This window comes from Paenibacillus sp. EC2-1 (assembly GCF_049311625.1).
Taxonomy (GTDB): Bacteria; Bacillota; Bacilli; order Paenibacillales; family Paenibacillaceae; genus Paenibacillus_AQ.
The window spans coordinates 656371-771713 of sequence record NZ_CP186006.1; the positions used below are offsets into that span (position 1 = coordinate 656371).

The window sequence follows — 115343 nt, forward strand, 5'->3', positions numbered from 1 at the left end:
TGGCAGAGCCGATTAAGATGGGGGCGAGCTTCCTGGTTATTTTACCTCCGTTAGTTCTGTATTTAGTTGCACAGCGATACTTCGTTGAAAGTGTTGAGCGTACTGGTTTGGTTGAGTAGAAACGAAAACTATTTAAGAGGTAACACATAATGAAGCGTGAGTGGGCCTAGAGTAGATTGCCCACTCATGTAATCTATGAAGGGAAAGTTTAAGACAAGAGGGGAAGGTTGTTGCAAAGGATATATAAATGTAGTGTTCTGTTACTGGTCAGTCAGAAAACTAGAAGAGGAGTTGACGATTAAGATCAAGGAAGAGAAGCAGAAGAAAGAAAATAGTTAAGTCTTTGTCCGAGTTAGAAACAATCGTATTTAAGTACCTGAATATTTAACATAGCTAATAAATTAGGTGCAAGCTTCCTGGCTAATTTACCTCTAATAAAATCTGTACCTAGCGCTCCAGTGTACTTTGTTGATAGTGCCATAATGTACAGGTTTGAAGGAATCTGTATGAAAAATTGAGGTAATACAGGAGGATAATAAAATGAAGAAAAGGTCCATCTTTCTATTCATTACTTTTGTATTTATGCTAACAACATTACTTTCAGGATGCACTGGGGGCGGAAGCGATGATCCGGTAACGAAGGATCCGGAAGTTGAAGCTACAACAGAGCCAGCTGGGGACAACGAAGAAGCTACACAGGAAGAAGAAATCGACTGGACGAGTAAAGCAGTTACCGATTTTAGTGAAGAAACAACTCTAACAATTCTGCATGTGTGGGGGCCCGAGTCGAATAATACGTTCATGAAGCCTATTGAAGATAAGCTCCAAGCAGAAGGTAAGAATATCAAAGTGAACTGGATTGGAGGCATACCTGATTCCAATACATTACAAGAAATAAACGCTAGTGGTGTCGTGCCAGATATTATTTATACATCCGTTGGAACGGCAGCCTTAGAAGAACTGGATATGATTGAACCGATTGATGATTATATGAAGATATATGAAATGGACACAAGCCAGATTGATCCATCGGTCATATCTTTAATTCGATCCTATGATGATAAAGGTTCCATGATTGGTGTACCTACGTTTGCGGATACGTATACTCTCTTCTACAATAAAGAGATTTTTGATATGTTCGGGGTGCCTTACCCAACAGATCATATGACGTGGGATGAGACGATTGAGTTAGCTAAGAAGCTAACCGGTGAGAGAAACGGAGTACAGTATCGTGGTCTTGAAATTGGTTACGGGAACAGCACAACGGATGATTCTCTTGCGCCTCTGAAAGAACTTACTTCTAAATTCGTGGACCCTGAAACGGATGAGGTGCTGTTTACGAAGGACCCAGGCATAACCAGATATTTTGAGCTGATGAAAAAGGTTTACAGTATCCCAGGAATGTTTGAACGTGATAAGGAGAAACAAGATAGCTTCTATGTCAGCGGGACAGCTGCCATGCTCGTGTCTTGGCCGACATTCCTAGGATGGGGAATCCCTGAGAACGTTCGGGCAAATACGAATTCGGTCCTTCTTCCGATTTGGGGAGGCGAAGATAAGTTCACACCACCAACTCAGGCACATATGTTTATTCTGAATAAGTACGGTGAGCAGAAAGATGCCGCTTTCCAATGGATGAAGGAATTTGTAGCGGAAGATATCCAGATGCACTTCGCCATCGGTGGGCAACCAACGGTACTAAGAAGTCCTGAAGTGATCGAAGCCTTCGGTAGCGAAAAACAAGATGTGTATGCAGGCCAAAATGTAAAATCGTACTTCCCTCAGAATGCAAGAATTTTGGAAGGCAGACAATCTAAATATCAACGTATGGCTGAGAATTTTCTGGTCAGTAAGTTAAACGAATTTGCTTTGTCAGATATGAATATCGCAGAGTTTTTGCGTAAGGCAGAAGAGGAATTAACGATTAAGATCAAGGAAGAGAGGCTGAAAGTAGAGAAGTAGAGCTTCCGTTATAAGTGAAAGGAAACTAGATGATAAAGGGGATTCACATGAAGAGAAAATCAATATTTTTAATCATTACTTTAATACTCTTGCTAACAACAGTACTCTCAGGCTGTAGTGGTAGTGGTAGTGGTAGTGGTTCGGGAGAGACAGAACCAGAGACTGTCACTGAAAGACAATCAGAGGGAACGGAAGAAGTGGAAGGTACTGTAGAAGAAGAAGTGGACTGGGCGAGTAAAGCGGTTACGGACTTCAGCCAAGAGACAACGATAACGATTCAACATGAATGGGGTGCTGATCTGACCTCTGTCTTGATGAAGCCGATCGAAGACAAGCTCAAGGCAGAAGGAAAGAACATAACGGTGAATTGGATTCAAGGTAGTGCGGATTCTGTAGCGCTGCAAGAATTAAATGCTAGTGGTGTTGTTCCTGATATCATCTATACATCAGTGGGGGTGTCCGGCTTACAGGAGCTTGGCATGATCGAACCAATAGATGATTATATGAAAATATATGAGATGGATACAAGTCTGATTGATCCATCGGTCATGTCCTTACTTCGCTCATATGATGAGAAAGGCTCTGTAATCGGGGTTCCTACATTTGCGGATACATTCACACTATTTTATAACAAAGAAATTTTTGATATGTTTGGAGTACCTTACCCAACAGATCATATGACATGGGATGAAACGATTGACCTTGCGAAGAAGCTGACTGGAGAACGAAACGGAATACAATATCGCGGTCTGTCCATAGGGCATAAGAATAGTGTGACTAACGATACACTAGCACCTCTGAAGGCGCTTACTTCGAATTTTGTAGATCCTGAAACGGATGAGGTCATTCTTACGAAGGAGCCAGCAGTCACGAAGTACTTTGAGCTGATGAAGAAGTTCTACAGCATCCCAGGCTTATATGAACGTGATCCAGAGAAGCAGGCAAGCTTTTTTGCTAATGGTACAGCTGCGATGTTAGTATCTTGGCCAACATATATGGAATGGGGAATTCCTGAGGAGGTACGGGCCAACACGAACGCCGTTCTCGTTCCAATCTGGGGAGGAGAAGATATGTTCACACCACCAACCCAAGCGCATATGTTCATCTTAAATAAATACAGTGAGAATAAGGATGCAGCATTCCAATGGATGAAAGAAGAGGTATCCGAGGATATGCAGACGTATTTCTCTGCCAATGGATTCCCGACCGTCTTAAAAAGTCCTGAGGCGATCGAAACATTCGGTAGTGAGAAACAACAGGTGTATGAAGGTCAGAATGTAAAGGCATATTTCCCTGAGAATGCAAGAGTCTTAGAGGGAAGAAAATCGGAATATCAAAAAATGGCTGAGGATTTCATCGTAGAGAAGTTACCGGAGTTTGCAAATTCAGATATGAATATTGCAGAGTTTTTGCGTAAAGTAGAAGAAGAATTAGAGATTAAAATTAAGGAAGAGAAACTTAAAGTAGAACAAGCGGGCTAGGATCGTACCCGTTGCATATCATTGGGTTAAGAACCTGAGGCTTAGCCTCAGGTTCTTAATATATGACAGGAGGGGGAAATTGGTTATGTATGATAAGCTTCCCGTGTTAAGCCCTGAGGAAACCATTCCGCTCTTGCAGGATCAGTTCTATTATCCACCTTATATTACGCTGGCTCATATGTATAAACCCCCGACAGGCTGGTTTATGATCCCGCAGGAAATTAGCCAATACCAGCTTTTATATGGAGTCGATGGGGTAGCAGATAACATGATTAACGGTGTGAAGTTTCCAGTTGAAAAAGGAGATATTTACATCATCAGACCGCATGCTGTGCGTTCATTACAGCCATCTAAGCACAATCCCTATGTAGGGATTACTATTTCATTTCATTTTGGCCTATCCAAGTCTCCAATCGATTCAATACTCCGTGGGCGGGATTATATGAGAGGGCATGATTCCGAGGGAATGTTATTAGGTAAACTCATCACTTTAATCCAGGCCACCCAGCAGCAGACATTAACAAGCAATATGCTTGCACAAGGGTTACTACTGCAAATACTATATGAACTTTCGGATAGCAACGCTGTAGAAGGTCCGGAGAAACCAACAACCAAGATTAATGCGAAAATGGTGAAGATATGTAATTACATTAAAGAAAACTACAATACAACAATTCGTTTAGATACACTTAGCGAGATGACAGGTCTCAGCAGAAACTATATTATACGACAATTTCGCAAGTGTTATGGGATGACACCGTCGGATTATCTTGCTACGATCCGGATCGAGAAGGCGAAGCAGCTTGCTCATGAAACGGATCTCTCGATTAGCGAGATTGCCAATCAGGTTGGATATAGTGAGCTACACTCTTTTAGTCGCATGTTCAAAAAACGGATGGGAATCAGCCTTAGTCAGTTCAATGCAACACTGATATCGTCTCTAGATATTGTCTCCCCCCTAGAAGAGTAGGGGGTTATTTTTGTTATAAAAGTGTTACTCTGGGCTAAATACTTCCCATGGCTAGGCGAGTAAACTATGAATTAAGAATAGGTTAGAAAGCGCTTTCTCAGCTAGGGATCTAGATTTAGAATGAGCTTGCTAATGGCAAGGAATCAGGACGGAATGGATGTTGTATATCCTGAAATCATTCTTTTCTGATTGGTTTTTTTGAATTTGGTAATGTGATTATAGGAGGGGTATGTATGAAACGAAGAAATGCTAAAAGTCTGAGTCTACTTATTATCATGTGTTTTCTGTTTATGTTTGTGCTCGGGGCATGTTCTTCTAGCGAAAGCGGTGATGGAGCAAGTGATTCACCAGTGACAACAGAATCGACAGAGACAGGGGAGAACGCAGAACAGCAAGAAGAACAATCAGGGGAGGAGCCGGAACCTGTAGAAGTAAAGAAGTTCACCAATGAACCGGTTACGTTAAAAGTAGCCACTCAATGGGGCGAGGAGAACTTCATGAACAATTTTGCTAAAGATATGAAGGAACTCGTACCGCATATTACATTCGAATATGTAGATTGGAATGGGACTGCTGAAGGGATCCAAGAGATCAACAGCAGTGGGACGATAGTTGACTTATTAACACCTAACCTCGGGGTCGACGTATTACTTAATCTGGATATGGTACAGCCACTGGATGACATGGTGAAGGAGTATGGGATTGACCTAAGCACCGTTGACCCTTCGTTTCTTGCCCTGATTCGCTCACAAGACCCAGAGGGACGACTAATCGGATTGACAGGTAATGGGGGGATATATGGTTTCTTCTACAATAAAGAGGTGTTTGATCTATTCGGGGTTCCTTATCCAACAGATAACATGACTTGGGATGAAGTGATTGAGCTTGCTAAGAAAATGACAGGGACCCGTGATGGGAATCAGTATATCGGTTTGGAGTTCGGACCAGATACAGTAGATGCCGCGCTGTTACAGTTATCTACCACCTTAACAGACCCGGGTACAGGAGAAGTACTTCTGTCTAAGAATCCGGAATTCACTAAGTATATGGAGCTGATGAAGAAGATTTATAGTATTCCGGGGATTTACAACCCTGATGAACCGGATAAATTTATACAAAAAACAGCGGCTATGGAGATTAACTGGCACGGTTTTCTAACTTGGTTCGGCGGAGAGACACCGGAGGAAAGAGCTGAATTCAAGAAGGACATGGACATCCTCCCGATTCCTTCATGGTCAGACATTCCGCAAACCGCACCAGCAGTTCATACGGCACCTACCGTAATTAACCCATATAGCGAGCACAAGGAAGCAGCACTTCAAGTACTGCAAGCGATTATTTCAATAGAGAATCAAACAAAAGCAACACGGAAGGGTACAATCCCAGCTACCTCGGATGTTGAAATCCGCAAGCAATTCGGTGCAGATAATCCCGATCATCAAGGTAAGAATGTTATGGCCATGTTTCAAAATGAGTTCGCACTTCCTGCTGCTAGAGCCAGTGTATGGGACAAATATGTTGATCTGAATGAAGCCATGAAGAAGTTTGCGACTTCAGATATGAATATTCCAGAGTTTATTCGAGTACTTGAAGAAGAATCTGCGATCAAGATTAAGGACGCTAAGAACCAACAGTAAACGCATCACGGGCTGACGTGAATATACGGAATAGGAGCGAGGAGATTATGACAGAGTGGATGCATAAGGAAGGCTGGACTCTCGTTTTTAACGAAGAATTTGAGGGTCCAGAGCTTGATCAGACCAAATTCTCACCGTATGGGTTGTCACACTGGAAGACTTTAGAGGAGGCAGAGGCCACATATCAATTCCGTAATAGCTGTATCGTTCTACAGCTGCCTGATGAGCATCAGCGTGTGTCGGCTATTGTTACAGGGATGCGAGATGGATTGCACCGGTACGGTGATGATTTAGGGCTTAACCATCATGATCGTGCCTTCATGAATTTGGTGACGAAGTATGGTTATTTCGAAGTGCGTGCGAAGGTAGCGAAAGGAAGTGGACTGAATTCAGCTTGGTGGATGATTGGGTTTGAGAATGAGAAGGAGCAGAATGCAGAAATTGATATTTTTGAAATGCTAGGAAAAGATACGCATCTACTGAATACGACACTCCATGCGTTACGGGATACGAAATTGAAATATGCGCATATCCCGTATCGTACAGATGTGGATTTATCTGAAGATTTTCACGTGTATGGCTTTGAATGGGATGAATCCGGCATGAAATTTTATCTGGATCATGAGTTATACTGGGAAATTGATCAGTCACCGGATTATCCGATGGTTACCTTGCTTCAGATTAATGATGGGGATGGGGGATGGATTGGTGAACTGGATCGCTCCATTCCTTACCCGAAGGAGTTCCTCGTTGATTATTTAAGAGTGTATAAGCGTGAAGGTATGCCTATGGAGCTCATTCCGCTGGAGGGTACGGAAGGCAATCTTGCTCGCTATGCTCTTAGTGGTGTAGGTAATGACATTACATGGGGAGATCTATACAACGCTCAATCGCATATTTGTTATATTAATGACGGTGATCCGAATACCGCATTAATAAGTAAGCCAGGGGAGGCATTGCCTCACTATATCTATCTGGATTGGATGCAGCCACATATATTTGATACGATAACTTTAACGACACGAGCTGGTTTGAATCAGGGACCCACACAGTGGGACATTGAAGTATCATTAGACGGTATGAACGATTGGTGTAAAGTTGGAGAGTCAGGGTTAGTTGAATGGGGTAACCGTGAGGATGAGGCCGAAACATTCGAAGTTAAGCTGGATCAAGTCCAGCAAGCCAAGTCCGTTCGCCTGGTTATTCGCGCATTTAATGGGGAAAAGGTGACAGGAGCATATCTCATTCAGGATATCGCCGTTTATTTAGATAGCAAGAGGTAGCATTTCTCGTTAAAAGTAAACAGGCCGCTCAAGGGTTTATACCCTTGAGCGGCCTGTTCGTTTAGGATGCTTAACATATCTATTACCGCTGCCGTGAAGAGCGATGTAAGCTCGATTTATGCGCATAGATCACAGCTTTATCAGCAATAAATGCAGTGAACATTAAGAGAAAGACTCCATAGGGAAAGCCAGTACCATCAAGACTTGGGACAAGCCAGTCAGCTGTGATGAAATACAGCAGTGTAAGCAGTACAGGGAGCTGTCGCTTTAGACGGTATTTCCATACAGACCACACGAGGCCACCGACACCTGCGTACAGTAGCGTTAGCCGTACTAAATCTAAAGCTGATTGGACTACACGCCGAGCTTCCTCCTGATCGAACCGACCAGCATACTTCGTTGAAACTCCACCGAATATACTTCTGTATAGATGAATAATGGGATTACCTTCGATAAAGCGTGCCTCTAACCAGAGCGGGGCAATATTCCACGGGCCAGGAAGATACATCAGCTTCTCGAACAGGGGGATACTGAGCCACCATGGTGACAAGACCAAGAGATATCCGAGTGTAATCAGCAGTGTTCCTCCAATAATGACTCTCCATGGACTACGATATACCCGCCACAGGACGATAAAGAGAACGGGGTACAGTAGAGCCTGTAGATTGAAATAGGCCACAAAAGCAGTAAGAATACCAGCAGCGGTATACCATCCTGCTTGTTTGAATTCAAGGGCACCAATCACTGCACATACGAGCATGAGCATCAGGGTCTGCATCGTAGTATCCGGCAGGATCAACCGGACCACGCCATATGCAGGCCAGTAAAGGGCATAGATGGTACAGGCTAATAATGCCGTCGAGGTATTGAACATATATCTACACAGAACAAATACCAGATAGACAGAGAAAGCATGAAACAGGCATTGAATCAAACGATAGGCCGTGAGCGCATGTCCATCATCTCCGAACAGTTTGGTTAGTCCGGCTATCATGAGCGGTACGCCGGGCATAACTACAGAAGAAGCGCCCTCATGGTCTAGTTGACCAATCATGGAGGCACTCGTTAGATATTTTTGCTCCATTTCAATAATGGCGCCTTGAGGCCCGTTCTTTCCGCCTCCAATAATCAACAGACACGACATGAGGAAAACTCCAGCAATAATCGCAAGCAGCAGTTTTCGATTCATTCGACTCAGGGACCAAATGGAAAACAAATTGTCCACTCCACTCTATGTGATATCTCTAAGTGCTTCCAATTCATCTCATTATTTATGAACCGGATTCTCCCTATATATTAAAGAAATCCAGATCAAATAAAAAGACTCCGTTGTCAACGGAGTCTCATATCGGACATCCATACGGTATGTCGTTAGAAACCGCTATGATATTTCGAATCCGTGGATGAGCGGTTTTTAGACGTCCCGTCCCGGCGTTTCTCTTCCTGCTTCTCTAAATTCAGATCTTCCATGGGGATGGGGTCGACATGCTTCTCGCTCTCAAATCGATCGAACAGACTTTCCTCTTCTGTAGGATACTGTTCAGGGTGATCTGTGTTTCCGGGTCCATTGTGTAGCGGAAGGTCCTTCTTTTTGTCGGCCATTAATCTCACCTCATTTTGATTGATACTTTATTTATACCTTTTTTTAGGAAGCATCAAACATCTTGAGATCAGCTTATGACTCGAATCCAGCTGCTGGTTGCTGCTGTTCCCGAATACGCTGTTCCATATAACGGATGAAGATTTCTACAAGTTCGGGATCGAATTGGGTTCCTGAACATCTTCTAAGCTCAGCAATTCCTTCTTCGTAAGTTTTCGTATTCTGATAGGGTCTTTCCGTGGTCATTGCGTCAAAGGAATCAATAACCGTGAGCATTCGGCACAGTTTCGGTATTTGAGTACCCTTGAAGCCATGTGGATATCCACCACCGTCATACCGCTCGTGATGAAGTTCAATATAGGGCACAAGTTCTTTGAATTTCTCATTCGTTTCGGCAATTCGTTTACCCCAACTTACATGACGTTTGACCGTTTCCCATTCATCTGGCGTAAGTTTATCTTTCTTATTCAAGATTCCCCAAGGTATTTCAAGCTTTCCGATGTCATGAATGAGCGCACCAAGCACAAAAGTTCTTCGCTCCGTACTTTCTAACTGGAGCACTTCACTCATTTCTACCGCATAGCGGAATACACGTTTCGAATGCTTAAAGGTATCGACATCTTTATAGAGGAATAGCTTTAGCTGCTGCTCTATATCACGTACATCTTCTGCGAAATCGATTTCATATTCTTTTGACGAGCCACTTCCATAGATGTGCACGGTGTTCTTGCCTTGCTTCTTGGCATAATAGAGCGCCTGATCAGCGAGATCGACCATCTGTGCTTTATCATGGATGTCATCTCGATAACTGGCAATTCCAGCAGAGAAAGACAGACAGCCAGCAGGGAAGATTTCAACGCCTTCAAAATAGCTATCGTTCAGCTTCTTACGGAGACGATTCATGAAATGCTGAGCTTTGTTCTCGTCGAAACCAGGCATAAGAATCGTAAACTCTTCTCCACCAAAACGAGAAGCGGTGACCTCAGCCGGTTCACATTCATTCTTCAGGAAGTCACCTAGAAACCCGAGTAGTAAGTCTCCTTTCAGGTGACCGAACTGATCGTTGTATTTTTTAAAGTCGTCGATATCGATCATAGCTAGTGAGAGAGCAGTTCCCGAAGTTTTTGATTTCTTCATTTCGGCATCGAGTAAGTTCTCGAAATAGCTGTGATTGAATAAGCCGGTTCGCTGATCTTTAATCGCTTTCTCCTGAATTTCGTTGTACATGGTAAACAGTTGCTTAAATGAGTAAGAGAGCATGGTGCTGAGACCTATAAATAATGCTAGTCCAAAAATTCCGTTATACATGATTAAAATAGACAGAACCAAAGAAAGAATGAGCGTACTGAGATAAACGAGTAAAGTATCTTTAAGAAAGCCATTAAGTATCTCGATGAGAGATCCTTTATATAATAAGTAGTAATAGAAACCAACTAGTCCTACATTGATCGCAAAATATACGGTTAGTGTAATGACGTAAGCTAAGATATTCGCATTTTCAATAGGTCCTTCATGGCCACCTAGTGTTTCAAAAATGAATGCAGAGCCTGTGATCATCATGGAATAAATGGAGAAGTTTACAAGGTGTTTCCACCATGAAACTCGTCTCTCATATACTGCTGAGATAATAGAGCTGAGCAGTAGAATAGATAAAGTGAAAGAGGTACCATAGACAAACAGAGAAGCTAAATATACGGATGAATCCATAGATTGCTTATTGCCTTCAGGAGGTAGCTGAAATGTATAATATTCAAGTAATAAGCAAGCTCCGAGCATAGCATAAATCCATATCCAATCCATCATTGAATAATTAACAAAATCCCAATGATGGTTATACAAAAACACAGAGACGCCCACTAAGGTGATAAAAATAGCTAGCAGATGGCTCGATTTAAGCTTGCTAATATGAGAGAAACTGAGTTTTGACATAGACACTACTTCTCCTTGGCATACATTGATGATGTCTCCATATTTTATGATATAAACCTTGGCAATACAATGTGATAAATAAAAAAACAGGCTGATATCAGCCTGTCTTTTGCATTATTATCCAATCTTGTAACCGGAAGTCAAAGCAACTACGACCGAAGCTACGATAATAGCATTAATAACAATACGGGAATACTTAATTTTATCTGTCTTTTTCATGTTTAATCCCCTCCTTTCGAGAAATCGTGAACTCGAATATATTATGAATTTTGAGGTTCACCAAGATTAGAGCGTTTAGCATCAGATGGATTTTTGCTAGGTGTCATTAAATGAACGATGTACAAGAAGATGCCAAAATTCATCACAATATCTCCAATGCTGATCGCTTGCGTTCTGGGATATGGAGGAGACAACGGAATGATATCACCTAGAAAAGGAAGATTGGTTGAAGCATCCATCAAGAAGTGTTTTGAGATTACGGCACTGCTCTTGAGCATGTCCACATAATAGGGATCAAGCACAGATGCAGCTTGAAGTGAAACAGGCATTCGCCCTCCATTTGCAGCCATGACTAAGAAGTTAAGGAATACTCCAAGTAGAACGAGGGTAAACCCTTTTTGATTACGGTTCATCCACAGAAAGATCATTCCGATAATATAGATGAGTATAAAGGCGTAATTACTTGCAGATGCAAGTGCCTGATTGTTATCTTGGAAACGGAAAATAGCGAATTGGATGATTAGTAGTAGTGGGAAGATAAGGCCGCCCTTTAGTTTGATCTGGCTGAACTTCAATAGCCCGTTACGGATGCCTCCTCGAAGAAATCCAACAATCAATCCTATGATAATACCGTCAAAAACCATGGGGTTTCCTTCTTTCATGTGACTATAATTTGTGTAATGGATCATTATATTGGTCTATCTCGACATTTATAGATTATTATACCAGCGAAAAAAGCGAGATAACATCTTTTTTTATAAGATAAGAGATAAATATTTTTAAATATGTCTTAACATATCAAAAAATGGTTTGGGCACACTATATATAGTAGAGGAAAAAGACATATTGCGCCTAACAATGAAGCGAAGTGTGTTTATTCATCACTTTACATAGCCATGGGGGGTATAGTATAATGAGTGCAGTGATTAATGAAAGTAGCTACAGGGTACTAACCGTAAGAGAAGGAATTTTCCTTCATTTACGTAATGGATCACATCACTAAGGTTAACCTTAGTGAGTGGATGTAGATAACCCGGTGAAACATCGGTAAATGAGCTAAGGAGGAATTACGATGAAAGAAATCACACTGAACGTTGAAGGCATGTCATGCAACCATTGTGTTAACTCGGTAGAAGGCGCGCTGAAAGAGGCGGGTATGAGCGGCAAAGTAAACCTGGCGGCAAACACCGTGACGGTGGAATATGACGAATCTAAGGTAACTGTGGATCAGATCAAGGAAACAATCGAAGAACAGGGATACGATGTCGTATAATTGAATCATTCATATCGACACCCGTCAGGCTCATAAGAGTCTTGCGGGTTTCTTGTTGTATAATGGATGAATGAAGGTTTAAGGGGAATAAGTATATAAACGAAACTAGGAGTGATGATCCAAGTGAATGAAACTAAGAATGAAACGATATCTTTACTTATGAATCATCGGTCGATTCGTAAATATACCAATCAGCAGGTTACAGAAGAACAACTAAATACGATTATTGAGGCAGGACAGATGGCTTCCACCTCAAGTAACGTTCAGGCATATAGTGTTATCGCCGTCAGTGACCCGGATCAGAAGCGGGCATTATCGGCTCTTGCGGGCAATCAGGCATATATTGAAGAATGCTCGGTGTTTCTCGTGTGGTGCGCAGATTTATATCGTCTGAAACAAGTAAGTGAGGTGCATATGGAAGAACAGCCATCGTATGTGGATTCGACTGAGAATTTCATCGTGGCAACCGTTGATGCGGCACTGGCTGCGCAAAATGCAGCTATAGCTGCTGAATCGATGGGACTAGGAATTGTCTATATCGGCGGCGTACGGAACCAGATTGCTGAATTTGCAGATCAGCTAAAATTGCCGGATCTCGTGTATCCACTGTTCGGCATGTGTGTCGGATATCCTGATCAAGAGCCAGGTATTCGCCCACGTTTGCCACGAAGCGGCGTCCTACACAAGGGAACCTACAACGTAAAGCAGACGCTAGAGGCGGCTGCTAACTACGACAAGGTATATACTGAATACATGCGTGTACGAAGCGGCGATAAGCCAGCTGCAGCTTGGTCGCAATTTATGTCTAAACGTTTAGCAGAACCAGTCCGACTTCATATGAAGGATTTCTTGCAGGGCAAGGGATTTATGAAGCGTTAGAAGCACAGGGCGGTAATTGTTTCTTCAAAATAACAGCACATCCAAATGGATGTGCTGTTATTCGTTACACGCTCTTCCGGTTATTCCTCGTCTCTGCAGTGCTCTTCAGCGATCTCGACGGCGGAAGTGAATTCCTCCTCGTTATGGGAGGCCAGCTTATCTCCGTATTGATCAAGCCGATCTGGGCTGCTGGATGGTCCGTCGTTCTTCGGTTTGTTGTTTCTTCCTGTCATGTGTGGAACCTCCTTGGAATGCTGAATTATGTCCGGGACTCGTTTTAGCCGCAGTATTCCGGCCAACGTTTAGATTGTTCCGGTGCTTGGCTTAATATTCATGTACTGGAAGGACCGAAGCATAAGCGATTGTCTGCCTTGGGAAACGCGTGTTAATATAGTAGACTTGTAGAATCATAGAACATCAATTCATAGATAGAGATTGGAATGGGGGGAAGACATTGAAGCTGGTATCTTGGAATGTTAACGGCTTACGAGCTTGTGTCACAAAAGGATTCATGGATTATTTTAAACAAGCAGATGCTGATATATTTTGTGTTCAAGAAACAAAGCTCCAGGAAGGGCAGATTGAACTGGATCTAGGCTCCGAATACCAACAATACTGGAACTATGCAATCAAGAAGGGCTATTCTGGTACAGCTGTATTCACTAGAATCGCTCCACTGTCGGTTTGGTACGGGATTGAGGAGAACAGCGAGCCGGAGGGCCGGACAATCACCCTGGAATTTGAAGATTTTTATCTAGTGAATGTGTATACGCCGAATGCGAAGCGCGATCTTAGCCGACTGGATTATAGACTGGAGTGGGAGGAGCGGTTTCGCAATTATTTGCAAAAGCTGGACAACCTTAAACCTGTAGTGGTCACTGGGGACCTTAATGTCGCTCATGCTGAGATCGATTTGAAGAATCCAAAATCCAACATGGGGAACTCCGGCTTTACACTCGAAGAGCGTGGTAAGATGACAGACTTGCTGGCAGCCGGATTTATAGATACCTTTCGTCACCTGTATCCAGACCGCACAGACGTCTACAGCTGGTGGTCGTATATGGCAAAGGTGAGAGAGCGAAACATTGGGTGGCGTATCGATTATTTCCTCATGTCATCACAGCTGGAAGAGAAGCTCGTTGATGCGGCAATCGATTGCCATGTGATGGGTAGTGATCATTGCCCGATTTCGCTAACATTAAGAGATATTCCTATAGTGAACTAATTAAAAATAGACGTTCAAAAGCGCCCCTCTATAATCCATAGGAGGGGCGCCTTTTTTCTGTATAATGATTGCATTTCACAATAATTAATGCGTACTTAAACCATAAAATCTCCGAGCATTATCGTACAACATCTGCCGAGCCTTTCTCAGGTCTATCCCCTGAATATCAGCCCAAGCTGCCGCTACATCTGCTGTCATGCGGGGATGTGTGACTCGACCTTCAAAAGGACCTTCGAATGGCCAAGGCCCATCGGTTTCCGTCATGACCTGAGTTATCGGATATTTCTGTGCAAGAGCACGAATCTCGGGTTCATATAGAATATCCGGGGTGAAGGAGATGAAGTATCCTGCATTCGCCATTCGGCTGGTCGTTTCAGGGGAACCCTTGAACCAATGGAAGTGTGCGGACGTAACACCGTGCTTCTCCAATAAGTCACAGGCGATATCGGCGTCTTCGTAAACAGCATGTAAGACGATTGGCTTGTGATGTTGTTTGGCGAACATAATAAACTGCTCCAGCAAATCCTCGTAAGGACGATTGTCCCACGCTTCACCGGCAGCTAACGCTTCAATCCTAGAGTAGTACGGAAGTCCGACCTCACCCACGGCAATCATGTCATTCACATGGTCCTCCATGAAAGAGAACAGGGCCTGAATTTCATCTATAGATGGAGCAGGCTGTTCGGGATGGAAGCCGAACGCAGGCTGTACAAGTTCATGATATCGGCGAGCTAGCTCTAGGTTTCGATGGGAAGACTCCAAATTCATGGATACAGATATGACCGTCTCTAAGCCGCTATTTTGCAAATCCTTGAGTATAGTAAGCTGCTGATCTTCTGGATACGTATCCAGATGAATATGGGCATCAATTAAGGGCGAAAGGTCATCGTATGTCATTTCTTTAGTTCCTCCCGCATCATCGACGAAATCGCACCTTTCATCTCAAGAAAGGCTGGATCGGATAGGATGTTCTCACGCCTTGGTCGAGGGAAGGGAACATCGATTTTTTGTAATACTTGTGCAGGACGGCTCGACAATACATACACCGTATCGGATAGAAGCAGTGCTTCTTCAATATGATGCGTAATCATCAGAACAGAGCGGCGGTTTTCTTCCCATATATCAAGAAGCCAGTGCTGCATATCACTGCGTGTCAGCGCATCTAGCGCACTGAACGGCTCATCCAGACACATGACTTCATGCGGGCTCATCATCGCTCGAAGGAATGCAGTTCTTTGCTGCATCCCCCCAGATAGCGTATGGGGATAAGCTTGCTCGAACTCGGAAAGACCCGCCCGCTCAATCCAGCGGCGAGCCTCTTGGATTGTGTGCTCCTTATCCATACCCGCCAGCTCCCTAGGGAGAAGAACATTGTCTAGAACAGTTCGCCATGGAAAGAGGGCAGGCTGCTGAGGCATATAGGCAATGCGACCTTTTTGCCCGGTTACATCTGCGCCATTCATCCAGATGCTACCCGCATCAGGGGCAGTCAGTCCGCCAATAATATGAAATAACGTACTCTTTCCGCTGCCTGACGGCCCGATGATGGAGACGAATTGTCCAGGCTGAACAGCAAGTGAAAGACCATCCAGCACCTGAATCTCCTGCTTGCGTTCACGGAAAGTTTTATAGATACTGCGCGCTTCCAGAGCTGGAGGAGCGGACGATGAATTCAATTGGCCATGATGATTTATAGGATGTTCAGGGTTCTGTACGGTTGTCATCCAGAACACCTCCCTTGTTGTAAATAGACTGTTATTTATCCTGCTGTGGACTCCAGCGAATCAGTCGTCTCTCCAGCAAAGTAATGAGTGCAACCATAAGTAAACTTAATAGGACAATAATAAAAATAGCGACAAATACTCGGTCCGTACGATAAGCGGATTTTTGCAGGAGCATGAAATAGCCGATGCCCTTTTCAGAGCCGATCCATTCTCCAATCACGGCACCCATGACAGAATACGTTGCTGCAATCCTTACACCGGAGAAGATGGAAGGGAGGGCGTGAGGAAGCTCCAGTTTACTGAAGGTTTGCCACTTGCTAGCACCTGCCATCTGCATATAGTTGAGCATGGTCCGATCAGTCCTTGCTAGACCATCCATGGCAGCGACCGCGACGGGAAAGAAGCAGACAAGTGTAATGACAATGACTTTGGGCAGAATTCCAAATCCGAACCAGATCATCAGAAGAGGTGCCAGCGCAATGGTGGGCACATTTTGACTGATGACCAGAAGCGGGTAGAGAGCGATTTTTAGCCACGGGATTAAATGTAATGTCAGCGCAATGACAAGTCCTACGGTTGTTCCGATCACGAATCCGATCATCGTCAGCTGAAGTGTGGCGACCGTATGTCCAAGTAATCCTTCGGCACTGGCGACCGCTTCTTTCGCAATGTTCGAAGGTGGTGGCAGAATCCATTCTTCGATATGAAACCAGGATACAGCCAGCTGCCAGCCTATCAAAAAGAGAAGAACCGCCACAATGGGCGGCCATAGACGATTCCACCAGCTTGTCATGGACGGTATTTTTCAGTCAGCTTGTCCATGCTGATTCCAGTGGGGTATTGCGCTATTTTCACCTGGGATATAACACCTGGGCAACCAGCCTTAAAGAGCGCCTCATGCATGTCATTCACAATCTTGAGCAGATCGGGCAATTCTCCTTCTAGTGTGGTCTCCAGTGCATTTACCTGATATTTGACGCCCGACTCCTGAATGACCCGGATGGCTTCATCGACATAAGGAATGGTGTCCCGGCCATCAGGTGTCTTCGGAATAACTTGAATACTGAGTAGTGTGCTTGCCATGATTGGTTTCATCCTTTCATATTTCAAGTCAAATGACTTCAGATTTCATAGATATCGCTTCGCCTACGGAAGCTCTGGCAAAAACTCATTCGTAAACGCGCTGTTAACCTCGAGTTCTTTATCTAGCAGCTTACGTTCAAACATCCAATCAGCATAGCCTTTCCAGACGCTTTCTTTCTGTTCTCCCCAGCGTGCAGCATCATCCTGATAACGTGGGCTCAGCCATTTCTGGCTTTCTAGCACCAGCTCTTTATCCAGTTCTGGCACAGCCTTGGAGAGAAGGGCCGCAGCTTCCTCAGGTTGCTTAATAGCGTAGTCATAACCTTTGGCTGTGGCCCGCATGAATGCTTTAACGAGTTCGGGGTCTTCTTTGATCATTTTCTCATTCGTAACGAGTACAGGTGTATAGTAATCCAGTGCTTCCGAGTAATCCTTAACATAGATCATATCAAGGTCGTCGCCACGAAGCTTAGCTTCAATCCCAGTCCATGCGTAGAAAATCCATGCAAAATCGATGTCTCGTTTCACGGCTGTGAAATAATCGGCATCGCCCATATTGATTATTTTTACCTTATTAACGTCTGCGTTATCCTGCTCCATAATGGATTTCATCACAGCTTCTTCAACAGGAGAACCCCATCCTCCGTAAGCTTTACCTTCAAAGTCAGCTGCTTTCTTAATATTGCGGTCCACTGGGGCTGCAAATCCGGATGTATTGTGCTGAATCACAGCAGCAATGGATACGAGTGGCACACCTTGCGTCCGAGCAAGAGTAACACCTTCCTGATAGCTGACACCAAAGTCGGCTTTACCTGAAGCAACCAGGGCATCGCTGCCCCCAGCACCAGGCTGTACAATCTTGACATCTAGGCCTTCCTCTTCATAATATCCAAGGTCTCTGGCTGCGAACAACCCAGTATGGTTCGTATTAGCTGACCAATCGAGCATCAGCTGAACCTCACGAAGTTCTTTGGGCTTATCCGTTCCTTTAGCTTCCTCGTTGTTCGGTTTCTCCTGATTACCGCATCCGGCAGCCATAAGTAGTACAGCACAGATCATGATCAAGGCCATCCATTTCCTATTCCTCACCATTTCTCTCTCCTTCTGAACAGTAGCTTCATGAAGTATAGGCAGCGGCCATCCTTACGTGACAGCAACACCTCATTCATCCTAATCGTATAAAAAAAACGTCCCGAATAATCGGGACGTATGACGAGCGCAAAAAGTTGTTAGCGTATATAATACGCTTCATCCACATTCCTACGCTGGCATTACCCAGATCAGGTATAACGGTCAGTATCTTTAAGGGATACAATCTCAGCCGGCCAATTCCAGCACCCCGGTTCTATGAAGTTGTTCGGTATAATTTAACTGAGCAATTTACATGATGCAACATGCTCAACTACGTGTATTATAGTCTTGGTTTGAAAATATGTCCAGAGAAGCAAGCTTAGCGATTAGCGCTGGAAGAACTCAATATTTTCCCCTTCAGGGCCATGGATAAAGAAGTAACGGTGTCCATTTGGCAACGTAACAATTTCTTCGTCTAGATATGGAAGATCTAACGCTTTAACCCTTTCATATTCTTCCTCAATATTGTCTGTGCTTATGGCAAAATGATGCACTGTCCCTTCGGCAGGAAGGGAATCGCTGTATCCTTGTACAAGCTCAACCTCTGTCTCATCTTGGCCGTGGAAACCTAGAAAAGCTAGCTCAATGACACCATTCGTATGTGTCAATCGTCCTTTGAGTTCCAGACCGACAACTTCGGTATAAAAGGCAAGAGTCTTCTCCATATCCCGCACTACAATCCCTACATGATCCAGTCTTCTACGTGTCATTTACCAAGCACCCCTTATATATGAAAGTTAATAAAATTAACAGCATCATAGCATGTATTACTTAGCTGTCAAGTAGAGCTGGCATAGGGTTATTTTGAAGTACCTCTTCTATGGGGATACACGGTAAGCCATTTCTTTTTTTGCTCTAAAAAAGGTTCAGATTTGGTGAGGCGGGTACACTATGAATACAACCTATAGAACTAGAGAGGAGCAGGAGAAATGGATAAATCACAACTGGAGCAAAAAATCACAAAAGCACTGGATGAGAACAAATTCTGTACGTTTGCTACAATTGAAGGAGACAAGCCAAAAGCAAGATATATGGCTTTGTTTCATGAGGGTCTAAGTCTGTACTTGGCTACAGACCGCAAGACGCATAAGGTTGAAGAACTTGAGAATAATCCCCATGTATTCCTGCTTGCTGGATTTGAGGCTGGCGGAACGAAAGAAGTTCTCGAAATTCAAGGAATGGCATCCATCACTAAGAATGACGAACTTCGTCAAAAAGTATGGAACGATGACTTTAAAGAATGGCTTGAAGGTCCGGACGATCCGGATTATGTGGTGCTTGATATCGAACCATATCGAATTGAATATACTGCGCCAGGTCAGCAGCGAGAAGTATGGGAGAAATAGAGTTGGAGTAAACTTATGAAGATCCGGATCTAACGTATCCGGATCTTTTTTTTTGTATATTATAGTCAAATAAGGGGGAAGTTCTTCCATGGATAGGCTCATTTCTTCCACTTTCCCGTTCTCATCTTTACTTCATGATGGGTAGAAAGTATCATTGGATTTAATAGGGATTATAATCCAATAGACCTAAAATTTACATCACGATATGACAAGCCAACCTTTTCAGGGGGAACGCTTATGAAATGGATTCAAGAGATTAGAACACCGCTTCAACTGGCTGTGTTGTATCTATTTATTCAATGGATATTTATCATTTGTTTACCATCTGCTGTCACGATTCACACTCTATTTGTGATTATTGCGCCATTAATCGCTTCTTGCTATCTAGCACGAGTTGCCTCAAGGCATGAAGGTAAGCTAAGGGTGTTTTGGTTGCTAATTATGATGGCTTTAATCTGTGAAGGTTTTGCTCAGTTCGCATGGGCACTACCGTTATGGATCCGTGGTGAAGGATATGGATTTAATGTTGCTGAGTTGTTGTGGATTTCAGAAGCAGTATTCTATACCGCCGGACTCGTGTATTTATTTCGACATGAGCAAGGGGTGCTTAGAGGTCTACGATTCTTGTTCGATATTATGATTATATTCATCGTATTGATGTCAATAAGCTGGGAATACATATTGAAGCCATGGCTTTTGGATGACCACTATACAGGTGATGGCTCGATGCTATGGATGGATCTAGCTTACCCCGTGTTTGGTATGATCCTGATATTTTTTACGATAGTTCTCTATTCTAATGCCAAGCAAGTTCGGCGTGAGGTGGCGGCGTTCCTCTGTCTAGGAGGAGGAGCTTTTGTGCTGGGGAACCTGATTTATCTAGTGAACGTTAATTTAATGGGACAAGCTTCGAGCCCTTATCTGAATCTGTTCTGGACTTCAGCGGTGTTCCTTATTAGCTTCGCAGGCTCTCATTCCATACCGAGACTGTGGACTGCCAGGCCATTTAAGGAGAGAATATCGGCAACGAGGGCTTTTTTTGTGAAATACCTGCTTCCTTACGTGGTGCTTGTAAGCTTGCTTATCTTAACCTTTGACCGATTCGGTGGATGGGGTGGATTGTTTACAGGTCTGTCGCTGAGTATCCTGCTTATCATCGTGCGACAAGTCCTTATTCAACTGGAGAATGATCGTCTGCTGGAGCGCCTGCACGATAGTCTAAGACACAGTGAGTATTTGGCGCATCATGATGACCTTACCGGTTTGTATAATCGCCGTTATTTCAATGCTCGGCTAATCGAGGGAATCGCGGATGCGGATCGTCATGGGAATAAGCTAGGGCTGCTCTATATGGATCTGAATCAATTCAAATTGATTAACGACAATTATGGACATCGTGCCGGTGACATGCTTATTCAGATGGTAGCCGAGAGACTAGGTTCACTGAACAGTGAGCGGCTAGTTTCCTCTCGTCTGGGTGGGGATGAATTCACTGTTATTGTCTATCCTCCGGTGGATGATAAAGAACTGATGGAGTTGGCCGATCGTATAAGTGACTTGCTGAGTAGACCATACAAGCTGGATGAGTATGAAATACATACGGGATCAAGCATTGGACTTGCCATTTATCCCGATCATGCTTCAGATGATCAAGAACTTATTGGACGAGCGGATGCTGCGATGTATACTGCTAAAGAAAATGGATTAGGATGGCAGTTTTATACGGAATCTCTACAGTCACCTCACTCATAAAATTGTTAAAAAACTACAAAGGTTTGTGGTTCAAATGCCGATAAGTAGTATAGGGAGTGAGCTTGCTGAGGAGGACAAATATGTCATGCTATAACTGCATCGCTATAGAACCAATTGAGGACAACGGAAAGATATTTATCCGACCGGCAAGTCCTGAATTAAACTTGATATTTATTGAAAACGGATACGCGGTAGAGAAGATGGAAAATAGTTGCGCTATTCAATACAGAGATCGTGAGGCTATGCTCTCCTTGCTGAAGCTGTTACAAGGACTTCCCTTATTCATTCGAGAGAAGTTGAAGTTTTGTGTAAAGGGAGAAAATGAATCCGGTTATCAGCAACACTGGACTCCTCTTGACCAATTTGAAGAACGTATGAAGCGCTATGATGTGGTCAACATTATTCTGGAGAAACAATTCACAAGTTATATGCAGCCAATTGTGGACCACACAGAAACGATTGTAGCTTATGAGTTCTTGCTGAGGTCAAGTGAGTCGGGCATTCCATTTCAGCCTAATATGCTGTTTGAAACGGCACGCTCAACCGGTCTACACTCTTTTCTAGACCGTGCAGCTCGAATATCCGCGATTGAGACAAGTGCGATATGGTTACCCAAGGGTGTGAAACGATTCGTGAATTTTCTTCCCTCCTCGATATATAAACCGGAGTTCTGCCTCAGTCATACCTTCGAGACGATTGAACGGTTATCACTCGAACCTAAGGACTTTGTGTTCGAGGTTGTCGAAACAGAACGGGTTGATGATGTAAGGCATCTGCAATCGATCTTCGATGTATACCGGCGTAACGGAATATCCGTAGCCTTGGATGATGTAGGAGCAGGGTATTCGACACTTGAACAGATGATTCGATTGAAGCCTGATTACGTTAAGATTGACCGAGGCCTCATTGATCATTGTGATGAGAGTTTAGAGATGCAGCAAAAGTTGACGAAAATAACAGATATCGCTCACAGCTTTGGCGCCAAAGTGTTGGCTGAGGGTATAGAGCGGTGGGAAGAATTCGAATTCTGCCGAGGGATTGGTATGGAGCTGGCTCAAGGATATTTATTCGGGAAGCCTGCAGAAAGGCCTCCAGTGGACCATGAGAATGAGGGCTGTATAACGATTTAGAAATGGCGAATGGTTTAGCATCAAATAGTAGAGCGTACCAGGGGTTATCCTGGTACGCTCTATTATTTTAGATGAAGGTTGTAAGGGGGTTATGAGGAGGTTGTAAGTTTCAAATTGACCGAGACAGCATAGTGATCTGAAGGATAGACCCCTTCAAGTTGATCACGGTAGACCTGAGTTTCAATCATTTGAATATCGGATGTTGTGAAGATATAGTCAATAGGATCACCCTCGGTATCTCCTTTGAAATCATGGAAGGTACAGCCCACCGGCTCATGGAGAAGGGAGTAAGCACTGTTTAAATGCTGTTCGAGGAGCTCAATTTCGGGTTGATCTGGATAAGCATTTAAGTCACCCATTAGAATGACCGGAATTTGTTCTTTATCGCGTAGTTGTCTCATGTGATCCAGGATCAGCTTCGCACTTTGTTGTCTTGCAACAACTCCCATGTGATCAAAGTGTGTGTTCATGACATAGAAGCGCTGACCTACATTCTCTTTACTCTGAAAGAGCCCCCATGTGCATATACGAGGAAGTGAGCTGTCCCAGCTTATGCTTCCAGGTACTTCAGGTGATTCAGATAGCCAGAATTGTCCCTGTTCTAATAGAGTTACTGTGTCATGTCTGTAAAAGATTGCACAGAACTCATCGTAATCGCTTTCAACACCTGTACGACCAGCACCAAATCTTCGGTAGGCAGGTAAGGATTCATCCAGATTTGTTAGCATCTCACTTGTTCCTTCCTGTGTACCAACTATATCAGGTGTGGCCTCTGCAATGACAGCTGCTGCAAGATGTTTACGATGAGGCCAGGCGTTGCTTCCGTCGCTCGATACATTTACGCGCAAGTTGAATGTCATCGTGGTGATACTCATGTCTACTCATCCTATCTCTTCTGTAATGGGTTCATCACTCTACCTTTCAATGATATCATCACCCAAAAGATTGTACGACTGCAAGATTGGTGTACCGAAAATTAACTTGAATCATGCTACATGATCTCATTAAACAAGGGCTATTCCACGCTGTACGCGTCGAATGGCCCTTGTTTAACGGAATAAATTAAAATGCTTTATATATTGAATATGTAATGCTCTAAATTATTCATAGGGTCTGATTATTCATGCCGTAAGAGATGCACTCATTAGTTCTATCAGGCTTACGCTACTTACGATAGAGAAGCCTTGAGCACGGTGAATCCGTAAGCCGGTAGCTTCACCGTCAGCTGCCCTTTATGGGATTGAATGGATTCACCATCGTTCCAGAGATTCATCCACTTCTGGTCATGGACAGGTATGATGACAGACTGGGTAAACTTATCGTTGTTGATAATCACCAAGATGGATTCATGATCATCCTCACGCAGATAAGCGAGCTTTCCTCCCTGGTTCTCAGCTATAAGGAATTGGAACGTACCTGTGCGCAGAACGGTATGATCTTTACGCAGTTTGATCAGCTTCTGGTAGAAAGAGAATAGATCCTTATCCTGCTTGTTCTCATCCCATTGCATACATTTGCGGCACCCTGGGTCTGGTCCACCATCCATGCCGATCTCGTCTCCGTAATAGATACATGGTGTACCGAAGTATGTGAACTGAAATAGGGCAGCAAGCTTCATTAGACGCTTATCGCCATGTGCGAGTGTAAGCAGGCGAGCTGTGTCATGACTATCCAGCAAGTTAAAGGCAACTTCACTGGCTTGATGGGGATAACCGGCTAGTTGCTTGCCTAGCATGAAGGAGAATTTCTCAGCATCAACCGTGCGTTTAACGAAGAAATCAAGGACGGCATAGGTGAATGGATAGTTCATAACGGCATCGAATTGGTCGCCTTCTAGCCAGATGGAGGACTCATGCCACACCTCACCTAGAATATAAGCATCCGGGTTGGCTTTCTTCACGACCTTACGGAATTCTCGCCAAAATTCATGTCCCACTTCGTTCGCTACATCGAGACGCCAGCCGTCGATTCCGGTTTCTTTGATCCAATACTCGGCTGATCTTAATAGGTATTCCTTCACTTCAGGATGATGCGTGTTCAGCTTCGGCATTAGCGGCTCGAATGAGAAGGTGTCATAAGTTGGGATACCGTCCACTACTTCCAGTGGTAGGGAGCGGATATAGAACCAATCCTTGAATCGGGACTGATCACCATTTTTTTGTACATCGACAAAAGGAGCGAAGGTTCTGCCTGAATGGTTGAATACCGCATCCATGAGGACGCGTATTCCGCGTTCATGGCATAGCTTGACGAGTTTTTTGAGTGTATCTTTATCACCGAATTGTGGATCGATCTTCATATAGTCCTCGGTATCGTACTTATGGTTGGTCGTTGCAGTGAATAAAGGGGTGAAATAGATGGCATTGATGCCGAGCTCCGTCAGATAATCCAGATGATCTATGACACCTTGGAGATCTCCGCCGAAGAAGTTGGTGGGTGTTGGCTCGGCACTTCCCCAAGGGAGGGCGCCATCTGGATCATTACTTGAATCACCATTCGCGAAGCGCTCAGGGAAAATCTGATAAAAGACTGCGTCCTTTACCCAATCTGGTGTTGTAAACACATCTGCTGGATTGATGAATGGAAATTCAAATAGCCGATCGGGGTTCCCAGGAGGTTCGCTCAGAAAATCATATTCTGTCATCCAGCGCTTCTCCTGACCTTGCTGCAATAGGAATCCATATTTAAGTCTGCGGTAGGGCGGTTTCACTTCACACGTAAAGTAATCAAATAGCTCATCAGAGGACAGCTTTGACATCGGTATATATTCGATGGTTTGGTCCCATAAATATTTATCACCTGTTAAAGCGTATACCTCGGTCAGGTCATTTTTTTTCGCACGAATTCGAAGATGGATCGTCTGGTTGTCAAAAGCGTAAGACCAGTTTTTCCCTGGACGATGATAGATTGCTTCTAGGAACATAAAGAAGTCCTCCTTAGAAAAATAAAAAAGATACACCCAGGACTAAGTATAGCCGAGGATGTACCTTTTAACAGATAACATTGCCTTTAAGTTGTAAATTTAATGAAAATATATCATGACTTATTGTAAGACACAAGCGGTGAATACACTGTGAATCGTGTTATCGTTGAACGGAAGCGTATGTCTTCCAGCCTCCATCTAGATTCTTCACTTGGAATCCGTTCTCAGCAAGGATTCGGGAAGCAAGATAACCCCGAAGTCCAACTTGGCAGCTAACATAGAGGGTCTCATCTTTTGGAAGCTCATGCATACGGTCCCGTAGATCGTTCAGGGGAATATGGATGGAGCCCTGGATGAATCCAGCGTTCCTCTCAGCAGGTTCACGGACATCAATCAGTGTAGCACCAGCTTTCAGCAGATCATCGATTTCATGCCATTGGACCGTGTCAACCTGCCCATCCATAATATTGGACGCTACGTATCCAGCATAATTGACCGGATCTTTGGCAGAAGAGTAGGGAGGAGCATATGAAAGCTCGATCTCCGTTAAGTCGTGAACATCTAGATTTCCCTTTATCGCCGTCGCAATAACATCCATTCGCTTGTCCACGCCATCTTTGCCTACAGCTTGCGCTCCATAAATTTGTCCATTGTCCGGATTGAATAATAGTTTCAGTGCAATAGGATACGCCCCGGGGTAATAACCGGCGTGGGAAGCAGGATGAATATGAATCGCCTGATAAGGCAGACCGAGCTGCTTGAGCTTCTTCTCGTTGCTGCCGGTAGCAGCCACGGTTAAATCGAATACCTTAGCAATCGAAGTTCCGAGCGTTCCCTTGTAAGGTGCGTTCTTCCCGTAAATATGGTCGGCTACCAAACGGCCCTGGCGGTTTGCTGGCCCAGCTAGTGGAATCATCGCAGGGCTCTGGTGTATATAATCCGTAATCTGAACGGCATCACCGATTGCATAAATGCTCTCATCATTTGTCTGCATATATTCATTAACGATAATTCCGCCGCGTTCACCGATGTTTAGCCCTGCGTCTACAGCAAGTCCATTCTCAGGTCGGACGCCGATGGATAGGATGATCATGTCAGTAGATACCTTCTTACCACTGGATAGCTCGATTGTTTTTCCTTGGTTGGAGAGCGCTTTGACACCATCTTCAAGAATCAGAGTAACTCCTTTTTCCTTCAGATGAGTATGAACGATAGATGCCATTTCATAATCGAGAGGCGCCATCACTTGATTGGCCATTTCAATAAGAGTGACCTTAACTCCACGATCCGCCAAATTCTCCGCCATTTCCAATCCTATAAATCCACCCCCGACCACAACCGCTTTGGCAGGTTTACGCTGGTCTACATATTGCTTAATCTGATCGGTATCAGGAATATTGCGTAAAGTGAAGACGTCCTTGGCTTCATCCAGACCTGAAATATTCGGAACAATCGGCTTAGCTCCAGGAGATAAAATAAGGTGATCGTAACTCTCTGTATAGACTTCTCCAGTAGATAGATTTTTAATCGAGACGGTCTTGTCTTCGCGATGAATAGATATCACTTCACTGAGATTACGGATATCCAGCTTAAATCTGTTGCTCATTCCTTCAACGGTCTGTACCATTAGCTTGCTGCGCTCCTGAATTGTTTCTCCAATATAGTAAGGCAGACCGCAGTTGGCAAATGAAATATATTCACCACGCTCAACCAATACAATGGTTGAGGTTTCATCTAATCGACGTAATCTAGCGGCGGCCGAAGCTCCACCAGCAACTCCGCCTACAATAACAATTTTCTTACTCATAATTTATCCCTCCAACGATTTATTTAATACCCTTGGGGGTATAATAACATATGCACGACTAAAAAAATGTGACAAATATTTGATCGCATATATACGCTTCATATTATAATAAATGTCGTTCGAATCGAAGACGGATTTGAACAAGCGACATAATATAGACTTGACTAAATACCCTCAGGGGTATATATTATGGACAGGTGATATATAATTAGAATAAAGGGTACGACAATATATAAGAAGAAGGATAGGAGGAACAAACATGATGGATTACAATGATCAGATGAAGAACCGTGTTAAGCGTATTGAAGGACAGCTTCGTGGTATTTTGAAGATGATGGAAGAGCAGAAGGATTGTAAGGAAGTGATCACCCAGCTATCCGCAGCACGGACTGCCATTGATCGGACGATTGGGGTTGTTGTCAGCTCAAACCTTGTAGAATGTGTACGTACTGCGGAAGAGAACGGCCATAATACGGAAGAACTTGTGCTTGAAGCGGTAAACCTGTTAGTGAAGAGCCGTTAGTCTTTGGAAGGGTTGACACCCCTTTCTGTATCCTTTAATATACCCGTATGGGTATATAGATGAAGTGACTAACCATATTGATATTTAATTTGAGGAGGAATTATAAGATGATGAACGCCGATAAAGTACTTGATGCTAAGGGATTAGCTTGTCCTATGCCGATCGTGAAGACGAAGAAGGAAATGAAAGATATGGAGCCAGGTCAGGTATTGGAAATTCACAGCACGGATCAAGGTGCGAAGAACGATCTGGCAGCTTGGGCGAAATCAAGTGGCAATGAACTTGTCGAGCATACGGAAGACAATGGCGTGCTGAAGTTTTGGATTAAGAAGGGCTAAAATATTTTTTTACACTATAATATACCCCTTGGGGTAATTAGGGATGTAATAAGGAGGATATAAATACGTGTCTGATACGAAAAAAACAACAATTGTGCTGTTTAGTGGTGACTACGATAAAGCTATGGCGGCTTACATTATCGCTAATGGTGCAGCAGCATACGATCATGAGGTCACTATTTTTCATACATTCTGGGGACTGAACGCCCTTCGTAAAGATGAAGATGTCATGGTTCCGGTGAAGAAGGGATTCATGGAGAAGATGTTCGGTAAGATGATGCCAAGAGGCGCTGATAAAATGGGTCTTTCGAATATGAATTTTGCTGGTATGGGGCCTAAAATGATTAAAGATGTGATGAAGAAGCATAACGCCGTTCCTCTTCCACAATTAATTGAAATGGCTCAAGAGCAAGACATAAAGCTGGTGGCATGTACGATGACGATGGATTTGCTTGGACTTCAAAAAGAAGAATTGCTGGATAGCATTGAGTATGCGGGTGTTGCAGCTTATCTAGCGGATGCCCAAGATGGCAATGTAAACTTGTTTATCTAATGAACAGAGGGCAAAGCCCTGTGTAAGGAGAGGGATTCGAACTTGGATTATCTCAATATGATTTTAATCGCGCTTATCGTATTATTTTTACTCAAACGTATCCTCCCAGCCAAAGGAATCCGTCAGATCAGTACGTCTGAGCTGCGTCATGAATTACAAGATCATCATAAGCAGTTCATTGATGTGCGTACACCGGGTGAATATTCCGGCAACCATATCCGCGGGTTCAAAAACATTCCGCTTCAGCAGCTATCCCAGAAGACGGGAGAACTGTCTAAAGACCGCGAGGTTGTTGTCATTTGTCAGAGCGGAATGCGCAGCAACAACGCAAGCAAACTGCTGAAGAAAGCAGGATTTGAGAGAGTGACGAATGTTAGAGGCGGCATGAGCGCCTGGTCATCGAAATCATAGATTAATGGAGGTTCTAGGATCATGAAAGAGATCACACCGAAGGAAGTAGAACAACGGCTAAACGAAGGTGAAAGTCTGGATATCATTGATGTGCGTGAAACCGAAGAGGTAGAAGCAGGTAAGATCCCAGGTGCGATTAACATTCCACTTGGACTCGTTGAATTCCGTAAGCAGGATTTGGATAAGTCTAAGGAATATATTATGGTATGTCGTTCTGGTGGAAGAAGTGGTCGTGCTACAGAATATTTGGAGAGCCAAGGCTATAATGTCATCAACATGGCCGGTGGTATGTTGGCATGGGAAGGCAAGACTGAGTAATAACAGATGTAGTAACAATTAGAAAAACAGCTTGATCGGTGCGTTCAGCACCATTTTTTTCGAAATATATTATACCCCCGGCGGTATAAAAACAGGAGGTACTTATCATATGAATTCGATTCAATCGAACGTTATGTTGGACGCCAAGGGATTGGCTTGCCCGATGCCCATCGTAAGAACCAAGAAAGCAATGAAGGATATGGATGCAGGTCAGGTTCTGGAAGTACAAGCAACGGATAGAGGCTCAAAAGCAGACATGAAGGCATGGGCAGAAAGTGCAGGTCATCAATATCTAGGTACGGTTGAAGAAGGAGAGGTGCTGAAACATTATTTGCGTAAATCCTCTGATGAAGCAAAAGAGACGCATTCCTTCCCTCACGTGGCGGATAACGCACAGTTAGAGCAGAAGCTTCAGTCGGGTGAGCCCGTGGTTGTGCTAGACGTCCGTGAACCTGCGGAATTCGCCTTTACGCATATCCCAAATGCGATTTCGATTCCATTAGGTGAGCTGGAAAGCCGTCTCGGGGAACTGAACCAACAAGACGAAATTTATGTGGTATGCCGCACTGGAACGCGGAGTGATCTGGCTGCTCAGAAGCTGGCATCTAATGGGTTTGACCGCATCTTTAACGTTGTGCCCGGTATGAGTCGTTGGAGCGGCCCCGTAGTCGATATGAATTAACGATAGAACGATGACCCTTAAGCAGTGAATTCATGAAATGAAATAATATCGAGCAAACATTAAGGAGGAATATATAATGGCAGTCATTGAAATGCAAGCGAAAGAAGTTGCGGAGAAGGCAATCTCTAAAGAGAAGATGTTCATTCTGGACGTTCGGAATACAACGGATTTTGAAGATTGGAAAATCGAAGGCTCCAATTTCGAATATTTGAACATCCCCTATTTTGATCTGATTGATGGCGTGGAAGCGATTTTGGATCAGATTCCGGCGAATCAAGAGGTACTGGTTGTATGTGCTAAGGAAGGATCATCTATTATGGTGGCTGAGATACTATCTGAGCAAGGACGTACCGTGGGGTATCTGAAGGGCGGTATGAAGGCTTGGAGTGAGCACCTTGTTCCCGTCAAGGTCGGCGATCTGAAGGATGGCGGTGAGTTGTATCAGTTCGTACGGATCGGTAAAGGATGCCTTTCCTACATGGCTGTTTCCAATGGTGAAGCGGCGATATTTGATGCAACACGTATGACAGACACGTATATTGACTTTGCCAAAAGTGTAAATGCTGAGATCAAGCATGTGTTTGATACGCATTTGCATGCGGACCATATATCCGGAGGACGCTCAATTGCAGAGAAGACAAATGCAACTTACTGGCTCCCACCAAAAGATGCTGGAGAAGTGGTATTCAAGTATCAGCCACTAGAAGATGGAGACGAAGTGATGATTGGAAACACCAAGATCAGCATTGAGGCGTTATACTCTCCGGGGCACACGATTGGCTCGACTTCATTTGTTATCGACGACCATTATCTACTGACAGGTGATATTTTGTTTATCGATTCGATTGGTAGACCCGATTTGGCTGGACTGGCTGAGGACTGGGTTGGGGATTTGCGTGAAACGCTGTATTCCCGTTATAAAGAGCTCTCGGATGAACTGCTTGTACTACCAGCTCACTTTATGATTATGGAAGAGCTGAACGATGATGGTACCGTGGCGAAGACACTGGGTGAGCTGTATGCATCCAATCATGGACTTAACATTGCCGATGAGGAAGAATTCCGTAACATGGTTACGAAGAACCTTCCGCCGCAGCCGAACGCGTATCAGGAAATTCGTCAAACGAACATGGGGAAAATCAATCCGGACGATGAGAAACAACGTGAAATGGAAATTGGACCGAACCGCTGTGCGGTTCGATAACAAATATAAAATATAGGAGGATTTATGAAAATGGAATCTGTAAAAGTATTAGACGCTACAGGCCTAGCATGTCCGATGCCGATTGTTAGAACAAAAAAGGCCATGGTGGAGCTTGAGTCAGGTCAAGTGCTTGAGATTCATACAACCGATATGGGATTCAAGAACGATCTTTCTTCTTGGGCCGCAGCCGGTGGACATGAGCTTGTGAAGCATGATACAGAGGGAAGCATACTGAAATTTTGGGTTAAAAAAGGCTGATATTTAAGGGAACCGAAGCGGTTCCCTTTTCTAAACTGAAAAATTGAAATTCTTATAAAGAAGGAGGATGAAAAGATGGATATGAGCTTTGCATATATAGTTACCATCTTCTTAATTGGATTTATTGGCTCTTATATTTCTGGGATGGTTGGTATCGGAGGTTCTATCATTAAATATCCGATGCTGCTCTATATCCCACCGCTGTTTGGACTGGCGGCATTTTCCGCACATGAGGTATCAGGTATAAGTGCCGTTCAGGTATTATTTGCAACGATCGGCGGCGTGTGGGCATATCGAAAAGGTGGGTATTTGAATAAGACGCTTATCATCTATATGGGGGCTGCTATTTTGATCGGTAGCTTTATTGGAGGGTTCGGCTCCAAGTCGATGAGTGAGGATGGTATTAATATCATCTATGGTATTCTGGCTTTGACTGCTGCGATCATGATGTTCATTCCGAAAAAAGGTGTGGACGACATTCCCATGGATCAAGTCAAATTTAACAAGTGGCTCGCAGCCGCACTAGCCTTAATCGTTGGGATCGGTGCAGGTATTGTAGGTGCAGCTGGAGCGTTTCTGCTCGTGCCAATCATGCTAGTCGTGCTAAAAATTCCGACGAGAATGACCATTGCGTCCTCACTTGCTATCACATTTATATCTTCAATCGGTTCTACGGTTGGGAAGGTTACGACGGGTCAGGTCGATTATTTTCCAGCATTGATTATGGTCATTGCCAGCCTCATTGCATCGCCGCTTGGCGCTTCCGCGGGTAAGAAGATGAATACCAAGGTACTGCAGATTATATTGGCGGTGTTGATTTTGGCGACAGCGATCAAGATATGGCTCGATATTTTGTAAGGGGCAAGAATGGTTAATAGTATAGAAGTACTTGAAGGAGGTTAACCATCATGTCCATCAATGAAAAGATTCTATTAGCTAACCGACCGCAAGGTATGCCAGATCAAAGTACCTTTTCGATGCAGGAGGAGCCCTTGCCTGTACCCCAAGCTGGGGAGGCCCTTGTCCGCACGTTGTATCTATCCGTTGATCCTTATATTAGAGGAAGATTAAGTGAGACGAAGAGCTATGCTGAGCCTTACCAAGTTGGTGAAGTTATCAAGTCTGGTGCCATAGGACAGGTTATGGAATCGACAGATCCGAAGTATCAACCCGGAGATATTGTAGCTGGGATCTGGGGATGGCAGCGTTATGCAGCAGTCGATACATCTACGCTTCGATCTGTTGATCCGAAGATGGCTCCAATTACAACAGCACTTGGCGTTCTTGGTATGACTGGACTAACGGCCTATTTCGGACTGCTTGATATTGGTCAGCCGAAGGAAGGTGAGACCGTTGTGGTGTCTGGTGCAGCAGGTGCTGTCGGAATGGTTGTAGGGCAGATTGCTAAACTTAAAGGGGCTAGAGTCGTAGGCATAGCGGGTTCGGATGAGAAGAACACGTATCTGAAGGAACAACTCGGATTTGATGCGACAGTTAATTATCGTACCGAACGGGATCTGAAGACAGCACTTGAGAAGGTATGCCCGAATGGGGTGGATGTGTACTTCGATAATGTGGGTGGAGAAGTATCCGATGCGGTACTCTCACGGATTAACAAGAATGCCCGAATTCCAATCTGCGGTCAGATTGCGTTATATAATCTGGAGAAGCCGGATCAAGGTCCACGGATTCAGAGTCTACTGCTTACGAATACGGCTTTAATGAAGGGGTTCCTTGTCGGTGACTATTCCAAGGGATTTCCAACAGCTATGGCTGATCTGGCGCAGTGGGTATCTGAAGGCAAGATTCAATATGCGGAGAATATAGTAGAGGGCTTTGAGCATACCATTGAAGCCTTTCTAGGGTTGTTTGCTGGAGATAATCTGGGGAAACAACTTGTGCATGTGAGTGATGTAACGAAATAGAATGCGTTAATAGCATGTTGATATAGCAAGAAAGCCGTCCAACGACCGTGGACGGCTTTCTTTTATGCAAATAATGAGAAATAACTCGCTACTTTTACGTTACACTACCCGGTGCAGGATACGTAATCTCCTTGTATTGGCGGTACATTGCCAAGCGCCAATGGGTGATCATACCGTAGGCAAGGAGGAAGAACAGCGCTGCTGTCTGAGGAATGGAGATGAACTCCTCGATATAACCATGAAGTAGTAGACGCACAGCCAACAGTCCGAGCAGAATATACACAAAGCTACGAGAGCGTTTGATGAAGACTTGGTCATCTCTTTTCTCGAATTTGGTACCACGAATTAATGGATACGAGAAGATGAACCATCCAACTAGAAATGAAAGGAGTCCCCATAAGATAGGAATTCGCACATCAGGCTCGATAAACATCAGAAATCCAGTGGTCATACCGAGCGGTGGGATAATGATTTTCTTAACAGTGACAGGACGATTGCTTGCTTTCATACGAATGAAGATAACCGCTAGCGCCATGACCAACATACCGATCGTGGTGCCTATTTGAAGAATTGGGGAATTCAGATCAACCACAATTCAAGACCTCTTTCCATTATAAATGTCACATACCTATGTATAGATGATTATAGCACATAACATGAAGGGAAGAGGAGAGTGCTTATCTTCAATGCATAGACTTTTTTGGAGGCTTGACGTTGATATTAAGGTGAGCTGGATCTAACCACTGAATGCAGCTTCCGCTTGTATGATGGCTTTATTCATCGCCTGGGAAGGATTCTTTATCATTGGGCCGTGTCCACACCCAAGTAGGGAAGGCTTAAACGCTGCAAGTTTTTTTGCACTCTGCAGGGCACTCTCCTTATGCCATGTGGCCATAGCAGGGAAGGGGAATAGCAGCCGGATTACACCGGATACAGCGAGTCCTGCACGGGTCTGCCAAGCATCCCCAGCGATAAGAATACCGCTTCGCGTATCGAGATAAGACATATGGCCTGGTGTGACCCGGTGTAAAGATAGCTTGAAGGGAACCAATCATTTCTCCATCTTCAAGTAAACGGCCAGGACGAGTTGAAATACCTTTCGGTATGCTACCACGGATGGGCGTCTTTGGTTCACCAGCTTCAAGTGTATGATTGCCAGTGAGCAAAATGGAGTCTCGGCGCGAGATGATCACTTCAGCTTCGGGAATCGATTGTTTTAGGCTGTCGAGGGAGCCGACATGATCTTCGTGAGCGTGTGTAAGCAATATCCGTTTGATAGGCTTACCCGCAGATGCGGCCGCTCCCAAAATCCCTTTTTTACAAAATGACATACCGGTATCAATTAAAGTAAACCCGTCGTTCTCTTCTACAAGATAGACATTGATTGGGAACAACCGCGGTAGAAATGCTAACTGTGTTACTTTATCTTCAATCGTAATTTTCATTCAAATCCCCCACTTTCAAAACTAATATTATTAACAATATAACTAATATCATTAGTTTTAACAAGATCCGTTTTTAATTTTTTGAATTTGAAATTAGAATAAAAAATGTTTAAAAAATAGAAATATTAATATATTTTCCAAAATTTGAGTGCAATTTTGTTATGTTTGAGTTACCATAAAGTTATGGATACGGAAAAAAATGTAGATTTGTGAACCAACGACACAGAAGAAAGTGAGGCTGTGCTAATGGATCTGTACAAGCGTATTGTTATATTCTTGCTTATGTATACCGTTTCTTTATACTTACTATTCATAGCGAGTCAGCATACACCTTATCTGCTTCCCGTCATATGGTTTGCGGCTTTGATCTTACTTGTATGCGGCGTTTGTTATATCTTTCACCATTATGTATTTCGTCCTAGGAGAAAGAGAAGTCGATAATTGTAAATGATATATTGGAAATTCTACTGTCCACATGGGGACAGTTTTTTTGTGTTTATCCCTTCGTGGATATCGATTTATAAAATAATAAAACGTTATGCTATTGAAGTCAGTCTAATGTTACAGATCGAAATAATAAGGGGTAGCAACAAGGGGGAAAGCTCGATATGGAAGATCGAGAGCTGGCACAAGCCGCCTGTAGAGGGGATGAAGCTGCATTTCATGCCTTAATTACAAGGCAGAGGAGACGGTTGTACGGCATAGCTTATAGTTATTTGCATAATGAGAATGATGCGCTTGAGGCTGTTCAGGAGACCGTGTGCCGGGCGTGGAGTAAATGTGGGCGACTCCGGAATCCGGAGTTGTTCGTTACCTGGCTCATTCGAATATTAATCAACTGCTGTGTCGATGAGCAGAAGCGAAAGAAGCGTGTTATTCCATATGAGGAGATCCAACAGGAACACGCGAAAACGGGCGAGATGGTGAATGACAGCAAATTAGACTTAGAGCGAGCCTTGAATCGGATGAAACCTAAATATCGACATGTGCTAATTCTGAAATACTATCAGGATATGACGGTAGCGGAAATTGCCAAGGTGCTTGAATGTCCGGAAGGAACCGTGAAGACAAGACTTTATCAGGGATTAAAGCTGCTGAGGCAAAAAATCGAGCCAGGGGGTGCAGCAATCCATGTATGAAAAAGAAGAACAAATGCTGAAAAGTTACTTTCAAGATGCTGAGGCGTGTCACCCGGATGTGTCAGATGAGAAACTAGAAGCCGCAGTTCAGGAAGGGATTCGTAGAGGGAAACAGCTCAAGCGATCCCGCATCCGGTACAAGGGGTTGAGCCTTCTTGCGGGTGCTTTAGCCGCAGTCTTCCTGCTGATGTGGGGCGGATCACTACAGCAGACGGGTCAAGTCGAACAAATGGCTGCAGGGCCGTATCCGTCGTTACAAGGGCATAGCTTTGAAGAAGATAAGATATTGAACACCGCTAATACACAAGGGCTGATTCAGCCCGTTGGAAAGTCTGTAAGCCAGGGAGATTACACGGTAACAGTGGATGGTGTCTTAATTGGATCACATCAGTTACGGGTGTTCTACACAATGGAGAATCACTCAGACAAGAATGTAATTGTAAGGAACACCACTCTTGAAGATACAGATGGATTGTTTCCGATTTCTTATAGTTCAAGCACGCAAGGAGGCAATGAATTTGAACCAGGGATACATCGTCTTCAAGTCGATTTCTCATTTAGTAAGGAAGAACAGTTAAAGATGTTTATGAATCTTATTTTTACTGTAGCCCCAGCTTCTGCGAATGCTCGTTATGGGCATGAGGCAGAGGGAGAAGAGAAGCTGAAAGTGAGAATAACGCTGGATCTCGATACCCATCAGAATTATATTCGGACGGTACCTTTAGATGAGGTCGTTGAGATTGAAGGACAGAAGATGAAGCTGCAAAAGGTTGTATTTTCTCCGACAGGTATTGTCCTAAAGACGAGTATTGATCCCGAGAATACAATGAAAGTATCCGGTCTGTGGGAAGGCTATTTAGATTCAGTGACGGACGGGAAGTCCACAAAGTTAATGAGCCCTTTGAGCATGGGCCCAGATGAGAATGGAGAACAAACCTACTTCTTTGAGGGTACCATATTAGAAGCGCCGTATTCACTCACTTTAAAGGCTAGTGGTCTTCATGCCGTCGATCCTGCTAAGCTGAAAGTGGTGGTGGATACCAATCAGGAGGTTGTGCTCAGCGCTCCGGATGACAATCTAAAGTTCGGCTCATTTACGAAAGATAAAGGAGTGCATACCTTAACGCTTGATTTTGACGAGACCAGTGAACGATATTTCGGTAGTGTAAATGTTTCTGATACATTTATCGACGGGGATGGGAAGAAGCATGAGCTTAGTGAGTCGGCAGAGGGAGTCCGATCTACGAGTACGTCAACGGAGAACGGAGGGCGTAAATCAACCGAGTATCTGTACCTGAGACCAGAGGATTATCCTCAGCCGCTCACGTTTACACTTAGCAGCTACCCAGGTGTTATTGAGAAGAACATTGAGGTGCCTATTATCGTTCAAGGACAGGATGTTAAGTACTGGAGGTCAGCTGTCTTAGACGAAATTCCGAAGCCGGAAGGTGCCAAGGAAGCAGGAGTTGTCGCATCCGGTAATCCGAATATTCGAATGGGCATTCAATATGATCTTAAGAATATTGGAGGAGAACAGGGGCTTTATACACCTACAGCATATTTTCAACAAGTAGAAGCTGACGGATGGGTGGAGATGGAAGACAAGCGAATGGGTCATGTTCATTTTTTTGAGAAAGATGATGCCGTTGTAGCTATTGAAGTCCGTCAGGATGAAATTATATTGTATGAAATGGAAGAGGGCAAGACTTCTCTCTAACCATAACGAAAAGGAACGATCCTTGAATAAGGACCGTTCCTTTTTATTTTGTTATCTGGGGCCGAAAGAATCAGATAACGTTATTTTCGAAATTCCGTAGGAGAGCTCCCTTGCGGGCCTTTGGCATCGAGTAGCTCGATAATGGCTTTCGGAACACCGTTCAGAAGTAGCCACTGACGCAGCGTTTCAATGGCACGGATATGTCCGTGACCTTCGTCTTTCCAGGTGAGGAGTTCAACGACTTTGATGATAAGGGCCAGTAATTCCGTGTTGTCCTGTTCTGTTTTCTCAGCACGAACCTTCTGGTAGACGGCTTCCTTCTCCCAATCGAGTAAAATTTCCTCTCCGATGGTTGGTTTCATGAGTGTGTATCCGTAATCGCAATTTGGACAGCGAATGCTCCTAAGTTGCTCTTCTTCAAACGTTACCTCAATATTCTCTTGGCATTGATGACAAGGGAATTTGACTTGGATGACCGAATTCATGTCTATCACAGGATTTCCTCCTTGAAAGTGCAAGTTAGTAGGTATTTAATTCTTACCCATAACTTGATCAAGGGACCCATGTTTCTTATTCCGTAATTACATAAACACAACGACAACCTCCACTTGCGAGGCATTCGGTTCGTTCAACCTTCGCTTGAAGCAGAGATGAGAATAGCTCCAGTTCACAACTGCAAGCCTTGTTATATCGATTGGCAATTTGGGAGATGGGGCAGTTATGTTCTTTAATCACATATTTGCCTTGTTCGGTTTGTTCACACTCCGCCATGTACCCATTATCATTCTGAATATCTGTCAGGGTTTGTACCCGGTCAGCTAACGGTTTGCCTGCAACTCCCGATTCATAGCGTTGCAGTAACTTGTCACGCCTGCGCTCAAACAGACGAGCAACCATACCATCGCCGGCTTCTTCTGCTAGTTCATCTAGCAGATCCAGTGTTAGCGTGGAATACTTGTTCGGAAACAGCGATTCTGCATGTGGTGAAAGACGGTACAGGGCTAGTGGTCGACCCATCGGTTGACGAATCAGCTCGGTTTCAATGACGCCTTCTTTCTCAAGACTACCCAAATGGCGTCGAACAGCCATTTCAGTGACGAGAAGTGCAGATGCGATCGATTTGGTGCTGAGTGGTCCCTTCGTCTTTAGCATATGAAGAATAGTATCCCGGGTGGACAGATCCTGTGTGTGTTCCATCTTGATCACCACCTGATTATATTGATGAGAAGTTCCTTATGAGAATTATTATCGCTTATCCGTGGGGACCTGTCTACCCGAGAGGAGATGTATATATCCGACTGAAGCTGCAATTCGTGAAGATAATATATGTCTATGGGGAGAAAGTATGTCTGGGGTTGCTTCTGAAATGACAACACCCCGTCCTTCACGGTATGCCGTGAAGGACGAGGTGTAAGAGATAGCTAGAGATTACTCGGTAACATCGAGTACATCGTAAATGAGCCATTGATTATTTTTCTTTTGTAACCAGTAAAGGTTGGATGAATGATAGGTATCACCATCAAAATGATTGGTTTCTTCCACAGAAATGATGGCATCGTTATTTTGGAAGTAGACAATGCGAGAAGAATCCGCATTTAATTTGAAATCTACTTCATCGATCATTCCTGCATCTATAAGAGTTTCCATGATTTCGAAATAAGGAGAGTTAGGAAAGAGCGCTGAATAGAAAAGCTCGATATTCTTGTCATTCAACCCTTTATAATGGGTATCCATCGTAATCATGAGTAACTCTTTTGTGGTCTCAGGTACTTCCGGTTTGGCTTCGAGAAGACCATCTGAAATGTGGTACTCTAGGTCAAACATATCATTGTCATATTCTTTCCATTTGCCAGAAGCGTCTTTTTTCAAGATCACATCGAGATATACGGTAAAGTCCCACATGAATGGTCCACCTGTGCGCTGGTAGTTCTTCTCAACTGTAGCGTGTACAGATGATCCTGCAACCATGACGTCATAAACGGACGTGGAAACCTTGTGTTGGTAAGCGGCTTGTTCTTTATAGTTGTTCTCATAATCCTTATATGATGGTGATTTCGGATGAATAGCTGTTATCGCTTGTTTATAATCGCCTTTTGTCTCCGCGGCCGCCTGATCTTTATAAAGCTTCTTCACTTCAAGGCCGATTTGGTTCGTGATTGTCTTGCGATCAATCTTAATTGTGCGAGCTTTGGCATCCCATTTGACAGGGAGTCCTGTAGACTCTGCCACGAAGCGAAGGGGTACAAGTGTGTTTCCGGACTGTGTATAAGGGGCAATCGCCAGCTTTATTTTCTGTCCGTTTACATAAGCGATGGTTGATCCAAGCTTCATTTGTAGCTTTTGGTCAGCGAAGGTACCGGTAACCTGTTTAGTTGTGTTATTCCAGTTGACGGTATATCCAAGGGCCTGGAACAAAGGGCGGAACTGAACGAAAGTAACACCGTTCTTAATAACGGGTGCTGCTTGAAACTTGATTTCTTTACCGTCTAAGAATACACGGATTTGGGCTGGTGCTTTTGCAGGAGCCGCTTGAACGGCACTGGTGAATACGAACAGCATAGCGAATACTAGTAGTCCAATTCTTCTCTTTATCATAACTGTTAACTCCTTCATGTTGAGTAAAATAGAGGTATTAAGTCCAGCGGTAATCATACCCGACAAACCCAAGACCAGCAATACCTTTCGAAACATGTAAATATTGGATTATAATAGGGTTCAGTATAGAAACGATATTTTTGTGAAATAAACGCAGGAGGGGGTCAATGGAAGGCTGTGCGGGTTAATACAAAGTAATGAAAGCAATCACTGTTATCTTTTTTATAAAATAAAGGAGTGTGGCCGATTGTGACGATGCAATATTTCTATATAGGAACCTATGGTTCCGCTGATAGCAAAGGAATATATTTGGGTGCCTTAAATCCAGAGAACGGTGAGTTGAAACTTCTGGATGGAACTGCGGGAATTGAGAATGCGACCTATTTGGATTTTGATGAGCTCCATCGGGTATTGTACGCTGTCAGTGAGGCAGGGGCTAGTGAAGTAGTTGCGTATAGTGCAGATCCAGAGACAAGTAAATTAACGGAGATCAGCCGCACATCGACGGATTCTTCGGGAACCTGCCACGTATCTCGCTCGCGTGATGGTAAGCACTTGTTCACGACGGGATACAGTGATGCACGTATTACCGTGCTTTCGCTTGAAAATGAGGGTGCCGTGGGAGAGATTACTTCTATTATCCAGCACAGTGGACGAGGCCTAATTGATGATCGTCAGTCTGAGGCGCATCCACACTCTATCTTCCAAGATCCACAACATAAATATGTAATCGTTAGTGATCTGGGGATGGACGAGGTCATTCTGTATCGCCTTGAGGACGGTAAGCTTGTCACCCATAGGGAGATCACTCTGCCACCGGGGGCTGGTCCACGTATGATTGCATTCCATCCGTCAGGGCAATGGGTGTATGGGGTGAATGAGCTGAATAGCACAGTGACGGTCTATGCTTATGATGCAACATTTGGAGACTTAAAGATGCTTCAGCATATCTCCACTCTTCCCGAAGATGTGGTTATGGATAATAACACAGGATCTCATCTTCTGGTGACGCCGTGCGGACGTTTCTTGTATGCATCCAACCGTGGTCATGACAGCATTGTTCAGTATGAGATTGATACGGATACAGGGATGCTGCGTGCTGTGAATTGGGTTTCTTCCGGAGGAAAAACACCGCGCCACTTTAATCTACTTCCGGGCGGTTATTTAGTAACTTCCAATCAAGATAATGGCCTCATTGCAAGTTATAAGATCGATAAGAATACAGGACATCTGGACGCGACCGGACATACCATTGAGGTTCCACATCCAGTGTGTATTTGTCCAGTAGAGAAGGCGTAATTACCTATATAAAAGAGAACCAGGCCGCGCAAGGGTTTGTGATCCTTGCGCGGCCTGGTTTTTGTCGTTTAATGATTTTTAACAAAATAATTACCTAGCAAATATGTGATTTCCGATCTTTACCGTACGGGGGCGCGACAACATCCATTTACTGGATGTGATTTTCGGATTAAAGTAGTAGAGAGCTTTCTTGGACGGATCGACACCACGAACGGCATCGAGAGCCGCTTTATAGGCCGTCTGACTCGGTTTCAGGTTAAATTGTCCGTCCGTTACTACGGTGAACGCGTTCTTCTGGTAGATAACGCCCTTCATCGTATTCGGAAACTGACTGGATTTGAATCGGTTCATAAGGACCGCGCCAATAGCTACCTGTCCTTGATAACTTTCTCCACGGGCTTCACCGTAAATAACTTTAGACATCATATCAACTTCATATTTACTCATTGAGACTTTCTTGAGGGCTCTCCATGTGGCAAGACTAGTCTTGCCATCGGGATACATCCCATTTTTCTTCTGATAAGCGATAACTGCCGACTTCGTACCCGGTCCATAATGTCCATCGATCGTACTACTGTACAATTTAAGCGTCCGTAGACGATATTGAAGGTCCCATACATCTTTATTGGAATCACCGTATTTGACGGCTTTCTGAGCCTCAGCTGTGTGAGACATGCCCATTGTTGTGTTCACTAGCAAGAGAACAATAAGGATCGAAAGTACTTTCCATTTTTGTTGTGCGATTGTAATCATCTCCTTCCGGTAGAATTATAAGGATGGAGGAAGTGTGGTACAACCGCCACAAACTGGTAATCCGCCGCAGACCGCACGGTGTTTGGGACCGCGCCGATTCAATTTTTCTTCGAGGTAAGCACACTTGCATAGTGGAATCAACTGTAATTATACATAGGAGGTAAATGCTGTATGAATGCTACTATACTGCTTGTTGAAGATGATCTTTCCATTGGAGAGATGGTTGTGAGTTACTTAACTAGTGAGGGTTTCAAGCTTATACATGCCCATGATGGGGAAGAAGCGCTGGAGATGTTCAGCCGGCAGACATACGATTTGATTCTGCTGGATCTTATGCTTCCAAAATTAAATGGTATGGACTTCCTGCGTCAGATCAGAGCGAAGAGTCATGTCCCCATTCTTATTCTGTCCGCAAAGGGTGGAGAGGCAGACAAGGCAATTGGACTTGGATTCGGAGCAGATGATTACATCGCAAAGCCGTTTTCGATGATCGAACTTTCAGCAAGGGTGAAAGCCGCGATTAGGCGTGCTACACACTATGTAGATCCATTTCCGCAGTCCGAGTCTCGTGTGATTACAGTGAACGAGTTATCCATGAACATGGATAATCTTACGGTGAGCAAGAAGGGCGTAGAGATTAAACTGACTGCGAAAGAACTGCAGATTTTACAGCTTTTTTTGACGCATCCGAACAAGGTGTTCACGAAACAGCAAATATTCAATTCGGTATGGAATGACGATTATTACGGTGATGAAAATGTCATTAATGTTCATATGAGCCGGCTGCGAGAGAAGATTGAAGATCAACCTTCTGCACCTCAATATATTAAAACACTGTGGGGAATTGGCTACAGGCTGGGGGAATTCTAACATGGGCCCCACACTATTGCTTCTGGGTATGATCGTAATCCTCGGGACTTTGAATGTATACCAGTATATAGCCCGAAAGAATACAGCAACTCATCTGGAATATATCACCGCGAAGCTGGAGACCGTGATGAATTCCAACCGAGAAGAACAAGTGCTGCTCGTAACACAGGATCCTGGTATGCGTGAACTGCTAAATACGATCAATCGGCTGCTTGAACTGAAGCGTCAGTATGCGTTGGAGTTTACCCGGGCTGAACTTGCGATGCGCAGAATGCTGGCCAATATTTCACATGACTTAAAAACACCACTTACGGTGGTCCTTGGTTATATAGAGATGATAGCCAGTCATCCGAATATGGACCCTGAGCAGCAGAAGCATTTACTTCAAAAGGTTCACGCTAAAGCTGTAGAAATTGTGGATCTGATCAACCGTTTCTTTGATCTGGCTAAGCTGGAATCGGGTGACCAAAATATCCCGCTGACGAGAGTGGATATGAATGAGGTGTGTCGCCACAGTATTCTAATGTTCTATGATCTGCTGGAGTCGAGCGGACTTACAGCAGCTATTGATATTCCAGATCATCAGATCTATGCCAGAGCCAATGAGGAAGCTCTAAGCCGGGTGTTTGATAATCTTCTCTCGAATGCAGTTCGCTATGGAGGGGATGGGGAGAAGATCGGCATGACCCTACGTTGTGACGAGAACGATGTATACGTGGATGTATGGGATCAGGGCAAGGGGATTAGTGAGCGGGATCAGCGGCTTATTTTTGAACGAATGTACACGCTTGAGGATTCGAGAAATCAATCGTTTCAAGGCAGCGGACTTGGGCTGACGATAACCAAAAGACTTGTGGAACAGATGGACGGAGAGATTATTGTGCGGAGCAAACCATTTCAATCGACCATTTTTACCCTAAAACTGTCCAGACTAGCTTGAACAGATACATACTTAAGAGATTCGTAAGAATTGCGCAATAAATATGATAAGGCTTATAGCTAGAATGTAGTTAAGAAGCAAGTAATGAGGAGGAGCGTAAGCTATGAGTTATATCGTTAGCACTCGGCATGTCACGAAAGTCTTTAAGGGTAAAGAGGTTGTATCTGATGTCAGCATGAACATTCCTGAAGGGCAAATCTATGGATTTCTCGGACCGAACGGTGCGGGTAAGACAACGTTTATGAAAATGCTGCTTAATCTGGTGAAGCCGACAAGTGGAGAAATTGAGTTGTTCGGAGAACGCCTGACTCCCTCCTCGGTTGAATTATTTAAGCGGATTGGCAGCATTATTGAATATCCAATTTTCTACGATAAATTAACGGCGCAGGACAATCTAGAGCTGCACTGTGAATACATGGGGCTATATAATCCCAAAGCAATTAGCGATGCACTGGAGCTGGTGAAGCTTACTTCAGTGGATGGTAAGGCAGTTGGAGAGTTCTCGCTTGGTATGAAGCAAAGACTCGGTATGGCAAGAGCAATCGTGACAAAGCCCGAACTGCTCATTCTAGATGAACCCATTAATGGCCTTGATCCAGCAGGGATTAAGGATTTCAGAGATTTGTTTCAAATGCTCAGCCAGGAATATCGCATGACTTTATTTATCTCCAGCCATCTACTTAGTGAAATTGAACAGGTCGCTGATACGATCGGCATCATTCAGAATGGTATTTTTAAAGAGGAAGTTTCGATGAATGACCTCAAGAAACGTAGTTCAGATTATATCGAAATTGTTACCCCGGACTGCCGGAAAGCTGTATTTATCCTTGAAAATAATTTAAAGATTAAGAACTTTAAGGTGATCGGGGATCACACCATTCGGATTTACCAAGCTGGTATCTCGCAGCCGGAGGTATCCAAGTCACTCATTCTGAATGATATAGCAATTGAGTCTATTCACCAAAAACGTACGTCGCTTGAAGAATATTTTATCGATCAGACGGGTGGAGGGGAAAAATATGCTTAAGCTAATGAGGCTAGAGATGAAAAAGCACAAGCTCGGATGGTACTGGAGAGGCGCTGTGATTTCATGCCTGTGTGTCATCATACTCATGGGAGTCTTGCCGATGATTGATCAGGAACTGGAAGATGCTTTTGGTTCATTTGAGGAAGTCTTTACAGCGATGAGTATCTTTGTAAGAGTTATATTCGTAATCATGGCATCGGTTCTGATTGGGAGGCTCATTATTAGTGAGTATAACAACAAGACGATGACGGTCATGTTTACGTATCCGGTACCTCGGAAGAAAATAATGTTGGCCAAAATATTGTTGATCATGAGCATCACTCTATTCTCCCTTCTGATCTCAAACGTGTTGGTAATCGGTGTATTTCTGGTTCTGAACTCCATGCTTCATATGCTGCCGGGAGTTCCAACTAAAGAGCTTCTCTTTCATCAAGGGTTAGATATCTTCATTCAGGGACTATCCGCAGTTGGAATCAGCATGGTGCCTTTGTATTTTGGAATGCGTAAAAAATCAGTATCTGCAACCATTGTTTCAGCAGTGATCCTCATCTCACTCCTTAGCTCCAATAATGGAGGTTTCTCCATCAGTTCTTTTATTGCGGTTCCCATCACAATCGGATTGATTGGTTTGTTTATTGCTTATATGTCTTTTAGAAATGTGGAGCATGTGGATGTTGTTTAACAGGAATATTCCTCGCCATGTGGAAATGTCATAGATGAAGTATGGTATCAAGGTGGAGGGGATTTGGTATGTACAAGGTGATTATATTTGATTTCAATGGGACACTCGTTCAGAGTAAATACTTGGTCGTGAAGCTGATGAACGATCTGGCAGGTAAATACGGATATGAGAAGATTAAAGATGAGGATATTGAACATCTGGCATCCCTTTCGATCAGGGAACGGCTGAAGGTGATGAAGTGTCCGATCTATAAACTGCCGATGCTTGTGGCTGATGTGAAGAAGAAATACAAAGATGATGTGGTTCATCTGGATATTGTGCCAGGTATACGTGATGTTCTTTCCGAGATAAAGGTACAGGGGACCACGATAGGGATTCTATCTTCCAACAGCGAGGACAACATCCAGAAGTTTCTGGGGATTCATGACATCTCGATATTTGATTTCATATATACGGCAAGCAATATATTCGGTAAAGAAAAGGCGCTTCGCAAGTTACTGAAGGAACGTGGTATTTCTAAGGATGAGGTGCTCTACATCGGAGATGAACTTCGCGATGCGGAAGCTTGTATGAATTCGGGGATCGCTTGTGCGATGGTCACATGGGGATACGACGCGGAGGAACTGTTGCTTCAAGGCAAGCCTAACTTTCTGGTTCATGAGCCGAAAGAACTTTATCATATTTTAGCTTCTGGATAATTTTATAAAAAACGTTTGACAGGTTGCAATGAAGTCATTAGAATAACTTATAACATACTAAACAGGTAGGAATTATAAAGATTGTTCTCACCGTATGAACGGAGGAACACCCGAAAGATGAAGCAGATACGGCTCAGGGGCCGATTTGACCTCATTCTCCGGGTTTCCTCCGTTCTTTTTTTGTATTCCATGTTTAGTAAAGAAAAGTAGGGGAGTGATTCCATATGAAAAATGTATTGAAACGAGGAGTCTTGATCGGTTTAGCGGTAATGATGACGGCGGCCTTGGCAGCTTGCGGAACAGACAAAACAGACACTCCCGCATCCGCAAAAGACAGTGAGAAGACAGACGGCACGGAACCTAAAAGTATCGAACTCTTAAATGTATCCTATGATCCGACACGAGAATTGTACGAGAACTATAATAAAGCATTTGCAGCTTACTGGGAGAAGGAGAAGGGACAAAAGGTTACATTCCAGCAGTCCCATGGCGGGTCCGGTAAACAAAGTCGTTCGGTCATCGACGGCTTGGAAGCCGATGTGGTCACATTAGCGCTTGGATACGATATTGATGCGATCCGTCAAGCGGGGTTAATTGAGCAGGGCTGGGAAAGCAAATTCGAGCACAATAGTGCTCCTTACACTTCGACCATTGTATTTCTGGTACGCAAAGGCAATCCGAAAGGTATTAAGGACTGGCCGGATCTAATTAAGGAGGGCGTGGAAGTGATTACACCGAATCCGAAAACATCCGGTGGCGCTCGTTGGAATTATCTTGCCGCTTGGGGATATGCATTAAAGGTCAATAACAATGATGAAGCGAAAGCTGAAGCTTTTGTGAAAGAGTTATTTACGCATGTACCTGTACTGGACAGTGGAGCCCGCGGAGCAACAACAACTTTCGTGGAGCGTCAGATTGGTGATGTGCTGCTAGCTTGGGAGAATGAAGCGTACTTATCGATCAACGAGCTCGGTCCAGATAAATTTGAGATTGTGAATCCCTCGGTAAGCATTCTGGCAGAACCCCCGGTAGCTGTGGTGGATAAGATTGCTGATAAGCACGGTACACGTGAGGTGGCTGAAGCCTATCTGAAATATTTGTACAGTGAAGAAGGGCAGGAGATTGCCGCGGAGAATTACTATCGTCCTACGCTCGCAAAGGTAAAGGATAAATTCAAAGATCAGTTCCCTGCGATTGATCTGTTTACACTGAAGGATATATTCGGAACTTGGGAAGAGACGCAAGCGAAACATTTTAACGATGGGGGCATATTCGATAAGATTTACGTGCCCGGCAGCTGATCAGCCAAGCAGGCTGAAGGCAGGAAAGGATGAGGAATGATGGCTTTACTACGTACCCGGAGCAAAGGACAGCGTCAAGTGCTACCCGGTTTTGGAATTGGGATGGGATTCACTGTGTTCTATATGAGTCTAGTCGTGCTCGTCCCTCTCTCGGCGCTACTTCTTAACCATACGGGGCTTACCTGGAGCAAGTTCTGGGACATTGCGACTGATCCGCGTGTGCTCGCTTCCTATAGGGTTAGCCTAGGGACCGCCGCACTAGCCGCGTTGATCGATACCTTCCTTGGCTTGCTGCTGGCTTGGGTGCTCGTCAGGTATGAGTTCCCGGGCAAGCAGCTCTGGGATGCCCTCATTGATCTTCCGTTTGCGCTTCCGACTGCCGTTGCAGGGGTGGCACTAACTGCGATCTATTCAGCGAATGGTTGGATCGGGTCCTTATTAGAGCCACTTGGTATCAAGGTGGCCTTCACACCACTTGGCATTACACTTGCCCTGATGTTCATTGGTATTCCGTTTGTCGTAAGGACGGTTCAGCCTGTGCTGCAGGATGCAGAGCGGAATGCAGAAGAAGCAGCCGCAACGCTCGGGGCAGGACGCTGGCGAACGTTCCGTATAGTAATCTTTCCTTCACTGGTTCCACCACTGTTAACTGGATTTGCACTAGCCTTTGCACGTGGTATCGGAGAATATGGTTCCGTTGTATTCATCTCCGGCAATATGCCCATGAAGACTGAGATCGCCCCACTGCTCATTATGTCGAAGCTCGAACAGTTTGATTATGCTGGAGCAACGGCTGTTGCGCTATTACTGCTACTTATCTCTTTCCTGATGTTACTGGGGATTAATTTACTGCAACACTGGACGCGGAAGACCACTCGTTAAACAGGAGACGAAGGAGGAATCTAAGATGACAGCAACCATACCGCTGGGGATGGGAGGAATACGTGGTGGAGCTTCTTCTTCTCCAGCGACAGCAGAAAAACCTTGGGTAAAATGGACGCTAATCAGTGTTGCAGGGATAGTGATGTTTTGGCTGATTGTGCTGCCACTCTTGGTTGTACTTACTGAAGCACTGAAGAAGGGTGTGGACGTTTATATCGCGGCTTTATCCGATCCCGACGCTCTCTCAGCGCTGCGCCTTACGCTGCTCGTGGCTGCGATTACCGTTCCGCTAAATACTGTATTCGGTGTTATTGCAGCTTGGAGTATGACGAAATTCAGCTTTCGGGGAAAAGGTCTGCTCATTACACTTATCGATCTGCCCTTTGCTGTTTCTCCAGTGATTGGTGGATTGGTCTTCGTTCTGGTCTTTGGCCGGCAAGGATGGCTTGGCCCCTGGCTTGCTGATCATGATATTAAGATTATATTTGCACTGCCTGGTATTGTATTAGCGACACTATTTATCACCTTTCCTTTCGTTGCGAAAGAATTGATTCCACTTATGGAAGAACAGGGGACGAAAGAGGAAGAAGCGGCAGTTACCCTTGGTGCGGGAGGCTGGCAAATATTTTGGAGAGTCACACTTCCGAATATTAAATGGGGCCTGTTGTACGGTGTAATCTTGTGTAACGCAAGAGCGATGGGGGAGTTCGGTGCTGTCTCGGTTGTATCTGGACATATCCGGGGACAGACGAATACACTGCCGCTGCATGTTGAGATTCTGTACAATGAGTATCAATTCTCAGCCTCTTTTGCCGTAGCTTCGCTCTTGTTGCTTCTGGCTCTGATTACATTGCTACTCAAAAATTGGTTTACACGAAAAAGTGCCCATTGACAGCTGTTTCCAGACCATGCTAAGTTTAATTCATACTAATTGGGTTGGAAAACAATGTTATTTAAAAAGACCGACTGTTTTCGGATGGAACGTCTAATAATAAGTAGTTATATCAAGGGCATAGCCCCCGGTAAAGGAGGCGGTATCCATGGCGAAACCTTTAAAGGTAGATGAGGAGTGGCTGGAGCGCATTGCAAGCCTACTAGACGACATGGAGTTCGGTTCACTGCATATCGTAGTGCATGAGGGACAAATCGTCCAGATGGAGCGGACGGAGCGCAAGCGATTTGGAAATACGTCCTCTGGCGCCGTGCCGTTAGAGAAGCCCGGTCATCGTACAACCAGACAATCAACGCCCTCACCTCGTTCGGGGATAAAGTAGTACAGAACATGTTAAAAGGACTTCCAGAGATTATCCTCTGGAAGTCCTTTTAACATGAGCTAGGCGGGAATGCCGTAGCGACGCATGTCCTCAACAGCGACTGGCGCGAGCTTCACGCTATCATTCATCCACGCTGTGCTGGATTAGATGGTGTAGGTACTGCTGGGGAATTGTCCCGACCAAGCCTGCGACTTGCTGTTTCTTTTCTCCCGGTTGCTGGAACATGACGTCCTGCCTTAGCGAGTCCGTAGATCGGCATATTGTTGTAGACCGATTCATGTTGTCCTTGCTGCACGATATACGTTTCATGATAAATACCAACAGAGCCGTCCGTTCCGATGCTGCGATTGAAGTTTCTCCAAGCTTTCAGATGCTTGTCTCCATGTCTTGCGTAGTGTTCCAATTCCTCAAAGGATCTCCAATATTGAATGAGGCTTACCCCGCGCCACGATAAATGCACACTTCCGTTAAGAAAACCAAGATCTCGGTTCATGTACAGTTCACGAATCATGGGGCCCATAGCAAGAAAGACAGGAAGCCATTTATGAATGGCCCACACACGGTTCACTCGCATTCCAATAATAAACACAACAAATGATTCGTCCATCTCTGCTGTATAACGGCCAGGCACGACTTTACCCAAACCTATTCCTCCTTATCATTTAACTTCAATGAATCTAAGCTGGGTCTCATAAAAGCTGAGGATATCCTCTGATGCATACAATTGTGAGGTAAGAAAAGCACCATAGAATACAGTAAACAGAAACTGAATAGCTTCCGGAATGGAAATTCCATCTTTCAGCGTCCCATCCTGCTGGGCTTCGAATATACATTGTTCGAATAAGGCGAACATATTTGGCGATTCTGATCCTATTTGCTCATGACCGGGGAATAGGAGCTGGATTTCAGCATGGCTTAGCGTCGGCATTTCGGGGTGCATCTTCATCTCTGCCAAGAATGAGATCAGACTGGGCATAATTCCGGGCTTTTCTCTTGCTTGATCCGAAACACCGACCAATAGATGCCGGACAGCGTCGAAACCGCGCAGACTCTGCTCCTGGATGTCAATGATTTTGCCTGTTAGCCAGACACGCATGTAGTACAGCAGTAGATCCTCTTTTTTGCGGAACATATTAAAAAAAGTAACTCGGGACACCTCTGCCATCCGGCATATGTCCTCCAGCATGACATCACGGAATATGCGATCTTCGATCAGGGACATGGAAGCTTCATATAGAGCGATCTTGGTCTTCGCTTTCTTAAGCTCCCTTAAAGGTATTGGGGGTATCATCATGAGGGTCTCCTTATATGAGTTGTTTATGACTATTTTTAACTTATGTTAATAAATTAACACGAGTAAAGAATTTTGTCGAGATTGAAATTAGAACATCATTCTTATTGGTGAATCCCCACAATTAAAAAACGCCCTGCGGGCCATAAATAGACCACAGGGCGAAGCTAATCATATTGTTTGTTAAGATCGATTTCTACCACCTGAACTACTGTCACGAGGAGGCAGAGGATCAGGATAGGACGATGAGCCGTTCTCAGCGATGGGATGTTCTTCGGTGCTACGTGCCGATTGCTGTGTATACATCTTCAGCAGCTCGGGGTTACCCGCATAAGGACGTTCTTTTCTCGAACGTGTGGAAGTAAACCAGAAGCCTGTAAGATAAAGTAGTGCCTGCACAGCGAGCACGTAAGGGGATGCCTGAGCCCAGAATAGGTTGAAGAGTGCAGCAGCAGCGATCAGAAGATGGAGTCCATAAAAGATAACACCGAGGGAACGGCGTTTGGAGTCCATCAGCAGCCGATAAAAGGATACTGTGGCGATCATACAAGTAAGCCATAGAGTCCATACTTGGAGATTTCCCCATGCGTCAGGGCTTCGAAGTTCAGAGATTAGATGAAAGGTCCAGAGTATAGCAGCGGAGAAAGATATGCCGGGTACAGCTGGTTTTAGTAGCATCCACAGGCCAGTTCCCCAGCCCGGGTTCTCAATTCGTCGAAGAAGCTCACTGCGTTCTTTCACGAGGAGATTCATCTCTCGTTCTAATGTCTTACTTAGGTGTGGCAAACGGGAATCGTCTCGTTCATGAAGATAAGTATCAATCTGCTTCAACAGATCAATGGTAAGGCGATCTGCGGCTTTACATTCTTGCAAGAGGCTCACAAGATGCTCATCAGATATATTGTCATCTTCAGAGCGATCAACAACGGCGGTAAGAGGCCCAGCTAACTGTGTGTAGAGTGTCAATGACTGGCGTATACGTTCAAGCGTCTCCATTCGGGCCGCTTGAAGACGTGCAGCACAGTATATGTATAAGCCCAGGAATACGGCTGCTGCAAGCATCACCGCTAGCAGTCCTTCCATCGAGCCGAAAAATGTATCTATCCATTCAGCAAGGGACAAGCCGATCCCTCCTTCTATATTCTACTTTCACTATTGCACAAGAAAGGTCGGATTTCAAGACAAGCCACTCTAAAGAATCGTATTCACTTGTCTATTAGGGAAGAAGGATATATCCAATTTGGCACCTTTCGATTTCGTATTCGTAATCCAAAGATTTTCCTGAGGGAAACAAATTTAGCTGTGGTCAAAACACGAAGAGCAGAATATACTGAAAATATATACAGGGTTTCAGATTTTTGGCGGTTTGGAAAGCTTACTTTTACATGTGGAGGGATACGCATGAATACAGATATACAGATTGAAAAGGGCCCCTTAAAACGTGCCAAACTGACTATCGGCTACGTTCTGCTGTTTCTTTTGGCCGCTTGAAATAATGCAGCACACCATGATTGGAGTTATGCGCAGGATGGACGAACAAGAATAAAGGCTGCCGATTGCCGGCAGCCTTTTATTGTATGAAGTAATTACGGGGTAATGGTGCGATCCGACATTTCTTTCCATGATCTGTAATCATGAATGGCTATACCATTATAGGATGGAGTCTTGCCTGCTAGTACGTCGACAAGCTTGAGTTGTTCATTCATGAATGCTGTGCCCTCTTCATAGAAGGTAATGAATGCACCTTCATTGCTAGCTTTCGTTTCAACTGCAATGATGGCTTTCTTACCGAGCTCAGTCGCTTCTGTCATTTCTGGCAGAGCTAAGTTGTGAATAGAATTGGCCTGATCGCGATAAGCCATAATGACGACGGCATCTACTTTGGACAAGATCCAACGGCTCATGCTCATGGAGTTGTCCGGTAGGTTGTGTGTATGAAGCCAGAATGGAATATCGGCTGTAATTGGAAGATTCAACTCTTTGGCACCCGCAACAAGGAAGGAGATACTGCTCTGCCATTGTTTCATAAGAGCAGAACGGTTACTATTCCATTCTCCAAGCACATGTGGCTCAACATCAATATGAATACCCTTAAAGCGCTCCGATGGAGCAGCAGAAGTCTGATAGTCTTTAATCCAATCAATAAAGGTTACCAAACGGCTGCGCTCAGAATCAAGTGCCCACTTGGGCGATCCTCCAAGAATATGAACTTCGATCTGTTTCGCTGTAGCTTGGCGTATGAAGCTTTTATAGTATTCTGGACGCACATCCTGATTCATCTGTAGGTAGATTGTAGTAACACCATTGGCAGTTGCAAAGGATAAAATGTCCGCAGCAGAGTCTTTTATCATAGGCGTATCCCAAAACCAGGTTGATTTCTGTTTTGGCTGGGCCTGAGCATTACTAGAGGGTGTATTTAACCCTCCTAGCAGCAGTAGACAGCAAGCAAGCACAAGGCAGAGACGGTGTTTGGTTTGTTTTTTCATGGGGGTCAAGCTCTCCTTACAACATATTTTGATAAAACGAGACAGGAGGGACTAAACTACATACAAGTCATTGTTATTCGACATACATGAGCGAAAAAAGTCGCGTGGCGTAAGTCATGATTACGAAAAAAAGTTTCGCAATTATGCATGTCTATATATACTATCGGAGAGACTATTGCCGTTTTGTATAGTTCTATGGTTGTTTTACAGATAGAAATATCAATTGTGAAAGTTTGAAGAATGTTCTTTACGGATAAGTAATTTAGAAAGAAGGGTATTTAGACTCCCTAGTACCGAGATTGCCAAAAATACGATAGGATAGTCATCACAGGAGAAAGGGGCAATAATGATATGAATATCGCAGTAGTTGGAGCAGCAGGAATGATTGGAAAGCGAATTGCAGAAGAAGCTTTACGGAGGGGCCATCAAGTTACGGCAGTCGTTCGAAATCCGGACAAGCTTAGTGAGTATAAAGAGAAGATGAACATTGTTCGTGCAAATGCAGTAGACCCGTCCTCGATTGCCGAAGCGGTTAAAGGGCATGATGCAGTGATCAGCGCTTACGGGCCGAAATTTGGGGAAGAAGAGGAACTACTTGAAGCAGCTCGAGCTTTAATTGAGGGGGTACGCCGTGGTGGTGTTAGGCGCCTTCTCATTGTTGGGGGTGCAGGCAGTCTGATTACAGACAGTGGGGATGCATTGATGGATACACCAGAGTTCCCAGAAGAACTACGGACTTTGGCGAAGGCACATGCGGATGCTTACGGTATTTATCAAGAAAGTGACCTCGAATGGTCTTATTTGAGTCCAGCTGCCATTATTGAACCAGGTCGGAGAAGTGGACAGTTTCGCATTGGAATCGATCGGTTGGTTACGGATGAGAGTGGATCAAGCCGTATTTCCGTAGAGGATTATGCAGTTGCCATGCTTGACGAGCTAGATGACCCGCAGTTTATAGGGACTCGGTTTACGGTAGCCTATTAATCAATGAAGCTTCTTGATAATGGTTGATTATTAATGGTAATGATAAGAACGCTGCCTCTACAGACGAAATCGACTGATAACGTCTGTAGGCAGCGTTCTTTGTTATAAGAGATCAATTATATAATAGTCCAGCAGAGTAGCGGGATTACAAGGGCGAATAGAGGTGTTGTCAGCGACTGACTAGTAAAGATCTGCTTACCCCAAAAGTACATTAGGAGTAGGAGCGCTCCAGCTCCCCCGCGTATCCAGATATTATCTGTATCACCTTCAGTAAATAACGCAAAGAACATAACTCCTGCTGCAACGGAAAAGGCGGCTTGTTTCATGCGGCTTAATGAGGGGAGAAGGGCAAGTATGGCATCGGCAGCAAGAGAGGCAATTAGGCCATAACCGTATACCCAATGTTCAAGTGGGATTGAGACACCAAGGATGGACTCAGGCCGGCTGGCACCAGATGGCCATAACCAAGATAAGATAGTCAGCAGTAACAGAATAGCACCGGCACTGGCTAGCTTATTCAGTGCATAAAACCCCATATCTCTGCGCCCAGTCAAACGATTGTTACCGGAGTTCATCATGCTAACCTCCATAAGGTTGGTTGTATTATTCTTTCTGACAGTATGCTAATTGTTTCAGTTCTGTGAAATTGTCCTCATATGGAGGACTTTAATGGCTAATATAGCTGTGGATACATTCTCAGAGCACAAGGGATATGTTAAAATGAAAGCGTAATCAAAGTGAATTTAGTATTTCGAAACCTGTGGCTAAAGATCTTGCCGTAACCCTGAAATAGAAGGGAAGATAACTCCTCGGCAGGGCAGAAGCTGCCGGTTATTCCAGGAGGCGAGAGCGTGATGTTTGAAGGTTTCTCGGAAATGCAAAATGTAATTAGTCGCATGCACACCCACACGGATTTTGATCAAGAAAGTGAGTACTATCGCTTAGAATTCGGTTGCGAACGGTTTAAGCATTTCTCCGGTACCGAGGTAGACGATCATCGAATCCGCGTGAAGGAGGAGCCATTTTTTCGGTTGAAATGGTGGAAGCATTAATTGTTCTTATGTTAAGGAACAGTAAGAATATGAATCTGTTAAGCCCGGAGAACTCCGGGCTTTTTTATGCTGTTTCACGTTACAAATTGATAAACGGTAGTGGTGATGTTCCAAATCGTCAGAGGGATCAGATTAAGGTTGGTTTGTCCTTGTATGGTGGACGAAATGCAGCTCGCTCATTGGTGTGTCCGTACCAAATATCGAGCATCACTCTCCTCCTTGGAATCGCCTCAATATTTACAGGGCTGCTTTATCTCTATGCAGATGCCCAGAAGGAAGTGCGGTTAAGATATGAATTTCGATTAAAGAGGTGGTTTATTGCTCGAAATCATCTGCCGGATTGGATGGATATGGTAATATATCCCTGAGTAGATGTTTTAAATGAAGGGGGGACAGACATGAAGCCAGTGAAACGGTCGAAACTTCGTCTGTGGGCGGGTAAGCGATATTTTATGTACCGTCGTTATTTGGAATGGATGATGAGTCGGAAGACTTTTGCCGAGCAGACAGAGCAGTCTCCGTTGAAATATCTAATATTTACGCACAATACACCGCTCTATCGTCAGGTAACAGATCAACAATTGGTTGGAGAAAGGCGTTCCAGTGGCAGTCAGCTATATCACTATGAGGTATATGAGAAGGACCATCGCTTTACTCAAGAAGTCTGGGGTGGATATGCCAGACATAATACCATTGGCCGTAGAGCATTTGCGCTAGATGGGGATCTTGTCGCAGATGAGGTCATTACAGAGAATCATGCACTCATGATGTACTCTCCATTGTTAACGGAGGTAAGTTCGCCTGTAATTGTTGAACATATATAAGACAAAAGGAGGTGTAGAATGACACAAAGACAGCTGATCTTTATATGGAGTTTCTTCCTTTCACTCTTGTCCATTTATGCCACGCTACGACTTCAGTATAGCTGGCTTATTACCTTAGAAAATTCAGGCCCGCGAACTTCTAGGGGATTTAGCTTAGACCTAATTCGTCCTATAGCTAATCCTGCGATTTTCTTATTGGTTCAGCCTATGGTTCTGTTTATATTGCATAGTGGACTACATTGGCTAATCTATCGTCATCGAGTTGATCGTTCTGAGGAACAAGGGATGTCACTTCTTCTGCTTCTGCCTAGACGAGACTCACTTCGAATGAATGGTATTAGAGTACTGCTATATGTATTACTTGCTGGACTATTTATGTTCACTCGTTACATTAATGGGACCATACCTTCAACGATCATCGTACTATTGCTCGTTATTCAGTATGGATGGTGGGTTCTAGAGTGGGAGAAAGGCGTACGGTATAAGGCTTCTTAGCATTGACAAAAGCGGAGACGGATTGATAACATGTTACTAAATCAGATGAATTCACTATGAATTTGTCTAAATAGGTTACGACCGGACCACCGGAGGACTTTACAGTAATCTTGTGAAGTCTTTTTTTCTGGATAGCGGCCGAAAAAGCCCGTCCTAAAGAAGGACAACAATAGGACTGAACGCCAACAAGGCGACATGATAATGAACCTATAGGGGGGATAATAATGGCTAAAGCCGTCATTATTAACGGTAGTCCGACAGTCGGATCTCGACTGACTGCCATTATGGATTTTGCAGAACAACGTCTAAGAGATGCTGATTTCGAGGTGACGAGAATCGATGTGGGCCAGCTGCCACCGGAGGATTTGATTCACACGAAGTTTGAGAGTGAACATATCGTAAAGGCAAATGGACTCGTTGCAGAAGCTGATGCGGTTATTATCGCAAGCCCAGTATATAAGGCTTCGTACACGGGTGTGCTTAAGACATTTTTGGATCTTATCCCTGAAAAGGGGCTAGCGGGAAAAATCATTCTGCCACTATTTATCGGCGGAAGCTTAGCACACTTATTGTCCATCGACTATTCACTTAAACCGGTGCTGTCATCCATCGGTGCTCGTCATATTCTAGGCGGTGTGTATGCGGTTGATGCACAGGTAGCTCGTACAGAAGATGGCGGCTTCGATATGGCAGACGTACTTTCAGATCGTTTGAATTCTGCTGTGGAAGAATTAGTAGAAGAAGCATGTCTAAGAATCAACAGTACAAGCAAAGCTTGAAGTAAGCAGTAAATCAGAAGTTTCAAGATGGAGGTATGATATGCAAAAGCTAGTTTTTTTTGTTGGTGTGGCTGGAACAGGTAAAACAACGGTTGCGAAGAAACTTGCAGTCCGCATTCCTGCGGCATTTCTAGATCGTGATACCGTTGGCGGACGATTTGTTGAGAAGTTCTTAGAAGCAAATGGCCTGGACCCGAATGATCGGGATTCCGCATTTTATAAGGAACATCTTCGTGATCTAGAGTATGATACAACGAAAGATATTTGTATTGAGAACCTGAATGCAGGACAGAACGTATTTATGATCTCCCCGTTTACGGCTGAGCTGAAGAACCGGGAGTGGATTGAAGAAGTTATTTCAGCAGCAGGTCTAACAAAGGCTGAAGTTGATGTGAAGGTTATTGTAGTTACGCTTCAGGATATGGATTTACAGAAGGAGCGTATTATTGACAGGCAGACCGAGCGCGATCAATGGAAGCTGGATCATTGGGATGACTTTAAGAAGCGTGTGGATTTTGTTCCTGAAGTCAACTGGGATATCCCGCAAACTTCGATTAAGGTGTTCGACAACAGTGGAACACTAACGGATGAGAAGGTTGAAGATCTTTATCAATTCTTATTGAATGAGAATGAGAAATAAATAGCGATGGATATATGATAGAAGCGGCGGATTCCTGAAGAGTATGAGGGGAGTCCGTCGTTTTTCGCTTATGGGATATCTGTTATATTGGAATGGATTGGAACCAATACCCACCGTGCTAAAAGGCGGGCAAGAAGGAGGGCGGAAAAGATCGATACTTCCACCTTAAATGCTTATTTAAGAGCCGTAACTTTGCTTAGAGATCGAATACCTTCATTTGATCAATATCCATTTAACTTGCCAGCGGTAGCGATGCTTGATGAACTGAAATTCCATCCGAAGGTAACGTATATCGTTGGGGAGAATGGGATGGGGAAATCGACATTGTTAGAAGGGATTGCAGCTGCTCTAGGTTTTAATCCGGAAGGAGGGACGCTGAATTTCTCATTTGCTACGGAAGAGACACACTCAGATCTGTACCGATATATTCGAGCGGTAAGAGGTGTACGTAAGCCACGAGACGGATTCTTCTTCCGTGCAGAAAGCTATTATAATGTGGCCTCTGAGATTGATGCATTGGAGCGTGAGCGCCCCGGGCTGTATCAATCCTATGGTGGAAAGTCACTGCATCAACAATCACACGGGGAGTCTTTCTTTGCTACCTTTTTACACCGGTTCAGCGGGAATGGGCTATATATAATGGATGAGCCTGAAGCGGCGCTGTCTCCATTCCGACAGATGGCGCTGCTGACCCGGATTCATGATCTTGTCCAAGACAACTCACAATTCATTATCTCGACTCACTCGCCTATTCTGATGGCTTATCCAGATGCCCGGATTTTGAGACTACATGAAGAGGGAATTGATGAGTGTAGTCTTGAAGAGACAGACCACTTTATGATTATGAAGGAGTTCGTCAATAACCGTGAGATGATGCTGCGAGAGTTGCTGGCGGACGATTAGAATGGAGTGTAGTTTATAAAAGCTTTCACTGATGCCGGATCAGTGAGAGCTTTTTCAATTAAATTAATATGTTATTCATTTCATATTATAGTACAGTTATTCGAACTAGTTGTGGTATAAATAATGAAAATACAATGAAAAATAATGAAAATCCCATTTACAAGTTTGAATATTTGAATTAAAATTGAATAGTAACTTGGAGGTGAATGATTCTGAAACACAGTCATGATACGAGTGTGGAGATGTTAATGGACGTGTACCGCGAGTTATCAGATAAGATGACAAAACACCGTGTGGTCTCGTTTCTCAAATATCTTAGGAACAATGATTTGAACCTGAATCAGTACTCGATTTTGAGTTATATAGATCAGCAGGGGCCATGTCTTCCTCTCCAATTTGCAGAGCATCTCGAACTTAAAGCGGCTACGATTACATATTTGGTGGACTCACTTGAGCAGAGAGGGCTAGTTCGTAGGACGCCCAATCCTCGGGATGGTCGCAGCCATTATGTTCATTATACGGATGCTGGACGGGAGCTTGTACAAGGCGCACGAAGTGAAGGCGATGAGAGCATTATGGAATCCTTTAAGCAGCTTGATCAGGATGAAGCTGATATGCTCTACATTATGCTGAATTTACTGCGTCGTAAGTTATTTACTTGAAATGAATCCAGTTGATGAGGGTCCCACCTTAAGCTCGCTACATGAAAGAGCGCTGAGGTGGGCTCTATGTTTTATACACATCGATTGACAATCTGATTTATGTTTGGAGGCAGCTTGTGAAAACACAAAAACAATCATCTTTTTGGCTCATCATGAGCGCAATCTTCTTCGGTAATTTTTTGGCTGTATTAAGTATCACAACCATCAATGTCACCTTTCCCGTAGTGATGCATACATTCGGTGCAGAACTTAGCACGGTGCAGTGGCTAATGGCAGGTTATCTGCTTGCTACAGGGATTGTTGCCCCGGTTGTTGGTTATATGGGCGATCAGCTAAGTTATAAACGGTTGTTTATTATTTCGCTAATCGGCTTTATTCTATTCTCAGCCCTGTGTGCTACCGCTTGGAATATTGAATCACTGATTACATTCCGAATTATTCAAGGGATATTTGGCGGGATGATCATTCCGATTACGATGACGATTATTTATCAAGTATTTGACCGTGAGCGTCAGGCCTACGCAATGGGACTCTGGAGTCTAGCGTCCATGCTGGCGCCTGTAATCGGACCTACTCTTGGGGGCTGGATGGTTCAGTATTTTGGCTACAAGTCCATATTTATTCTGAATGTCCCCATTGGAATTTTGTCTATTTTTATAGTGGCTAAATTCATTCCATACTACAAATTAAGTGAGAAAAAGTCTTTTGATACGCTCGGATTTCTATCTGTTGTGATCAGTAGTTCATTCCTTCTGTTGTCCGTTAGTCACGGCAGTGAATGGGGATGGGGTTCATGGAAGACGGTATCGCTGCTAGCGATAGGGGTTTTGTTACTTAGCTTCTTTATCGTATGGGAGTTAAAAACAGCATCACCACTCCTTCAACTGAGAGTATTCCGTTTTCCACGGTTTCGCTATAGCTTGATCTTAAACTGCATTGTGACCGTTTCGATGTATACAGGAACGCTTCTCGTTCCGCTCTACTTACAAACAGTACTTATGTTGTCCCCGATGGAGACAGGTCTTATCATGCTGCCAGGAGCGCTTGTTATGGCTGCAGCGTCACCGATCATTGGTAAGTTCTATAACCGGATTGGTCCATTCAAATTGGTGCTAGCAGGCATTCTGATCATCGTGGCCGGTTCTGCAGCATTTAGCAATATTACGGCAGCTACCTCGATCTACACGATCGCAGGTCTTCAGCTCGTTCGTTGCCTTGGCATAGCGTTATGCAACATGCCGCTTACGAATGCAGCGATGAGTGCAGTCTCCAGTGAATATTCTGGGCATGCTTCGTCGATTACGAACTGGGCACGTCAAGGACTAGCGTCTTTATCCATCGGTATATTCAGCGCATTGATTGTATCAAGAACATCACATTATGTGGGTGAAGGCGTTATGAATCAACCGATTGCGATGACGATGGGGATCGACGATGTATTCCTCGTAGGTACCGGCATTGCAGCTGTAGCGGTTCCCTTAACATTTTTATTGCGGAAAAAAGGAAAAACGGCAGTGGATCTAGCTGTGTAAGAAGAGTTTTTCAACTGTGAGCTTGAGCCACGCGGTATACTTTGGTTGATGCCAATTCATTTAAAGGATGAGTCATTGAGAGGGGGGACCCTTGTATATGACTCATCCTTTTTTGTTCACAGGTGAATGTGGACAAATAGAATGGGGAGAGAATCAGAGAAAGCCTAGATTCACAGGTCATTTTATTTTGTTACAAACTCGTTACGGTGATGTCATTATTATCCGTTATGATTGTGGTACGCTTGGAGCTTCTGAATAGATAGTTAGTAGGAGGTATATATGACATTCATCCGTAAACTATGGGCGTTCGGCATACAGCAGGCGCTGTCGTGTATTTTTCCAGTGATCATCTTCGCTACACTTGCGCTGACCAAATATATAGAAGTTCCGGGACTAGCGCGTTATGACCTGATTCTGATCATCTGCCTGCTCGCTCAGATCGGCATGGTAGTCTTTAAGCTAGAGACATGGGATGAACTTAAGGTTATCTGCGTGTTCCATGTGATTGGGCTTATGCTGGAGCTTTATAAGGTGCATATGGGGTCTTGGTCATATCCGGAGGAAGGCTGGAGTAAAGTTGGGGGAGTGCCACTGTATAGCGGATTCATGTATGCGAGCGTTGCCAGTTATATTTGTCAGTCATGGCGCCGAATGAACCTGCGGATAACCGGGTGGCCATTACCGATGCTGACTGTGTTAATAAGTGCTGCTATTTATGCTAATTTCTTTACACATCACTACATATGGGATTTTCGTTGGGTGCTGACTGCACTGCTCTTTATCGTATTTTTCAGGACGGTTGTGCATTTTGATGTGCAAGGTACCACCTATCGGATGCCGCTTACGTTGTCTTTCTTGTTAATCGGATTCTTTATCTGGATTGCAGAGAATATTTCAACGTTTCTAGGTGCTTGGACATATCCGGGACAGGAGAAAACATGGAGTTTGGTACATATCGGGAAGATAAGCTCATGGTTTCTACTGGTTGTGATCAGTGTGATTATTGTAGCACAGCTGAAGCACCTAAAGATGGGGATAGGTGGGAAGAGGAAGGAAGCACCGAAAGGAACGGTATTGTGATTTCATAGATGTTGATAGCATCTTAAGAATGAGGTATTCTGTTGTTATTAGTGATGATAATGATGGAGTTAACAATATAGATAATGGATGAGACATGATATGAGAGGAGAGTATTCAGATGAAGAAAAGATCGCTGCTATCTTTACCTAAAGGAATCGGGTACTCTACCGCTGTTTTCTTTGATCTATCCAATCACGGTAGAAGTATGTCCAAAACTGGATGCATGAGCGACTTTTATCCTTTGATTGGTTAGATACGACGAGGATACAGTGGGCATAAACACCACAGGTCGCTACCTGTGGTTACATAGTTCTCTATGAACACCGCAGGTTTTCTGTGGTGTTTTTTTGTATTTTAGAAGAAGAAAAGGGAGATGACAAGGCTATGTTATTAGAAGGAGAACGTATTGTTGTAAAAGAAGTAGAGGAATCCGATGCTAAATCATTGTTAGAGCTTGAGGTGCAAAACAGAGACTTTTTCCAGCAGTTCACCGGCGTGAGAGAGGAGAGCTTCTATACATTTCAGGGGCAAATGACACGAATTCAAGAAATGGTTGAGCTCGGTAAGGACGATAAGGGATATATGTTTGTCATTCGATTGAAGGATACAGATCGCCTGATTGGGGAAATCACTTTATCAGAGGTTGTGAGAGAAAACCTGCAAAGCTGCTGGATAGGTTACTTTATGGATAAAGATCATAATGGAAAGGGATATATGACCGAGGCGGTTAAGCTGGTTTTGCAATACGCGTTTGAAAAATTGAAATTTCATCGAATTGAAGCTGGCGTAATGCCCCATAATATGGGCTCGACCCATGTATTATTAAAGTCTGGATTTCATAAAGAGGGCATCGCTCGAAAGAACGTTAAGATCAATGGGAAGTGGGAAGATCATCAAACATTAGCGATCCTTAATGAGGAGGATGAAGAAGTTAGTTCAATAAGCAGCTTCTAATAAAGCTTAAGTGTATCCAATTGATTTCATAATGTTACACAATATAAAACCTCCGTACCCTTTCCAAAAAGGAAGAATACGGAGGTTTTTCGTTGTGTTTATATTATAGATCGTCGAATCCATTGTCGTCGCCGACTTTACCGTAGTTACGGGACTTCGCTTCGAAGAAGTCTGTCTTGGTTGCGTTCAAAGCTTCGTCGGAGAAAGGTTTAATCCAAGGCATGCAGTTTACATCTACGCCTTCATAAGCTTTTTCCATACCCATCATCTTCAGACGACGGTTCGCAATGTATTTAATGTAATCGGACAGCTCGTTTAGATCGATGCCGCGAACGTTGCTGAGTGTGTAGTGAGCCCAGTTTGTTTCGAGTTCAACAGCACGGTCGATTGTGCGGTACAAGTAGTCCATGTTCTCTTTGGAGTTCAGTTCAGGGAAATCAACAAGAAGCTGCTTGAACACTTCAGCGAAGAAGTAGCAGTGTTGGTTCTCGTCACGCTGAATGTAAGAGATCATCTGGCTTGTCGCCATCATCTTCTGGTCACGTGCCAGGTTGTAGAAGAAGGCGAATGTGCTGTAGAAGAAGATCCCTTCGAGAATCAGGTCAGCAACCATGGATTCGAAGAAAGTCTGTGGTGATGGATTATCACGGAAAGACTGATAAATATCTGCGATGAAACGGTTGCGGTCCAGAAGAACCGGATCATGCTTCCAGTATTCAAAAATCTCTTTCTGTTCTTGCTCCGATACGATTGAAGAGAGAACGTAAGAGTAGGATTGGTTGTGGACAACTTCCTGTTGGCCGATGATTGCCGAGATCGCTTCAAGGGAAGAGTCGGTAAAATAGCGCTTCACATCGCTAACGAACATTGTCTGCATGGAATCAAGCACAGCCAGCAAGGAAATGTTAATTTTGAATGTGCGCTGTTCTTCCGGATCAAGGCGTGGGAACTGCGATGCATCTTTGGACATTGGAATCTCATCAGCGATCCAGTGGTTCAAGAGTAGCACTTTGTATAGTTTGTACATGTGCGGCATACGGATGTCGTTCCAGTTCAGAATACCTGAACATTCACCTTCGATGATACGAGTGGATTGGTTAGGGGCTTCGGTATTAAATATTTTTTGCATTTGCATGCTTAATCTCTCCTTGGAGGCCGGATATCTGGGACGGAAATCCCCTCTACAGCCGCTGTTGTTACCCCTTTGCTTGGGGTCTGGTATTCATAACAAAGGCGGACGTAAACTCTTCCGATGGGATATCCTTAGCCGATGTAGTCTTTAAATGATTTAGTTAGTATATTCAATTGCTGGTTTGCGGATCGCCCGCTTACAGCAGAAGGATGGACGAAGTAACATAAACAACTCACAAGTTATGCACTAACCCACAGCGTATCCCGTAGGGAGAGCGCTCTGAGCAGGTATGAAAGGTATAGAAGCACAGAGTAACTCACAAGTTATGCACTAAAATAGCGCAAATCCCAAAGGGAGGGCGTTCTTAGCAGTTAGTAACTCTAAAGAACGCCCATGTAATTCACAGGTTATGCACTAAACTCACAGCGATTCCCGAAGGGAGAGCGCTCCAAGCAGGTAGTAGAGGTAAAAAAGCGTAAAAGTAACTCACAAGTTACGCACAAACTTGGAGCAAATCCCAAAGGGAGAGCGTTCCTAGCAGTTAGCAACACTAAAGAACGCCGATGTAACTCACAAGTTACGCACAAATGTGGAGCAAATCCCGAAGGGAGAGCGTTCCTAGCAGTTAGTAACTCCAAAGAACGCCGATGTAACTCACAAGTTACGCACAAACGTGGAGCAAATCCCGAAGGGAGAGCATTCTTAGCAGTTAGTAACTCCAAAGAACGCCGATGTAACTCACAAGTTACGCACAAACGTGGAGCAAATCCCAAAGGGAGAGCGTTCTTAGCAGTTAGTAACTCCAAAGAACGCCGATGTAACTCACAAGTTACGCACAAACGTGGAGCAAATCCCGAAGGGAGAGCGTTCTTAGCAGTAAGTAACACTAAAGAACGCCCGTGTAACTCATTATCTTCGCTCTAAAGTAGAGCGTTCCCGAAGGGAGTAAGCGCTCCTTACACCAGCAAGCCGTACCTCAACCCAAATCACTCCTTAATCGAAGCTCTATTTCCGGGTGTCCAGAGGGCAGAGCCCTTGGGGCCCTCCCTTGGAAGGGAGGGTTTGGGTGGGATCGAAAAAGGGTTTATTAAAGCTTTTAACTAGCACATGACTCACATTCTTCAATCGTAAGCGCACGGCTACGTACATAGTAAGTCGATTTCAAGCCGGCTTTCCAAGCATGAAGGTGAAGTTCCAGGAACTCAGAAGCCTTGATGTCCGGACGAACGTACAGGTTGAAGCTTTGCGCTTGGTCAACGTGACGCTGACGAGCGGCTGCCATTTTGATGGACCAGTTCTGATCGATCAAGAAGGCTGTTTTGTAATACCAGATCGTCTTCTCGGACAGGTCCGGAGCTGGGTTAGCAATCTTGTAAGTTGTTTTCTCTTCATAAGAAAGAAGTTCGTACAGTGGATCAATACTTGCCGTAGAGCCAGCGATGATGGAAGTCGATCCGTTTGGTGCGATCGCGAAGAGCCATGCGTTACGAACACCATTTTGCTGCACTTCTTGCTGCAGTTCACGCCACTGTTCTGTTGTTACATATTTGCCTTCATGCTCACCATCGGTGTAACCACGGAACGTGAAGTATTCACCGCTCTCCCAGTCAGAACCTTTGAATTTCGGATAATGACCTTTTTCTTTGGCCAGTTCCATACTGGATTTAACGAGCAGATAGTTGATTTTTTCATACAGACTATCGTTATAGGCAACCGCCTCATCGGATTCCCAGCGAATACCCTCAAGAGCCAGCAAGTGATGCAGACCGAAGGTTCCGAGACCGACTGCGCGGTATTGGCTGTTCGTGTATTGTGCTTGCAGTACTTCGATATTATTGATGTCGATAACATTGTCGAGCATACGCACCTGAATGGGTACGAGACGTTCGAGCACACCCGCTGGAACTGCACGAGCCAAGTGAATGGAGTTCAGGTTGCAGACAACAAAATCACCAGGAACTTTGGAGATGACAATGCGAGTCTGTCCATCCTTGGTTACAAGCTCTTCTTGTTCCACAACGGTAGCCGATTGGTTCTGCATAATTTCAGTACACAGGTTAGATGAGTAAACCATACCGTGTGCGGAGTTCGGGTTAGCGCGGTTAACCGTGTCACGATAGAACATGTACGGTGTACCGGTTTCTAGCTGGGATTTCATAATACGTTTCATGATGTCGATGGCTTGAACCGTAATACGGGAAAGCTGTGGATTCGCTACAGCCTCTGCATATTTTTCACGGAATTTGCCTTCGCCAAGTTTCTCGTCATAGAAGTCTTCCAGACCGAGCGGACGACCGTTCTCGTCTTTCCAACCCATTACTTTCTTCACTTCGTGCGGGCAGAAGAGACTCCACTCATCACGAGCTTCAACAGCTTCCATGAACATATCAGGTAGACATACGCCGTGGAACACGTCATGTGCTCTCATACGCTCGTCACCATTGTTCAGCTTCAGATCCAGGAAGGCAAGGATGTCTTTATGGAATACATCCAGGTAAACGGCAATTGCACCTTTACGTGTACCAAGCTGGTCTACGCTAACAGCGGTGTTGTTCAGCTGACGAATCCAAGGGATAACGCCGGAGCTTGTGTTCTTATGTCCACGAATGTCTGAACCACGGGCACGAACCTTTCCAAGGTAAACGCCGATGCCGCCACCCATTTTGCTGAGACGAGCTACGTCCGTATTGGAATCAAAGATGCCTTCAAGTGAGTCATCCACAGTATCGATGAAGCAGCTGGACAGCTGGCCTGCTACCTTCTTGCCGGCGTTGGACATGGTTGGCGTTGCTGCGGTCATATAGATATTACTCATTGCCCAGTATGCTTCTTTAACAAGGTCCATACGTTTCTCAGCAGGCTCTTTGTGCATGAGGTACATGGCAATAATCATATAACGCTCTTGCGGAAGCTCCATCACACGACCATCAAAATCAGTAGCAAGATAACGCTCAGCTAGTGTCAACAGTCCGATATAGTCAAACAGCAGGTCACGGGTATAATCAATCGTTTCTGCGAGTTCTTCAATTTGTGCTTTGGTATAGCATTCCAGAAGCTCTTCACGGTAGATACCTTTTTGCACCAGCTCAGTAATGAGAGGATATAGGTTACCGTATGGCTCGTCCGGATAAGCTTTGTAACGACGATGGTTAGCCGCTTTTTTATATAAGGATGTCAAAAGCGAACGAGCCGCTGCGAACTTCCAGTTCGGTTCTTCTTTAGTAACAAGCTCGAGTGCCGACATGGTGAACGCATTGCTGATCTCCTCACCAGTTACTTGTTCGCCACGGAGTTTAGAATTCACACCGCGAAGCAGTTGCTCCTTATTCAGCATGTCTAGTTCATTCAAAATCCGATCGGCATAAACAGAGAGGCGATTTGGATCAAAAGCTAATTGACGGTTGTTCGGTTTAACTACGATTTGGGGCATGGGTAAATCCTCGCTTTCTTAGGGGGAAATGGGAAAAAGAACATTAAAAAAACATTTTCCAAACCTTAGGAAGGTTGAAAATGTTCGTATGCGCTGTGGGTGAAGTGTGCATAGTAGCTTGAGCCGCCGTTTTAGGGCTCGCTGATATGTACAGACGCAGTAAGAGAACACTTTCCTAATTTCCCGTAGGATAGGTGTTGTACTTGCATACAGGCAGGTCTCCTGACTTGGGGTATAGAGTTCGGCGCCTTCCCAAAGGTCTAGCGTTGTAGCCTTCAGTGACTTAAAGCCGAAGTCATCTCAGAAACGCAAAAAATGCGATCTAAAACCCTTTACAGTGGCGGGACCGTGATGGATTTGCACCATGCTTCCCTATTAAGTGTGACAACTCTATGAAGTGTCAAACACCTGCATACACTATATTTGGTTGATGTTTATTAAATTTAACCCAATATATTGTGTTTGTAAACTCTTTTCTTAAAAATAGACGCAAGGTGAATTATAGCAAATGAGGAGGGAAATCGCCAATCTGCAATCCGCCAAAAGAGGGTGAGATTTCGCACATTTTGACGAATTACGACCTTTTCTAAGGAGATACACGCTTTATGAGTCATTGCGTTTGAGAGCATTATTTGAACGGGAATCGGTTCAAATGAGAATTTGAAATGATGTCCTAGACTGGTACAATAATGTTATGTAAAAGCCTATATTAGGAGGTTATCGTCCATGGCCATTGCTGAAGTAACTATCATTCCGATTGGAACGGCTACAACAAGCCTAAGTATGTATGTTGCAGAGATGCAGAGGGTGTTGCAGAAGCAGGAGAGAATCTCATATGAATTGACGTCAATGAGTACGATTATCGAAGGTGAATTGAGCGATGTATGGCAGGCTATTGCCGCGCTTCATGAAGCACCTTTCTTATCCGGTGCCAAGCGTGTATCCACATCTGTCAAAATCGACGATCGCCGGGATCAAGCTTCATCAAGCAAACAAAAGCTACAATCTGTTCAAGACAAGCTGGGTGGTTAACAAGGAGAGGACATGCTTTCAACTCCTTTCGGTAACCTAGCTATAAAGGGATAATTAGCGCAGCTCTCTGATATGGGGGCTGCGCTATTTTGTTATTGTTGAATTGACATAATTTACGGTACATTCACTCCTTGCTACTTTTAAAAACCTCATACTGGAGGATATAACCTTATGGTATTTTATGTGTTTATATATTAAGCCTATTAAAAATACCATCGCCATGAATTACTGTAATACTGGTGGGTGGTACGTAATATACACATATTAAGTCTAAAAGTGGCAGGGAGCTGAGTATCATTTCTATCGAATTAGCAACCATTACAGCAGTATTTATTATTGTGATATCTAGTACCTACCCGTTCTTATACTGGAGAAAAACAGGGAGTAATCGGTATCTTAGCGTAGGGTATAAACTCGTTTTTCTCCTACTATTTATGTTGTTATCTGCGTTGCTACTTCATTCAATAGTCTGAATAAATAGAATGAAATACCAAAAAGAGCTGCTGGTCTGCAGCTCTTTTATATTTATTATTCAGGCATAATCCATACAATCTCAGCGATACGAACGAAGAATTTTCTACCTCTAGTTTCGATAATGACATGATCTGGTTTTACGCCAGCAACGCATCCTTCCACGCTTCCGCGTGTCGTTTCAATAACAACACGTTTTCCCATAACCGATTGTAATGTTTCTACAACACATGGATCGACAGGATATACAACAAGTGGTTGCGTCATTTGAGGTGCTTGGTGATGGTGGTGCATTGGGTGTTGATGCATTTGATAATGATTCAATGATTTCACTCCCATATTTAAGTTATACCCTAAGGTATGCTTCTGCCTAAAAAGTGTGATGGGCGGGATTGTAATCAGTACTAATCTTATTTTCAAGTTAATATGCTAATGAACAAGCTATTCTTTGAAACTTTCATAGTATGAAGTAGAAAGGCAGCATCACTAAGTTCATATCAGAAAGGTCGTGGGCAAAATGGCTTGGAGCATGATTTTTGAGATGGTTGATCCGAAGTTGTTAATGGTCGTAGCGGCTTGTTGGGTTGTTGGTTATATTCTGAAACAGACCCCGAAGGTCCCCAATTGGAGCATCGTGTATTTTGTGGTTGTGTTCGCTGTACTTTCCGCGATAGGTATCATGGGCTGGGGGGTTGAGGCGATTGTTCAAGGAATTCTGACGGGGGCTTTCGCTGTATTTGGCCATCAAGCTATGAAACAGATGAGAGACAGGGATAAGTGAATAAGGTATTTGTGTAAAGCGAGACTCCTTTGACCGATATAGTCTTAGTAATCACATTTGAGAATTCAAAGGAGAAGCAGGTATGAACGTATATGATTTTACTGGCACATTAATGAGTGGAAGAGAAGTTTCGCTTGAGGAATATAAAGGGAAAGTCATCCTGATCGTGAACACAGCAAGCCAGTGTGGATTTACTTTCCAATATGCCGATTTACAGCGGCTATATGATCGGTACAAAGAGAAAGGATTTGTTATTTTAGGGTTCCCGTGTAATCAGTTTGCAGAACAAGAACCAGGTACGAATGAAGAAGTAAATACCTTTTGCATGATTAACTATGGTGTTTCCTTTCCAATGTTTCAGAAAGTTGAAGTGCGTGGGGAGAATGCTCATCCGTTGTTTAAATTCTTATCTGCATCCAAACCATTTGAAGGCTTCAATCCATTTCATTCTGTAGCCAAATTGTTAACAGCCATGTTAAATGAGAAATACCCGGATTATCTACCTGGAGATTCAATTAAATGGAACTTTACGAAGTTCTTGATCAGTGCAGAGGGAGAAGTGATCAAAAGATTTGAGGCGACTACGGACCCATTAGATATGGAGCAAGATATCGAGATGCTGCTGCAATCCTAATATCAATGATTGAAGACAAGTCTTAGGACTTGTCTTTTTTTATTAGGAATTATGTTTTCTGATTTGGACGTCATGATTGCCGAAACGCCCTGACCATTTGACTCCAGCAACATAAGATATGATGTGGCTAAAACAAAGGAGGAATGAAATCATGGGTGAAGTTGTTGGCGGATATGGCGTAGGTGGCGGATACGGTAGCGGAGTTGGAGCAATCCTCGTATTGTTTATCCTGCTTGTAATCATCACAAGTGCATTTATCTAATAAGGTATAGTAGTTCAAAGAAACCCCTGCAGCCTATGCTGTCAGGGGTTTCTATCAATAGTTTCTACATATTTTATTTAGTATATTGTCTTTCAATCCAGCAAATGTAACCACCTTTTTGCTTGATAATATAACTTCCAACCTATTATTGCCGAAACGCCCTGACCATTTGACTCCAGCGACATAAGATATGGTGTGGTTAAAAACAAAGGAGGAATGAATCATGGGTGAAGTTGTTGGAGGATACGGCGTAGGTGGCGGATACGGTAGCGGAGTTGGAGCAATCCTTGTATTGTTTATCCTGCTTGTAATCATCACAAGTGCATTCATCTAATAAGGTATAGCAGTTCAAAAACCCCTGACAGCTTAAGCTGTCAGGGGTTTTTTATCACCTCATCGAGGTATCGTTATTCAGTATGTTATCCTCCAACACAGCAGATTTATCGCCGTACTGTTTGATAATATGACCTTCGCCCCAATTACATAAAGAATCGAGTATGGATTTAAGACTCCATCCATATTCGCTAAGCTCATATTCCACTTTTGGGGGGACTTGATTGTATACGATTCGATTCACGATCCCGTCATGCTCAAGCTCTCTGAGCTGCTGCGTTAACATTTTCTGAGTGATTGCAGGCATGAGTCGTCTCAGATCACTCGTCCGTTTTTTTCCATGGGTTAGATGGCATAAAATAACGCATTTCCATTTACCTCCGATCACCTCAAGTGTAGCTTCAACGGAAATATTGTATTTTTTCTGTGTCACCGGATCAACTGCCTCCATATCTTTTTATCGTCATAGGTACTTTTTAGTGCCTATAGCACTTTAAAGTACGTACTGTTCATTTATATTCACAAGATAGATAATAACATCACCCGGCCGGTGAATACCATACAGGAGTGGAACAGATGTCGCAGGACAAAAAGCGAAGTGTTATGGCACTCATTGCCCTAGCCATAAGCGCTTTTGCAATTGGAACAACAGAATTTATTAGTGTGGGACTTCTCCCTATGATTGCTGAGGACTTAAATATATCGATTACCTTATCCGGGTTAACCGTTACTTTATATGCTCTAGGCGTTACATTTGGAGCGCCTATATTAACATCGTTAACAACAAGGGTTTCACGTAAAACGCTGCTGATGTGGATTATGCTTGTCTTTATCGCAGGCAACAGCCTTGCTGCACTTTCGAGCGGTATTGTCATGCTGCTTACAGCCCGTGTTATTTCAGCACTTTCCCATGGCATATTCATGTCTATTGGATCGACCATCGCAGCGTCACTCGTACCGGAGAATCGCAAAGCCAGCGCGATTGCAACGATGTTCTCCGGACTTACAATCGCAACAGTAACAGGCGTCCCACTGGGAACCTATATAGGGCAGCAAATCGGTTGGCGAGCTGCTTTTATATCGATTGTCATTATTGGTCTTATTGCTTTGATCGCAAATATGGTATTGGTTCCATCGCATTTAGGTAAAGGCAGCAAAATCTCTTTTCTTGATCAGGTTAAACTGATTACCAATAAGCAGCTGCTCACCGCGCTCATCATTACCGCACTCGGATACGGAGGAACCTTTGCTGTATTCACTTATTTATCCCCTTTGCTTCATGAGATAACCGGATTTAAGGAGACATCGGTCGCTTTTATTCTTCTGCTCTATGGTGTCGCTATCGCAATTGGTAACATCATCGGAGGGAAGCTCGCTAATCGAAATCCGCTCTCAGCTTTATTTTATATGTTTGCTATACAAGCTGTTATTCTCTTTATTCTGGCTCTCACGGCACCGTATAAAGTGGCAGGGTTAATAACCGTCCTAGCTATGGGGTTACTGGCCTTTATGAATGTGGCCGGGCTTCAGGTTTATGTAGTTACGCTGGCGGAACGTTATGTACCCAAAGCCGTGGATATCGCATCCGCTCTTAACATCTCTGCTTTCAATGCAGGGATAGCAATAGGGGCATATCTAGGTGGAATCGTTACGGCTCGTATCGGCTTGATTCATACAACATGGATTGGTGCTCTCATGGTGCTGGGGGCTGTTGTTTTAACGGCATGGAGTCGTGTTCAGGAGAGACAAGCTCACGACACTAGCGCTGCAGGAACAATTCAGAATTCGTAAAATATCAACTAACTTTCAGGAGGACATAATGATGACACACAATTTACAAAGCAAAAGCACCCTAAACAACGGTATTGAAATGCCATGGATGGGACTCGGGGTATTTAAGGTGGAAGAAGGAGTAGAACTAGTTGAGGCAATTAAGTCTGCCGTGAAACATGGATATCGAAGTATTGATACGGCTGCGATCTATGGCAACGAGCGTAGTGTCGGGCAAGGCATCCGTGAAGCGCTGGCAGATAACCAGCTTACAAGAGAAGAGTTATTCATCACATCCAAGGTATGGAATGCAGATCTCGGATATGAATCTACACTTAATGCTTACAAGACAAGCTTGGATAAGCTGGGTCTAGATTATTTGGATTTATACCTCATTCACTGGCCTGTGGCAGGTAAGTATAAAGAAGCTTGGAGAGCCCTGGAGACGTTATATAAAGAGGGGAAAGTCAAAGCAATTGGAGTGAGTAACTTTCAAATGCATCACCTCGAAGATCTATTACAAGATGCTGAAATTATACCCGTTATAAACCAAGTTGAATTTCATCCGTTCCTGACCCAGAAAGATTTACTAAGCTATACAAAAGAACAGAACATTCAGCTTGAAGCTTGGTCTCCCTTAATGCAAGGTCAACTTCTGGATAACGAAGTGCTGAAAGGTATTGCCGATGCACATAATAAATCTATCGCTCAAGTGATATTGCGTTGGGATTTGCAGCACGGTGTAATCACCATTCCAAAATCTACGAAAGAACATCGGATTATTGAAAATGCATCAGTATTCGACTTTGAACTAACCCTAGAAGAGATGGAGCAAATTGATGCATTGAATCAGGATCACCGTGTTGGTCCGGACCCAGACAACTTTGATTTTTGAGTTCGCACAAAAAGGGACGGTCCATCTATCTATCTCTAGGACCGTCCCTTATTATTAAGATAACCTACTATTGTAGTGTGTTATTTGATGTTCAATCAGAATGGTGAAGCCATTTGGATATCCACTACATTCACTTCCGCAATCCGGCCTGGTGTTACAATAGTCACTTGGCTTCCTTTAGTAGCCATAAGTAGCTGGAATCCCAGTGGAGAAACGATCGACATGCAGTGACTGCTCGGATCAGAATCCTCCGGCATACATAGTGTGTAGGAGATAACCTGTCTAGTATCAACATATTGTAGTGTAACTGTGCTCCCTAGAAAAACGAAATCAGGGCAAGGAACATCCTCACCAGTTGTATGGCTATTCAGGTGCTGCTCCAGCTTGAACATATAACGTTCAATGAAAGCTCTGGTGTTTTTACGTTCCCGTTTAATCCGAACATCTTCGGTAGGGGGGAGATATTGATCGAGAAAGAGCTTGAGCTGTTCGTCAAAAAATGATAACTGGGAAACGAGTGTTTCTCTAATGTTGATCTTCTGCAAATTCAAATTCATCGTCAATCTCCTTTACTCGTACTATGGTTCATCGTAGATTGAGATATAGCAAAAATGAAATATGATGCTTTTACCAATCCATTTCATCAATGATCCTCCCTGATGTACAAATGTTCACTTCAAGGTTCCGAACATGGTCTTCAGGATAATCTCGACAATTATAAATATTAGAATTGCGGTTGAGATGCAGGATACCGCAAATATGAAGATGCCTGCCCGATCTTTAGGTTTCTTTCCTTGTTCGGTTTTAGGAATAATCATATAAACATCCTCCGTATTCATAATCTTAATGGAAGGAACGTCTACAGTGATATACCGATAGCCTCAACCTCCTATTTAGCAGCCCGGACAAGAAATGTTACATTTAATGTAAAAATATTAGCGATAAACATGAAGGCATTTCGTTTGTGGTGTACAAACGAAATGCCTTCATTGTGGCTGCCGGATCTATGGCTCCATTATGCCACAAAGGCAGGGAATCGACAACATAAATGGCATGATATGTATGTTAAAGGGTGATGTAACATTTAATTACTTTTTTGATCCATCTAATGAATGTAAATATAGACGTACCCTGCAGAATACTTTCTGCAGGGTACTTAATAATTCTGGCGTTTAAGCGCATATATATTTAACCCCTGACGGCCTAATAAGGCACTACCAGTCGGTTCCTTGTGATTGAAGTTTAATATCGGGAACATTACTTCCAATACAACAAAAGCCCTGCCTCTCTTTCGTCCTTGCGGCTCCGAAGACCGCTCCAGTGTGAATCAGAAAACCAACATCTTTAAACTCTTACTTTTGGGTTAGAAAATAGGAATTTTTCTCAACTTCATGTGAGAATAGAAATTCTTGATGCGAGGAACTTACGGGGTTAAATATTAACTTACATTAAATTATCATATCATAGAGCGCGAGAAAATACAAGGGATATTATTTTATACGAGTAATATGCAACAAAATCGCTTGATTTTTTTGTCGATTCCAACGATATTCAATATATAGGTAAATTATACCTAATTTCTATCAATTGGTTGCGATCTACCCTACAACTCTGTTTATACCGGCATCATATTATTAATTGCGACGAAAGTAGGCATTTTATGGAACTTTATAAGTCCTTCTTAAGACAGCTTATCCGTAATTATTTGATTGGTTCTTTAATTGCGGTACTTGTAGTGGGTGGTGTGCTGCTGATAACCACCTTTGAGGTTTCTTATATTGAAGGAATACGCCTGTTAATGATTATGGGTATTTCGTTTCTGATCATGGTTGTCGCAGAAATGTGTGTATTTATGAGGCATCTTCGTTTGATTAAGGAGGCGTTAACTCAACCGAGTACGGATCTGCGATCCTTGGAAGCGGCCTATCTTCAAGCACATCTTATGCCGCGGCGGGCTGTTTACCGGATTTATGGGCCACATTTATTAGGATTGTCTTTACCGGCCATACTTATGACGATTTATATGCTGAACCATGGATTGTTGAGTATTCCTTCATTTTATATTTGGCTAGCATCCCTTGGGGCTGTATTGATTGCCAGCTGTCATGCAATGATCGAGTTTTTCTTAACCGTGGCAGCCATTCGGCCAGTGGTGAAAGAGCTAAGAAGACAGGCGTTGTCTCGATATGGAGTTGATTTTTCGCTTGAAGGACATGTGTTCACTGCGATTCGTACGAAATTTTTGCTTAGTACGATGCTCATTGGAACGTTTCCATTATTTCTGTTCAGTCTTGCGGCTCAGATTAGGCTAGAGGAATTTGATGAGATCGTATCTCAGGAGTACTGGGGATGGGCTGGAGTTATTCTATTGATTGGCGTAGCTTTTGCCTATATAGGGGCACTGCTCCTGACACAAGATATAAATCGTCCTATCCGTCAGATGTACCGAGCTATGAACGAAGTGAAGGAAGGCAATCTCATTCAGACTTCTAATCTATATTCAGATGAATTCTCCACTTTAGTTGCTGGTTTCAACATGATGGTTCGTGGTCTGCAGGTGCGTGAGGATCGTAATCGGAAACTGCTCGACAGTTACTTTGCTGCGCTGGCTGCTGCACTGGATGCACGAGACCCCTACACAGCGGGGCACAGCTTTCGTGTTGCCGAGTATTCGGTGCTTCTTGGAAAGTTAGCCGGGCTATGTGAGGAAGATATTGATCTGCTGCATAAGACCGCCCTGCTTCATGACATCGGAAAGATCGGAGTGAGGGATAATGTATTACTAAAAGAAGGGCGATTAACGGAAGAAGAATTTACACAAGTGAAATCACATCCGGAGCAAGGGGAGAACATTTTGCGCCAGATTGAACCAGCAGATGCTATGGCACCTTACCTGGAAGGTGTACGTTCCCATCATGAGCGCTTCGATGGTCGCGGCTATCCTGACGGGTTAAAGGGAAGAGAAATACCACTCTATGGACGCATTATAGCGGTTGCGGATGCTTATGATGCGATGACATCCGATCGCCCTTATCGGAGTGGTATGAGGGCATCTGAAGCGCTGAACATTCTAGAAGAGGGCCGGGGAACGCAGTGGGATCCCGATTTTGCAGGTATGTTCGTGAATTATATGAGGGCTACTAAGGAGAGCGCGTAAGAAGCTTAACAGCGATGTGTTCTGCTCTAGATCATCATAATTGTCAGAACCATACGACAGTATGTAACTATAATAACAGGGCACCCCTTCTTAACTTAGAAGAGATGCCCTGTTATTTTTAATTACTTCATGAGCTTATATTGGTCATTGGTCATTTCCAGTACTTCATCCATACCGGAGGTGATGTATACTTTCTTGTCCTTTGTAATAAACAGAGCCTCCACATGATCTAACTGTTCCGCGAATTCAAGACCACGATCAAGTCCCATAGAGAAGATGGAGGTAGATAACGCATCAGCATCAACTGATTTTTCTGTGAGGATGGTGACACTGCTTAAGTTATTATCAACAGGATAACCCGTCTGCGAGTCTAAAATATGGTGATAATATTTGCCGTCTTCCTCAAAGAAACGTTCATACACTCCTGAGGTCACAATCGTCTGGTTCTCAACTTTTAGGTTGCCAATGGGAATACCGCGTGTAAGGTCGGGGTCTTGAATACCGATGGTCCATTTACGACCGCCAGGCTTCTGACCAAGAGCAAGAACGTTCCCGCCAAGATCAATGATGGCACTATGGAAGTCATTGTCCGTCAAATATTTAGCAATGACATCTGCGGAGTAACCTTTGGCGATACCACCGAGGTCTAGAATCATGCCTTTTTGCTTCAGATATACTTCACGTTTATCTGGATTTAGCTCGATCAGATCATACTGGCTTAGTGGAATCAGTTTATCAATTTCGGCTTGATCAGGCACATGCGCACCCTCATTACCTATATTCCATAAGGAAACGAGAGGTCCGATTGCAAGATTGAAACGGCCATCTGTCATCTTGGAATAATCATAAGCTTTTTGGATGACACTAAAAGTCTCCTCAGACACTTGAACAGGTTTGATACCAGCATTACTATTGATCTTATAGAGCTCACTAGTGTTATTAGTGCGACTCATCTCAGCGTCAATCTTGTGTAGAAGCTCCTCAATTTCATTGAAATGCTGATCTGTGATTCGGCTATCATAAACCTTCACCTGAACGATGGTGTCAAATATATAGTATGACTTCTTAATGGGATCTTTGATTTCCGTCTGTTTACTAGTGGTCTTATCATTCGAATTTATGGAATTAGGGCCGGCGTTTGAACATCCCCCAACAATTAACAGGGCGGATAGGAGCAGAAGCAACGGAGATAGCTTGTTTTTTTTCACATCAATTCCTCATTTCCACCTGGTTTCGACTGGATTATAGCAGAGCCGACTGACGCGGGGATGTGAGACTTCTCATATTTTATTTAAAATTTTGATTAAAATTTTGGATTTGGTGATGATTTTGTGAAATCATTCTCAAAGGTGCAAAAATGGTTGTTTCCTACATTGAAGGATTGCCGGAGAGTGAGTATAATGAGGACGTCTAAGATTTATATAATCAAAAAATAAGGAAGATGCCTATGAAACGCGGTGACATGGTGCTGATTTCAGTTCTACTGGTAGCAGCCCTTATATTTCTTGTTCCGAGATGGTTAGGTGGAAGCGAAAGTGAAAAAAATCACAAAATTCCATTAACGGCAACAATTACGGTAGACGGCCAATTGTATAAGACAGTGGAGTTAACGGAAGAAGAACAGATCATTGAGATCAAGACGGATCATGGACTGAATATTCTAAAAGTACATGATTATGGCATCGAAATGATCGAGGCAGATTGTCCAGATAAAGTATGTTTAAGTTTTGGCTTTGTTGATAAGAAGAACCAGAGCATTGTTTGCTTGCCGCATAAAGTATTAGTTGAGTTGGAAGGTACTTCGGGAGGAGTGGATCAGGATGAAACCGACGCCGTTGTCAATTAGTGATTCAGCATTAATGCTAAAAAAGACAGTCATCATCGCCATATTTGCGGCTGTAGCTGTTGTCCTCAGTATCGTGGAATCATTGATTCCCGTAAACCTGTCGGTACCCGGTGCTAAGCTTGGACTTGCGAATATTATGGTGCTGACCTGCTTGTATTTCCTTCGTGGAAGAGATGCCATCACATTAATTGTGTTGAAGACCGTACTGACTGCAATGATTTTCGGAACCTTCTCTAGTTTCTTGTTTAGTTTGTTTGGTGCAGTTTTCAGTTTCGTAGTGATGTATGGACTTCTTAAGATAAGTGGAAAGAGATTGAGTCTGATCGGAATCAGTATCGCTGGTGGTGTGGCACATAATATTGGCCAATTGACCGCAGCTTCGATTATTTTCAAGACTTCTTCCATATTCTATTACTTACCGGCATTGCTGTTAACCGGTATCGTGACAGGTATTCTGATCGGGATCTCAGTTAGATATTTGGTGCCGTCTCTGTCGAAGTTATCTTTATTTGCTGGATTTACAGATTAATATACGAAGAACGAGAACAAGAGGGGGAGCTTGCGTGGATAAACCTGAACTTCATAGTCAAGATCATATGGAAGTTAACAAGTATGAGCGTGAAGGTGCCCCTCAAGCTCCAGCTGTATTAACACTTCAAGAGGTTAGTTTCTCGTATGACGGAGAGTCGGAGAATATCCGCTCCGTTAGTTTAACGGTAACGAAAGGGCAGTGGGTGAGCATTGCCGGGAGCAATGGGAGTGGTAAATCAACACTATCCCGGCTGTTTAATGGTCTTTTGTTTCCGGATGATGGGTTAGTTGAAACAGGTGGACTAAAGCTTATACCTGAGCATTTGAGCGCCATACGTCGTAAGGTAGGTATGGTGTTTCAGAACCCAGATAATCAATTTGTAGGCAGTACGGTAGAAGAGGATATCGCCTTCGGACTTGAGGGCTTGTGTATGTCTCGCTCAGCTATGAGAGAGAGAATTGATCGCTATGCAGAGAAGTTTGGTGTTAGTCACCTGCTTGGCAAGCACCCTTCGGAGTTGTCTGGAGGTCAGAAACAGCGAGTAGCGCTCACCTCCGTGCTAGCAATGGAGCCAGAGATTCTGGTACTTGACGAAGCTTCCTCCATGCTTGATGAACAGGCCAGAGGAGACTTAATTCGAATCCTGAAATCGATGCATGAGGAAAGAAGATATACGATTTTGTCGATCACACATGATGCGGACGAGATTATGGCTTCGGAGAGAGTGCTTGCGATGCGAGAAGGCAAAGTTATTGCTGATGTATCCCCTAGAGAATTGTTTGCGAACAAGGAACTGATGGCACTGTGCAATTTAGAGGCCCCATTCTCACACAAGCTAGCGCAGGAGCTGGAGGCACGTGGAGTGCACGTAGGGCGATCTGGTCATGAACAGGAGCTGATGGATTTCTTATGGTCATTCAATTAGATCAAGTATCTTTCGATTATGATGCTCGAAGTCCTTGGGCGAGTGTGGCTCTTCGTGATATTCATCTTGATGTAGAATCGGGCGAGTTCATTGGTGTAGCTGGAACGACAGGATCTGGGAAATCAACGATGCTCCAACTTTTTAACGGTATTATTAAGCCGACTGCAGGCACGGTATCTGTGCTGGATGTTACGATTCGAGCAGGAGAGAAGTCCCCGAAACTGCGTGAACTGCGGCGGCGAGTTGGATTGGTATTTCAGTTTCCAGAGCAGCAGATGTTCGAAGATACAGTCGAGAAGGATATGTGTTTTGGACCGATGAACTTTGGCGCAACGGAAGATGAAGCGAAGCAACTTGCTTTGAAGGCTTTTGGCAAAATGGGTCTTGCTCCTGCATTATTGCAGCGCAGTCCGTTTCAGCTAAGCGGTGGGCAGATGCGTAAGGTGGCTATAGCATCTGTACTTGCAATGGAGCCTGATATTCTCGTCCTGGATGAACCAACTGCTACGCTGGACCCGGTTAGCAGGAAAGAGCTTATACAGCTACTGGAGACGTTGTGCAAGGAAGAAGGAAAGACGATCATCATGGTTACACATCGTATGGATGAACTGCTAGAAGCCGCAGATCGCTGGGTTATCCTTCACGCTGGGCAGTGTGTCTTTGATGGTACTGTTCGTAAGCTAGCTGGCCAGCTGGACCTCATGGAGCAGTATGGCATGGCTGTGCCGCTTCCACTTCGCTACTGGAGCATTCTGACTAAGCGATTTGATCTTGAGCACGAAGAGCCATGTATTACCGCTGCTTCTTTAGCAGAACGGATTGCGGCTCTTAGGAGTGCAGACATGAGGGAAGTGAGGGAGGATCATGCGTGAGAAGTTATTAATCGGAAGAAGCATTGATACAGGCTCGTGGATTCATGCGCTGGATCCACGAGCTAAACTTGTATCTATGCTTCTATACGTTGTAGTGATTGTTCTTGTATCCTCATGGCCTGATATGCTCATGACGATCATTTTTTCCATCCTGATGATGTGGAGTACACGAATTTCGTATAGATACTACATCAAAGCAATGAAACCACTGCGCTTCCTAATGATATTTATATTTATTGTTCAGCTTCTAACCGTTAAGAGCGGGGATATCTGGTTTCGTATTGGTTCATTAACGCTATATAAAGAAGGATTGGAATTGGGGCTACTCAGCGTGCTGCGTATGGCTCTTCTAGTATCATTTACAGCCATCCTTACCTTTACGACAACGCCAGGCAAGCTCAATTTGGGATTAGAGGGTGTTCTAAAGCCGTTAAAGCATATCGGGCTGCATCCAGAACGTTTAAGTCTCATGATTAGTATCGCACTTCGGTTTATCCCGACAATTCTCGATGAAACTTACAAAATCTTAAAAGCTCAAGCATCCCGTGGAGCAGATCTGAAGGAACTGCCTTGGAAGGATAAAGCTAAGATGCTCGTTTCCTTGCTCGTGCCTGTAACGGTCAGTGCCTTCCGCAGGGCGCAGGATCTCATTCATTCGATGGAGTCTAGAGGTTTTGTCATAAACGAACCGCGTACCAGCCTCTACAAGCTCACATGGGCATTTCAAGATACCTGTTATCTACTATTGTTCATTCTGTTAGGTGTTGTTGTTCTACTCGTATAATCTGATCGTTCTCCTTCGGTATATCCCAGAAAGAAGGGGGAGCGAAATTCCGTATTTTGTTCTAGTTATAGAAAAAGGTGTCTGAGCAGCCGCTGTATAGGCTGCTCAGACACCTTTTATTTGGATTGTTTTAGATTAAGCTGCGGTGAAATATTGAAGAAGGACGCCCAGATCTTGATGTGCAGGAAAACGGGATAACTGCTGGATGATAGCTTCTGCACGCTCTAGAAACGAGTGACTGAACTGAGCTGTCTTCTCAAGCGCTCCACTTCGCCGTATGGCTTCGAGAGCCTGCTGGATGTCAGCCTCAGACGAATCCCGGCCGATGGAGCGTATCATTTCGGATAAAGCGGGATCTTGCAAAGCATACATGACAGGAAGGGTCACCTGACCGTGCCGGAGATCGCTTCCGGCTGGCTTGCCAAGTGTCTCAGCGTCTTTTGTAAAGTCCATCAGGTCATCCTGAATTTGAAAATGAAGCCCTAGGCATTCGCCAAATTCATATAACAGGTCTGCCGTCTGTGTGTCACAGCCCGAGGAGAGGGCGCCGGTCCGCAGACACGTCGCCATCAGCTGGGCGGTTTTATTACGAGATTTCTCCACGTATTGTTCCAGTGTTTGATCGTAATCAAAAGCATGAGACATTTGTTGATATTCCCCAATGCACAGCTGTGTGCTAGCAAGTGAAGATAAATCATGAACATATCGTTCCTGATCGGAGGAATAATGCGAGAGCAGCTCAACAATACGTAGTGACATATAATTGCCGATGTGAACCGCCTGACTTACACCTGTCTTCAAATGCATGGCTGGCTTTCCCCGGCGCAGATCCGATCGATCAATTACATCATCATGAATGAGGGAAGCGGCATGTATGAATTCAGCTGCTGCTGCAAGCTGCCATTGTTTGCGCCCAAGCGGCTTAGGACCGAAGCGAGCACCCACGAGCACCATAATTGGGCGAAGACGTTTACCGCCAGAGCGGATCAAGTCCAGCACACTTTTGGCTACAATAGATGAACGGGGAAGATCGGGATCAAATTTTACAATGTTCTCGATTTCCCGGTTTACCCGGTTAATATCTATGCTCAGTGCTTCGTGCAGTTTCATCTCGGATTCCTCCCCGCTACATGGCTCTACCTGCCTGCTTGTGCTTAAATTCTCCACACAGAAATGTCTCGAATTGTTTCGTTAGATCTTCATCTACGAAGCGTCCTTCAGCTAAAGCGATCTGCTGCCGTTTGAGTACAGGAGACAGATAACACACAAGATCGGTCTCGCGGTACTTAATGGCTAACTGTAGATAGAAACTGTATAGATAGTCACCATCTAATATATGTTTGGTCAGTTCGGGATCACTGAAGGAACAGTTGCGATGACGCTCCTGTGCCATGTAGAGCAAGCTGTAGAGGGCCATTAGAACCGTCTGCCGCTCAGGCTCCAACTGATGAGGATCCAGCACGTCAGCCATCCGGTTCATATCACGACAAGGAACATCGAGAATGATTCCGGCGATTGGGGACCATTCTTCTTGCAGTAGACGGAAGGTATCGTTCATCAGTCGAGAATTCATAAAAGCCCACTCCTTCGAAGACGTTTTGCGGATCAAAGTCCTTAAATAATTCTGTAGTTACAACGGAAGTCATATGCAATATGACATGCACATGACTTCCGTCTTATCATCAATATCGTTTCCTAATCAGTATACAAGTACCATCTTTTCACCAGAGGAACGTTCTTCCAATGTTTTTTGAGCCAAGGTAATACGTAGTAGTCAAGACCAAATGTGCTTCCTGCTCCGCCAATTGTTGCAATACCAGCAGTTACGAACCATAACATTTCATAAGGAGCCATACCGGATGTCCAGATCATAACACCCATTGCGATGGTACCAATGGAAGCTACGGCTGTGAACAGACCAGCGATAAGCATTAGACCGAACACGATCTCAGCTGCAACCATGCCGACTTGGAATACAGATGCAAGACCTGTGTAACCGCCATCTGCTGTATAGAAGAACATATCCATAAATCCACTTACCATGTCACTGATGAATCCAGGTACCGGCAAGGCTTCAACAGCATCCTTGGCAGTCGATACTGCAGAAGCAGCAGTTTGTGCATCTACAGTCTGAGTAACAGCCTCTACTGCTTGGCTGGCTGCAGTTGTTCCATCTGCTGTTGGAGCAGGCGGAATTAAGAATATGCGGTTCGGATCATCGATAATTTTAAGCAGCTTCTCCCAGCCTTCTGTCAGCCACATAACCCCAAGATAAATACGAAGTGGAACGAGCCAGAAATTCGGGGAACGCTTCGAGAAATGTCCTCCGACGAAGCTTCTACGGTTATTAACATGGAAGAACTCATGCATCATATAAGTCCATACTTTATTGAATCCAGCAACGGTAAACAGGTAGAACATATTAATGAAGTGTTTGGACAGCATCGCCATAAATCCGGTCAGCATGAACATTTTATTCGGCAGTCCTACATTTGCGACACCGTAGCGGCTACCGATGCAGACCATAGTTCCATGGAACGCTGGTTTATAAGATTTCTTGGTTCCGCCTGTAATATCTGCGTGCAAGTTGTGTGCGATGAGTGGAGCAGCATGCTCAGCATTCTCAACCATTTGCGGTACAGGGCGAGTCTCCCCTTCAGGGATGAAGAAAATGTTATCGCCTACGATGTACACATTTTCGTGATCAACACTTTGCAGCTTGTCGTTGGTTACGATACGCTTACGACCTTGTTGTTCAAGATCCAGGTTGCCAACAAGATCGGAACCTTCAACACCAGCAGTCCAGACAATCGTACTTGCAATGATTTCTTTGCCTTCTCCAAGAATGACGCGGTCTTCACCAACACCAGTAATTTTAGCTCCGGTGATGATCTCAACACCCATTTTTTGAAGACGTTTCTCGGATTTAGCAATCAGCTTATCTGGCAGAATTGGCAAGATTTTTGGTGCCATATCTGCAACAACGAGTCGAACTTCTGATTTATCGATATAAAATTCTTTGCACAGCTCATCGCGGAACTCAGCCATTTCACCGATAAGTTCGACACCCGTAAAACCAGCACCTACAACAACGAAGGAGAGTTTGGACTTGCGTACTGCAGGGTCCAGCTCTTTAGCTGCTTCACGGAAGCTGTGACGAATTTGTTCTTTTAAGCGAACAGCATCTTCAAAGGACCAGAGGGTAAATGCATTTTCCTCTGCGCCTGGAATGCCAAAGAAGGTTGGCTTACAGCCAGTACCAATGACCAGGTAGTCATATTCATAAACAGCTGTATCTGAAGTTAATTTCTTACCATCGAAGTCGATGTTATTGATTTCATCCAGTACGACATTTACATTTTGCCCTGCAAATATCTTTTTAAGATCAATCTTTACCGAATCCTCTGGTGTCCGGTTACATGCTACTTCATGAAGTTCAGTCAGCAGAGTATGATATGGATTGCGATCGATCAGTGTAATCTGAACATCTTTACTCTTTTTAAACTTTTTAGCCAGCTTTTTCGCTGTTAGAACGCCGCCATAACCGCCGCCTAATAAAACAATCCTTTTCACAATCGTCACCTCATTAGTTACAGTGTGTTATAAAGGGCAGAAGCGGGAGATAACTCCCGATCTTCTGCATGTAGTCTATTCTTTCAAACGATTATTTAGCTCCTTCAAGTGCCTTTTCAGCCAGTTTGAAGTATTCTTGAACACCGATGGAAACACCACTAATTCCATCTGTTTTACCTTCGTCGTTGAAGCTTACGCTACCTACACCTTGGTTCTCAAGGAAGAATTGCTGTGCTTTTTGAACTTGTTCGTGCCATTCAGCTTGAGCACCGCCTTTTTCCTTCATGCCATATTTACCTTCTTTGGAGAAGTCTTGTTTGTCTTCACCTGCTGCGTTAACGCCGCTAAAGTAAGCTGCAACAACTTTACCGTTAACAACGGTCAGATCAACGGTTGATTTCCAGCCGCTGTTTGCATCCATCTCACCTTCAGCGTGATAGGCACCATCTTTGTATGGACCAGCTTCAGTTGGGCCAGCCTGCAGTGCTTTTTGAGCAAGTTCTGCGAACTCGTCTACGCTGATGGAAACACCGCTGATTGCGTCTGTTTTACCTTCATCGTTCACTGTAATGGCTTTAGGGTCTTGCTTCTCGATCAGGAACTGCTCTGCTTTCTCAGCTTGTTCATGCCATTCAGCTTGAGCGCCGCCTGCCTTCATGCCATACTCACCGGATTCAGATACAGTTTTCTTATCAGGTCCGGCTTTAATATTCGTAGCGTTCCAATCCACGTCAGTGATTTTTCCGCTTTCTACTTTAAGGGTTACATTGGACTGCCAACCCGATTTTTCATTCATTTCACCTTGTGCGAAGTAAGTTCCGTCTTTGTATTCTCCTACTTTTACATCACCAGCAGGTGCTTCCGTTTGAGGCTTGTTTGCATCGTTCGCTTCGGGAGTTTTGTCTCCTCCACAACCTGCGAGTAGACCGCCAAGGATCAGTGTGCCGGACAAAATGATGGACAATTTCTTTTTCATACAGATGACCTCCACTATTTATTTAATATTTTGGTGAAAAATATGGTATTAAAATGTTGAAACATTTTAACAACGTAAGATATTCCCGGAATACGGCGCAAAACATAGTACCTTATTCCGTTCTAACGTGATGAGGCATATGCGGCTTTTTACCCGGTAAAAGCTTGGAAAGGTGAGTCGGTATGACTACCATTCGATGGAATCTTAGCATATAAAAAAAGACTTTAATGTGAAAATAATCACTAATTATTTAAAACCTGAGTTTTTAATTAAAATTTAATTTATTTTTAGGCGATATCAGGCTCGAATTACTGAAATGAAAGGCTATTTAGGATTCAGATGGGAGCGACTCGGGTAATCCCAAAATATAGAGAATGACGAATAGAGGAGTGAATAGGAATGGATAACAACGTATTCAAAGGGAAATGGAATCAACTCAAAGGTGAGGCTAAGAAGCAGTGGGGCAAATTGACCGATGATGACCTTGATGTAGTTGCAGGCGAAAAGGATAAGCTGGTAGGCAAGCTTCAAGAACGTTATGGACATTCCAAAGATGCGGCAGAGCGCGAATATACAGATTGGAGTGCCCGTTTTCGTGACTAGAAGGCACTAGATCATCAGGCAATTTGATTCCATCAAAGGAGCGGACTTGTCATGTATGGTACCAAGGTTGTGACTGGTAAGATAATCGAAATTCGTGATGATACGGTAGTCACCTTACATGGCGACACCGTCAGTACTTATCACCTGAGGTATTATAAGATGATAAGTGAAGAGCCTCTTCTGTTGATGGAAAGTGAATGTGCCGAATTAGAAGTGGGGCTCACATCGGATACAGCAGTCGATTCTAGCGGGTGGTTTCAGAGCGAGTGGAAGCCGCTTGTGTCTAGGTTGTCAGCTTTGATGAAACGTGTGAATCGCGCTTAGAGCAAGGGAAAAACGGATGCCGCTTTTAATAAGCAGCGTCCGTTTTTTTTGTATTACTGGAAACCGATGTAAGCGGGTGCATACAATATTTTCTTTACCTTATTGACAGTGGAAGATGCGGGTGTAGAATGGGGTCAAAGAGAGTTTGATCAGCCAATATAAGACATCAAAGGAGTGTATCCCCATCAAGGCTGTAAGAGTTATGCACAGACCGCATCGGGTGGTTTCCAGTCAGCGAAAACACTTGTTAACAGCTACTTGGGAAGGAGTTCCGGCCGTCATCTATCAGACGTTGCTAGGAGGACCGTTCTTAACAGGTTATCTGCTGTATTTGGGTGCTGAATCAAGAGAAGTTGGGTTTGTGCTTGCCGTTACGACGTTTTTTAATGTTATTCAGATCTTGGCAGCTTATTTGATTCAACGGTTACAGTACAGGAAGAAATCAATGATTGTGTTTACCATCTTAAACCGATTAATGTGGGGTGCAACGGGAGTTATACCATTTGTCTTTGAAGAGAAATGGTGGATTCCTACGTTTCTGGTAATGTACATGGGTGCTTTTATTACAGGTACAGTATCAGGGATACTCTGGACTTCGATCATAAGTGACATGGTTCCAGCTAAGATTCGGGGGCGCTATTTTGGCATTCGAAATACGATATTGAATGCTTTAGGCGCGCTCGTTCTGTTTGTTGGTGGGGTGATTCTAGATCGTTATCCGGGTGGTATGGGCTTTCTAATCTTGTTCATTATTGCGTGGATTGCTATCGCGGCGAACTTAACATTATTCTTCTTTTACCCGGATCCACCATTTGAACGTTCGAAAGAACGGAGATTTTGGCCGATGGTACGAAAGCCACTCTCGGACCAGCCATTTATTAAATCTACACTATTTCTAGGGGCATGGTTGTTTTTACAGACGCTTGTCGTCCCACTATACTCTTATGCTATGCTAGATGTACTTCATATCTCTTATTCCGTTATGTCGATTATGACCGTAGTTCAGACTGCAATCATGATGGTGGGATTCTATGTGTGGGGCAACTTGAATGCACGTTTCAGCAATCGGACATTGTTATATTGGACGCTTCCTTTGATTGCTATGTCGTGTATGTCATGGGGGCTCATATCTATTCTACCGATCATTCCGGTCCTCGTGCTGTCTCACATCCTTTTAGGTGCTGGAGTCGGTGGGTTCAATCAGTTAGCTTTTAACTTTATGATTGGGGATACACCGAAAGGCGAGCGACCGATGTTCATTGCCATGTATTCAGCAATCACAGGGCTAGCATCATTCTTAGGTCCTCTGATTGGTGGGCAAGTATTCAAATGGATGGAGGATACCCCTTCATGGATTCAGCAGTACGGATTTCAGACCATTGTTGGCGTAATTATGCTGCTAACGGCTTTTACACTCGGACGTAAAGTACTTCAAGCGGCGTAGGGACTAAGGTTTTTATTACTTATAGTAGGGAAAAAAAGGGGGAGCTTCCATGGGGATGACATCACTCGTTATGGGAGCGACGGGACTTGTCGGACGTCAGGTGACCCTGGAGCTGCTGAATCGTGATCACATCAGCGAAGTGCGGCTTCTGGTTAGACGTCCGATAGACATCGTCCATCCCAAAGTGACAGTGATTGAGACAGATTGGGACAAGCTGGATCAGTATGAAGCAGCTTTTGAGGGTGTGCATAGTGTATTCAGCTGTCTAGGAACAACGATTAAGAAAGCCGGCTCACAACAACAGTTTCGCAAAGTTGATCTTGACTATGTGCTTGCAGGAGCCAGACTGGCCAAGCAGGCGCAGGTACGTCAATTTCTCGCTGTGAGCAGTATGGGCGCTGATCCCAAGTCTAAAGTTTTTTATAGTCGGGTTAAGGGGGAAATGGAGGAGGCTTTATGTTCCCTGCAGTTTCCGGGACTCCATCTGTTTCGCCCATCACTCTTACTTGGAGACCGTGCTGAAAGCCGGCTGGGAGAAAATTTGGCTTCTGTGCTCATGACGAAGCTGGACTTCATATTTAAGGGGCGCCTTGCCTCGTACCGTGCTATACCGGCTTCCAAGGTTGCGAAAGCTATGGTTAACATTTCGATGACCAATACAAGAGGAAATCATGTATATCCGAACGAAGTTATTCATGTACTGGGCGAATGATTGCAGATCATTTATGATGGAATAAGAAATATGGTTTAAGAAAGGGGAATTACATATGACGAAGAATATTATATCGACTACGAAGGCTCCTGGAGCGATCGGACCGTATAGCCAAGGTGTAGAAGTTAACGGGATGGTCTATACATCTGGTCAACTCGGTTTAAATCCAGAGACAGGGGAGTTCGGAGAAGGCGTTGCTGAACAGACAAGATACTCGCTTAATAATGTAAAGGCAATTCTGGAGGCTGCTGGAACAACACTGGATCAGGTAATCAAGACAACGGTATTCTTGAAGGACATGAATGACTTTGCTGCGATGAACGAAGTGTATGGTAGCTTCTTCGCTGAGCCGTACCCAGCGCGAAGTGCTGTTGAGGTGGCTCGTCTTCCGAAGGATGGTCTTGTGGAAATTGAGGTTATTGCGGTTAAGAAATAGTTTTTTCTAAATAGGTAAGGGAGCTGTTCCACTACACGACTGAAATGTCCAATCGTGTGGTGGTAGCTCCCTTTTGTTTTAGTTGCGCGCTTTATTTCGAGTGAAGAATAACCATATCGAATAAATGAATAAGACAGCAGCCAGAATAAAGGCAGTGAGCAGAATACGATCCACATCCTTATGTTCAACGGCAATGGCGATATATGCCCAGACGAATACTAAAGGCAGGATGCTGTCACGGCTAGGATAACTAATCAAAAAGGCTATAACTGCGCCAATACATAGTAAGGTAATACTCCAGCCAAGCTCCGTAAGCCCTAACGGGGACCATCCATTTTTATGAATAACGATTCCCACATTGACTAGAAATGCGGCACAGATCCAACCTAGATAAATACTGAAGGGGAGTTTCACAAGCAGCTTCTCTCCGGTTGTAGGATACGCAATATGGCGCGTTTTTCGGTATATGATACCCACTGAAATGACAAGCAGCAGCATCGCGATTACGGACCACTCGATATAAAGGTAATGCCATAGGAAAAGCCATGTCATATTGAATACACAACTTAGAATAAACCATACACCGATGTGACGAATTGAATCACGCGTACCAGTGTCTCTGCGTATTTGGTAGATAACAAATCCACCCAGCAGTAGATAAATTAAAGACCATATGATAAAAGCATAGCCTGCAGGAGTCATATAAATATAATACATATCCGATATTTCTTTGGTACTACGACCGCCGAGTGGAAGCGCATTGGACAGGATATTGACGGTAATAACCGCAGCATAGGCTAGAGCGTTCCACCATCGAAAAGGATTGGTTCGGTACATGAAAACTCCTCCTTATAAGGTATGGATGATTTTATGATGGATATTTTCAAGGTATTCACGATTCATTCACTATATTGAATATACCCAAATTCATTGAAATCAAGCCTTAACTTAAAACGAAGGTTACACGGATTGTTCTTTTCGGTAATCATTAGGTGTCTGGCCCTCAAGCTTCTTGAAGACTTTGCTGAAATACTTCTCGTCTTGATAACCAACCATCTCAGCGATTTGAACCATTCTTAGATGAGGGTTGAGAAGCAGTAATTTTGCCTTATCTATGCGTATTTTTCCAAGAAAATCGGATAAGGTGACGCCAAATTCCTGTCTGAATTTACGAGAAATATATTCCCTACTTAAAAAGAAACGTGATGCAATATCCTGCAAAGAAATCTCCTCATGATACGAATTCTCCAAGTAACGCGCTATGTCATGGATAATGTGATTTTCCTTCGAATGCATTGGAGTCATCATTCTTGATGCTGCATGAATACGCCCTGTAATTTGCGTCTTCCAACGGTCCCAAGAGAGCATCCCCTGTTCATTGAATGGCAGGGGAGAAGGGAGGTCTTGAGATATTTCATCATCTTCTACAGGTGTCTGATCCCCGGTTTCTTCTGGCTCAGTCCATGCATGTTGTAGCCAATCCAGCTCCGCATTCCAGCGGTTAAGATGTTCGGGGGAGACTGCCCCTTGCTTCTGTACTTCGACTATCCATTGATTGACAGCAGATTCAATCTGTTCTTTATGGCCACTTAGGGCAGCTAGTCGGAATTTCTCTTCGAAGGAACCCATTCTTAAGTTCCTAGCACCACTGCTCTCTACACAACGTCCATTGTGGATACGGGAATCATTAATTAGCAAATTACGGCACCAGAGTGATTGTTCCGCCTCTTGGTATGCCTTCGGCAGATGCTCAGGGAAATCTGTTATGCTTGCTATCCCAAAGTGGACATAACGCCGAAGCGTGGAATAAATGCCATTGTTTATCTCGTTAAGAATCGTTGATAAGAAATTGGTGTCACCCCAGTAGAGAATGATAATGATGCCTGGTTTATCCATATGGCGGAAAGCTGTTCCTGTATCCTTTAGCATCTCATTACAAATATTGACCAGCGTGAAGGCAAGAAGGTCACGCCGGTTTCGAAACTTAGAAAGAAGATCTATGTCGAAGTGGATATCACTAATGACTGCGACAGAACAGGTATTAATATGGGCTGGAAGCGGTATTCGATCTTTGAGCTGTTCAATTCGCGAATCCTTATTTCCTTGTCCCTGAATCAAGTCTGTCCAAAGACGCTCTATATACAGTGGCTTCATCTGATTCATTTCAATCTTTTGAATCGTATGAAGGTGGCGTTTCTCTTCGTCACGGTACCAAGACGTTGCTGCTTTTGTGAGCGCTTCGTTTAAGGCAACGGGGTTGACAGGTTTCAGTATATAATCCATCCCTCCATGGAGGATCGTATGTCGAACGTATTCAAAGTCATCATACCCACTGACGACAATCACTTTGATCTCTGGCATATAGGCATGAATCCAGGTTAAGAGCTCGGTCCCATCCTTACGGGGCATACGCATGTCGGTTAATACAATCTGGGGAGTGTGCTCCTGGATCAATCCTATAGCTTCTTCACCATCGGCAGCTTCTAGAATTTCCGTAATTCCGAGCTCTTCCCACCGTGCTAATAATCGAATAGCGTCTCTGACGTGCTTCTCATCATCTACAAGTAATGTTTTCATCTCCAGTTACACTCCCCTTACGTTTATTTCTAAGGTAACAGCAACACCTTGGGGTTCCACATTCTCGACGGAGAGCAGAGCAGTATTATCGGAGTACAAATTAAGCCGCATCAACACATTGTTCAGTCCAATGGAATAGCCGGTATCTGCTTCCTCGTTACTGGAGACATGAAGAAGCATGTTCTGAAGCTTAGTCAATTCTTCAATATCAATCGAAGCTCCGTTATTCTCTATCCGGATGTGGAGACGGCCATCTTCGCTAACATTTGTTGAAACAGTTAGACGTCCACGCCCTGCTCGATTATCCATTCCATGTTTGAAATAATTCTCAGCAATAGGCTGCAGAATCATTTTAGGAACTGGCGCCCCGAGGCATTCCGGATCGATATCCCATACCACCTCAAGCTGATCACCAAAACGCTCTTTCTGGAGCTCAAGATAGAGCTCAAGATGATTAAGTTCATCTCGAAGTGTAACCATTGCCTCACTGTTCCGCATGTTATAGCGCATGATATCGGCGAGAGAGGACAGCAGTGAATAGATTCGAGGGACGTTATGCTGAAGAGCTAACGTACCAATCGACTGCAATGAATTATATAGAAAGTGAGGGTCGATCTGTGCCTGAAGCGCTTTTAATTGGTTCGTCTTATTTGCAATTTCAAGCTTGTACTCTCGCAGAATTAGGTTATTGATGGTGTCCATCATCTGGCGGAAGCGCCGGGCTAATGCTCCGATCTCATCCGGGCTTTTTACATCGATTTCGATGTCGAGCCGGCCCGTCTGTACCTGATTCATGTAACTTGCAAGTTGCTTGATGGGTTTTGTAATACGAATTGAGATCCATAGTGTCCCGAAAATGACAGTTAGAAGTGCTAATGCCGCAATAATGACATTAATGCTTGTCAGCTCCGTAGAATTCTTATACAAAGACTGGTGCGGAATTTGTTTCACCAAAGTCCAGGGGGCGAATGACACATCGAGCTTTTCGTATATACTCATCGCCTTACTGCCATCATAATAGCCCCTCTCCTTAGAAGAAAGTTCATTCAACAGCATTTTGTCGTTCAGTGTTGTTCCAAGCTCATCTGGATTTCCGCTGTATATCACCAAACCCTTGTCATCGATCAAATACAACTGCTCCTCACCTTCAGCGTAGAGCTGCTCGCAAATTTCGTTAATGCTGTCTAACTTCACATCGATCGCGAGTAACGCCTGCTGATCTTTGGAGGGGATATTCGTAATTGAACGATAAAATGTAAACACATTCTCATTAGACAAGTCAGCCGGTCTTGGCGTGAAACCGTAACTGTGACTCATATGTACAGGCTCAATAGCGGTATCACCTGTTCCGAAGTCCTCCAATCGGCGGTATGACTCTGAGCGATATTCCCGGCGGGGGACACCGTTCGTAACTTGGGTAGATTGATAGGACAGATTGTTATGAAGGTATACCTGATAAATATCCCGATTCGTGATCAAGATGGTTTGAAGCATGGTATAAATTTCAGCAACTACTCGGTAGTTATCCGGACTAAGTGCTAGGTTACGAAGAAAATGAGGATCAGAGTATACGGAAAGAGAAGCACGATTAATATTATTTAAATAGTTGGACAAGTTCGTTTTCCCTTGGTAGATAAGCCGCGCGTTTTCATTCACGGTCTGCTCCTTCACGGATTCCCGGGTATGAAACAAGGTGATGACAAGTGACAATAGCAAGGGGATGGTTGTGACGGCAAGCATGAATTGAATAAGCCTTGTACGAATACTACGCATTTTCATAAGGTCACCTCAGTGTTTCAACTTGGAACAGATCAAAAGGTCAATATATTACTCCTAATGGTTCATGATCCTCAGTGTTTTACAGCTCTAGACTGCAGGATAATGGTATTACATATTAACCAAAGTATAGAAAAGGGGGAGATCAGTATGCAACGGAAGAAAGCTTCAAGGTGGATACAACAATTCGTTTTCGTGGGACCCTCCACCATTTTTTTCGTTCTTATCATGATCGTTCCATTCCTGCTGGGCTTGTATTATTCATTTACCAACTGGAACGGGGTATCGGATCAGGTCAAGTGGGTCGGCTTGGACAATTTTATAACGATTTTCACGAATGATCCTAAATTCAGAGATGCCTTTGGATTTACGACTCGATTTACGGTGCTTGGGGTCATCTTTACGAATTTGCTCGGTTTTTTCTTAGCTTATTTACTGACAAAGCCTTTGAAGACCCGAAATGTGCTCAGAACGATCTTCTTTATGCCGAATGTGATCGGCGGTTTATTACTTGGATTCATATGGCAGTTCATTTTTGTGAAAGGGTTTACAGCAATCGGCAACTTAACCGACATTTCCTTCTTTACGCTGCCTTGGCTGGGTACAAAAGGCACGGCCTTCTGGGCTATCGTCATTGTATTTGTCTGGCAAACTGCTGGTTATTTGATGGTGATCTATATTTCGTCACTTAATAACGTACCTAAAGATATTCTGGAAGCGGCGGAAATTGATGGTGCAAGTCGTGCTCAGGTGCTTCGGACTATCATTCTACCCCTTGTTATGCCAGCTGTCACGGTCTGTATGTTCCTGGCCATCTCTTGGTCATTCAAAATGTTTGACCTGAACCTCTCCCTGACCAAGGGAGGACCATTTGGCTCTACGGAATCGGTTGCAATGAATATTTACAACGAGGCTTTCACGAATAGCCGTCTGGGCCTTGGAACTGCTAAAGCGGTCATCTTCTTTATTGTTGTAGCTGTTATCACAAGTCTGCAGGTTCGGTTCACGAAGAGTAAGGAGGTAGAAGCCTAATGGATACGATCAAAAAATACAAGGCTACTACGCTCATTACAGAAATGATCATGATTGTTATCGCGCTATTGTTTCTGGTTCCATTCTACTTTCTATTTGTAAACTCGGTTAAGACCTTCGGTAATCTGCTTACCGACTCAGCTGGCTTACCCGTAACCTTGGAGTGGAGCAACTACTCCCGTGCCTGGACGATTACGAAGTTTCCATCCGCACTCGTGAATTCGCTCATCGTTACGGTAGCGAGTAATCTATTGCTTGCTCTGTTTAGCGCCATGACCGCCTATCAGATGGTACGGAGGAATACCCGGTTTAACAGACTGCTCTTCGCGATGTTTGTGGCAGCGATGGTCATTCCATTCCAATCGATCATGATACCACTTGTTAAAGTAACGTCAACACTTGGGCTTGGTAACAGCTTGTTCGGCCTTATCGTGTGTTATTTGGGATTTGGAGTACCACTGAGTGTATTTCTGTTTCATGGATTTACGAAATCAATTCCGCTGGAGATTGAAGAGGCAGCAACGGTTGACGGCTCAAGTCCTTATGGGGTATTCTTCCGAGTTGTATTTCCGCTGATGAAGCCGATGTTCGTTACGGTCATCATTCTGAACACATTATGGATTTGGAATGACTATCTACTTCCATCCCTCATTCTGACCTCAGCGGAGCTACGAACGATTCCGATCGCGACATTCGCTTTCTTCGGACAGTATACGAAGCAGTGGGATCTCGCCTTGCCTGCCCTTGTGCTTGGTATTACACCAGTCATTATATTCTTCTTGGCTATGCAGAAATATATCATTGAGGGTATTACGGCAGGGGCAGTTAAAGGATAGGGGATAAATAGTGGTCAATTCCTTCTCCCTCTTTTATCAATATTGTCTCTGATGTTTAGGAGAAGGGTTTTCTATACTGAAGAAGTAAGCGAAATGATCATTCATATTAGATACGGCTATAAACAAAAAAGGGAGGATTCACTGATGAAGAAATACAGTAAATTTGCACTGGTTATGTTGCTTGCCTTTTCTACACTTTTGGCTGGTTGTGGATCGAAGGATGAAGGTAAGGAAACAGCTGGTGATCAGAATGGAACTAAGACATTAAGAATATTCCAGTTCAAGGTTGAAATTGCGGAAGCGATGAGTCGAATGAAGGCTGATTATGAGAAGGAACACCCAGGTGTTAAGCTGGATATTCAGACTGTGGGTGGTGGTTCCGACTACGGCGCTGCATTGAAGGCACAATTTGCTTCTGGTGAGGAGCCGGATATTTTTAATGTCGGTGGTTACAGAGATCTAGATACATGGCTTGAGAAGCTTGAGGATCTATCTGATCAACCATGGGTTGGAGATGTCGTAGATGTAGCTAAGGAACCTATGACAAAAGACGGGAAGTTGTACGGTCAGCCCATGGCTATTGAAGGATACGGATTCATTTATAACAAGGATTTATTCGCTAAAGCGGGAATTACAGAGCTTCCAAAAACCATAACAGAACTGGAAGCAGCAGCTCAAAAGCTGCAAGAAGCAGGTATCACACCATTTGTAAATGGTTATCAGGAAACTTGGATTTTGGCTAACCACTTGCTAAATATCGGCTTTTCACATCAGCCGGACCCGAATGCGTTTGTCAAAGGTCTGAATGAAGGTACTGAGAAAATAGTAGGCAATCCTGTATTCGATGAGTGGATTAAATTGTTTGAACTTACTACGAAATATGGTCAGAAGAATCCACTGACAACCGATTACAACACTGAAATTACAACGTTTGCTAGCGGAGAAGCAGCGATGACTCAGAACGGGAACTGGACGCAAGTACAGATCGATGGTATCAACCCTGATCTGAACATTGGATTACTACCAATGCCGATTAACGACAATGCGGAGCAAAATGATAAACTTCCGGTAGGTGTACCGAATAACTGGGTGGTGAACAAGAATTCCAAGATGAAGGAGGAAGCTAAAGAATTCTTGAACTGGCTAGTCACCTCGGAGACGGGTAAGAAATATATCACAGAAGACTTTAAGTTTATTCCTGCCTTTAAATCCATTAAAGCCAATACCGAGCTGTTGGGTGATCTGGGAACCGATGTGATGAACTATAGCCAAGAGGGTAAGGCGCTAAGCTGGGAGTTCAATAAATTCCCTGACGGGGGTATGAATGAGTTTGGCAGTCAAATGCAGGGGTATGTAGCAGGTAATGTTGATAAAACGCAATTGTTCGAGGCCTTGGAACAATCATGGGCAAGTCTGAAAGCGAAGTAAGAACCATCACTACTTGGATAGAAGCATAAAGAAGAGGTGTCTTAGCTTACCGTTAAACGGAAGCGGACACCTCTTCTTGTTATTATAATGGGAGGTTGAACGGATATAGATGAATCCTGTTAATTATTTCGTATCAGAAGATAAACAATGAGGCCTACAACCGGGAAGAATAGCAGCCCTAATACGATGAGTAAAGCATACTCAGAACTTCTTCCCCTGGCTTGTGCATCACGATAGCCCCAGACGCAGATTGCAATGTGAAGTCCAAAGAGCAGTAACGGAATTAATAACCCGAAAATTCCTATAATACCAACAGCGGTACCCATATCCTAAATCCCTCCCCGTACAAAATGTTATAATAGATATTTACGAAGAGAAAACCAAAAAGTGTCATAAATATAAGGAATTATCCAAACAAGGCGATTGTTTATTTTAATTGGATATTGTTTTGAAATTAGTCCGCTTTCGTATAAAATAATAATAATATCTGTAAAGCAGGAAAAAGACAGGAGACAACGATGAATCAACCGCTGTATGGCGTATGGCTAGGAGACGCATTTTTTTGTTTTTCCGGTGAAGTATCGGAACCCAGAGTAGACGCATGGAGCAGAATCATAAGGAAGTTGCAGCTGGAAGACGGAAGTCGTCCTTTTGCACATGCTGCACTTCGATTGGCAGAAATGAGATATCCTGTCCAATCGGCAGTGGTCAAGAATGTGAGGCGCAACGAGCGCAAAACCCTCGGAGGTCGAACGATGGAAGGTTTAGCTCTCAGTCCAGGGGATGCGTTCAATATGCTGTTGTCGCTAGATGCTGATCTGTATCAGAGTCAGGGTCTAGTATTGGGAGAAGAAATGGAATACTGGGTAACAGCAGCTAAATTTGCGCTCGAACTACAGCTTCGAGGGAGAATTTCGCCGGGAACGGCTGAGGTTCCTACGGCTGGACGCCGACGTAGTGCATCCATGCATGTAATCAAGGCCGTATGGAAGCCGCAGCTAATCGGTGAAGATGCTGAACGCTTTCTTCAGTTAGCTGGGAATATACCACCCATATGCATCGGAGTTCCCGCTGCACTTGCTGGAAGTGAACCCGCTACACGGGAAGAGGCAGGAGCTATTGTACTTTACTCTTTCCTCTGCTCTGTCATGGATGCTGAAGCGAGAGAAGCCGTTAGGGCAATTGAAGGAAAGCTCTCTTCGTACTTGCGAGATTACCGCCGTGGGCGTTCGCCGCTCACAGAGTTGTGGTGGAATAGTCTGCTTACGGTAAGCCGTGAGATTGCGGTACAGGGAGCTGCGGAAGAAGTTCATGAATTGGTTCAAGAAGTTGAGGTTGCTGGGCATACGGCCCTTCCTTATACGGAGGGCGAAGATTTGCCGCCGGAGAATGGGAGTATTCGATTAGGCCTTCGTCTGGAGCCTCCGCTTACAGACGGGCAAAAGGACTGGCGTTTATCTTTTTGGGCTGGAAGCCGTGAAGATGAAGGGATGTTACTGCCCGCTCGCAGTATATGGAGCAGCCGAGAGAAGGATATGTTAGTTCGAGGACGTATTTATGCATCGGTCCAAGAACAGCTGTTGAACGCTATTGGAGAAGCCGCTGAACATGCAGCAGAGCTGTCTGAGGGATTGTCTGGCCCTGCACCGGAAGGCGTGATACTGCCGCTTGAGAAGCTTTCTTCCTTCATGAGGGAATCTGTTCCGAGACTCACACGTGCCAATGTTACGGTTCAGATGCCATCCAAGTGGAGCCGGGAGGGGCGTCGCCGCGTAGGGCTATCATTAAAAATGATGCAGGAATCCTCTTCAAGGGTTGGTGTAGACCATCAGCTGCCCGTTCTCGGCATGGAGCATCTTGTGTCTTTTGAGGTATCCGCAGCTGTAGGTGGGCAGCAGCTCACGAAGGAAGAATTAACGGCGTTGGCAGAAGCCAATATGCCTTATATAGAGTTTCGAGGCGAATGGATTGAAGTGGACCTGAAAGAGATTAATCAGGTTCTAAAGTTTATGAGGAAGCATGAGAAGGGTGAAATGGAACTGTCAGAGTGGATGCATCTGACGGCAGAAATGGACGGAGAGCGCATGTGGAAGGGGCTCTTTATCGAGGAAGTGGAAACGACAGGCTTGCTGTCAGCACTGCTCGATGGAGAAGGAGAGCGCCGTTTGCCTACTCGTTCGATTCCTTCATCGCTTCACGGTCAGTTAAGACCATATCAGGAGCGAGGTTATCAGTGGCTTAGTGTGATGCGTGATTTAGGTTTTGGCGTGTGTCTTGCTGACGATATGGGTCTTGGTAAGACGATTCAGGTTATTACTTGTCTGCTAGACCGGAGAAGGGAAGAACAGCAACTAGAGAAGGATGAGAATGAGGATAAACCGCGGGAGCAGCTCTCTGAACGTGAAACGGCTCTTATGCGCAGCGGCGGTCCTGTATTGATTGTCTGTCCTACTTCACTGCTCGGAAACTGGCAACGTGAAATTCAGAGATTCGCACCAGATCTGTCACTATACATTCATCACGGAGTAGGGCGTTTGCGAGGTGAATCGTTCCAGCTAGAAGCGCTTCAATATCATATTATACTCACCACCTATCATTTGGCTGGGCGTGATGGCGGGGATCTATCGGCAATAAGTTGGTCTAGTGTGGTTCTTGATGAAGCTCAGTATATTAAAAATTATCGTACGAAACAGGCGCAAAGTGTGATGAAGCTGTCCGCACCACATCGAATCGCTATGACTGGTACGCCAGTTGAGAATCGACTAGCAGAGTTATGGTCGATCTTCCATTTCCTTAATCCGGGTTACTTAGGTTCGTTCAATGCCTTCCGGCAACGCTATGCGTTAGGGGAAGGGCAGGAGGAGAGATTGCAGGAGCTGCACAGACTGGTATCGCCATTTATGCTGCGCAGACTTAAAAGTGATCCAGATATCCGTAAGGATCTGCCTGAGAAGCTGGAGATGAAGTCTTACTGCCCACTTACAGAGGTGCAAGGGGCTATGTATCAAGCGGTAGTCGACGAAATGATGGGACAGCTTGAGAATCGCTCGGGAATGGCGCGCAAAGGTTTGGTGCTGTCCTCACTGACGAAGCTCAAGCAGATTTGTGACCATCCGCAGCTGCTGCGGGGAGAGGACAACCGTTCAACCAAAATGGAATCCTCGGGTAAAATGCAACGACTACTTGAAATTCTCGATAGTATTGCGGATGTGGAAGAGTCTGCACTAATCTTCACACAGTATGTGGGGATGGGGGAGATGCTCGTGAAGTTCTTAGCGAAGCGATATGGCAAGGAACCCGCATTTCTTCACGGTGGAGTGCCCAAGAAAGAACGTGATGAGATGGTCCGTGCTTTTCAAGAAGGGGAAGGTACAAGCTTCTTCGTGCTTTCACTGAAAGCAGGAGGAGTCGGCCTGAATTTAACACGTGCCAACCATGTGCTGCACTATGACCGCTGGTGGAATCCGGCGGTAGAGAATCAAGCGACTGACCGAGTGTTCCGAATTGGACAGAACAAAAATGTACAAGTGCATAAGTTGATCAGCCAAGGAACACTTGAGGAGCGGATTGACGAGTTGATCGAGCAGAAGAAAGCACTGTCCGAGCAAGTGGTGGGGTCCGGTGAGACGTGGCTGACTGAAATGTCAGATGGTGAACTGCGCCAATTGATCGAACTCCAAGGACAGGATTGGATGTGACAAGCGAAGCTGCTCTCTATATAAGTTTCATGCGAGATAAAGTTTGCAGGAAGGAAGGGTGGATGCTGCGATGGTGACGCCGGAGGAACAGGAGAAGTTAAAGCTGGAGTTTAGACCCGGATTGCTAAGCGGAACGATAGTGGGTGATCCGTCTGCTGAAGTCAGTATTCCTTGCAAAATGCTGACTTCGGAAGCCAAGGAAGGCTTGCTTCGCCGCCTTACCAGCGACCCGCAGGCGCTCTATGGCCTGCTGCAAGGTCGTCCAGCCCCATGGCTGGACGAATATGTCCCTTCATCCTTACTGGATGAAGGATCGGCCGCGCGCTGCACCTGCGGGCGCGCAGCCTGCGAGCATGTCGCAGCCGCGCTGGAAGCCAGCATTCTGCGGCTTGCGGCGGAGCCGCTCCAGCGGCTGGCGCTGCTGAGCCTGCCGCGGGAAGAGCTGCTGGCCCGCGTCTTTGACGCTTGGGCCAAGGCAGCCCCGCCAGCGACAAGCGGCTCCGCCGGGGAAGCGGCCGCCCGGCCGAAAGAGAAGGCCGCACCCGGCCCTTCTCTGGGCGAATGGCTGGCCGAGGCAACGGCCGAGGGCCGGCTCCATCGCCCTGGGCCGCTCATGCAAGAGGTGGAGCTTAGGCTAGCGCCGCCGCCTCCACCGGATCAGCTTGGGCCGGCTGGGGACTGGGCCGGCCTGCTACCTCAAGTGCGCGGCGCATCTAAGGCGCTCGGGCTGGTTGTTCGCCAGACAGCGAACACTGCAGAGCGCCGCCGCCGCGCGCTGAAGAAGCCTTGAATGCTAATCGATATGAAGCAGATAGAAAACGAGTGAATAGCCGAAAAAACGATGTGTCTGACGCATCATAGGGCTTTTTGCCAAAAAGCTGTCATTTTCTGTCGTTATTCGATTTGTCCCTCCAAAAAGGAATAAGGTACAATGGACATCTAAGAGATACAGGACGAAAGGGAGACGGATAATGAGCAGATTTAGAGGGAAAAGAGCACGGCAGACAAGCCTGATGATATCTTCTCTAATGCTTGCAGGAGCACTTTTGGCCGGCTGCCAATCCGAAGGATCAGGAGCGGCTGAAGGACAGGAGTTGCAGGCACAGGCTGGAGGACAACAGGGCGGTACACTACCTGGGGCATCGGATAACGGTGGACAAGCTGACCCTGTAATGGCAAAGCGCAGTGAGAATTCCCTTCAAGCTACAGCTCGTGAAGAGGATGGTAAGCAGATCGTGACGAATGCGGAGTCGGTTACAGTGATCGTCAACAAGCAGCGAAGCTTGCCTAACGGGTATGAGCCGACAGACTTGGTGGAACCGAATGTACCATTCTCATTTAATGAGCCACATGAGAAGCGGAATATGCGGAAGGAAGCAGCCGAAGCGCTGGAGAAACTGTTCGCTGCTGCGGATTCAGAAGGCATTGAGCTAAGAGCCGTATCCGGTTACCGGTCCTTTGCAAGGCAGAAATCGGTTTATGACAATCACGTGGCTACTAAAGGTGAAGCTGAAGCCTCCCGTATTAGTGCGGTTCCAGGCACGAGTGAGCATCAGACCGGCCTTACGATTGATGTCTCTAGTCCGAGCGCAGGTAATGCATTAGATCAGTCCTTTGGTCAGACAACAGAGGGCGTATGGCTTGCAAATAACGCTCCGAAGTATGGTTTTATCATTCGTTATCCAGAGGGACAGGAAGGCATTACGGGATATGTCTATGAACCATGGCATATTCGCTACGTTGGTGAAGACCTCGCTCCGGATATTGCCGATAGTGGCCTAACGCTTGAGGAATACTTCGATGAAGAGAATATTAAATTGTAAGTATAAGGCATATACAACATAAAACCCGAAGCCAGAAAGGCTCCGGGTTTTGTTCTGTGTGCAGTGCTGTCTTGCAATAGGCATTCGTTATTTATTCAGTGGTGAATCTTCATAGCCTGGATCATCATAACCGGTGTCTTCCATTTTGGAGATAATATTCATGCTATCAATTAATTTCTTGGTCTTCTCGTCTCCATATTGGTAGAGATAGGTGTACAACTCGATGGTGCGATCATCGAATTCTTCGGCTGCATCATCATGATCAGCAGATTTAAAGGGAACAAAAGTACGCTTAAACGCGTATTTATCACTTTGGCTCACTTCATCCATTAGATCTCGCAGTTTGGTGAGCTGCTCATCATTCATACGTACGACAAATTCATTGGAATCATTGGGGACGTCCTGAATCAAGTTATGGGCTACGGAAACATAATAGATTTTCTGGTCGTTCATCATTAGAATCCCTCCGTGTCCCGGATTGCCCAAAAGGCTCCCGGTGTTAATTTTTATATAAGAAAGTATACGCATTCATGTATACTTGGCTTATATTTTAATAGAATCGATCTCTATTCTTCCTTTTCGAAGAAGCAGATTGATTTCAGAGTAGCATTTAAACTATGTTTACACGGTCATGGTAGGCATGAAACAAGAGCCTATTCTGGTAACGGCTTCCTTTTTCCATCAAGCTAGTAAATTTGGTATGATAGAGTCACCTTATTGGTTAAATAGAAGTGGGAAGTTTAGGCATGGAGTTAACTACATCAACATAGTGTTGTGACAATGAGATTATATAACCCGGAAATATTGGCATAGAGAAATGAGGAGGAGACACGTATGAATATTTTGCAGAAGTTGAAAAACGGAGCCAACAAAGCAACGGAAAAAGCTCAGAATGTTGTAGAGATCAATAAATTGAACAGCCAAATTTCAGATATTGAGCAGAGGAAAAGCTCCTACTATTTAGAAATGGGTAAGGTGTTTTACGAAGGATATCGTTCTAAAGATATGTCTATAGCCGAGAAGGAAATGGTGGACCTTGCTAAATCATGTGATAGTCTGCAGGAGCAGATTGATGAATTACGTAACCGGATAGCCATATTGAAAAACGAACGGATTTGTCAGTGCGGCCGTACGGTTGCACTCGATGCGATCTTCTGCCCTTACTGTGGTAACAAGCTTGCCGATCTGACGGTTAGACCTGAAGCACGGACGGAGCCGAAGGAGCCTAAAGCAGAGCGTGACATCTTCTTCTCCGAGGAAAGTGTAACTTCAGAAGTAGACGATGCTCCATATGTTTACCGTCCAGATCTTGAGAAGCATGAAGCTGAAGTCGATATAGATATGGATAAGGATATGGATACGGATATGGAAGAACAACCGTATTATGAGGTGGAGGACGAGGAAGCTCGCCGTTACGAGGTGGAAGAGCGAGAGCGGGAGCGCAGGCATCTGGAAGAACTAGAGCGTGAACGAGAGCGCCAATTGGAGCTTGATCGACGTATTCGTTTCTGGCAGGAGAACAATCAGACTCAGGATAACCTGCCTAAAGATGGAGAGGTTCGAGAGACAGTAAAATGTCAAATCTGCAGTGCAGATTTGCCGAAGGGCTCCAAATGGTGTCCAAGGTGTGGGGCAGAACAGATCTAAATAGCTTCACAGTTAAAGCCATAGTGCGCGAGGATTGTGGAACAAGCGAACGATGGTTCGTTCAGGCAGCTTTGGGAGGACAGGAGAATGGAACAGTTATTGAATCATTTGCGCAACTTGGGATTTACGGAAATTGAGTCAAAAATAATGATCGATCTTGCCGAGCATGGCCCAGCTGGGGGATATGAGGTTGCGAAGCGCTTGGGAGCATCTCGTTCCAATGTGTATGCAGCTATGCAGCGGTTGGAGCGTCAGGGCGCGCTGCAACGTGGTGAAGGGGAACCGGTACGCTACAGTACGCTGAAGCCGGAAGAATTAACGCGGATGATCTCTGGTAGAGTCGAAGCATCTCTTGCCTATGTGGAGAAAAGCTTACCTCGACCAGAGGGCCATGCTGCCCCTTTTCATAGCGTAGAAGGCGACAAGGAAGTACTTGAGCTGGTTGCTCGAAAGCTGGCTCAGGCTGAGAATGAAATTGTCGTTGATGTGTGGCGTGAAGAGGCAACATTGCTGCGTGACGAGCTGAAAGCGGCAGAGAATCGCGGGGTTCGGGTGCTCTGGGCTTGTGATGGTCCAGATAATGGTCTATCCCGAACACTAGCTTGGAGTGGTTGGAAGGGAATTGAAGAGCGGAAGCATGGCGGACGCAAATTTTCTTTTGTCATTGATCGAGAATGGTGCATGCTCGGTATGCGCGGAGGAGAAATGGAGACACAGGCTGTAGTTACTGCACATCCTGTTATGGCAGAGCTGCTCTTGCACCATTTTTCACAGGAGATGGTTCTATTCGAGTTAGAGCAAGATATGGGGCGTGAACTTGAAGACACCTACGGTCCCCATTACGGTCGTATTCAGAGTAAATACATCGCTTCTGACACGGAAAACGTAGATGAAGTAACGAGAGATGAATCAGAATAAGAAACAGTTGCTTGCAATTATGCTTTTTTCGAGGAAAAGGTTAACTTTATCATTTCTTCAAGCAAGTAATTTGAATACACTGGATATACTATCTAGGGATGCGCCGGGAGTCGATCCCGGCTTTTGCCGTTATTTGAAGAGATAATTCTAATATACATAATCTGGCCATAGCGATCACTTCTGATTGCAGGACAGACCGGCCTATCAAGCTGAGGGAAAGGGGAGACTTGAAAATGGAATGTATCGTTCGTTTTACGGTGGTGTATAAAGAGGGGCCCAAGAAGCTGAGGGGGCTGATCTTCGTAGATGAAGGCAAACTGCCAGATAAGAATCAAGTGCTTGAGATGTTTCATGATATGGAATATAAAGTGGTCCCGGATGAGAATGAAGAGCTTTTGTACAGACCAGCAGATCCCAAAGCTGCTTACCAATATATTCGGGTGAACGAACTGGATATCGGTCAAGATAAATACACGGAGGACCGAAATTTGAAATCGATTGTAGGTAATCTGCTCCCGAAGCGACCCGGCTTATAATTGATGATCTTTTAGCTGTGCTATAAATATCCTCTTGCTATAATAGTTGTAATGGAAGGGGATAGCGATGTTTATTGTTGTGGGAATTCTAATGTTATTGATCTATGGGTTGCTTGTCTATTATATAGGTCAGACGCTCTGGAAGTGGATGAGCCCTAAGTCATCCACGCTCTTCAAAGTCCTATATATTGTTGTGTTGACGGTTGTAGCAACGTCCTTTATTTCGGGTCGTTTTCTTGGTAATTTAACCGTGTTAAATATCATTGGCTCCTACTGGATGGCCGTATTCTATGTACTGATCATACTTCTCCCGATCCTGCATGTCGGCTTATGGGTGATACGCTTGACTGCCTTTCGCGGACGCAATATGGAGAAAATTGCAGGGTATGTAGCTATAATCGTGATGGTTCTAGTGATCGGGTACGGTTCATTTAACGCCTACAGTCCGACAGTCCGGTCGTATGATATCCAAATCGCAAAGAAGGCTGGATCATTAGACGAGCTGAATATCGTGATGGCTTCCGATATGCATTTTGGATTGCTTTCGGGAAAAGCTCATGCAGAGCGAATGGTACAAGAGATCAATGCCCTGAAACCAGATATGGTTTTGTTTCCTGGTGATATTATCGATGATGACCTTGATGCCTACTTGCATCAAGGAATCGATCAGATTCTGGCGGGTGTTACAGCGCCGTATGGTGTATACGGTTCCCTAGGGAATCATGATCGTTTCGAAGGGGAGATCACAGAACTGATTGATGTTCTTGAGCGTAGTGGAATGACTATTCTTTATGATGAAACATTAGCTATAGATGATCTCACTTTGGTAGGAAGACGGGATAAACAGGACAAGAACAGAGCAGAGTTATCCTCCATCATGCAAGACACAGATCTGCAGAAACCGGTTATTCTTCTCGATCATCAGCCTAATGCGCTAGGAGAAGCTGAGCAGCAGGGAGTGGACCTTGTGGTTTCTGGACACACGCATCGTGGACAAGTATTCCCCGCACATTTGATTACTCAAGCGATGTTTGAAAACGATTGGGGTTATTTGCAAAAAGGTCAGCTGCATTCGATCGTTTCGTCAGGCTATGGATTCTGGGGACCTCCGATTCGTCTTGGCTCTCGTTCCGAAATCGTACAGATTAAAGTGAAATTCGGACCGTAATCAAGGAAGTCCTATTTCGTCCTATTTTAATTCAGGAAACATAAACTTCCTGAAATTTTCACTTTATTTTTTTATTCATAATAAGGTATACTTCATTCATTCACGAAATGTAAATTTCATAGTGTACGTTTCTCGTATATGTGCAGGAATTGGCCAGCATGTTTCTACCCAATCACCGGAATGATTGGACTACGGGATGACAATAAGCAGATTTGTTCGGGTCATAGACAATGATGAGGACATAATCTTGGTTCGTTGTTCAAGCCCATTTGTTCCATATACCGGTTCGGTAGAGGGACAGGTGGGTTTTTTGAAATGTCAGAAAGTGTCATTTCTATTTTACATTATGGTGATTAAAGCAAACTTACAGAACACAGAGGAGGGGCATCATGCAATTGCTGCAGAACAAAGTCCGGGAGGAAGGAATCGTACTGAGTGGACAGGTCTTGAAAGTAGACTCATTCCTGAACCACCAGATGGATCCGGTGCTAATGAAAGAAGTGGGTCGTGAATTTGCGCGCCTGTTTCAAGAGGAGAAAATTACTAGGGTGTTGACGATTGAATCGTCAGGTATTGCTCCTGGTATTATGACGGCACTTGAGTTGGAGGTCCCTATGATCTTTGCTCGGAAGCAGAAATCGCTAACCCTTCGTGAAGATATTTATGTGGAAAAGGTATACTCTTTTACGAAGCAGGAGAGTAACGATATAACCGTATCGAAGAAATTCATTCATCCAGGTGACCGCGTACTTATTATCGATGACTTCCTTGCTAATGGTGAGGCTGCATTTGGACTGGCTCGGATTGTCGAGCAGGCTGGTGCAGAAGTAGCGGGTATCGGTATCGTGATTGAAAAAGCATTCCAACCAGGCGGACGGTTGCTGGCAGAAGCGGGCTACCGTGTTGAATCGCTAGTACGTATCGCTGCATTGGACAACGGCGAAGTTACGTTCGCGTAATGTATAAATCCATTATTCAGGAGGCTTTCAAATTCCATGGAAGAACAGAAGTTGTCCAAGCCAGAACCCATTTTTGATAAGCGTCGTCACCCTGTAAAAACATTATCGCTAGGTATTCAGCATGTTCTAGCAATGTATGCAGGCGCTATTATCGTACCGATGATTGTTGGTAAAGCTCTTAGTTTGACCACTGAGCAGTTAACTTATCTGATTGCCATCGACCTGCTCGCTTGTGGGCTTGCAACATTGCTTCAGGTGTTTGGTAACAAGTATTTCGGTATTGGACTTCCAGTTATGCTAGGTTGTGCATTTCAAGCTGTGGGACCGATGATTATTATTGGTTTGGAACATGGGATGTCTGTTATTTACGGTTCCATCATCGCTTCGGGTTTATTCGTGGTTCTGTTCTCAGGATTATTCGGTAAACTGATAGCTGTATTCCCGCCGGTTGTGACCGGCTCAGTAGTCACGATTATCGGACTGACCCTCATTCCGGTCGCACTGACGGATCTTGGTGGCGGACAAGGTAGCGAAGATTTTGGTAGTCCACTTAATTTATCATTGGGATTTGGAGTTCTACTCTTTATCATACTTATGAATCGCTTCTCCAAAGGATTTCTGAGATCCATTTCGGTATTGGTTGGTCTCATTCTTGGAACGTTGGCAGCGGCAATATTTGGTGGACTGGATATGACTCCACTTCATGATGCAGGCTGGTTCCGTGCTCCACAACCATTTTACTTTGGAACACCGGAATTTAAGCTGGTTCCCATTCTGACCATGATTTTGGTGGCGATTGTTAGTGTCGCCGAATCTACAGGTGTATTTATGGCTCTTGGTAAAATTGTTGATAAAGATATTTCCTCGAAGGATCTATCTCGCGGTTATCGCGCGGAAGGGCTTGCTATCGTAATCGGTGGTATTTTCAACTCTTTCCCATACACAACTTACTCGCAGAACGTAGGCCTGATTCAGATGAGCCGTGTAAAGACGCGTGATGTTATTGTCGTAGCGGGTAGCTTCCTGATCCTGATCGGATTCCTACCTAAAGTTGCGGCATTGACGCAGCTTGTGCCAGCTTCGGTATTAGGCGGGGCTATGGTTGCTCTGTTCGGAATGGTTGTTTCCTCAGGTATTCGTATGCTGGGGGATCAAGTCGATTTGAACCGTCATGAGAACCTGTTCATCATCGCCTGTTCCGTAGGTATGGGTCTTGGTGTGACAACGGTGCCGGATCTGTTCGCGAAGCTTCCGGATTGGATTCGTATTCTTGCGGATAACGGCATTGTTGCCGGTAGTTTGACAGCGATTGTTCTTAACCTGATGTTCAATGGATTAAAACCTAATAAAGCTGGTTCTCGCCATACGGATGAGACAGCAGAAGGGCATGCCGCATAAGCGGATGCCCTTTTTTTGTGACTACATCTTTGCAATTTGCTTCTCGGCAAAATGACCGATCCAAGGGAGTTTGAACCATCTGCCCTGAATAGCGTGGAACATAAGCAGTAGCCATAGAAGCACACTGATTAAGCCGAGAAGAGCGGATGCTAGCAGACCGATGATGGGTACAGCCCCTGATAACACATGGGCCAAGGCTAGAATGCCGAAGGTCAGCAAAGATTGAAGCGCGTGGAACATCACGTACCGGCTTCTTTTTTCCAGTGCAAGAAAGAGGATTCCACCGACCATCGGGAAGAGATAACACAGGGTTGCAGCAAGGTTCTCAGGGATTCCTGTGGACGATTTAAAGGGAGACATAACAACCAACTCCTTGTCTTAAGGCAAGCTACTATACCATATGAGCGTCTTGGACAAAGTATGATGGATAAGAGCAATAAAGATGGTGTATATCGTTATGATTTTTTTAAAAGAAGCGAAAAAAGCAGATCCAAGGCACCTGTTAAGATGCTCGAATCTGCTGGATGGTCATTTGAGATTTTCTTTCAGAACTACACAGCATTTGAAGATGATTACTCAGGATGGGGATCGCTTGTGTACTTGGGTGTAAGTTTCTGCTGTTTACCATGCCCGGTCTCTTTGACGATCAGCCTTTCGTCAGTACGGCCATCATGGTGATTCTCGAATTCCAATTCGGTTAGGCGCCACTCTGTTGCACCAAGGATAGGGTCAGCAGGAAAAGACTCTCCTCGTTTAAGACGTTCCTCACGTCCCCATTCATTCGTGTAAACACCGTCAACTTCAACTTCCTCCCTTGAAATAGGAGGCATTTCATTAAATTTATCAGACATAGCGGTACTCCTCTCAGGCTGTGTATTATGATCCTATGTTTAACGTATCCAGAACGTAAGGGGAATATCCTGCTGTCTTGTTTATGCTTTTATAGCTTTCAAAATAAACTGCTCTAACAGCATCCGTGGGTTTTTCCAACGGCTTACATGGCTATCTTGGGTGAAGACAATAACGGTATCCAGTGCCGGAAACAAGTAGATCTGTTGACCGCCATGACCATGCGCGAGAGCGAAACACTGTCCATCCATTTTTCCAGTCCACCACTGAAATCCATAATCACCGAAAGCAGGGTAACCATTAATCTGGGGAGCCAGCGCTTCTTTGAGCCATTCCTTAGGGATCACTTGCTTCTCATTCCATCTGCCTTCATGCAGACAACATTGACCGAACTTCGCCATATCCCGTGAGGTAAGATACAAGCCGATATGTCCCATGCTGTGTCCCTCGGGGCTTGGAGTCCAAGCGTAATGATTGATATCTAGTGGCAAGAATAGTTGTTCTTTTGCATAAGTTAGGGCATCCATTCCTGTGGCTTCGCTTAGTGCGACAGACAGAAGGTGGGAATCCGTGCTTCTATATTGAAAAGTCCCCATTTCTGCTTCCATAATCGGAAGTGCTAGAGCATAGGAAGCCCATTTTCGATTTCGGTGAAAACGATGAATCAGCGGCTCTCCGAGCTTTTTTCCAGTCTGCCATGCGAATCCGGAAGTCATTGTAAGCAGATGACGGAACGTTATACGTTCAAGCAGAGGATGAGTGCGGCGCGTTGCATAATTCTTGAGTAGTGGGAGAACAGGAGTATCAATAGACGGCAATTTGCCTTGATGGACAGCCATACCAAAAAGGGTGGAGATAAAGCTTTTAGTGGCAGATCGAAGATCATTAAGCGTACCCGCATGATGATTGCCGTAATATTTTTCTTGAATGAGTTTACCGCCTCGGGAGATCAGGAAACTGAACATTTTGGGATAGCTGCGAGTAATGGTCTGATGTGCTTTTTCAAGAAGCTCTGAATTACAGCCTTGCTCATTCGGCTCTGCGGTAGGAAAGGCAGGGACGATGGCAGCAGGTGTTGTGAGCACGGGTATAGGTTGTTCCATATGCTGTGTCTCCTTTTTGTTTAGCATAGACGGGCATACATACATAGGTATCTTAACCAAAATAACGATCACATTCGGCTGTTACAAATTTATTTTGCCCAAAAAAACATTTTTTGGGAAAGATGAAACAAACGATGGAATATGATACAATAGATTAATGATTCAAATACATGCCTTTGTGGTATGTAAGTGTCAGATGCATTGGTAAGTTGCTGAATATCAACCTATCACCGCTAGAACTGCAGTCAGCATAATTTAACAGGGTAGATCTTTTTCGGCATTCTCTTAAACGGAGTTATCATTTTCCACGTTTTGGGAGGGATCATCATGGCAACGAAAGGTCACAATGAAGTTAAAGAAAGTCTGCGGGAAATGACACGTATTTTCCGGCCAAAGGATCCGAAAAAATTTGTAAAGGAGTATGTCCGGAAGTATCATATTATGGGAGGATATGAAGAAGAGCTTACTCTTGTTGTAGAGAATGAGCTGGGAAGACTTAATTCTTCCGTATCTTAAGACAACTTCAACCCGCATAAGAGAAACCATTTGCATGCTTTTCATAACTTGAATTCTTCATAAGATTAACTACTTTAAACCGTTTTTGGGGCAATCGCCTTGATAAACGGTTTTTTTGCGTCTACTCACACATATATTGTTAGCGATCCCCTTTGCTAATGCGAGAACGGGAATATGCAGCAGAAGGAGTGTGAGGGAATTGAAGATCCGGGTTAAGAGCAAGCAGGAAATTGAATATATGCGGAAAGCAGGTCGTATTCTGGCTGATTGTCATCGAGAAATATCAAGATGGATCAAGCCAGGTGTTACAACGCTGGATATTGATGCAAAGGTTGAAACGTATTTGAAGGAAGCAGGTGCCTCTCCGGAACAAAAGGGCTACAAAGGATTTCCGTTTGCTACTTGTGCTTCCGTTAATGAAGTTGTGTGTCATGGATTTCCGAATGATAATCCATTACAACATGGGGATGTCGTTACCATCGATATTGTAGTGAATAAGGATGGATGGCTTGCCGATTCCGGTTGGACCTATGCGGTATCAGAGGTGAAACCGGATGTTGCACGTTTGATGGAGGAAGCCAAGACCGCTCTATATAAAGGGATAAGTATGGCTAAGATAGGAAACACCTTGGGGGATATAGGATATGTAATGGAACAGCATGCTTTAGCTGGAGGTTACGGTCTTGTTAAGCCATTGGTTGGACACGGCATAGGTCAACATATTCACGAACCGCCTGATGTACCTAGTTACGGTGTTCGAGGAAGAGGGCGAAGGCTAATGGAGGGAATGGTCATCACTATAGAGCCTGTGCTTACGCTTGGTCCATCCGGAGCGGTCTTCTGGGAGGATGACGGATGGACTATTTCATCAGCAGATGGTAGTGTAGGGGTTCAGTTCGAGCATACAATTGCGATCACCCGGGAAGGCCCTTATATCCTAACAGAATAAAGAGAGAGGGCACGTCCCTCTCTTCATTATTATATGAATAAAAGTTTCAAAACAGCCATTCAGTCCATATATATACATAATGTTATGCTTGCTGGAAATTGTCGATGTCAAGATTAGAGGAGGGGGGCAAGTTATGAAAGAAAACTATGAAAACGGTTGCAAAATCAGATACAGCGCGACTTTGACAACTTTTCGAACAATTTGTGAACTCCCTGTGAATGATTGACAAAAGATGACCTTAAACTTATATTTAATAGGTGATTGCATTAATTGACAGGATTATTTCATCCGTGATACTGCAGGTAGATTACCGCTGTTTGCGCCGGATGGTAATCTACGAAAATCGGAAAAGTGGGGTAGATCAATGATGAAACGGTGGCAAACTGTAAAACGTCTCCTTCCTTTGTTGGCCGTGTTTTCTTTGCTCTTGTCCGGCTGCGGCCGTGAGGACTTGTCGGTATTGAGACCACAAGGTCCGGTAGCTGAGGGGCAATTGGATTTAATCAAGCTTTCGATTTCGATTATGGTGGTTGTAGTCATTGTAGTATTCGCCATAGCGACGTACGTGCTGATTAAATTCCGCAGAAAACCAGGACAACAAGAGGTTCCGGAGCAAGTAGAGGGAAGCTTCAAGTTAGAGATCATTTGGACAGCGATTCCACTTGTCCTAGTTCTCATACTTGCGGTTCCTACGATTCAAAAGGTTTTTGCTTATGGTGAGAATGATTGGAACGACAAAGATGCATTACAGGTTAAAGTTACATCTCATCAATTTTGGTGGGAGTTTGAGTATCCACAATACGATAACTTGAAGACAGCTCAAGAGCTGCTCATCCCTGTGGATAAGAAGATTGCTTTGCAATTGAAGACAGCTGATGTGCTTCACTCCTTCTGGGTTCCTTCCCTTGCGGGTAAAATGGACACCAACACGGAAGGTAGCGTCAATAACATGACGATTAGCACACCAAATGCGGGTACATATATCGGGAAGTGTGCCGAGTTGTGCGGAACATCTCACGGCTTCATGGAATTCCGCGTGAAAGCGGTTGACCAGGATTCATTTGACAAGTGGATTGAAGCTAACAGAGCGCCAGCCATACTCCCAGAGGACACACAGCTTGCTGAGAAGTTCAAGACTAACTGTCTCTCTTGCCACGCTGTGGGAGATCAAGGCGGATTCTCCGGTCCTAATCTAACAGGTATAGGATCGCGTGAAACTGTAGCGAGTATCTTGCTGAATGATACGAACGGTGCAAAAGGCTCGAAGCCGGTAAAAGACAATCTTGTGGAATGGCTGTCCGATCCAGAGGCTGTTAAACCAGGCAACCTGATGCCT

At 44.4% G+C, this 115343-nt stretch carries 124 protein-coding genes, 2 pseudogenes and 2 riboswitches (2 of these 128 only partly in view); of the genes and pseudogenes, 82 read left to right on the forward strand and 44 right to left on the reverse strand.

Going from position 1 to position 115343, the window contains the following annotated elements:
• The 7 genes from ACK8P5_RS03075 to ACK8P5_RS03105 form a co-directional block, all read left to right on the forward strand.
• Positions 1-119: the 3' end of a carbohydrate ABC transporter permease gene (locus tag ACK8P5_RS03075; protein WP_422659532.1), read on the forward strand. It extends 844 nt beyond the left edge of the window; the window shows 119 of its 963 coding nt (coding positions 845-963); its start codon lies beyond the left edge, outside the window; the stop codon is at positions 117-119.
• Positions 120-195: 76 nt separating this feature from the next.
• Positions 196-339: a hypothetical protein gene (locus ACK8P5_RS03080; protein WP_422659533.1), complete on the forward strand. Its 144-nt coding sequence runs from the start codon at positions 196-198 to the stop codon at positions 337-339.
• Between the two features lie 201 nt (positions 340-540).
• A complete protein-coding gene (locus ACK8P5_RS03085) occupies positions 541-1962 on the forward strand; it encodes an ABC transporter substrate-binding protein (RefSeq protein ID WP_422659534.1) in 1422 nt (473 codons plus the stop codon).
• A gap of 47 nt (positions 1963-2009) precedes the next feature.
• Positions 2010-3443, forward strand: a complete 1434-nt coding sequence (locus ACK8P5_RS03090; protein WP_422659535.1) for an ABC transporter substrate-binding protein — start codon at positions 2010-2012, stop codon at positions 3441-3443.
• Between the two features lie 85 nt (positions 3444-3528).
• Positions 3529-4413, forward strand: coding sequence for an AraC family transcriptional regulator (locus ACK8P5_RS03095; RefSeq protein ID WP_422659536.1), 885 nt, complete (start codon positions 3529-3531; stop codon positions 4411-4413).
• Positions 4414-4646: 233 nt separating this feature from the next.
• On the forward strand, positions 4647-6050 hold the full coding sequence (locus tag ACK8P5_RS03100; protein ID WP_422659537.1) for an ABC transporter substrate-binding protein: 1404 nt from the start codon (positions 4647-4649) through the stop codon (positions 6048-6050).
• Between the two features lie 47 nt (positions 6051-6097).
• A complete protein-coding gene (locus ACK8P5_RS03105) occupies positions 6098-7333 on the forward strand; it encodes a family 16 glycosylhydrolase (RefSeq protein ID WP_422659538.1) in 1236 nt (411 codons plus the stop codon).
• 82 nt (positions 7334-7415) lie between these two features.
• Here the strand turns inward: ACK8P5_RS03105 and ACK8P5_RS03110 are convergent, their stop codons facing one another.
• The 4 genes from ACK8P5_RS03110 to ACK8P5_RS03125 all read right to left on the reverse strand — a co-directional run bounded on the left by ACK8P5_RS03110 (position 7416) and on the right by ACK8P5_RS03125 (position 11725).
• On the reverse strand, positions 7416-8522 hold the full coding sequence (locus tag ACK8P5_RS03110) for an ArnT family glycosyltransferase (protein ID WP_422659539.1): 1107 nt from the start codon (positions 8520-8522) through the stop codon (positions 7416-7418).
• Between the two features lie 182 nt (positions 8523-8704).
• Positions 8705-8935, reverse strand: a complete 231-nt coding sequence (locus ACK8P5_RS03115) for a hypothetical protein (protein ID WP_422659540.1) — start codon at positions 8933-8935, stop codon at positions 8705-8707.
• A gap of 73 nt (positions 8936-9008) precedes the next feature.
• Complete coding sequence (locus ACK8P5_RS03120) at positions 9009-10862, reverse strand: bifunctional diguanylate cyclase/phosphohydrolase (RefSeq protein WP_422659541.1); 1854 nt, start codon at positions 10860-10862, stop codon at positions 9009-9011.
• Between the two features lie 260 nt (positions 10863-11122).
• Complete coding sequence (locus tag ACK8P5_RS03125) at positions 11123-11725, reverse strand: DUF5317 domain-containing protein (protein WP_422659542.1); 603 nt, start codon at positions 11723-11725, stop codon at positions 11123-11125.
• A 428-nt stretch (positions 11726-12153) separates the two neighbouring features.
• Between ACK8P5_RS03125 and copZ the strand changes: the two genes are divergently transcribed.
• Positions 12154-12354 carry a copper chaperone CopZ gene (gene copZ / locus ACK8P5_RS03130; RefSeq protein WP_422659543.1) on the forward strand — a complete coding sequence of 67 codons (201 nt, stop codon included), beginning with the start codon at positions 12154-12156 and terminating at the stop codon, positions 12352-12354.
• 159 nt (positions 12355-12513) lie between these two features.
• Positions 12514-13233, forward strand: coding sequence for an oxygen-insensitive NADPH nitroreductase (gene nfsA, locus ACK8P5_RS03135; RefSeq protein ID WP_422661353.1), 720 nt, complete (start codon positions 12514-12516; stop codon positions 13231-13233).
• A gap of 80 nt (positions 13234-13313) precedes the next feature.
• Here nfsA and ACK8P5_RS03140 read toward each other — a convergent pair whose 3' ends face one another.
• Entirely contained in the window at positions 13314-13466 is a 153-nt protein-coding gene (locus ACK8P5_RS03140; RefSeq protein WP_422659544.1) for a hypothetical protein, read from the reverse strand.
• A 221-nt stretch (positions 13467-13687) separates the two neighbouring features.
• Between ACK8P5_RS03140 and ACK8P5_RS03145 the strand changes: the two genes are divergently transcribed.
• Entirely contained in the window at positions 13688-14458 is a 771-nt protein-coding gene (locus ACK8P5_RS03145) for an exodeoxyribonuclease III (protein WP_422659545.1), read from the forward strand.
• An 84-nt stretch (positions 14459-14542) separates the two neighbouring features.
• Here ACK8P5_RS03145 and ACK8P5_RS03150 read toward each other — a convergent pair whose 3' ends face one another.
• The 6 genes from ACK8P5_RS03150 to ACK8P5_RS03175 form a co-directional block, all read right to left on the reverse strand.
• Positions 14543-15355 carry a TatD family hydrolase gene (locus tag ACK8P5_RS03150; protein WP_422659546.1) on the reverse strand — a complete coding sequence of 271 codons (813 nt, stop codon included), beginning with the start codon at positions 15353-15355 and terminating at the stop codon, positions 14543-14545.
• Positions 15352-16182: an ABC transporter ATP-binding protein gene (locus ACK8P5_RS03155; RefSeq protein ID WP_422659547.1), complete on the reverse strand. Its 831-nt coding sequence runs from the start codon at positions 16180-16182 to the stop codon at positions 15352-15354. The genes ACK8P5_RS03150 and ACK8P5_RS03155 overlap by 4 nt, the downstream gene beginning before the upstream one ends.
• 31 nt (positions 16183-16213) lie before the next feature.
• Positions 16214-16975 (reverse strand): ABC transporter permease, encoded by a 762-nt coding sequence (locus ACK8P5_RS03160; RefSeq protein ID WP_422659548.1) that lies wholly within the window; start codon positions 16973-16975, stop codon positions 16214-16216.
• Positions 16972-17265, reverse strand: a complete 294-nt coding sequence (locus tag ACK8P5_RS03165; RefSeq protein WP_422659549.1) for an MTH1187 family thiamine-binding protein — start codon at positions 17263-17265, stop codon at positions 16972-16974. The genes ACK8P5_RS03160 and ACK8P5_RS03165 overlap by 4 nt, the downstream gene beginning before the upstream one ends.
• 63 nt (positions 17266-17328) lie before the next feature.
• Entirely contained in the window at positions 17329-18357 is a 1029-nt protein-coding gene (locus ACK8P5_RS03170; RefSeq protein WP_422659550.1) for an ABC transporter substrate-binding protein, read from the reverse strand.
• A 365-nt stretch (positions 18358-18722) separates the two neighbouring features.
• Positions 18723-19106: a VOC family protein gene (locus ACK8P5_RS03175; protein ID WP_422659551.1), complete on the reverse strand. Its 384-nt coding sequence runs from the start codon at positions 19104-19106 to the stop codon at positions 18723-18725.
• Between the two features lie 219 nt (positions 19107-19325).
• Between ACK8P5_RS03175 and ACK8P5_RS03180 the strand changes: the two genes are divergently transcribed.
• The 3 genes from ACK8P5_RS03180 to ACK8P5_RS03190 all read left to right on the forward strand — a co-directional run bounded on the left by ACK8P5_RS03180 (position 19326) and on the right by ACK8P5_RS03190 (position 22624).
• On the forward strand, positions 19326-19742 hold the full coding sequence (locus tag ACK8P5_RS03180) for a pyridoxamine 5'-phosphate oxidase family protein (protein ID WP_422659552.1): 417 nt from the start codon (positions 19326-19328) through the stop codon (positions 19740-19742).
• Between the two features lie 237 nt (positions 19743-19979).
• The gene (locus tag ACK8P5_RS03185; RefSeq protein WP_422659553.1) at positions 19980-21494 is read left to right on the forward strand and encodes a diguanylate cyclase domain-containing protein; all 1515 of its coding nucleotides are present in this window, start codon (positions 19980-19982) and stop codon (positions 21492-21494) included.
• 80 nt (positions 21495-21574) lie between these two features.
• Positions 21575-22624 carry an EAL domain-containing protein gene (locus ACK8P5_RS03190; protein ID WP_422659554.1) on the forward strand — a complete coding sequence of 350 codons (1050 nt, stop codon included), beginning with the start codon at positions 21575-21577 and terminating at the stop codon, positions 22622-22624.
• 89 nt (positions 22625-22713) lie between these two features.
• On the opposite strand, the gene ACK8P5_RS03195 is transcribed toward ACK8P5_RS03190, so the two are convergent.
• The 3 genes from ACK8P5_RS03195 to ACK8P5_RS03205 form a co-directional block, all read right to left on the reverse strand.
• On the reverse strand, positions 22714-23499 hold the full coding sequence (locus ACK8P5_RS03195) for an endonuclease/exonuclease/phosphatase family protein (protein ID WP_422659555.1): 786 nt from the start codon (positions 23497-23499) through the stop codon (positions 22714-22716).
• 293 nt (positions 23500-23792) lie between these two features.
• A complete protein-coding gene (locus tag ACK8P5_RS03200; protein WP_422659556.1) occupies positions 23793-25547 on the reverse strand; it encodes an alpha-glycosidase in 1755 nt (584 codons plus the stop codon).
• 160 nt (positions 25548-25707) lie between these two features.
• A complete protein-coding gene (locus ACK8P5_RS03205) occupies positions 25708-27354 on the reverse strand; it encodes a CoA-disulfide reductase (RefSeq protein ID WP_422659557.1) in 1647 nt (548 codons plus the stop codon).
• 262 nt (positions 27355-27616) lie between these two features.
• Here ACK8P5_RS03205 and ACK8P5_RS03210 point away from each other — a divergent pair, with 262 nt between their 5' ends.
• From ACK8P5_RS03210 to ACK8P5_RS03255, 10 genes are all read left to right on the forward strand, one after another.
• Positions 27617-27877, forward strand: a complete 261-nt coding sequence (locus tag ACK8P5_RS03210) for a metal-sensitive transcriptional regulator (RefSeq protein ID WP_422661354.1) — start codon at positions 27617-27619, stop codon at positions 27875-27877.
• Positions 27878-27987: 110 nt separating this feature from the next.
• Positions 27988-28215, forward strand: coding sequence for a sulfurtransferase TusA family protein (locus ACK8P5_RS03215; protein WP_422661355.1), 228 nt, complete (start codon positions 27988-27990; stop codon positions 28213-28215).
• 67 nt (positions 28216-28282) lie between these two features.
• Positions 28283-28768 (forward strand): DsrE/DsrF/DrsH-like family protein, encoded by a 486-nt coding sequence (locus ACK8P5_RS03220; RefSeq protein ID WP_422659558.1) that lies wholly within the window; start codon positions 28283-28285, stop codon positions 28766-28768.
• A gap of 42 nt (positions 28769-28810) precedes the next feature.
• Positions 28811-29179, forward strand: coding sequence for a rhodanese-like domain-containing protein (locus ACK8P5_RS03225; protein ID WP_422659559.1), 369 nt, complete (start codon positions 28811-28813; stop codon positions 29177-29179).
• A 21-nt stretch (positions 29180-29200) separates the two neighbouring features.
• Positions 29201-29497, forward strand: coding sequence for a rhodanese-like domain-containing protein (locus ACK8P5_RS03230; protein ID WP_422659560.1), 297 nt, complete (start codon positions 29201-29203; stop codon positions 29495-29497).
• A 109-nt stretch (positions 29498-29606) separates the two neighbouring features.
• A complete protein-coding gene (locus tag ACK8P5_RS03235; RefSeq protein WP_422659561.1) occupies positions 29607-30179 on the forward strand; it encodes a sulfurtransferase TusA family protein in 573 nt (190 codons plus the stop codon).
• A gap of 76 nt (positions 30180-30255) precedes the next feature.
• Positions 30256-31383, forward strand: a complete 1128-nt coding sequence (locus ACK8P5_RS03240) for an MBL fold metallo-hydrolase (protein ID WP_422659562.1) — start codon at positions 30256-30258, stop codon at positions 31381-31383.
• A gap of 30 nt (positions 31384-31413) precedes the next feature.
• A complete protein-coding gene (locus tag ACK8P5_RS03245) occupies positions 31414-31641 on the forward strand; it encodes a sulfurtransferase TusA family protein (RefSeq protein WP_422659563.1) in 228 nt (75 codons plus the stop codon).
• An 81-nt stretch (positions 31642-31722) separates the two neighbouring features.
• A complete protein-coding gene (locus ACK8P5_RS03250) occupies positions 31723-32499 on the forward strand; it encodes a sulfite exporter TauE/SafE family protein (protein ID WP_422661356.1) in 777 nt (258 codons plus the stop codon).
• Positions 32500-32549: 50 nt separating this feature from the next.
• Positions 32550-33566, forward strand: a complete 1017-nt coding sequence (locus ACK8P5_RS03255; RefSeq protein WP_422659564.1) for an NADP-dependent oxidoreductase — start codon at positions 32550-32552, stop codon at positions 33564-33566.
• Between the two features lie 94 nt (positions 33567-33660).
• On the opposite strand, the gene ACK8P5_RS03260 is transcribed toward ACK8P5_RS03255, so the two are convergent.
• Entirely contained in the window at positions 33661-34158 is a 498-nt protein-coding gene (locus tag ACK8P5_RS03260) for a CcdC family protein (protein WP_422659565.1), read from the reverse strand.
• Positions 34159-34302: 144 nt separating this feature from the next.
• Positions 34303-35011: pseudogene (locus ACK8P5_RS03265) on the reverse strand (MBL fold metallo-hydrolase).
• Between the two features lie 608 nt (positions 35012-35619).
• Here ACK8P5_RS03265 and ACK8P5_RS03270 point away from each other — a divergent pair.
• On the forward strand, positions 35620-36150 hold the full coding sequence (locus ACK8P5_RS03270; RefSeq protein WP_422659566.1) for a sigma-70 family RNA polymerase sigma factor: 531 nt from the start codon (positions 35620-35622) through the stop codon (positions 36148-36150).
• Entirely contained in the window at positions 36143-37867 is a 1725-nt protein-coding gene (locus ACK8P5_RS03275; RefSeq protein WP_422659567.1) for a DUF4179 domain-containing protein, read from the forward strand. The genes ACK8P5_RS03270 and ACK8P5_RS03275 overlap by 8 nt, the downstream gene beginning before the upstream one ends.
• An 80-nt stretch (positions 37868-37947) precedes the next feature.
• On the opposite strand, the gene ACK8P5_RS03280 is transcribed toward ACK8P5_RS03275, so the two are convergent.
• The 3 genes from ACK8P5_RS03280 to ACK8P5_RS03290 form a co-directional block, all read right to left on the reverse strand.
• Positions 37948-38352 (reverse strand): hypothetical protein, encoded by a 405-nt coding sequence (locus ACK8P5_RS03280; protein ID WP_422661357.1) that lies wholly within the window; start codon positions 38350-38352, stop codon positions 37948-37950.
• A gap of 85 nt (positions 38353-38437) precedes the next feature.
• On the reverse strand, positions 38438-39064 hold the full coding sequence (locus ACK8P5_RS03285) for a helix-turn-helix transcriptional regulator (protein WP_422659568.1): 627 nt from the start codon (positions 39062-39064) through the stop codon (positions 38438-38440).
• Between the two features lie 231 nt (positions 39065-39295).
• Positions 39296-40462 carry a copper amine oxidase N-terminal domain-containing protein gene (locus ACK8P5_RS03290; protein WP_422659569.1) on the reverse strand — a complete coding sequence of 389 codons (1167 nt, stop codon included), beginning with the start codon at positions 40460-40462 and terminating at the stop codon, positions 39296-39298.
• Between the two features lie 255 nt (positions 40463-40717).
• On the opposite strand from ACK8P5_RS03290, the gene ACK8P5_RS03295 reads away from it, so the two are divergent.
• On the forward strand, positions 40718-41761 hold the full coding sequence (locus tag ACK8P5_RS03295; protein WP_422661358.1) for a lactonase family protein: 1044 nt from the start codon (positions 40718-40720) through the stop codon (positions 41759-41761).
• A gap of 90 nt (positions 41762-41851) precedes the next feature.
• On the opposite strand, the gene ACK8P5_RS03300 is transcribed toward ACK8P5_RS03295, so the two are convergent.
• Positions 41852-42454 (reverse strand): cell wall hydrolase, encoded by a 603-nt coding sequence (locus tag ACK8P5_RS03300; protein ID WP_422659570.1) that lies wholly within the window; start codon positions 42452-42454, stop codon positions 41852-41854.
• Between the two features lie 231 nt (positions 42455-42685).
• On the opposite strand from ACK8P5_RS03300, the gene ACK8P5_RS03305 reads away from it, so the two are divergent.
• The 9 genes from ACK8P5_RS03305 (at position 42686) to ACK8P5_RS03345 (ending at position 50188) form a co-directional block, all read left to right on the forward strand.
• Positions 42686-43384 carry a response regulator transcription factor gene (locus tag ACK8P5_RS03305; RefSeq protein ID WP_422659571.1) on the forward strand — a complete coding sequence of 233 codons (699 nt, stop codon included), beginning with the start codon at positions 42686-42688 and terminating at the stop codon, positions 43382-43384.
• Between the two features lies 1 nt (position 43385).
• The gene (locus ACK8P5_RS03310; RefSeq protein ID WP_422659572.1) at positions 43386-44324 is read left to right on the forward strand and encodes a sensor histidine kinase; all 939 of its coding nucleotides are present in this window, start codon (positions 43386-43388) and stop codon (positions 44322-44324) included.
• Between the two features lie 103 nt (positions 44325-44427).
• The gene (locus ACK8P5_RS03315; RefSeq protein WP_422659573.1) at positions 44428-45351 is read left to right on the forward strand and encodes an ABC transporter ATP-binding protein; all 924 of its coding nucleotides are present in this window, start codon (positions 44428-44430) and stop codon (positions 45349-45351) included.
• A complete protein-coding gene (locus ACK8P5_RS03320; RefSeq protein WP_422659574.1) occupies positions 45344-46033 on the forward strand; it encodes an ABC transporter permease in 690 nt (229 codons plus the stop codon). The genes ACK8P5_RS03315 and ACK8P5_RS03320 overlap by 8 nt, the downstream gene beginning before the upstream one ends.
• A gap of 68 nt (positions 46034-46101) precedes the next feature.
• Positions 46102-46731 (forward strand): HAD-IA family hydrolase, encoded by a 630-nt coding sequence (locus ACK8P5_RS03325; protein WP_422659575.1) that lies wholly within the window; start codon positions 46102-46104, stop codon positions 46729-46731.
• Positions 46732-46955: 224 nt separating this feature from the next.
• Positions 46956-48032 carry a sulfate ABC transporter substrate-binding protein gene (locus ACK8P5_RS03330; protein WP_422659576.1) on the forward strand — a complete coding sequence of 359 codons (1077 nt, stop codon included), beginning with the start codon at positions 46956-46958 and terminating at the stop codon, positions 48030-48032.
• 39 nt (positions 48033-48071) lie between these two features.
• Positions 48072-48914 (forward strand): sulfate ABC transporter permease subunit CysT, encoded by an 843-nt coding sequence (gene cysT, locus ACK8P5_RS03335; protein ID WP_422659577.1) that lies wholly within the window; start codon positions 48072-48074, stop codon positions 48912-48914.
• Positions 48915-48963: 49 nt separating this feature from the next.
• Entirely contained in the window at positions 48964-49806 is an 843-nt protein-coding gene (gene cysW / locus ACK8P5_RS03340; protein ID WP_422661359.1) for a sulfate ABC transporter permease subunit CysW, read from the forward strand.
• A gap of 148 nt (positions 49807-49954) precedes the next feature.
• Positions 49955-50188, forward strand: a complete 234-nt coding sequence (locus ACK8P5_RS03345) for a YezD family protein (protein ID WP_422659578.1) — start codon at positions 49955-49957, stop codon at positions 50186-50188.
• A gap of 124 nt (positions 50189-50312) precedes the next feature.
• On the opposite strand, the gene ACK8P5_RS03350 is transcribed toward ACK8P5_RS03345, so the two are convergent.
• The 4 genes from ACK8P5_RS03350 to ACK8P5_RS03365 all read right to left on the reverse strand — a co-directional run bounded on the left by ACK8P5_RS03350 (position 50313) and on the right by ACK8P5_RS03365 (position 53965).
• Complete coding sequence (locus tag ACK8P5_RS03350) at positions 50313-50831, reverse strand: DUF4188 domain-containing protein (protein ID WP_422659579.1); 519 nt, start codon at positions 50829-50831, stop codon at positions 50313-50315.
• Positions 50832-50846: 15 nt separating this feature from the next.
• Positions 50847-51482 carry a TetR/AcrR family transcriptional regulator gene (locus ACK8P5_RS03355; protein ID WP_422659580.1) on the reverse strand — a complete coding sequence of 212 codons (636 nt, stop codon included), beginning with the start codon at positions 51480-51482 and terminating at the stop codon, positions 50847-50849.
• 180 nt (positions 51483-51662) lie between these two features.
• Positions 51663-52601 (reverse strand): hypothetical protein, encoded by a 939-nt coding sequence (locus ACK8P5_RS03360; protein WP_422659581.1) that lies wholly within the window; start codon positions 52599-52601, stop codon positions 51663-51665.
• A gap of 464 nt (positions 52602-53065) precedes the next feature.
• Positions 53066-53965 carry a hypothetical protein gene (locus ACK8P5_RS03365; RefSeq protein ID WP_422659582.1) on the reverse strand — a complete coding sequence of 300 codons (900 nt, stop codon included), beginning with the start codon at positions 53963-53965 and terminating at the stop codon, positions 53066-53068.
• A gap of 351 nt (positions 53966-54316) precedes the next feature.
• Between ACK8P5_RS03365 and ACK8P5_RS03370 the strand changes: the two genes are divergently transcribed.
• A complete protein-coding gene (locus tag ACK8P5_RS03370) occupies positions 54317-54949 on the forward strand; it encodes an NAD(P)-dependent oxidoreductase (protein WP_422659583.1) in 633 nt (210 codons plus the stop codon).
• Between the two features lie 116 nt (positions 54950-55065).
• Here the strand turns inward: ACK8P5_RS03370 and ACK8P5_RS03375 are convergent, their stop codons facing one another.
• Positions 55066-55524: a hypothetical protein gene (locus ACK8P5_RS03375; RefSeq protein ID WP_422659584.1), complete on the reverse strand. Its 459-nt coding sequence runs from the start codon at positions 55522-55524 to the stop codon at positions 55066-55068.
• A 276-nt stretch (positions 55525-55800) separates the two neighbouring features.
• Here ACK8P5_RS03375 and ACK8P5_RS03380 point away from each other — a divergent pair, with 276 nt between their 5' ends.
• The 13 genes and pseudogenes from ACK8P5_RS03380 to ACK8P5_RS03440 all read left to right on the forward strand — a co-directional run.
• On the forward strand, positions 55801-56001 hold the full coding sequence (locus ACK8P5_RS03380) for a hypothetical protein (RefSeq protein ID WP_422659585.1): 201 nt from the start codon (positions 55801-55803) through the stop codon (positions 55999-56001).
• Between the two features lie 29 nt (positions 56002-56030).
• On the forward strand, positions 56031-56369 hold the full coding sequence (locus ACK8P5_RS03385) for a hypothetical protein (RefSeq protein WP_422659586.1): 339 nt from the start codon (positions 56031-56033) through the stop codon (positions 56367-56369).
• 30 nt (positions 56370-56399) lie between these two features.
• Positions 56400-56825, forward strand: a complete 426-nt coding sequence (locus tag ACK8P5_RS03390) for a hypothetical protein (RefSeq protein WP_422659587.1) — start codon at positions 56400-56402, stop codon at positions 56823-56825.
• Between the two features lie 18 nt (positions 56826-56843).
• Positions 56844-57320: a hypothetical protein gene (locus ACK8P5_RS03395; protein WP_422659588.1), complete on the forward strand. Its 477-nt coding sequence runs from the start codon at positions 56844-56846 to the stop codon at positions 57318-57320.
• A 224-nt stretch (positions 57321-57544) separates the two neighbouring features.
• A complete protein-coding gene (ssuE, locus tag ACK8P5_RS03400) occupies positions 57545-58099 on the forward strand; it encodes an NADPH-dependent FMN reductase (RefSeq protein WP_422659589.1) in 555 nt (184 codons plus the stop codon).
• A gap of 40 nt (positions 58100-58139) precedes the next feature.
• On the forward strand, positions 58140-58739 hold the full coding sequence (locus ACK8P5_RS03405) for an AAA family ATPase (RefSeq protein WP_422659590.1): 600 nt from the start codon (positions 58140-58142) through the stop codon (positions 58737-58739).
• 150 nt (positions 58740-58889) lie between these two features.
• The gene (locus ACK8P5_RS03410; protein WP_422661360.1) at positions 58890-59642 is read left to right on the forward strand and encodes an AAA family ATPase; all 753 of its coding nucleotides are present in this window, start codon (positions 58890-58892) and stop codon (positions 59640-59642) included.
• 206 nt (positions 59643-59848) lie between these two features.
• Complete coding sequence (locus tag ACK8P5_RS03415; protein WP_422659591.1) at positions 59849-60304, forward strand: MarR family winged helix-turn-helix transcriptional regulator; 456 nt, start codon at positions 59849-59851, stop codon at positions 60302-60304.
• 116 nt (positions 60305-60420) lie between these two features.
• Complete coding sequence (locus ACK8P5_RS03420; RefSeq protein WP_422659592.1) at positions 60421-61836, forward strand: MDR family MFS transporter; 1416 nt, start codon at positions 60421-60423, stop codon at positions 61834-61836.
• 97 nt (positions 61837-61933) lie between these two features.
• Complete coding sequence (locus ACK8P5_RS03425; RefSeq protein WP_422659593.1) at positions 61934-62095, forward strand: hypothetical protein; 162 nt, start codon at positions 61934-61936, stop codon at positions 62093-62095.
• Positions 62096-62115: 20 nt separating this feature from the next.
• On the forward strand, positions 62116-62916 hold the full coding sequence (locus tag ACK8P5_RS03430) for a DUF817 domain-containing protein (RefSeq protein WP_422659594.1): 801 nt from the start codon (positions 62116-62118) through the stop codon (positions 62914-62916).
• A gap of 118 nt (positions 62917-63034) precedes the next feature.
• Positions 63035-63169 (forward strand): hypothetical protein, encoded by a 135-nt coding sequence (locus tag ACK8P5_RS03435; RefSeq protein ID WP_422659595.1) that lies wholly within the window; start codon positions 63035-63037, stop codon positions 63167-63169.
• A gap of 131 nt (positions 63170-63300) precedes the next feature.
• Positions 63301-63846 (forward strand): annotated as a pseudogene (locus tag ACK8P5_RS03440) (GNAT family N-acetyltransferase); the annotation flags it as partial.
• A gap of 127 nt (positions 63847-63973) precedes the next feature.
• On the opposite strand, the gene ACK8P5_RS03445 reads toward ACK8P5_RS03440, so the two are convergent.
• Positions 63974-65005 carry a ribonucleotide-diphosphate reductase subunit beta gene (locus tag ACK8P5_RS03445; protein WP_422659596.1) on the reverse strand — a complete coding sequence of 344 codons (1032 nt, stop codon included), beginning with the start codon at positions 65003-65005 and terminating at the stop codon, positions 63974-63976.
• A 1093-nt stretch (positions 65006-66098) separates the two neighbouring features.
• The gene (locus ACK8P5_RS03450; RefSeq protein WP_422659597.1) at positions 66099-68432 is read right to left on the reverse strand and encodes a ribonucleoside-diphosphate reductase subunit alpha; all 2334 of its coding nucleotides are present in this window, start codon (positions 68430-68432) and stop codon (positions 66099-66101) included.
• 195 nt (positions 68433-68627) lie between these two features.
• Positions 68628-68859, reverse strand: a riboswitch (cobalamin riboswitch).
• A gap of 299 nt (positions 68860-69158) precedes the next feature.
• Between ACK8P5_RS03450 and ACK8P5_RS03455 the strand changes: the two genes are divergently transcribed.
• Positions 69159-69464: an MTH1187 family thiamine-binding protein gene (locus ACK8P5_RS03455; protein WP_422659598.1), complete on the forward strand. Its 306-nt coding sequence runs from the start codon at positions 69159-69161 to the stop codon at positions 69462-69464.
• Positions 69465-69992: 528 nt separating this feature from the next.
• On the opposite strand, the gene ACK8P5_RS03460 is transcribed toward ACK8P5_RS03455, so the two are convergent.
• Positions 69993-70244, reverse strand: coding sequence for a YuzF family protein (locus ACK8P5_RS03460; RefSeq protein WP_422661361.1), 252 nt, complete (start codon positions 70242-70244; stop codon positions 69993-69995).
• A 208-nt stretch (positions 70245-70452) separates the two neighbouring features.
• Between ACK8P5_RS03460 and ACK8P5_RS03465 the strand changes: the two genes are divergently transcribed.
• From ACK8P5_RS03465 to ACK8P5_RS03480, 4 genes are all read left to right on the forward strand, one after another.
• Positions 70453-70716 carry a phage holin family protein gene (locus ACK8P5_RS03465; protein WP_422661362.1) on the forward strand — a complete coding sequence of 88 codons (264 nt, stop codon included), beginning with the start codon at positions 70453-70455 and terminating at the stop codon, positions 70714-70716.
• 82 nt (positions 70717-70798) lie between these two features.
• Positions 70799-71350 carry a glutathione peroxidase gene (locus ACK8P5_RS03470; RefSeq protein ID WP_422659599.1) on the forward strand — a complete coding sequence of 184 codons (552 nt, stop codon included), beginning with the start codon at positions 70799-70801 and terminating at the stop codon, positions 71348-71350.
• Between the two features lie 151 nt (positions 71351-71501).
• On the forward strand, positions 71502-71612 hold the full coding sequence (locus ACK8P5_RS03475; RefSeq protein WP_422659600.1) for a YjcZ family sporulation protein: 111 nt from the start codon (positions 71502-71504) through the stop codon (positions 71610-71612).
• Between the two features lie 223 nt (positions 71613-71835).
• Positions 71836-71946, forward strand: coding sequence for a YjcZ family sporulation protein (locus ACK8P5_RS03480; protein WP_422659600.1), 111 nt, complete (start codon positions 71836-71838; stop codon positions 71944-71946).
• 54 nt (positions 71947-72000) lie between these two features.
• Here the strand turns inward: ACK8P5_RS03480 and ACK8P5_RS03485 are convergent, their stop codons facing one another.
• Positions 72001-72378, reverse strand: coding sequence for a winged helix-turn-helix transcriptional regulator (locus tag ACK8P5_RS03485; RefSeq protein WP_422659601.1), 378 nt, complete (start codon positions 72376-72378; stop codon positions 72001-72003).
• Positions 72379-72521: 143 nt separating this feature from the next.
• Between ACK8P5_RS03485 and ACK8P5_RS03490 the strand changes: the two genes are divergently transcribed.
• The gene (locus tag ACK8P5_RS03490) at positions 72522-73736 is read left to right on the forward strand and encodes an MFS transporter (RefSeq protein WP_422659602.1); all 1215 of its coding nucleotides are present in this window, start codon (positions 72522-72524) and stop codon (positions 73734-73736) included.
• Positions 73737-73767: 31 nt separating this feature from the next.
• The gene (locus ACK8P5_RS03495; RefSeq protein WP_422659603.1) at positions 73768-74610 is read left to right on the forward strand and encodes an aldo/keto reductase; all 843 of its coding nucleotides are present in this window, start codon (positions 73768-73770) and stop codon (positions 74608-74610) included.
• A gap of 95 nt (positions 74611-74705) precedes the next feature.
• Here the strand turns inward: ACK8P5_RS03495 and ACK8P5_RS03500 are convergent, their stop codons facing one another.
• Complete coding sequence (locus ACK8P5_RS03500) at positions 74706-75167, reverse strand: GreA/GreB family elongation factor (RefSeq protein ID WP_422659604.1); 462 nt, start codon at positions 75165-75167, stop codon at positions 74706-74708.
• 114 nt (positions 75168-75281) lie between these two features.
• Entirely contained in the window at positions 75282-75428 is a 147-nt protein-coding gene (locus ACK8P5_RS03505) for a hypothetical protein (RefSeq protein WP_422659605.1), read from the reverse strand.
• 842 nt (positions 75429-76270) lie between these two features.
• Between ACK8P5_RS03505 and ACK8P5_RS03510 the strand changes: the two genes are divergently transcribed.
• Positions 76271-77767, forward strand: a complete 1497-nt coding sequence (locus ACK8P5_RS03510; protein ID WP_422659606.1) for an HD domain-containing phosphohydrolase — start codon at positions 76271-76273, stop codon at positions 77765-77767.
• 122 nt (positions 77768-77889) lie between these two features.
• On the opposite strand, the gene ACK8P5_RS03515 is transcribed toward ACK8P5_RS03510, so the two are convergent.
• On the reverse strand, positions 77890-78975 hold the full coding sequence (locus ACK8P5_RS03515) for an FAD:protein FMN transferase (protein WP_422659607.1): 1086 nt from the start codon (positions 78973-78975) through the stop codon (positions 77890-77892).
• A gap of 239 nt (positions 78976-79214) precedes the next feature.
• Between ACK8P5_RS03515 and ACK8P5_RS03520 the strand changes: the two genes are divergently transcribed.
• Genes ACK8P5_RS03520 through ACK8P5_RS03540 form a run of 5 tightly spaced genes read left to right on the forward strand, consistent with a single transcriptional unit; the run spans position 79215 to position 82726 of the window.
• Positions 79215-79613 carry a NusG domain II-containing protein gene (locus ACK8P5_RS03520; protein ID WP_422659608.1) on the forward strand — a complete coding sequence of 133 codons (399 nt, stop codon included), beginning with the start codon at positions 79215-79217 and terminating at the stop codon, positions 79611-79613.
• Positions 79588-80142: a Gx transporter family protein gene (locus ACK8P5_RS03525; protein WP_422659609.1), complete on the forward strand. Its 555-nt coding sequence runs from the start codon at positions 79588-79590 to the stop codon at positions 80140-80142. The genes ACK8P5_RS03520 and ACK8P5_RS03525 overlap by 26 nt, the downstream gene beginning before the upstream one ends.
• A gap of 34 nt (positions 80143-80176) precedes the next feature.
• Positions 80177-81070, forward strand: coding sequence for an ATP-binding cassette domain-containing protein (locus ACK8P5_RS03530; protein ID WP_422659610.1), 894 nt, complete (start codon positions 80177-80179; stop codon positions 81068-81070).
• A complete protein-coding gene (locus tag ACK8P5_RS03535) occupies positions 81055-81942 on the forward strand; it encodes an energy-coupling factor transporter ATPase (RefSeq protein WP_422659611.1) in 888 nt (295 codons plus the stop codon). Before ACK8P5_RS03530 ends, ACK8P5_RS03535 begins: the two co-directional genes overlap by 16 nt.
• Positions 81935-82726, forward strand: coding sequence for an energy-coupling factor transporter transmembrane component T family protein (locus ACK8P5_RS03540; protein WP_422659612.1), 792 nt, complete (start codon positions 81935-81937; stop codon positions 82724-82726). Before ACK8P5_RS03535 ends, ACK8P5_RS03540 begins: the two co-directional genes overlap by 8 nt.
• A 135-nt stretch (positions 82727-82861) precedes the next feature.
• Here the strand turns inward: ACK8P5_RS03540 and ACK8P5_RS03545 are convergent, their stop codons facing one another.
• The 4 genes from ACK8P5_RS03545 to ACK8P5_RS03560 all read right to left on the reverse strand — a co-directional run bounded on the left by ACK8P5_RS03545 (position 82862) and on the right by ACK8P5_RS03560 (position 87275).
• Positions 82862-83836, reverse strand: coding sequence for a polyprenyl synthetase family protein (locus ACK8P5_RS03545; RefSeq protein ID WP_422659613.1), 975 nt, complete (start codon positions 83834-83836; stop codon positions 82862-82864).
• A gap of 16 nt (positions 83837-83852) precedes the next feature.
• Positions 83853-84299 carry a hypothetical protein gene (locus ACK8P5_RS03550; protein ID WP_422659614.1) on the reverse strand — a complete coding sequence of 149 codons (447 nt, stop codon included), beginning with the start codon at positions 84297-84299 and terminating at the stop codon, positions 83853-83855.
• Positions 84300-84421: 122 nt separating this feature from the next.
• On the reverse strand, positions 84422-86299 hold the full coding sequence (locus tag ACK8P5_RS03555; protein WP_422659615.1) for an FAD-dependent oxidoreductase: 1878 nt from the start codon (positions 86297-86299) through the stop codon (positions 84422-84424).
• 91 nt (positions 86300-86390) lie between these two features.
• Positions 86391-87275 (reverse strand): FMN-binding protein, encoded by an 885-nt coding sequence (locus ACK8P5_RS03560; RefSeq protein ID WP_422659616.1) that lies wholly within the window; start codon positions 87273-87275, stop codon positions 86391-86393.
• A gap of 399 nt (positions 87276-87674) precedes the next feature.
• Between ACK8P5_RS03560 and ACK8P5_RS03565 the strand changes: the two genes are divergently transcribed.
• The 5 genes from ACK8P5_RS03565 to ACK8P5_RS03585 all read left to right on the forward strand — a co-directional run bounded on the left by ACK8P5_RS03565 (position 87675) and on the right by ACK8P5_RS03585 (position 90794).
• Entirely contained in the window at positions 87675-87878 is a 204-nt protein-coding gene (locus tag ACK8P5_RS03565; RefSeq protein ID WP_422659617.1) for a CsbD family protein, read from the forward strand.
• A 51-nt stretch (positions 87879-87929) separates the two neighbouring features.
• On the forward strand, positions 87930-88202 hold the full coding sequence (locus ACK8P5_RS03570; RefSeq protein ID WP_422659618.1) for a hypothetical protein: 273 nt from the start codon (positions 87930-87932) through the stop codon (positions 88200-88202).
• Positions 88203-88404: 202 nt separating this feature from the next.
• A complete protein-coding gene (locus tag ACK8P5_RS03575) occupies positions 88405-89646 on the forward strand; it encodes an MFS transporter (RefSeq protein ID WP_422659619.1) in 1242 nt (413 codons plus the stop codon).
• Between the two features lie 49 nt (positions 89647-89695).
• Positions 89696-90358 carry an oxidoreductase gene (locus ACK8P5_RS03580; RefSeq protein ID WP_422659620.1) on the forward strand — a complete coding sequence of 221 codons (663 nt, stop codon included), beginning with the start codon at positions 89696-89698 and terminating at the stop codon, positions 90356-90358.
• A 55-nt stretch (positions 90359-90413) separates the two neighbouring features.
• The gene (locus ACK8P5_RS03585) at positions 90414-90794 is read left to right on the forward strand and encodes a RidA family protein (RefSeq protein ID WP_422659621.1); all 381 of its coding nucleotides are present in this window, start codon (positions 90414-90416) and stop codon (positions 90792-90794) included.
• 78 nt (positions 90795-90872) lie between these two features.
• Here ACK8P5_RS03585 and ACK8P5_RS03590 read toward each other — a convergent pair whose 3' ends face one another.
• The 3 genes from ACK8P5_RS03590 to ACK8P5_RS03600 form a co-directional block, all read right to left on the reverse strand.
• The gene (locus ACK8P5_RS03590; protein WP_422659622.1) at positions 90873-91631 is read right to left on the reverse strand and encodes a tryptophan-rich sensory protein; all 759 of its coding nucleotides are present in this window, start codon (positions 91629-91631) and stop codon (positions 90873-90875) included.
• 123 nt (positions 91632-91754) lie between these two features.
• The gene (locus ACK8P5_RS03595) at positions 91755-93371 is read right to left on the reverse strand and encodes a response regulator transcription factor (RefSeq protein WP_422659623.1); all 1617 of its coding nucleotides are present in this window, start codon (positions 93369-93371) and stop codon (positions 91755-91757) included.
• Between the two features lie 6 nt (positions 93372-93377).
• Entirely contained in the window at positions 93378-95150 is a 1773-nt protein-coding gene (locus ACK8P5_RS03600) for a cache domain-containing sensor histidine kinase (protein WP_422659624.1), read from the reverse strand.
• A gap of 147 nt (positions 95151-95297) precedes the next feature.
• On the opposite strand from ACK8P5_RS03600, the gene ACK8P5_RS03605 reads away from it, so the two are divergent.
• From ACK8P5_RS03605 to ACK8P5_RS03615, 3 genes are all read left to right on the forward strand, one after another.
• Positions 95298-96179, forward strand: a complete 882-nt coding sequence (locus ACK8P5_RS03605; RefSeq protein WP_422659625.1) for a carbohydrate ABC transporter permease — start codon at positions 95298-95300, stop codon at positions 96177-96179.
• Entirely contained in the window at positions 96179-97015 is an 837-nt protein-coding gene (locus ACK8P5_RS03610; protein WP_422659626.1) for a carbohydrate ABC transporter permease, read from the forward strand. Before ACK8P5_RS03605 ends, ACK8P5_RS03610 begins: the two co-directional genes overlap by 1 nt.
• Positions 97016-97159: 144 nt before the next feature.
• Positions 97160-98443 carry an extracellular solute-binding protein gene (locus tag ACK8P5_RS03615; RefSeq protein ID WP_422659627.1) on the forward strand — a complete coding sequence of 428 codons (1284 nt, stop codon included), beginning with the start codon at positions 97160-97162 and terminating at the stop codon, positions 98441-98443.
• A gap of 119 nt (positions 98444-98562) precedes the next feature.
• Here ACK8P5_RS03615 and ACK8P5_RS03620 read toward each other — a convergent pair whose 3' ends face one another.
• Positions 98563-98769: a PLDc N-terminal domain-containing protein gene (locus ACK8P5_RS03620; protein ID WP_422659628.1), complete on the reverse strand. Its 207-nt coding sequence runs from the start codon at positions 98767-98769 to the stop codon at positions 98563-98565.
• A 192-nt stretch (positions 98770-98961) separates the two neighbouring features.
• On the opposite strand from ACK8P5_RS03620, the gene ACK8P5_RS03625 reads away from it, so the two are divergent.
• The 3 genes from ACK8P5_RS03625 (at position 98962) to ACK8P5_RS03635 (ending at position 103964) form a co-directional block, all read left to right on the forward strand.
• The gene (locus ACK8P5_RS03625; protein WP_422659629.1) at positions 98962-102141 is read left to right on the forward strand and encodes a DEAD/DEAH box helicase; all 3180 of its coding nucleotides are present in this window, start codon (positions 98962-98964) and stop codon (positions 102139-102141) included.
• A gap of 70 nt (positions 102142-102211) precedes the next feature.
• Positions 102212-102931: a hypothetical protein gene (locus tag ACK8P5_RS03630; RefSeq protein WP_422659630.1), complete on the forward strand. Its 720-nt coding sequence runs from the start codon at positions 102212-102214 to the stop codon at positions 102929-102931.
• Positions 102932-103112: 181 nt separating this feature from the next.
• Positions 103113-103964 carry a M15 family metallopeptidase gene (locus tag ACK8P5_RS03635; RefSeq protein WP_422659631.1) on the forward strand — a complete coding sequence of 284 codons (852 nt, stop codon included), beginning with the start codon at positions 103113-103115 and terminating at the stop codon, positions 103962-103964.
• Between the two features lie 87 nt (positions 103965-104051).
• Here ACK8P5_RS03635 and ACK8P5_RS03640 read toward each other — a convergent pair whose 3' ends face one another.
• Positions 104052-104417, reverse strand: a complete 366-nt coding sequence (locus tag ACK8P5_RS03640) for a hypothetical protein (RefSeq protein ID WP_422659632.1) — start codon at positions 104415-104417, stop codon at positions 104052-104054.
• Positions 104418-104798: 381 nt separating this feature from the next.
• On the opposite strand from ACK8P5_RS03640, the gene ACK8P5_RS03645 reads away from it, so the two are divergent.
• The 6 genes from ACK8P5_RS03645 (at position 104799) to ACK8P5_RS03670 (ending at position 110590) form a co-directional block, all read left to right on the forward strand.
• A complete protein-coding gene (locus ACK8P5_RS03645; RefSeq protein ID WP_422659633.1) occupies positions 104799-105611 on the forward strand; it encodes a zinc ribbon domain-containing protein in 813 nt (270 codons plus the stop codon).
• Between the two features lie 87 nt (positions 105612-105698).
• Positions 105699-106529: a TrmB family transcriptional regulator gene (locus ACK8P5_RS03650; RefSeq protein ID WP_422659634.1), complete on the forward strand. Its 831-nt coding sequence runs from the start codon at positions 105699-105701 to the stop codon at positions 106527-106529.
• 233 nt (positions 106530-106762) lie between these two features.
• Positions 106763-107065 carry a hypothetical protein gene (locus ACK8P5_RS03655; protein ID WP_422659635.1) on the forward strand — a complete coding sequence of 101 codons (303 nt, stop codon included), beginning with the start codon at positions 106763-106765 and terminating at the stop codon, positions 107063-107065.
• A 67-nt stretch (positions 107066-107132) separates the two neighbouring features.
• The gene (locus ACK8P5_RS03660; RefSeq protein WP_422659636.1) at positions 107133-108233 is read left to right on the forward strand and encodes a metallophosphoesterase; all 1101 of its coding nucleotides are present in this window, start codon (positions 107133-107135) and stop codon (positions 108231-108233) included.
• A 112-nt stretch (positions 108234-108345) separates the two neighbouring features.
• Positions 108346-108445, forward strand: a riboswitch (purine riboswitch).
• A gap of 177 nt (positions 108446-108622) precedes the next feature.
• Entirely contained in the window at positions 108623-109192 is a 570-nt protein-coding gene (locus ACK8P5_RS03665) for a xanthine phosphoribosyltransferase (protein WP_379248496.1), read from the forward strand.
• Between the two features lie 36 nt (positions 109193-109228).
• Positions 109229-110590, forward strand: coding sequence for a nucleobase:cation symporter-2 family protein (locus ACK8P5_RS03670; protein ID WP_422659637.1), 1362 nt, complete (start codon positions 109229-109231; stop codon positions 110588-110590).
• A gap of 21 nt (positions 110591-110611) precedes the next feature.
• On the opposite strand, the gene ACK8P5_RS03675 is transcribed toward ACK8P5_RS03670, so the two are convergent.
• The 3 genes from ACK8P5_RS03675 to ACK8P5_RS03685 all read right to left on the reverse strand — a co-directional run bounded on the left by ACK8P5_RS03675 (position 110612) and on the right by ACK8P5_RS03685 (position 112542).
• Complete coding sequence (locus ACK8P5_RS03675; protein ID WP_422659638.1) at positions 110612-110950, reverse strand: DUF4870 domain-containing protein; 339 nt, start codon at positions 110948-110950, stop codon at positions 110612-110614.
• 212 nt (positions 110951-111162) lie between these two features.
• Complete coding sequence (locus ACK8P5_RS03680) at positions 111163-111441, reverse strand: transposase (protein WP_422659639.1); 279 nt, start codon at positions 111439-111441, stop codon at positions 111163-111165.
• 81 nt (positions 111442-111522) lie between these two features.
• On the reverse strand, positions 111523-112542 hold the full coding sequence (locus ACK8P5_RS03685) for a serine hydrolase domain-containing protein (protein WP_422659640.1): 1020 nt from the start codon (positions 112540-112542) through the stop codon (positions 111523-111525).
• A 327-nt stretch (positions 112543-112869) separates the two neighbouring features.
• Between ACK8P5_RS03685 and ACK8P5_RS03690 the strand changes: the two genes are divergently transcribed.
• From ACK8P5_RS03690 to coxB, 3 genes are all read left to right on the forward strand, one after another.
• Positions 112870-113058, forward strand: a complete 189-nt coding sequence (locus tag ACK8P5_RS03690; RefSeq protein WP_379248501.1) for a hypothetical protein — start codon at positions 112870-112872, stop codon at positions 113056-113058.
• 199 nt (positions 113059-113257) lie between these two features.
• Complete coding sequence (gene map / locus ACK8P5_RS03695; RefSeq protein WP_422659641.1) at positions 113258-114007, forward strand: type I methionyl aminopeptidase; 750 nt, start codon at positions 113258-113260, stop codon at positions 114005-114007.
• A gap of 364 nt (positions 114008-114371) precedes the next feature.
• Positions 114372-115343, forward strand: the 5' portion of a protein-coding gene (gene coxB, locus ACK8P5_RS03700; RefSeq protein WP_422659642.1) for a cytochrome c oxidase subunit II. The gene runs 81 nt beyond the window's last position; the window shows 972 of its 1053 coding nt (coding positions 1-972); its start codon is at positions 114372-114374; its stop codon lies off the right edge, out of view.

Coding starts and splice junctions, on each gene's coding strand:
- ACK8P5_RS03080 (WP_422659533.1), top strand. CDS start 196: ATGAAGGGAAAGTTTAAGACAAGAGGGGAAGGTTGTTGCAAAGGATAT.
- ACK8P5_RS03085 (WP_422659534.1), top strand. CDS start 541: ATGAAGAAAAGGTCCATCTTTCTATTCATTACTTTTGTATTTATGCTA.
- ACK8P5_RS03090 (WP_422659535.1), top strand. CDS start 2,010: ATGAAGAGAAAATCAATATTTTTAATCATTACTTTAATACTCTTGCTA.
- ACK8P5_RS03095 (WP_422659536.1), top strand. CDS start 3,529: ATGTATGATAAGCTTCCCGTGTTAAGCCCTGAGGAAACCATTCCGCTC.
- ACK8P5_RS03100 (WP_422659537.1), top strand. CDS start 4,647: ATGAAACGAAGAAATGCTAAAAGTCTGAGTCTACTTATTATCATGTGT.
- ACK8P5_RS03105 (WP_422659538.1), top strand. CDS start 6,098: ATGACAGAGTGGATGCATAAGGAAGGCTGGACTCTCGTTTTTAACGAA.
- ACK8P5_RS03110 (WP_422659539.1), bottom strand. CDS start 8,522: ATGAATCGAAAACTGCTGCTTGCGATTATTGCTGGAGTTTTCCTCATG.
- ACK8P5_RS03115 (WP_422659540.1), bottom strand. CDS start 8,935: ATGGCCGACAAAAAGAAGGACCTTCCGCTACACAATGGACCCGGAAAC.
- ACK8P5_RS03120 (WP_422659541.1), bottom strand. CDS start 10,862: ATGTCAAAACTCAGTTTCTCTCATATTAGCAAGCTTAAATCGAGCCAT.
- ACK8P5_RS03125 (WP_422659542.1), bottom strand. CDS start 11,725: ATGGTTTTTGACGGTATTATCATAGGATTGATTGTTGGATTTCTTCGA.
- copZ (WP_422659543.1), top strand. CDS start 12,154: ATGAAAGAAATCACACTGAACGTTGAAGGCATGTCATGCAACCATTGT.
- nfsA (WP_422661353.1), top strand. CDS start 12,514: ATGAATCATCGGTCGATTCGTAAATATACCAATCAGCAGGTTACAGAA.
- ACK8P5_RS03140 (WP_422659544.1), bottom strand. CDS start 13,466: ATGACAGGAAGAAACAACAAACCGAAGAACGACGGACCATCCAGCAGC.
- ACK8P5_RS03150 (WP_422659546.1), bottom strand. CDS start 15,355: ATGACATACGATGACCTTTCGCCCTTAATTGATGCCCATATTCATCTG.
- ACK8P5_RS03155 (WP_422659547.1), bottom strand. CDS start 16,182: ATGACAACCGTACAGAACCCTGAACATCCTATAAATCATCATGGCCAA.
- ACK8P5_RS03160 (WP_422659548.1), bottom strand. CDS start 16,975: ATGACAAGCTGGTGGAATCGTCTATGGCCGCCCATTGTGGCGGTTCTT.
- ACK8P5_RS03165 (WP_422659549.1), bottom strand. CDS start 17,265: ATGGCAAGCACACTACTCAGTATTCAAGTTATTCCGAAGACACCTGAT.
- ACK8P5_RS03170 (WP_422659550.1), bottom strand. CDS start 18,357: ATGGTGAGGAATAGGAAATGGATGGCCTTGATCATGATCTGTGCTGTA.
- ACK8P5_RS03175 (WP_422659551.1), bottom strand. CDS start 19,106: ATGACACGTAGAAGACTGGATCATGTAGGGATTGTAGTGCGGGATATG.
- ACK8P5_RS03180 (WP_422659552.1), top strand. CDS start 19,326: ATGGATAAATCACAACTGGAGCAAAAAATCACAAAAGCACTGGATGAG.
- ACK8P5_RS03185 (WP_422659553.1), top strand. CDS start 19,980: ATGAAATGGATTCAAGAGATTAGAACACCGCTTCAACTGGCTGTGTTG.
- ACK8P5_RS03190 (WP_422659554.1), top strand. CDS start 21,575: ATGTCATGCTATAACTGCATCGCTATAGAACCAATTGAGGACAACGGA.
- ACK8P5_RS03195 (WP_422659555.1), bottom strand. CDS start 23,499: ATGAGTATCACCACGATGACATTCAACTTGCGCGTAAATGTATCGAGC.
- ACK8P5_RS03200 (WP_422659556.1), bottom strand. CDS start 25,547: ATGTTCCTAGAAGCAATCTATCATCGTCCAGGGAAAAACTGGTCTTAC.
- ACK8P5_RS03205 (WP_422659557.1), bottom strand. CDS start 27,354: ATGAGTAAGAAAATTGTTATTGTAGGCGGAGTTGCTGGTGGAGCTTCG.
- ACK8P5_RS03210 (WP_422661354.1), top strand. CDS start 27,617: ATGGATTACAATGATCAGATGAAGAACCGTGTTAAGCGTATTGAAGGA.
- ACK8P5_RS03215 (WP_422661355.1), top strand. CDS start 27,988: ATGAACGCCGATAAAGTACTTGATGCTAAGGGATTAGCTTGTCCTATG.
- ACK8P5_RS03230 (WP_422659560.1), top strand. CDS start 29,201: ATGAAAGAGATCACACCGAAGGAAGTAGAACAACGGCTAAACGAAGGT.
- ACK8P5_RS03235 (WP_422659561.1), top strand. CDS start 29,607: ATGAATTCGATTCAATCGAACGTTATGTTGGACGCCAAGGGATTGGCT.
- ACK8P5_RS03240 (WP_422659562.1), top strand. CDS start 30,256: ATGGCAGTCATTGAAATGCAAGCGAAAGAAGTTGCGGAGAAGGCAATC.
- ACK8P5_RS03245 (WP_422659563.1), top strand. CDS start 31,414: ATGGAATCTGTAAAAGTATTAGACGCTACAGGCCTAGCATGTCCGATG.
- ACK8P5_RS03250 (WP_422661356.1), top strand. CDS start 31,723: ATGAGCTTTGCATATATAGTTACCATCTTCTTAATTGGATTTATTGGC.
- ACK8P5_RS03255 (WP_422659564.1), top strand. CDS start 32,550: ATGTCCATCAATGAAAAGATTCTATTAGCTAACCGACCGCAAGGTATG.
- ACK8P5_RS03270 (WP_422659566.1), top strand. CDS start 35,620: ATGGAAGATCGAGAGCTGGCACAAGCCGCCTGTAGAGGGGATGAAGCT.
- ACK8P5_RS03275 (WP_422659567.1), top strand. CDS start 36,143: ATGTATGAAAAAGAAGAACAAATGCTGAAAAGTTACTTTCAAGATGCT.
- ACK8P5_RS03280 (WP_422661357.1), bottom strand. CDS start 38,352: ATGAATTCGGTCATCCAAGTCAAATTCCCTTGTCATCAATGCCAAGAG.
- ACK8P5_RS03285 (WP_422659568.1), bottom strand. CDS start 39,064: ATGGAACACACACAGGATCTGTCCACCCGGGATACTATTCTTCATATG.
- ACK8P5_RS03290 (WP_422659569.1), bottom strand. CDS start 40,462: ATGATAAAGAGAAGAATTGGACTACTAGTATTCGCTATGCTGTTCGTA.
- ACK8P5_RS03295 (WP_422661358.1), top strand. CDS start 40,718: ATGCAATATTTCTATATAGGAACCTATGGTTCCGCTGATAGCAAAGGA.
- ACK8P5_RS03305 (WP_422659571.1), top strand. CDS start 42,686: ATGAATGCTACTATACTGCTTGTTGAAGATGATCTTTCCATTGGAGAG.
- ACK8P5_RS03310 (WP_422659572.1), top strand. CDS start 43,386: ATGGGCCCCACACTATTGCTTCTGGGTATGATCGTAATCCTCGGGACT.
- ACK8P5_RS03315 (WP_422659573.1), top strand. CDS start 44,428: ATGAGTTATATCGTTAGCACTCGGCATGTCACGAAAGTCTTTAAGGGT.
- ACK8P5_RS03320 (WP_422659574.1), top strand. CDS start 45,344: ATGCTTAAGCTAATGAGGCTAGAGATGAAAAAGCACAAGCTCGGATGG.
- ACK8P5_RS03325 (WP_422659575.1), top strand. CDS start 46,102: ATGTACAAGGTGATTATATTTGATTTCAATGGGACACTCGTTCAGAGT.
- ACK8P5_RS03330 (WP_422659576.1), top strand. CDS start 46,956: ATGAAAAATGTATTGAAACGAGGAGTCTTGATCGGTTTAGCGGTAATG.
- cysT (WP_422659577.1), top strand. CDS start 48,072: ATGGCTTTACTACGTACCCGGAGCAAAGGACAGCGTCAAGTGCTACCC.
- cysW (WP_422661359.1), top strand. CDS start 48,964: ATGGGAGGAATACGTGGTGGAGCTTCTTCTTCTCCAGCGACAGCAGAA.
- ACK8P5_RS03345 (WP_422659578.1), top strand. CDS start 49,955: ATGGCGAAACCTTTAAAGGTAGATGAGGAGTGGCTGGAGCGCATTGCA.
- ACK8P5_RS03355 (WP_422659580.1), bottom strand. CDS start 51,482: ATGATGATACCCCCAATACCTTTAAGGGAGCTTAAGAAAGCGAAGACC.
- ACK8P5_RS03365 (WP_422659582.1), bottom strand. CDS start 53,965: ATGAAAAAACAAACCAAACACCGTCTCTGCCTTGTGCTTGCTTGCTGT.
- ACK8P5_RS03370 (WP_422659583.1), top strand. CDS start 54,317: ATGAATATCGCAGTAGTTGGAGCAGCAGGAATGATTGGAAAGCGAATT.
- ACK8P5_RS03375 (WP_422659584.1), bottom strand. CDS start 55,524: ATGAACTCCGGTAACAATCGTTTGACTGGGCGCAGAGATATGGGGTTT.
- ACK8P5_RS03385 (WP_422659586.1), top strand. CDS start 56,031: ATGAATCTGTTAAGCCCGGAGAACTCCGGGCTTTTTTATGCTGTTTCA.
- ACK8P5_RS03390 (WP_422659587.1), top strand. CDS start 56,400: ATGAAGCCAGTGAAACGGTCGAAACTTCGTCTGTGGGCGGGTAAGCGA.
- ACK8P5_RS03395 (WP_422659588.1), top strand. CDS start 56,844: ATGACACAAAGACAGCTGATCTTTATATGGAGTTTCTTCCTTTCACTC.
- ssuE (WP_422659589.1), top strand. CDS start 57,545: ATGGCTAAAGCCGTCATTATTAACGGTAGTCCGACAGTCGGATCTCGA.
- ACK8P5_RS03405 (WP_422659590.1), top strand. CDS start 58,140: ATGCAAAAGCTAGTTTTTTTTGTTGGTGTGGCTGGAACAGGTAAAACA.
- ACK8P5_RS03415 (WP_422659591.1), top strand. CDS start 59,849: ATGATTCTGAAACACAGTCATGATACGAGTGTGGAGATGTTAATGGAC.
- ACK8P5_RS03425 (WP_422659593.1), top strand. CDS start 61,934: ATGACTCATCCTTTTTTGTTCACAGGTGAATGTGGACAAATAGAATGG.
- ACK8P5_RS03430 (WP_422659594.1), top strand. CDS start 62,116: ATGACATTCATCCGTAAACTATGGGCGTTCGGCATACAGCAGGCGCTG.
- ACK8P5_RS03435 (WP_422659595.1), top strand. CDS start 63,035: ATGAAGAAAAGATCGCTGCTATCTTTACCTAAAGGAATCGGGTACTCT.
- ACK8P5_RS03445 (WP_422659596.1), bottom strand. CDS start 65,005: ATGCAAATGCAAAAAATATTTAATACCGAAGCCCCTAACCAATCCACT.
- ACK8P5_RS03450 (WP_422659597.1), bottom strand. CDS start 68,432: ATGCCCCAAATCGTAGTTAAACCGAACAACCGTCAATTAGCTTTTGAT.
- ACK8P5_RS03455 (WP_422659598.1), top strand. CDS start 69,159: ATGGCCATTGCTGAAGTAACTATCATTCCGATTGGAACGGCTACAACA.
- ACK8P5_RS03460 (WP_422661361.1), bottom strand. CDS start 70,244: ATGCATCAACACCCAATGCACCACCATCACCAAGCACCTCAAATGACG.
- ACK8P5_RS03465 (WP_422661362.1), top strand. CDS start 70,453: ATGGCTTGGAGCATGATTTTTGAGATGGTTGATCCGAAGTTGTTAATG.
- ACK8P5_RS03470 (WP_422659599.1), top strand. CDS start 70,799: ATGAACGTATATGATTTTACTGGCACATTAATGAGTGGAAGAGAAGTT.
- ACK8P5_RS03475 (WP_422659600.1), top strand. CDS start 71,502: ATGGGTGAAGTTGTTGGCGGATATGGCGTAGGTGGCGGATACGGTAGC.
- ACK8P5_RS03480 (WP_422659600.1), top strand. CDS start 71,836: ATGGGTGAAGTTGTTGGAGGATACGGCGTAGGTGGCGGATACGGTAGC.
- ACK8P5_RS03490 (WP_422659602.1), top strand. CDS start 72,522: ATGTCGCAGGACAAAAAGCGAAGTGTTATGGCACTCATTGCCCTAGCC.
- ACK8P5_RS03495 (WP_422659603.1), top strand. CDS start 73,768: ATGACACACAATTTACAAAGCAAAAGCACCCTAAACAACGGTATTGAA.
- ACK8P5_RS03500 (WP_422659604.1), bottom strand. CDS start 75,167: ATGAATTTGAATTTGCAGAAGATCAACATTAGAGAAACACTCGTTTCC.
- ACK8P5_RS03505 (WP_422659605.1), bottom strand. CDS start 75,428: ATGATTATTCCTAAAACCGAACAAGGAAAGAAACCTAAAGATCGGGCA.
- ACK8P5_RS03510 (WP_422659606.1), top strand. CDS start 76,271: ATGGAACTTTATAAGTCCTTCTTAAGACAGCTTATCCGTAATTATTTG.
- ACK8P5_RS03520 (WP_422659608.1), top strand. CDS start 79,215: ATGAAACGCGGTGACATGGTGCTGATTTCAGTTCTACTGGTAGCAGCC.
- ACK8P5_RS03525 (WP_422659609.1), top strand. CDS start 79,588: ATGAAACCGACGCCGTTGTCAATTAGTGATTCAGCATTAATGCTAAAA.
- ACK8P5_RS03535 (WP_422659611.1), top strand. CDS start 81,055: ATGGTCATTCAATTAGATCAAGTATCTTTCGATTATGATGCTCGAAGT.
- ACK8P5_RS03540 (WP_422659612.1), top strand. CDS start 81,935: ATGCGTGAGAAGTTATTAATCGGAAGAAGCATTGATACAGGCTCGTGG.
- ACK8P5_RS03545 (WP_422659613.1), bottom strand. CDS start 83,836: ATGAAACTGCACGAAGCACTGAGCATAGATATTAACCGGGTAAACCGG.
- ACK8P5_RS03550 (WP_422659614.1), bottom strand. CDS start 84,299: ATGAATTCTCGACTGATGAACGATACCTTCCGTCTACTGCAAGAAGAA.
- ACK8P5_RS03560 (WP_422659616.1), bottom strand. CDS start 87,275: ATGAAAAAGAAATTGTCCATCATTTTGTCCGGCACACTGATCCTTGGC.
- ACK8P5_RS03565 (WP_422659617.1), top strand. CDS start 87,675: ATGGATAACAACGTATTCAAAGGGAAATGGAATCAACTCAAAGGTGAG.
- ACK8P5_RS03570 (WP_422659618.1), top strand. CDS start 87,930: ATGTATGGTACCAAGGTTGTGACTGGTAAGATAATCGAAATTCGTGAT.
- ACK8P5_RS03575 (WP_422659619.1), top strand. CDS start 88,405: ATGCACAGACCGCATCGGGTGGTTTCCAGTCAGCGAAAACACTTGTTA.
- ACK8P5_RS03580 (WP_422659620.1), top strand. CDS start 89,696: ATGGGGATGACATCACTCGTTATGGGAGCGACGGGACTTGTCGGACGT.
- ACK8P5_RS03585 (WP_422659621.1), top strand. CDS start 90,414: ATGACGAAGAATATTATATCGACTACGAAGGCTCCTGGAGCGATCGGA.
- ACK8P5_RS03590 (WP_422659622.1), bottom strand. CDS start 91,631: ATGTACCGAACCAATCCTTTTCGATGGTGGAACGCTCTAGCCTATGCT.
- ACK8P5_RS03595 (WP_422659623.1), bottom strand. CDS start 93,371: ATGAAAACATTACTTGTAGATGATGAGAAGCACGTCAGAGACGCTATT.
- ACK8P5_RS03600 (WP_422659624.1), bottom strand. CDS start 95,150: ATGAAAATGCGTAGTATTCGTACAAGGCTTATTCAATTCATGCTTGCC.
- ACK8P5_RS03605 (WP_422659625.1), top strand. CDS start 95,298: ATGCAACGGAAGAAAGCTTCAAGGTGGATACAACAATTCGTTTTCGTG.
- ACK8P5_RS03610 (WP_422659626.1), top strand. CDS start 96,179: ATGGATACGATCAAAAAATACAAGGCTACTACGCTCATTACAGAAATG.
- ACK8P5_RS03615 (WP_422659627.1), top strand. CDS start 97,160: ATGAAGAAATACAGTAAATTTGCACTGGTTATGTTGCTTGCCTTTTCT.
- ACK8P5_RS03620 (WP_422659628.1), bottom strand. CDS start 98,769: ATGGGTACCGCTGTTGGTATTATAGGAATTTTCGGGTTATTAATTCCG.
- ACK8P5_RS03625 (WP_422659629.1), top strand. CDS start 98,962: ATGAATCAACCGCTGTATGGCGTATGGCTAGGAGACGCATTTTTTTGT.
- ACK8P5_RS03630 (WP_422659630.1), top strand. CDS start 102,212: ATGGTGACGCCGGAGGAACAGGAGAAGTTAAAGCTGGAGTTTAGACCC.
- ACK8P5_RS03635 (WP_422659631.1), top strand. CDS start 103,113: ATGAGCAGATTTAGAGGGAAAAGAGCACGGCAGACAAGCCTGATGATA.
- ACK8P5_RS03640 (WP_422659632.1), bottom strand. CDS start 104,417: ATGAACGACCAGAAAATCTATTATGTTTCCGTAGCCCATAACTTGATT.
- ACK8P5_RS03645 (WP_422659633.1), top strand. CDS start 104,799: ATGAATATTTTGCAGAAGTTGAAAAACGGAGCCAACAAAGCAACGGAA.
- ACK8P5_RS03650 (WP_422659634.1), top strand. CDS start 105,699: ATGGAACAGTTATTGAATCATTTGCGCAACTTGGGATTTACGGAAATT.
- ACK8P5_RS03655 (WP_422659635.1), top strand. CDS start 106,763: ATGGAATGTATCGTTCGTTTTACGGTGGTGTATAAAGAGGGGCCCAAG.
- ACK8P5_RS03660 (WP_422659636.1), top strand. CDS start 107,133: ATGTTTATTGTTGTGGGAATTCTAATGTTATTGATCTATGGGTTGCTT.
- ACK8P5_RS03665 (WP_379248496.1), top strand. CDS start 108,623: ATGCAATTGCTGCAGAACAAAGTCCGGGAGGAAGGAATCGTACTGAGT.
- ACK8P5_RS03670 (WP_422659637.1), top strand. CDS start 109,229: ATGGAAGAACAGAAGTTGTCCAAGCCAGAACCCATTTTTGATAAGCGT.
- ACK8P5_RS03675 (WP_422659638.1), bottom strand. CDS start 110,950: ATGTCTCCCTTTAAATCGTCCACAGGAATCCCTGAGAACCTTGCTGCA.
- ACK8P5_RS03680 (WP_422659639.1), bottom strand. CDS start 111,441: ATGTCTGATAAATTTAATGAAATGCCTCCTATTTCAAGGGAGGAAGTT.
- ACK8P5_RS03685 (WP_422659640.1), bottom strand. CDS start 112,542: ATGGAACAACCTATACCCGTGCTCACAACACCTGCTGCCATCGTCCCT.
- ACK8P5_RS03690 (WP_379248501.1), top strand. CDS start 112,870: ATGGCAACGAAAGGTCACAATGAAGTTAAAGAAAGTCTGCGGGAAATG.